Below are 107,448 nucleotides of genomic sequence, written 5' to 3'. Positions count from 1 at the left end.
AATCATGCCGTCGTCGTCGGGCGCGAGCGGGTCCTCCACCACGTCGTCGAAGACCTTCACGTCCATGTCCCGGTAGAAGTACTCGATCCAGAGGCCGTTCTCGATTGCGCCGAGGAGGCTGGCGTGGATGTTCCAGTTGTAGTGGGGTGCGATGGGGACGTCGTAGGCGGACGCGTAGTGCGCTATCTTCAGCCACTCGGTGATGCCGCCGCAGACGGTCACGTCCGGCTGGAGGATGGTCGCGGCGCCGGAGTCAACGAGATTCGCGAACTGGTGGCGGGTGCCTTCGAGTTCGCCGGTGGCGACCGGGTAGGAGATTGCGTCGTTCACCTCGGCCATCGTGTCGACGCGGTCGATCATCACGGGCTCCTCGATGAAGTAGGGGTCGTAGGGTTCGAACGCGCGGCACGCGCGCACGGCCTCCGTGGTGTTCGGGTAGACGCCGTTCCCGTCGAGGAGCAACGTCACGTCGTCGCCGATTTCGTCGCGCACGGCGGCGACGCGGGCTTCCTCCTCCTGCACGGACTTCCGGCCGACCTTCATCTTCACGACGTCGTGGCCCTCGTCGAGGTAGCGCCGCATCTCCGCGCGCAGGCCTTCGTGGCCCTTCTCGTCGCGGTAGTAGCCGCCGCTGCCGTAGGACGGGACGGCGTCGGCGTGGCCGCCGAGGAGCTTGTGGAGGGGTTCGCCCGCCGCTTTGGCTTTCACGTCCCAGAGCGCGATGTCGACGGTGGAGATAGCGCGGAGGAAGAGGCCGTGGCGGCCGATTTGGACGTTCCCGTTGTACATCTCGTGCCAGAGGCGCTCGGTGTCCCGGGGGTCCTCGCCGACGAGGAGCGGTTCGAGGAGGTCGTTGACGGCGTCGGCGATGAGACCAGCGCCGTCGTACCCGAGGGAGTACCCGACGCCCTCGTGGCCCTCGTCCGTCCTGACGTACGTGATGGCGTGGTCGCGGTAGGTGAGGGTTCGGTTGGAGAACGATACGGGGGTTTCGAGTGGAATCTGTATCGGGAAGGATTCCACCTCAGTTATCTCCATACGTGGACCGTACTCCCTCCGGGGAAAGAGACGCGTGTGACGGCAATGGTTGCCGGGGAGTTGGGGCCACCGAATCTTTATACTGGGCGGGGCGAGTGCACCCTGTATGTACGAAGTACTGCTGCCGGTCGGGGAGAACGAATCGCGCGCGAAGCGGGCCGCGGAGGTCGTAACCGACCTTCCGGGCGACGCCGACGAGGTTTCAGTGGTCGTGTTGAACGTGTTCGAGGACTTCGAGGTGTCCGGCGAGGCCGGTCACGTCTCCTCGGACAGCGCTTATGAGGAGGAGATTTCGGACTCCCACGAGGGGAACTTCCCGCCGAGCGTCGACGCCGCCGTGGAACACTTGGAGGACGCTGGCGTCGAGGTGTCGAAGCGTCGCGAGGAGGGCGAACCGGAGGAGGTCGTGCCGGCCGTCGCGGAGGACCTCGACGTGGACAACATCGTGATGAGCGCCCGTAAGCGCAGCCCCACCGGGAAGCTCCTGTTCGGGAGTACGACGCAGGCGACGATGCTCTCCGCCGACCGTCCGGTGACGGTTATCACTAGCGAGTGACCTACTTAACTATCGTTAACATTCACGGTATTTCGTCCAGTTAGTGCCACTAGTAGTCTGAAAGGAACAGATTATTATATATGGTTGTGAGTGTTATGAACGACTATGTCGGATGATGGCATGAACCGACGGGAGTTCTTGTACGGCTCAGCAGCTGTCGGTGCACTCGGATTGGCCGGATGTACCAGCGGTGGCGGGGATAACGAAATGCAGCTTGACGTCGGCACGTCCGCCGGCGGCACGAAGAACGTCGGTCTCGCAGTCGAACAGGCGGCATCGAACCACAGCGACAGCCTGAGCTACGCGACCGTCGAGAGCCCCGGCTACATCGGCACCATCCGCCGGATGGACCAGGGCCAGTTCAACGCCGGCATTACGGACAACAACTCGCTCCTCAAGGCGCTCGACGGCCGCGGTACGTTCGAGGAGGAGGGCGTCGATAGCGTCCCGTGGTACGGGTTCTACGCGTTCCCGTACAGCATTTACATCGTCGCGCGTGACGGGACGGACATCGAGACGTTCGACGACCTCGCCGGGAAGAACGTCTACCCGGCCGAACCCGGCTACTCGACGCGCGCGACGACGCTCGACGTGTGGTCGCAGGAGCCGACGGCGGACGTCTTCGACGAGATGAGCATCGTCGACCTCAGCGTCGAGGACGCCCCCGGCGCGATGGAGGAAGGCGAAATCGACGCGTGTATCGCGTACGGGACGCCCGGCGTGAGTTACACCGGCTTCGTCACCCAGATCGCGTCCCGTATCGACGTCCACTACGTCGAACCGACGGACGCACTCATCGAGTCCGCCGAGAACTACGGCGGCGCGGGTACGTCCACCACGCCGTACAGCGAGTGGACGCTCGGGAACGCGGACATCGGCACGGACGAAGTGTTCACGTGGAACCTCGAAGTGAACTACGCGTTCAACCCGAGCGCGAGCGACGACGCGGTCTACGAACTCTGCCGGGTCGTCGAGGAGCACAACGACGACATCAACAGCACGGAGCCGCAGTTCAACGACTTCGAGTCGACGAGCGATATGCTCGCGTCCAGCCGCGAACAGCTCCCGGTTCACCCCGGCGCAGCCCAGTACTACAAGGACAACGACGCATGGGACGACAGCCTCACCGAGGCTTCGCGAGACTAAATCCGTAATCGGCGCGGAACGACCGCGCATTTTTGTGATTTAGTCGCATGCACGACACCAAGCAACACCATACATGAGTACGCAATCGAATCAAAGTTCACCTAACACAATCGTCAGCCGCGGGCTCGACATTTCAGTCACAGTAAGCGCGCTCTTCTTCTGGGCGATCGTCCTCTACCGGTCGTACGCGGAAGGATTCCTGCCGTCTACGGTTCAGTACGGCGTCGTGTTCGTCGGCGGTATCATGACGGTCTACGCGCTGAACGAAACGAAGGAGGCCGTCGAAGAACGGGACTGGATAGACGGGATCGTCCTTCTTCCGGCCTCGATCATCCTCATCAGCGCCGCCGTCTTCTTCGCCACGAACTTCGAACTCGTCTACCTCCAGCAGCAGGGGTACGCGACCGAGCATCAGTACCTGCTCGCGCGCCTCATCATCCTCTCCATCCTCTACCTCACGTGGCGCGAGTTCGGGAACCTCTTCCTCGGGCTCGTCGGCGGGATGATACTGTACGGGATGTTCGGGAACTACATCGCGGACAGCATCATTATCAGCCACGGCGGTATGGACCAGCTCACGCTCCTGCAGACCCTCGTCACCGACCTCGGTGGGTTCTACGGGAGTCTGACACAACTCACCGCCTCCTGGATCGCACCGTTCCTCCTGTACGCGGGCCTCCTGTTCGCGTACGGCGCGTTCGATCTCATCCTTCGCGTGGCGATTCAGTCCGCGAAGTACATCGAGTCCGGCGTCGCGCAGACCGCCGTGCTCGCGTCCGCGGTTATCGGGTCCATCAACGGCTCGTACACCGCGAACGCCGCGATGACGGGGTCGTTCAGCATTCCGACGATGAAGGAGTCCGGGATGTCCGGGTATCGAGCGGCCGCCATCGAGGCGGTCGCGTCCACGTCCGGACAGGTGCTCCCGCCGGTCATGGGCGCGTCCGCGTTCATCATGGCGTCGACGCTCCAGACGAGCTACATCAACATCGTCGTCGCCGGTCTCGTGCCGGCGGCGATCCTGGTCGCGTGCATCAGCATCGCCGTCCACTACACGGCCATCAGCGACCAGAGCAGCCAGAGCATGGACTTCGAGAGCTTCTTCGACGACTCGCTCACGACGACCGACAAGGTCGTCGAGACCGTGCGGTTCGGCGTGCCGTTCCTCGTCCTCATCGGCCTGCTTGGCGTCCTCCAGTATACGGTGACGACGTCCGCGATGTGGACGATCTTCTCCATGATCGGGTTCGGCGTCTTCCTCCCCGTCGTTCGGGCCGCAATCACGGGCGACTCCCCGCTCGGGGAACTCGTGAACCAGTTCTGGAACACCGTCCACGGCTTCCGCCGCGGCGCGGTGATTCTCGCACCGATCGCCATCATCCTCGTCGCCGTCAGCGGCGTCGTCGGCATCCTCCAGGTCACCGGCGTTCCGAGTAAGATAGCCATCATGATCATGGGTATCTCTGGCGGCGTACTCCTCTTCGCCGTCCTGCTCGCGATGGCTGTGAGCATCCTGATGGGCGTCGGTATGCCGACGGCCGCGGCGTACGTCATCGTCTCCGTGCTCATCGCACCGGCGCTGACGAACAACTTCGACATCCCGCAGATCGCGTCGCACTACACGGTGTTCTACGCCGCCATTCTGGCGGGCATTACGCCCCCGGTCGCGACGGCGGCCGTCGTCGCTGCCGGTATCGCGGAGGCGAACTTCTGGCGGACGTGCGGCGCAGCGATCAAGATCGCCGCACCGCTGTTCGTCCTGCCGGTCGCGTTCGTCTACAACACCTCGCTCGTGTCGTTCTCGCTCGGCCTGACGACCATCTGGGTCGGCCTGCTCGTGCTGCTCGGCGCGATAGCCATCATCTACGGCCTGAACTATCCGTTCTCGCTCGGGTTCTGGCAGACCGTGCTCGCGCGAATCGGCCTCTCCGTCGTCGGCGTGGTCGTGATGGTGCACCCGAACCACATCGTGAAGATAGTGGGTATCGCCGTGTTCGCCGCAGTGTTCTTCGGTGAGAAGATGCTGTATGGAGACATGGACCGTCCGACTACGGGTGGTGCGCAATGAGCGAACGCCGCGAGGACCCCGAAGACCAGGTCGACACGACCGACGTGGGCGGCCTCGGCGAGGTGCTCCCCGAACCCCTGCAGCCGTTCTGGATGCCGATTCAGCGGATTCAGGAGTTCCGGGACACCTGGGGCGACACCTACACGAGCGTGATGGAGCTCGTGCTCGGACTCGGGCTTGCCATCGGCTACGTCTGGTGGCTCACCATCTACCTCGGATAAAACCCTCTTCTCTCGTTACTGCCAGTTCGCGGCGCGCTCCACGTCCATGGGGATGTGGGCGTCCTGCGTTTTCACGTCCTCCAGGTAGTCGCGGAGGTCGTCGACGAACGCGGGGTGCGCGCAGTTCTCGATGATGCATTCGGCGCGTTCGACGGGCGCGAGGCCGCGCACGTCCGCGACACCCTGTTCGGTGACGAACACGTCGATGTCGTGTTCGGTGTGGTCGACGTGGAACGACATCGGGACGACACGCGAAATCTCGCCGTTCTTGATGGTGGACGGAAGCGCGCAGACGGAGACGAGGCTGTTCCGGTTGAAGTCCGCGCTCCCGCCGACGCCGTTTATCATGCGGCTACCGTTGACGTGCGTGGAGTTCACGTTCCCGTAGATGTCGAACTCGATGGCGCTGTTCACTCCGACGACGCCGAACTGGTCGATGAGGCCGGGGTGGTTGGAGATGTCGGCGGGGCGGAGGACGATGTCCTCGGCGTAGCGTTCTACGTCCTCGAAGAGGCGTTCCTGGCCCTCGGTGGTGAGCGCGAGCGAGGTGGCGCTCGCGGCTTCGAGGCGGCCCTCGTCCAGCATGTCGAACAGGCCGTCCTGAATGAGTTCCCCGAAGTACACTACGTCGCGGCCGCCGAAGTCGAGTTCCTTCAGTTCGCCCATCAGGGCGTTCCCGAGGCTGCCGACGCCGAACTGGAGGTGGATGGCGTCCTCGAAGACGGGCGAGCGCTCCATCTCCCCGGTGAGGAAGTCCCCGAGGTTCTCGGCGATAGCGAGGTCGTCGTCGGTCGGGTCGCGGAACGTGTAGGTGTCGTCGGGGCGGTCGGACTCTACGACTGCGGTGAGCTTCTCGGAGTCGAACTCGACGCGGGTGCTCCCGATGCGCTCGCCGGGGTCGGTGAGCGGAACGGGGTCGCGGTTCGGCGGGGCGTCCGGCCGGTAGATGTCGTGGAGCGCCTGCAGTTCGAGCGGCTGTGCGGAGTTGACTTCGACGACGAGTTCGTCAGCGGCCTCGACGAACGCCGGGACTTGGCCGAGCGACGTGGACGGGACGAACCAGTCCGGGCCGACGGCGACGGCTTCGACGACGCAGACGTCGGGGTCGACGATGCCGCGGTACTGCACGTCGTCGCCCATGGAGGACGCGTTCCGGTCGCTGAACGCGATGTCGCGGCGGTTCGTCGCGGCGCGCGCGACCTCGGAGGACTGGTAGCTGAACCGGCGGGCGATAGCGCCCGATTCGACGAGGTCAACGTCGATTTCGTCGCCGACGTTCCCGCTGGAGACGAGCGTGAGGTCGAGGTCGCGTTCGGAGTCGGCGAGCGCGAGCGGCACCAGTTTCGGGTAGCCGACGCTCCCGAACCCGCTTGTGAGCACGGTCGCGTCGGCGTCGATGTCGGCGGCGACCGAGTCGGCGTCCCGCAGGGGGAGGTCGCCGTTCAGGCGGTCGGTGACGGTCATCGAGAATCAGACTCGGAGAAGTCGTGCATGCCCCCCGGTACCCCGCACGCGATGAAAAAGGCTTCCGTCGCCGTCGCTCTACTGGAACGCCTGGATGCCGGTGAGTTCCTGGCCGAGCACGAGCGTGTGGATGTCGTGCGTGCCCTCGTACGTGTAGACGGTTTCCATGTTCGCCATGTGCCGCATCGGCGAGTAGTCCGCGCTGATGCCGTTCCCGCCGAGCATCTCGCGGGCGACGCGGCTCATGTCGCGCGCCATCCGGACGTTGTTCCGCTTCGCCATGGAGACGTGGCTGGGTTCGAGGTCGCCGCGCTCCTTCAGGTCGGCGAGCCGGTGCGCGAGCAATTGGGCGGTGGTGATCTGGGTCGCCTGTTCGGCGAGCTTCTGCTGCTGGAGCTGGAAGCCCGCGATGGGCTGTCCGAACTGTTCGCGGCCCTTCGCGTACTCGCGGGCTTCCTCGAAGGCGTCCCGGGCGGCGCCGATGACGCCCCAGGCGATACCGTAACGCGCCTGCGTCAGGCACGAGAGCGGGCCTTTCATCCCGGAGACGCCGGGCAGGACGTTCTCCTCGGGGATGACCACGTCGTTCAGGCCGATTTCGCCCGTGATGGACGCGCGGAGGCTGAGCTTCTCGTCGAGCTTGTTCGTCGTCACGCCCTCCCGGTCGGTCTCGACGAGGAAGCCGCGGACGGTGTCGTCGTCGCTCCGGTCCTTCGCCCACACGACGGCAACGTCAGCGATGGGGGAGTTCGTGATCCAGGTTTTCGCGCCGTTCAGCACGTACTCGTCGCCGCGCTTCTCGGCGTACGTCTCCATTCCGGACGGGTTCGAGCCGTGCTGGGGTTCGGTGAGTCCGAAGCAGCCGACGGCGTCGCCGCGACCCATCGCGGGCAGCCACTCCTCCTTCTGCTCGTCGCTCCCGTACGCGTGAATCGGGTACATGACGAGTGCGCCCTGCACGCTCGCCATCGAGCGCAGCCCGGAGTCACCGGCTTCGAGTTCCTGCATCAGGAGACCGTACGCGGTCTCGGAGACACCGGGGAGCCCGTAGCCGTCGAGGTTCGGCGCGAAGAACCCCATCTCGCCCATCTTCGGGATGATGTCCGTGGGGAACGTGCCCTCGATGAAGTGCTCGCCGATGTCCGGCTTGATTTCGGATTCGACGAAGTCGCGGGCTGTGTCCCGAATCATCCGCTCCTCGGCTGAAAGGTCCTCCTCCAGGCCAACGAAGTCCAACATTACCTGTAACTAGGCGAAACGACGCATAAGGATTGTGCAACCGGGCCGGAAAGCCAATAAGATGGGGGATGAAAGAGGGGATAACGTATGTCTGATGGACGAGTACGCCGGGACGCGTCGCCCTATCTCACGTCGCTCGACGGGAGTGCGGCGGAGCGCGTCACCGCGATGGAGTGGGGGCGACACCTCGGCCGCGCGTTCGGCGCGTCCGGCGCTATCAGCGCGCTGCGGTACTACGAGGAGGTCGGCTGGGTGAGCGAGGCCGTGAAGGAGACGATGGCGGATTACGTTCGCGGCCTTCCGCTGGACGCCCTGGAGTCCGATCCCGAGTACGAGCCGGAGTTGAGCAGCGAGCTCGACGACCTCGGCGACTCCCCGTTCGACGCGCACGCGAAATCCCTGGAGTACGTCGCGGCTATCGCGAACGACAATATCACCCACCAGCTCGCGACGATTTCGGGGAGCGCCGCCGCCCGGGAGGCCGCCGCCGCGGCCGGCGAGTTCGAGGAGGACATCCCGGAGCCGGCGCAGGCCGCGGCGCGCGACGAGGACGAGGAGTAGCTGTTCTTATACTTGGACGAGCGCGCCGACGAGGTAGCCGGTGGCGACGGCGACGATGGCGCTTATCCAGACCTGGACGACGAAGTGCGTGAGCGTGGTGAGCGAGTGCCCCCGGCTGACGATGCGAATCATCACGGACGTGAGGAGGGCGTTGATGAGGACGATGACGAACAGCATGAACTGGAGTTCGGGGATGTCGTACTGGCTGACGGAGAGTAATCCGCCGAGCTGGGCGTTGCTGAGGTCCATGTCCTGCGCGATGGTCATGAACAGCTTCGAGATTTCGAGGCCGACGAACATCGCGAACACGCTCGCGCCCGTGATGCCGTAGATGGTGCCGACGACGGTGCCGGCTTCCTGGCTGCGTTTCCGGCGGAGGTTCAGGACTTCGCTGATGTTCGCTTCGATGAGGCTGCCGAGCTGACGGGGTTCGCCGCCCATGCGGCGGCCCGTGACGTACATGTCGCTGAACTTCTGGATGAGGTAGGAGCCGGTTTCGGCGGCGAAGTACCGCCACGCGAGGTTCGAGTCGATGCGCATCGAGAGGCGTTTGTAGAGGTCGTCAATGTTCGTGGTGAGGTTCCCGAAGTCCTTCTTCCGGAGGCTCTGGAGGACGGAGCCGGTGGAGCTCTGTTTGACTGATTCGACGGCGCCGAGCGCGCGAATGAAGGAGGGGAAGGATTCGTCGCGGTTCTTGATGCGTTTCTGTTCCTGGCGCGCGATGAGGCCGGGGATGAGGAAGGGCGTGAACGGGAACGCGAGGTAGATTGGGAGCGGGATGTCGGCGCCGACGGGGACGAGTCCGGAGAGGATGCCGTAGGTGAGCGCGGTGAACGCGAGGCTGAGGCCGGTGCCGACGAGTAAGCCGGTGCGGAGGCGGGCGTTCCGGTCGAGCGCGATTTCGGTGCGGTAGAACCAGACGGGGTCCGTGGGGGCGACGCTGTTCATCGCGTACACGAACACCACCTGGAGGAAGAGGTAGAGGAGGATGACGGCCATCACGGGCGTCATCGGGTCGATACCGACGATGAACGGGACGACGAGCGCGAACACGAGGCCGAACGTCGTGGAGAGCACGATGCTCATGTAGACGTCCTTGATGAGGGAGAGCCGGTCGAGCTGGGACTCGTAGCGCGTGACGAAGCTCTGAATGATGGAGTCCTGTTCGGAGAGCAGGAAGTCGTCCATGGTCTGGCCCGCGCCGACGGTGTACGCGAGGCGTTCGAGGAAGTCCTGCATCAGGGGGCTGGGGACGCGTTTCGCGCGCATCCGGCAGGCGTCTTCGAGGCTCTGGTTCCACGTGTCGATGAGTCCGACGATGTGCCCCATTTCCTCCGCGATAGCCTCGTACTCGTCTTCCTGGGCGAGCGTGCGGAACACTTCGACGCGGTCAATGTTCGTCGTGGAGAGAATGGTGATGTGGGTGATGAAGAGGTGGAAGTGTTCGCGTATCTCCTTGCGCTTGCGGTCCTGGAGGATTTTCGGGTAGATGAGCGCGACGGTCGGGACGAACAGTCCGAACAGGACGGTGACGGGGACGACGAAGAGCGGGAGCCCGAGGATGAACGGCAGCAGCATGACGCCGAACCCGAGGACGACCGAGGGGAGGATGACGACTAGCGCGTACCGCTGCGCGGGCATCCCCATGTACTCGTAGTCCCGCAGGAGCGACCGAACGGCGTCGCCGATGTCGAACTCGCCTTCGTCGCCGCCGACCTGCGTTCCCGTCCCGGTCTCCGTCGCCATCTATGCTTCCGGTGAGTCGGGCAGGCCACCAGTATTTATCGGGAGTGCCTCGACACCGTCGCGCTGGAAGGTGGCGATGGCGTTGTTCGCCTCCGCCCAGGACAGCACGTCCTCGTCGATGAGCCGGCGGATGATTTCGGCGCGTCGCCGGAGTTCGTTGTATATTTCGCGGGTGTCCTGGTAGCCGAGGAGTTCCGCGATTTGGTCTTCGAGCACGTGGCTGTTGTTCATGCCCGTGAACACGACTTCGTCGTCGCGGGGGTCCCAGTTGAACGCCTGCCGGGTGATGACGCCGCCGTCGTGGTCGCTGTATCCCTCGATCTCTTGGACGGAGGTGACGCGGCGGAGCACGCGGTCGCCCTGTTTCACGCGGTTCTGGAAGAGCGCCACGTCGCAGTTGTCCATGAACGTCTCGGGGACGTTGATGGGTTCGCCCGTGAAGCGCTGAATCATGGAGACGATGTCGCTCGCGTGGAACGTCAGCATCACGGGGTGACCGGTCTGCGCGGCCTGGAACGCCATCTGTCCCTCGGCGCCCCGGACCTCGCCGACGATGATGTAGTCGGGGCGAGACCGGAGGGCGGCGGCGACGAGGTCGAACATGTCCACGTCAGCGTTCTCGTCGTCGCCCTGGCCCTCGCGGGTGAGGAGTTGCTGCCAGGTGGAGTGGGGGACGTTCACCTCGGCGGTGTCCTCCGCGGTGTAAATCTTGGAGTCGCGGGGGATGAGGGAGATGGAGGCGTTCAGGGTGGTGGTTTTCCCGGACGCCGTCTCCCCGACGACGAACACGGTGCGTTCGTTCTCCAGGCAGAGCCAGAGGTACGCGGCGAGTTCGGGGCTGAGCGTCCCCCACTTCGTAATCTGGAAAATCGATAGGGGAACTTCCTCGCTCTGGCGGATGGTGAGGCTCGGTCCCTGGACGGACACGTCGTCGCTGTAGATGATGTTGATACGGGAGCCGTCGGGGAGCGTGGAGTCGATGATGGGGTTCGAGTCCGACACGGGCGTGTCCATGCGTTCGCCCATGTTCCGAATCCAGTTCTCGAACTCCTCGCTCGACCCGAAGTCGACCGTGGTGGGGAGCATGCTGTACGTCGCGTGGTCGACGTAGCACTGGTGGGGGCCGATGACGTGAATGTCCTCGTTCTCGGGGTCGCTCATGACGGGGTCGAGCGGGCCGAGGCCGACGATGTCGCGCTGGAGGCGGTAGCGCACCCGGCGGTAGGTTTCCGCGTCGACGTTTACGGTGGTTCCGATGATGGATCCGATGGTGCCGGACGCGACGCCGCCGACGGAGACGATTTCGTCGAGGAGTTCGTCGAGGTGTTCGTCGAACTGGCGTTCCTCGCTCGGCGCGGGCTTGGTGACGCTCTTGTCGAGGAGGAGTTGCCGGATTTTCTCGTACTGCTGGTGTTCGTTCGGGCGGAGCGACGGTTCGACGACGTAGTACGTGGTGTCGATACCCACGTCCCCGTGAATGTGGCAGAACGTCGGGTGTTCCGACGCGGTCGGGTAGACGACGTGGGGGTTGTGCATCTCGTGTTCGTCCTCGAGTTCGTCGACGTACAGCGGGTACTCGCCGTGTTCCTCGCGGAACGTCTCCAGGTGGTCGCGGAGATGGGTGTGTTCGTCCATCAGCGACTGGAGTTCCGCGCTCGCGCGCTGGGAGCCGAGTTCCGTCATCTATGCCACCGTCCGCGTCACGATAGTCAGCCCGCGGCCCGTCTGCACCTCGTAGCCGATGGTGTCGTCGACCTGATTCCCCATGCCCGCGAACTTCTTCACGACCATCTGTCGGCGGATGCCGTTCCCGACTTCCTCCGAGGAGAGTGTGAGGTAGATGTCTGAGACATCGCGGACGGGCCGGAGCGCGGCGTCCGTCAGCGACTCGGGGTTCACGGTGAGGAGGATTGTCTTCCCCTGGGAGGTAATCTTCCGGAAGAAGCTGATGAGGTTCTGCATCACGTCGTCCTCGTCGCCGCGCTCGCGGATGGACTCGTAGTGGGGGTCGTGGAGGAGGATGGAGTCGAACCCGTCGAAGATGATGACGTCGCTGTTCCACATCGTCTCCGCGTCCATCAGCCGTTGGAGGAGCGGGCGTTGTGCGTCCACGTCGCTGAACGTGTTCGTCGTGTCCACGTCCGCGTGCAGGAACAGCATGTTCTCCCGCGTGAGGTGTTTGACGACGCCGTAGTCGAGGGACTCCATCTGGTCGATGAAGCTCGCCGCCGTCTCCTCCGTGGAGACGTACGTCACCGTACTTCCGGTCTCACAGATGCCGTAGGCGAACCGCTGCGTGATAACGCTCTTCCCGGAGCCGTGTTCGCCCTCGAGGATACCGAGGCTGCCTGCCGGGAGGCCGCCGCCGAGCTGCGCGTTCACGCGGTCGCGGGTGTCGAGTCCGAGTTCGTAGAGGTCTGGCATGGTGAGTGGGTGGCCTACACGTAGACGGTCACGGTCTCCTCGTCCCCGACGACGTGCACCGAGATGGTGTGTTCGCCGGCGTCGAGCGAGTGGGAGACAGTGAGGCGGAGGATTTCGCCGGGCGCCCACACGGCACCCGTCGCGTTGTCGGGTCTGGAGAGCGCGTCCACCGTCGCGTACTGGCCGTCAATGAATACGTCTATTTGGGAGGTCTGGGCGTATAAGTCCTTTTGCCCGGTGTTCTTCACGAGGAGCGTGACGTTCCCGGTGGACTCGTTGTAGAACGCGTCACTCCCCGTGTCGCCGACGATGTCCACGTCGGTCTCTATCTTGTCGGCGGCGGCGAGCCCCGACCCTTGGAGCGTCTGGTCGAGGTCGACGACGCTCGCCGTGAGCGTGGATGCGACCGTCGCCGCGACGAGGAGCGACGCGATGAAGATGACGAGTTTGTCGACGGAGACCGTCGCCATCAGGACACCACCGTCACGTCGTTCGTCCCCTTACTCACCGCGTACTCGGTCACGACGACGACGCGTTGCGGTTCGGTCGCGAGCGATAGCGTGAACGTGAGGTTCTCACCGGGCGCCCACACAGTCCGCGCGCTCGCGCCCTCGACAGCCGTCTCCGGGTTCGTGAAGTCGCCGTCGACGAGCAGGTCGGTGTCGTTCACGTGCAGGCTCGTCGTCCCCGTGTTCGCGACGCGAACGGTGAGCTGGTCGGACGTGTTGTTGTACCGCACGGCGTCGAGCACGATGTCGGTGTTTCCGGCGGCGAGCGCGCGGTTCTCCTGCGCGCCCATCGAGTCGGAGACGTCCTCGAAGCTCGCCTGGGCCGCAGGAACGACGACACCCACGACCATGAACGCCGCAACGAACAGGATTGCCGCGGCGCCGTTCGTGCTGAACCCCATACGGTGTTACGTCCCCGCGAGCTCCGTCTGCTGTGCCAGTTTCTGGATGTGTTCGAAGCTCTCGCTGTGCGCTTCCACGGAGAGTTCGCTCGGCGGCCGGGACGGCTGGTCCTCGTCGAGGTCGTGTGCGCCCGACAGCACCGTCTCCAGCTGGCGTTTCACCGCGGGGCTTATCCAGTCGATCTGGGCGTAGTAGTCGATGGTCTTCAGCGCGCCCGCGGGGCCGGCGGTGTCGACGAGCATCGACACCCACTGCATCAGCACCACATCGGTCGCGTACGTCGGCGCGAGCGCGTCCAAGTAGGGGGAGTCTCCGGACTGGGAGGCCGAAACCGGCCGCGCCGGCGCCTCCACGGGCTCCTCGCCGTCCGCTGCTTCGGAATCCTCGTCCTCCTCCGCGTCCGCGTCGAGGTTCTCCTTCAAGTCCGAGAAGCTCACCACGTCCTCTTCGTCCTCTTCGTCCTCGCTCTCCTCCGCGTCCGCGGCGGTTTGTCGTTCGTAGCCGATGTCGTCGGACGCCTCGCCGGACATCACGCCGTACGTCTCGTCGTCGGGCGCGACCGCCTCGCGCTCGCTGGACGACGAGAAGGGATTGATGTCGTCCGTGAGCCGGTCGTACACGCCGAGCAGGGTCGCGTTCGTCTCCTGTATCTCGTCGAGACGCGCCTCCATCGACTCCCGGTCGTTCTCCAGGGACTCGATAGCGGACTCGTTGGTGCCGACGCGGTTCCGGACTTCGTCGAGGTTGTACTGGAGTTCTTCGACCGCGTCACCCACGTCCCCCTCGAACGCCTCCGTCGATATCCGGGGCGGCTGCGGTTCCGGCTCAGGTTCCGCCGCCTCCGCGTCAGCGCCGGTTTCGTCAGTTTCCGAGTCTGCGTCCGCTTGCTCCGCCTCGTCCTCGGCGTCCCGTTCCTCGTCCTTCGACTGAGAGTTCGGAACGAGGGAGTCGAGGCCGAGTTCCCGCATCACGTCGCCGAGGTTCATTCATAAACGGGTTCGGTCCCAGTAAGGAAGAACCTTTGGGCAGGAAAGTGGGGTTTAAGCGGTCCCGGGGCGTCGACCAGACAGAGACTGTACGGATGGCTGACGAGAACGCGGTCCACGACGCCGTCGTCGACCTGCTCTCCGAGTGGGAGAGTCCCGTCACGGACAAGCGCGTGTTCAGCCAGCGCCTCGCCACCTATCTTGCTGAGGGAGTAGCCGACCGCGGGTTCGACGTGTCGGTCGACCGGACGGCACGCGGGCCGTGCGATGTCGTCGTCGGCGACGTGGGCGTACTCGTGTTCACGGATTTCAGTCACGCCGACACCGTCGAATTGCGGTCGCAGAGCGAGCGAATCCGGGACCGTGTCGACACGCTCGTCGTGTTCGGCTACCTGCTCCCCGAGCGCGACCTCGACCGGTGGCGGATGGGGGAGTTCAAGTACGAAGCGATGGGGTTGCGGCTGGACGAGGTAACCTTCCTCCGGCGGGACCCGCGGACGGAGACCGTAGAAGAACACGGCTGGCCGAGCCGCGTGTGGCGGTTCGCGGTCGGCGTCGTCGCGCTCCTCAGTATCGTCATCGGTATCGAGCTCGCCGTGCTCTACCAGGCGTTCGGCGGGGCGGCGCCGAGTCCCGAACTCACGCTCGCGGCCGTGGTGGTGTTGTCCGCGCTGCTCGTGTTCATCTACGAGCGCATCCCCATCTAGAGGTCGAGGTCGGACTCCGCGAGCAGCACGCGCAACACGTCCTCGGGCGGCTCGGAGGCGTCGATACGCTGGGCGTACCAGCGGAGCGTGCGCTCGAACGTGTCGACGACGTTGTTCGACGCGAACCGTTCGTCCGCGACGCCGCGGTCGGTCTTCACGGCGAGCGCGGCCGCGTACTGCTCGGGCACCGCGGAGAGCGCGGCCGTGGCTGACGGCGTCTCCTCGGGTGTCGGGGAGTCGTCCGGCTCGGACGGGAGCGCGCCAGTGGGCCGCGGGTCCGGGGACCGTCCCGCGTTCGTCGCGACGACGTACCGGCCGTCACCGATCTGCTGGACTTCCTCGCGGTCCTCCACGTCTAAGTCCTCGGGGGAGAGCACGCCGTCCTCCGGAATGTCCTCGGGTGGGACGTCCTCCACGTCCTCGATTGTCGGGTTCGAATCGTCGGCCATACGTGGCGAATGGGACGCGAGCGACATAATCCCGTGGGCGAAGCATTCAGGACGCACGCCTTCCTGTCTCGGGTATGGTCTCGCTCCCCATCGTCGCGTCCGGCCTCGGACTGGTCGTCGCGGCGGCGGCGTTCCTCCGGCTCGCGGACAGCGACGAGACCGACACCATTCACCTCGTTGTCCTCGAGTACGGGTTCGCGTTCGCGCTGCTGATCGCGGGGTTCGGCCTCATCGTCATCGAGATGCTCACGTGAGGCAGCAACGCTTTTGCCAGTAAGGGGCTGCGTACTGGTATGGAACTCGAACGGCGAGCGTTCGCCGGCGTAATCGGTGCGGCGGGCGCGAGCGCGCTCGCGGGGTGTTCGTCGCTCACCGGCGGCGGGCGGAGCGAGGAGACGGTGACTGCGACGGAGCCGAACGCTGACGGGACGGGGGCGGTCGGGGAGCTTCGGTATCTCATCGAGACGGAACAGGGCGACAACGACATCGGGATACAGCTCACCAGAATGGCGACGGGTACCGCGAGCAACGACGAGGGTAGGTTCACGTACGTCACGGCGACGTACGATTCGACGGCGAGCGATCGGTCGGCGTTCGTCAACGAGGTTGGCGTGTTCGCGCGGAGTTACGCGACGTACGTCGGTGCGGGCGGCGAGGCGGCGACGGACTTCACGGTCACCGTCGAGGACAGGTACGACGGGCAGCCGACCTCGTTCGGCATCGCCCGAAAGTGGGCGCGGAAGTACAACGACGGGACGTACTCCGCGAACCAGTACCTCAACGCCATCGTGTCAACGTTCGCCCACCCAACCACGACGAGTGGCGAGACGGAATCGAACACGTCACGCAGGGGTGAGAAGTTATAAGGGTTCGTAGCCGCCTGATTGGAGTGATGCAGGTATCGTTCGACGACTGGCAGTCCGGGCTACGCCGAGTGTGGCCGGGGCGCCGCGCCCACCTCCCACTCCGGGTCGCGCCGATGCTTCTCGTCGGGATGATACTGCTCGTTCTCGGCGTGTTGAGCACGGCGGCGTTCTGAGATGTCGTCGGAGACACCGAGCACGAAGGAAATCGAGGCGGTGAGTTGGCTCGTTTCGCGGAGAATCTGGGCGAGCACGATAGTGTTCGCGGGCGTGCTCGTCGCGCTCATCGCCGTCATGGGTGTCGTCCTCTACGACGCACCACTGCTGCATGGGTTTCGGCGGAGCGTGTCGAACCCGATAGGCGTGCTTTCCATCGTCCTGTCCGCCCGCGCGGTCGCGTTCGGCCTCGCGCAGGGCCGGCGGGACGCCGCGGTCGCGCGTGGCGAGCTCTCGATCGCAAGTGACGCCTCGTTGATGGGGATGACGACGGTCGCGGCGTTCTCCGTCATCGGCGTTATCGCGGCCGGCGTCGCGTTTCCCCTTCTCGTCGAGACGACGGAGCAGTTCACGTACCTCGCAATCGGTATCGCGGCGCTCGTCGTGCCCGTGAGTTACCCGATACTGGTCTACCAGCTCGGCCAGCGCACCGCCACCGACCGCTACAAGCGCGGGTTCCGCGTTCTGCCCGCCGTCTGGCACTACCTCTGGACGCTCCCGCTGGTCGTGCTCGCGTGGTACCTCACGCTCGGCGTGGACCCCCTTCCCGTGACGGGTGAGGCCGCTCGGCTGTTCGACGCGCAGACGGTGTTCGTGGACGTGTGGACGCTTCTCTACGTCGCCATCGGAACGCCGACCCTCCTCGTGTTCCTCTATCCGTTCCGCTGGTACGCGGAGCGCGTCGTCCGCGTCGTCCTGCCGTCGTAGGCGGCGGCCCTTGATATTTAAGGCATCGGGAAGTGTAGCGGGTGCTAATGGCCGAAACGAAAGACTACCTCCCCGATAGGCTCCCGGGCTTCCGCGACATCAAGCCCCGAAATCAGGCCGCACTCGTCATTCTCGCGGCGTTCGTCGTCAGCATCGCCGTCGCTGCGGTCGCGACCGTCGCGCAGGTCCAGCCGAGCCACGTCATCCCCGTGCTCGGCAGCGTCGTGTTCCTGCTCTTCCTCGGCGCCAGCCTCGTCGTCTTCCGCGCGATGTTCGTCGCCGCACAGAAAGCCGACGGCAGCGTCCAGACCGCGTTCACTCATCCCGCGTTCGCCGTGCTCTTCCTCCTCGTCATCTTCGCCGGCGCGCTCTTCCTCGGCTTCCTCAATCAGTACGTGTAGCCGGTAATCGGCACACGCGTACTCAGTAGATTTCTGGTCAACACGAGGGACGTATCCGCAGCAACACAGACCAACGCCGTTCGAGCGGACGCGTGGGCGAAGAAGATATGCGCCGGACTGGGCGACGTACGAGGCAGAGATACATCGCGGAGAGCGGTACACGGGGATACGGAGTCTATCGCGGCAGCAGTGCGGCTACGGCGAAACGCACGCCTCCATAGCCGTGGTCCTGTAACTGTCGCCCTGAGTTCTTGCGGTGTCCGAGTTACAGGGACAAGAATAGCATGACGCGATAAAGAAGGCTCTCCCTGAATATGCGCTCCACTCGATGAACCAGGATGCGTCGCTATCAGGTGTTGCGTCCGAAAGAAAAACCGCGGCGTGTTCGGAAGTGAGAGTCCGGCTTAGAGGCGGACTGCTTCGCCGTCATCCGCGTCAGCGAGGGAAGCCGGGACGTTGAGCGCGAAGACCGTTTCAGCGCCGGACGAGGTCACGAAGGTGAGGTGGACTTCTTCACCGCCCTCTAGGGCTTCAAGTTCGGTCACTCCATCAGCGCCAGTGAGATTGATGCTGACCTGGAAGCGGTCGTTCTGAGAGTTGAGGACCGGGACGGTGTCACCCTCGTCCGTCACCGCACTGACGTTGAAGTCCTCATTAGTGAGGGTCGTGGCACCGCTCGGGCCCGTCCATCGAATCGTGGTCTTACTGACGTTGATTGGGTCGGAACCCGGCGCAAGGCTCACCGAGATGGTAGTCTGGTTGATAGCCTTAGTATTATTCGTCGTGTTGTGGTGAACGATTCCGGTCGCGGCGCTCACGTCGAGGCGGTCCGTAACGCCGGACTGGGCGTCTTCGCTCGTTGACTGCGCGGATGTCTGAAGCATGCCTGCCGTGTTGATGAGGACGCCGGCTGCGAGTGCAGCGACGAGAATCATCGCGATGAACACGACGAGCGTCTCGATACCGATCTGACCCCGGTCTTTTTCGAAGTCGGGGCGGGGAATGCTGATGTCTACCATGATTGGGTTTTAATGGGTTGTTTAGCGGTCCGTCAGCGACGCAGTCACACAGCCTGCGCGCCGCCTGTACCAGCACTCAGACGCGGCATGTACATAAACTCATTGGCTAAATCAGAGGCCGATACCGGGGTTTTCAAGACAGATAGGTAACATTTCAATCAGGGGTTTAGGATCGAAGTGTGGTGGGTAAGGGAGTGGTTAATGACTACGCGACACCAGGAGAGGTGACCGTAACTGAGTCTCCCGTAGCGTTGGTGAAGATGCGGACGATGCCGCGGTCGGGCCCACTCGCTTCCATGTACGCGAGTTCGTCATCAGGAGCGACGAAGACTATCTCGTAATCCCCGTCGGAATCAACATCGTAGGTTCCTAACGTGCGCTGGTTCATCGGCGAATACGAGTCAGAGTTGTTCAGGGGGTCAGTCGTACTGGTCCACTGACTGTCACGATACTCGGCGAGGTTGATATAGCCGCTCCCGCTGACGAACGGGACTTCGTCGTATCCGTCATCGTCGAAGTCCCGCGGAGTTCCGATGTTCAGATTACTGTTGCCGGGATAGCTCCCGGACGCCTCGATTGTGCCGTTCTGAGTCAAGAGCTGGAGAGAACCGCTGGAGGAAGTGAACACGAGTTCGTCTAAGCCGTCGCCGTTGACATCAGCCACGCCGGCGATGGCGCGCGCGCTCTTGTCGTAGATATTCTGAACCTGACCGTCGGGAGTAACCCTGTAGATAGCGGTGTCGTTCCCGAAGAGAATGGACTGTTCGCTCCCGTTCCAGCTGCCGACCGCGAGTCGAGTTCCGTCGTCGTCGGTGTACGATGTTTGGAGGATAGTTCTGGTCGTTCCGTTTCCGTACGCGATGTGTAGTTCATCGTTCTGGGTGGTGTAGGGTATATCAGCGGTCCCGTCGTTATCGAAGTCAGTGGCGGGACCGAGGCCGATGAGACTGCTAGTGAGGTTTTCGGTCGAGACGTAGGTGGTGATGGTACCACTGTCAGCGTGGAAGATGTTGACGGACCCGGCGTAGACGATTTCACCGGTAGCAGTCCCTCCCCCGTAGAACGGGAACGTCAGTAGTGACCGTTGTTCGTTGGAGCGGACGATGACGCGGTGTGCGCCGTTGTCGATGGTGGTGTTGAGGGTGATGCGGGCGACGTTGCCGGGGCGCCAGTAGTCGCCGTCGAGGACCGTAATAGTGGTTTCTTGAACGAATTCGCCGTCGATGAGGGTGTCGACGCGGTCGGGGTTTGTGGAGAGGACGTTCGCGCCGGTGTTCTTGACGAGGAGGGTGACGGTGGTATCGGAGGCGTTGTAGATGGCGTCGGAGCCGGGGTCGCTGATGATGGCGAAGTCGGTGTCGAGCGTTTCCGCGTAGTCGTCGCCGGTGTCGCGGATGGCGTTCGAGACGTCGTTGGCGACGCCGGTGGCGGTGCCGGCGAGCATCACGGCGACGGCGACGGCGGCGATGAAGAGGATGACGTGGGAGGCAGAGACGCTGGCCATCGATTAGGGACGTTTCGTCGCACGAACGGATAAGCGTTGAGGCAGACCGTTTGCGGGTTAGTCGGCCGTGTGGACGGTGAGGCGTCCGCCGCAGCGACCGCAGGCGTACTCGCCGGGGTTCCGGACGAGGCGGGATTCGCGGTAGCGGGGGAGGCGGTGCTCGCAGTCGGTGCAGACGACCCACCACTCGGGCGGGGTGAACCGCTGGCAGTGCGTGGCGGTGTTGAGGCGGTCGGCGAGTCGCTGGAACCGCGGGCCGTGGCTGGCGTCCCCGTGTTCGGCGACGAGGTGGGCGTGTGCGAGTTCGTGGCGGACGGTGCTGGCGACGGCGTGCCAGCCCTGGTTTTCGAAGAGTCGCCACGCGAGCCGAATCTCCAGGGGTGTGTCGTCGCGGTAGCGGAGGACGCCGGCGCGGCGCTTCGCGCGCGTGCTGACGGACCACTCCAGGTCGGAGACGGCGACGGAGAGGGAGTGGTGGGTGACGGCGTCGCGGGCGTACACGCGGACGGCTGCGAGGAACTCCTCGTGGGAGCACGGCGGCGCGACGGCGTACCACTCGACCTCGTTCACGACGGAGAGAAGGGCGCGCAGCGGATATAGAATGCGGGGTCGACCGGCGGGGTTAGAAGACGAACGGGCCCTGCTGGCGGATGGGTTCGTCGTGGGGTTCGCCGGCGACGGCGACGAGACGGAGGGCGTCGTCGGTTTCGACCTCGAATTCGCCGTCGTCGGTGGTGGGGACGACGTCGCCAACGCCGAAGTCGTCGCCGTCGACGGTTCCGTCGCCGCTGACGCCGTAGAGGAAGCCGGCCCAGTCGTTGGGGACGCTCCACGTCCACTCGTCGGTGACGCGCACGTCGAGGTACTCCATGTCTGTGTGGAGGCTGAGTGGGGAGCCGTCGCCGACGACGGTCGTCACCGTGGCGCCCTCGTGTTCTTCGGTCGGGAGGTCGGCCTGGCTCGCGTCCTCGTAGTCGGCGTCGATTTCCTTCTTCTCTCGCGGGAGGTTCACCCAGAGCTGGAGGCCGTTACAGGAGCCGCCGTCGGCGGGGAACTCGGAGTGTTCGATGCCGCCGCCGGTGGTGATGCGCATCGCGTCGTTCTCGTACGCGGTGTGGCTGACGCCGAGGGAGTCCTCGTGTTCCATCCCGCCGTCGATCATGTAGGAGACGATTTCGAACCCCTTGTGCGGGTGCATCGGGAATCCCTTGTCGGGGTCGATGTAGAAGCGTTCGAAGAGGACGAACGGGTCGAGATTGTGTGGGTAGTTGTTCGTCGGGAACGCACGGTTCGAGTTCACGCCAGTTCCGTGCTGGACGGTCTGTCCGGCGACCGGTTCGGACCGTCGTTCGGGGTCGTCAGTAGACATACAGAAACGAACCCGCCCAATACTGATAAGCATCACGTAGCCGGAAGTCGAAAGACATCATCTCACAAACTATAATTCGCTATTCCTCGTTGAGAGTTTCTGAATGCCCCACTATAGGCACTTTCAGAATGATTGGTTTTTCTACTTGAACGTGCTACAGAGAACGTTCATACCCGTGGCGGCGGTAGAATGGACTGCACTATGAGCGACTACGAACTTCCCGCGTTGCCGTACGACTACGACGCGCTCGAACCGCACATTAGCGAGCAGGTGCTCACCTGGCATCACGACACCCACCATCAGGGGTACGTGAACGGCTGGAACTCCGCTGAGGAAACGCTCGAGTCCAACCGCGCGGACGGCGACTTCTCCAGCTCCGCCGGCGCCATCCGCAACGTCACGCACAACGGCTCCGGCCACGTGCTCCACACGCTGTTCTGGGAGTCCATGAGCCCCGAGGGAGGCGACGAGCCCGAAGGCGACCTCCGCGAGCGCATCGAGGAGGACTTCGGCTCCTACGACGCGTGGAAGGGCGAGTTCGAAGCGGCCGCGTCCGCCGCCGGCGGCTGGGCCCTCCTCGTCTACGACAGCCACAGCCAGCAGCTCCGTAACGTCGTAGTCGACAAGCACGACCAGGGCGCGCTCTGGGGCGCGCATCCGATTCTCGCGCTCGACGTCTGGGAGCACTCCTACTACTACGATTATGGCCCCGACCGCGGCGACTTCATCAGTAACTTCTTCGACGTCGTCGACTGGGACGAGCCCGCGAGCCGGTTCGCGGACGCAGTCGACCGCTTCGAGTAAGCGGACTCGGTTCCGTCCGCGGTGACAGTCGGCCCACGGTTGGCACCTTTTCGGAACCCCACCGGGGTTCCACCCGTCTCTACATCTCGAATGAGTCCCGCGTACGCGAACAAAAATGAAGTAGCGTCGTTCAGTCGTCAAAGGGGTCGTCGGTGACGGTGCCCCAGTCGCCCCGGTAGAAGGTGAGGGGATTGGCGGTCTCGTCGAGGACGGCGGCGTGTTCGGCGCGGCCGGCGTAAATAGTGTGGTCGCCGACGGTGAACGTGTCGTGGAGCGTACAGTCCACGGCGGCGAGCGCGTCCTCGAAGACGGGTGCGCCCGTCGCTTCGGTGGTCGTCGCTTTCTCACCGAACGGGTCGCCGCCGTCGGTCATGCCCGCGAAGTGTTCGGCGAGGCCGCGCTGCTCCGTGGTGAGAATATTGACGGCGTAGCTGTCCGTCTCGGTTTCCTGGAGGATTCGATGGGCTTCCGTGCCGTGGTCCAGTGAGACGAGGACAACGGGCGGGTCGAGGCTGAGACTGGCGAAGGCGTTGACGGTGATGCCGTGCGGCTCCTCGCCGGGGAGGGTGACGACGGTAACGCCCGTCGCGAAATTACCGAGGACGGTGCGGAAGGCGTCCGCGTCAACCATCACGCCCCACCCTCGAGCTCTGCTGGTTCGAGGTCGATGCGTGCGTGACGACGCTGATACGTCATACCCGAAGAGTAGGGCTAGAGGGAGAAGAGCGCTTCCTGCAGACGCGTACAGCAGTCAGTTAGAGAGGTGTTCGACGACCGCGGTGTCGGTAACCGTAACGTCGTCGTCGACGAGCACGCAGAGTTCGTCGCCGCCGCACGCGAGGGTGAGTTCGACTTCGAGCGGGTCCTCGGACACGACTTCGGTGTGGCGGTCGCTCACGCACCAGTCGAAGTGCCAGAACGGCTCGGTGTTGAGGTCGACGCCGCGCTCGGAGTGGAAGACGAGGACGTGCGCGTCGTCGAGCAGCGTGACACCGACAGTCGACTGAAGCTGATAGCCACAGCGCGAGCAGACGTGGCGAACGGCGACATCGAGGTCGTCTCGGTCCGGGTCGCGGACGAGACTAGTGTCCACGCTTCCCGTGCACTCGGGGCAGACGCCGTCCGCGGCGAGACAGTAGTGGTGGCGGACGTAGTGATGGAACGCCTGCAGCAGGTCTTCGGTCGTCCGGTCGTCCAATCCGCCCGACGGGAACGGATAACTCACCTGAATGGTGGCGCACTCGGTGCAGCCGATGGTGAGCGTGTCGTCCACGTACCAGCCGTGCAGACTCCCGCCGCAGTCGTAACACGACCCCGTAACCGGGAAGAACCCGAGTTGCGCGCGCTCCGTCAACGTCCCCGTGAAGATGGAGCTCACGACCTTCCGCCCCGGATAGCGGAACGCGTACCCCTCCTCCGTCTGCTTCACGAAATGGCCAGTGAGCTTCCGGAGATGATAGTTGAAGTTCGCGCTATCCTCGATATCCACACGCTCGAAGAGGTCCGTGAAACTCACCGGCGCCTCGTCCGCCCCGAGTTCAAGCAGCGCCTGCAGAATATCCACGCGCGTATCGTTCCCCAGCACCGAAAACACGTCCGCGGGCGGAATGCGCTCCTCCGTCCGCGGCGTCGCCACGCCACCCTCTCCGGCAGCCGACTCCGCATCCGAATCCGCATCCTCGCGCGCGGACCGGTCGAACTGACTCATACCCCAAGCATGGACGACCGGCCGGTAAAGCGTATCGGGACCCGCGAGAACCCATGGCAGAACCTGAATGGGGCCCTGGCGGAACGGTACGCCACGGTCGTCGCGGATTTTCTGGGTTCGAGTTCACTCATCGGTCGTCCGGAAGGTAGTTCCGGCGCTGATTCGCTTTTTCACGCGCGCTCCGCCGGTCAGTAACACCTCCCTTTTTCGCCGTTTACTATAGCGCGTAGAGTTCAGTGCAATCGGACCTGTTCGTGCCATCGGCACGAGGCACAGAGCGTGTCGGGATAGCTCGCCAAACTCAACCGAGGAAATGACCGATTCCAAGGAGGCGAACGGCGTATGAGACACGCATCCGGTTGGATGGACGGCCTCGACGAACGAATCCTCGAACACATCTCCAGCGTTCACATCGCCGGGCCGGGCGAGATTGCACGACGATTATGACGGCCCACGACCTCGCGGCGTGTTCGCGAGCGCCTTCGTGTGTTGAGTCAGGCAGAGTACTGTGCGCCCGTGATACCAACAGTACGAGATTACAGGGCTCGGGGCAGCGTACCTTTCCGGAAATGTACGGGCCGATCTTCTTGTTCCTGTTCCGTCATCTCGGCGCGTAGGGCACGTGCTCGGCTAATTGATCCAGTCTCGAGTACTCTGAGAAAAATCAACGTTATCGGAGGTATCGATAGTATAGTGGAGTTTTCCATCTGTTCTCTCGGTGAAGAAACTAGCATCAACACAGCTTAGCAGCGATAGGATTCACTCAGTTTGGATAGATATATTGAGCGAAAAATTAATTCAGTAGAAAGAATACCTCGTTAGTAATGACGACTTCGGACGACGATAACCCAGAGACAATTTATGAGACAGCTAAGGAGTACGGTGCCACCGGCGATTCAGTCAATATTGACATCAATTTCAGAATCATCAAACAATTCTCGGAACAGCTATACGATAATCCCCGTCGAGCAATAGAGGAGCTTGTCTGCAACAGCTATGACGCTGGCGCAACAGAATGCCACATCAACACCCCCGGCGAGGTAGGCGATTCGTTGTACGTCCTTGACAACGGGAACTCCATGGACATGGAAGGCCTCCAATGGCTCTGGAACGTCGCATCTAGCCGGAAGACGGAGGAAGGTCGGACAGAAGGCAGTAGACAGCAGATCGGGAAGTTTGGGGTGGGAAAGCTTGCTTCCTTCGCGCTCGGTTCTCGGCTTACGTACGCAGCGACTACCGGAGAGACAACCAGAGTAGTCTCTGTACATCAGAACCGACTGAAGGGGAGCGACCGGGCTCAAAAGGATTTTGATGTATATGAATTCCCGAAAGGAGAAGCGGAAGAGTACTTGGGAAACTTCTTCCAGGAGGTCCCGAATCCGTGGGAGCGGGAGTGGGATTCTTGGACGCTCGCAGTCGTAGAGGAAGTTCCAGAACGAAATGTTGGTAATAATCTTCAGCCGTGGCATCTGAAGAACATGATTCAGACAGCGATCCCAACATCGACAGATTTCACTGCATATCTGAATCAGGAGAAGATTAAGGAACGAGATCCTCACGGGGAAGAGGTGTTTAGTGTAGATGTTACCAGTGACGAGATGGTTGAACGAATTGAAACTGTACTTAAAACGTATTGGTCGACTCACCACGACATAAGCCCGGAGGAGGTTGAGGAAGAGTTGTATGAAGTGGAGCTAACGACCTTCAAAGATCCTGAGAACACCGATGAAAGGCTCGCGGGCTTGGAAGTGCCAGTTTTGGGAAAAGTCTCAGGGGAAGCCCGCTACTTTGACCGGCCTCTAACAACTACGAAACGACGGGAACGAGGATTTCAGGATAACGGTTTCCGCATCCATGTGCGAGGGAAACTGATAAACAAATCAGATCCGCTCTTCGGCCTAGATCCTCTAAGTCACAGCGTATGGGCCAATTTCTTAGGAGAGTTCGAGATGCCAGGGCTTGACGAGGAAATTCGAGTCCAAAGAGACCAGTTAAAAGACGAGCCGGCTACTCACATTGCAAGGAGGATTGCAAGGCAGTCTTTCCAAGAAGTTAGGTCGCAGAAGAGACGTGCAGATGCGGAAGACGACGACGAAGGAGAAGAGGGTGAAAGCAGCGAGAACAGTCCCTCCACCGGCCCTGCTGTCCAACGGTCATTCTCAGAGCGGCTCCAAGAGCGTTCAAGACCATATGCGTACGATGCTGTAAGCGGCCTTCATACGCAAGGTAGTAATCTGGATATAAACTTGAGCGAGGTGGAAGTCAAACTCAGGCCGTTAAGATCCACAGATCGGGCAGTAGAGTTCGATAGCGATGACTCCGTTATTATCATAAACGAAGGTCATCCGCTCATAGACACGCTTCGTAGCACTAGCGATTTCACCCAGAATATTGAGGACGCCTTCAAAGAGATTCTAGCTGCACGGCTGCTTATTCACGGTTACCTCCGAAACAGTGGCGCAGATGGTATGGCATTAGCCGCGAGCAGGCAAATCTTCGACTCAGTTCTCAGGAGCGCAGCAGGAACGCTAGGGGCTGATGAACTTCGCTATCAACTGGAGGAGTTAGATGATGCAAGTACTGTAGGTGGGACACGCTTCGAGAATGCTGTCGTCGATATTTTTCAGAACGTGGGACTTGCCGCAGCGCAAGAAGGGGGGCCAGACACCCACGACGGTATCATTGAGATTCCTCAAGTTGGAGAAAATTACCGCGTATCAATGGAAGCAAAGGGATCTCAAGGAGTCGTTTCACACGCCCAACTGAGCTTCGATTCTGTAAATAGACACAGAACGGAGCAGAACTGCGACCAAGCAGTAGTTATCGCTCGGACGTTTCAGACAGAAGGGCGGGAAAATAACCGAAGTGCCCTGCTCAGGAATCTGGATTCAGACATCAATGAAGGGGCAGTAGAGAATATATCCCTGATGACGACGAGAGCGATGGAGACGTTCCTAAAACTTCACGACCGCCAGCCGTTCACTTATTCCGAGACGATAGAGATACTCGGAAACGAGGAACACCCCGATAATCTCCCCGATCGAATAGTTGAGGTCTGGGAAGCCAAACCTACCGACGAATTGACTGAGCAGATTATTGAGATCGGACACGAGATGATGGAGACTGATCCCACCAACCCGCCGTCAGTTGGAGGTTTGGCATATGATGAGCGTCTCCGTGGGACTGAAAAAGAAGAGATCGAAAAACGACTGGAGTCCCTAGATGTTCTGACTGCCTCGGTGACCAAGGAAGAGAATACTTTCGAGATAGATGCGCCTCCGAAGACCGTGCTTCAGGAGGTGAACAGCACAAGCGCATCGGTTGACGATGCGCTGAACGGCGACCTAATAGTTTCTGAGGAGGAAACCGAGGAGTAGTTTCCAACGCAGCCTTGCTTCCGAAAGGTTGACGTCCTTGACGTCCCCCTCTATAGATAGAAATGAGCCAGCAGAGTGAACCCTACGAACCTCTTGACCTGCCGGAAGTCGAGACATACACTCATCGAGCTCACCGGTTCCCCGGTAAGTTTCACCCACCCCTCATTGCGAAGGTTCTGAGGGATCACCCGGAGCATGACGTCGTCGCCGATCCAATGGCCGGCTCGGGGACGCTGGCTGTAGAGGCGATTACAAGTGGCAGGGATACGATTTGCAACGACATTGACCCTCTTAGTTCGCTAATCACGCGAGGAAAGACCCATCCCACCGACCCAGATCGACTACGTTCCTTAGCAAGCGATATCCGTGAGGCGACGGACTTCCCTGAAAGAGGAGACTACACTGAAGAGGAAGCTAAGACCCGCGTAGAAGAAAATCTCGAAGGAACTGAGTTCGTAGTACCCACAAACCTTCTTCACTGGTTTGAGCCTTTCGTCGCTGTCGGATACTCACGTCTACTCATCACGGCCCGCGATCACGTCCCTGAAGAGGACGATCAGATGTGGGACGCCATTCGGACAGCGCTCGCAGCGATGGTACGGCAAATTTCCCGTGCGGATCCGGAGCCTGTTAGTGGACTAGAGGTTACGAAGGTTCGCCGAGAACAACTTGAAGAAGGAGTCGACTTCGATGTTGAACAATCTTTCAAAAACGTATCTAACCGACTCGCGAAGGGGTACGAAGACCTACGTACGGTAGACGACCTTGGGAACGCGGACGTATTCCGAGGAGATTCAAAGAATTTCGCAGGCATGTGCCGAGATTCGGGATATAACCCGACTATGGTGGTGACGTCCCCGCCCTACTGTAATGCCATCGAGTACTCCCGCCGTCATCGGCTGGAATACGAGTGGCTTGGGCTATTCAACAATAGCCCCGACAAGAATGCCCGTGAAGAACGGCTCGATGAATCACGTGACTTCTTCGGTAGCGTGAAGCCAAAACAGGACACGCTACGGTCCCTAGATCCGGTTCCACTCACGGAGGTAAGTGAGGTTACTGCAGAAATCGAAGCGGAGGGCCACGAGCGAAAGGCGAATCTCCTCAGGAAGTACTTCCTCGATGCATTCGATTGGATTGAGCAGATCCACAAAGTTCTCCCCCAAGGGGGCGTATTCTGTCTCATCATCGGGCCAAGTACTTCCTATGGAAGAGTAATAAATACGCCAGAGTACCTCAAAGAAATCGCCGAGAGACAGGGGTTCGTAACTGAATCCGAACGGAGTTACAAACTAGTAAACAACAAAATGCAGTACCCTACTAATGGAGCGACCACTGACACGGAGACGCTGTACACCTTCCGAGTTGAGTGACACCATCCTCGGCAAACATATAACCCGATTTGCGTCTTCTTGGCCAGGTTATCACGAAGATCGATTGCGGGGAATTTCTTCCACCTACTCGGGACGTACGTAGTTTATCCCAACGGAGTCAACTCACATCACAAGGTCATGCGTATTAGCGGACACGTGTTGAGCGAACGGCTGTGTACGCAATCGCGTTAACGGCGAACGGGTAAACGGTGTTTGAGGATATTTTGAAGCATAATGGACTCAGAGCAGGCGGAACTCCCGAACGACGGGACGCCACAGACTCTTGACCTCGACACGCTCGAGTCCCACCTCTGGGAGGCAGCCGATATCCTGCGCGGCAGCATCGACGCAGCCGACTACAAAAACTACATCTTCGGCATTCTCTCCCTGAAACGCGTCAACAACCGCTTCAACGAAGAAACCGAGGAAGCCGTTGAAGAGGAAGGCATCGACGAAGAGATCGTGCGGAAAACCCGGGCCTTCCTGAGGCTCCCTCCCCTACCTGTTCGCACTGTAGACTTACCCGTCGTCCTCCCCGTTCAGCACGTATTCACGTAGCTCCTTAACCGTTTCAGCGATTTCGTCAGGCTCCATCATCTCTACGCGGCGTACAGTAAGCTCCTCCCGAAGGAGAGTCGTGGTGCGACTGACGACGTGACTATTGGACGGAGGATCCGAATAGTCGCCGGATTTCTTCACGTCGTCCAGCGCTTCGTGGCAGAGAAGGTCTGCACAGGCGTGCGTGACGGGAATATACCGAGCGAAGTCGTGGTCAAGGATATCGTTCGCGAGCTCCTGGAATTCGAGAACCTTCTTCGTTCGACTGTAGTCTCGATCAGCCGGATCGTCGGTGTCACCAGTCTCGTAGGTGAGTTCTGCCGCCCACCAGAGCCGATGAAGTGCGTTCGAGTAGATGTCGCTCCCTGCTTTCAGAAACTTCTCTTCCATGTTCCCGGGACTCTCTGGATCAAAGACGTGATCCCAGCGATAGTGGACGAAGTCGGGGAATCGAACGAGGCACAAGTAGTGCCAAAGTCCAGCGTCGGCAGCCTCGTACCGGGTCAGATCCAGCGTTCGATGAAGCGTCGGAGCGAGTTCCGCGTCAATTTCGCTGTCGTGGGGATCAATACTGTCGTCGTCCCGTATCTCCTGGATACGGTCGTCAATAGGAGTGAGGTCAACCGCTTTACCGATCGGGTTAAGGTAGGGCCGAACGTCAGACTCGGTTAAAGTGCGTTCTCCGCTGAGAACGGCGTTGTCAACCAGGGGCTGGGCGGCACTGTTGAGGTGGTAAATTTCAGTCGTCATTCTGGATCGCCTCTTCGATGAGTTTGGTCGTGTCAGCAGGAATGTCGTAGCGGCGGTGGACGGCCCGTTCGATTTTCTGGACGAGGTCGGGAAGATCCTCTATCGTACGGATATCTGACGCGAGCTGAACCGCAGCTGCGTCGTCGTCATCTTCCTCCGGGTAGAGATCGTCAAGGAAGAGCTCCAGAACGTCCTCCTGCCAGCTATACTCCGGTTCACCAGTGTCAGGATTGGTGTCTCTAGCGGTCTGGAGGATGAGCTGAGTCCAGACCGAATGTTCGATGTAGTCGTAGAGGATGTCGCGAAGACGAGGGGGGCCACCTGTCGATCCCTCGTTTTCGAGGACTTTGATGACCCGCGAGTGTTCACGGTTGAGGTAGAGTTGAGGATTGCGGGGCTCGTCAAGACTCAGGTAGTGAATGTGTTGGTCATCGGGGAGGCGGTCGCTGTCACTGAAATCCTCGATGACAGGCATCAGAAGACCGCCGGCGTCCGTCTGCCGATCAAGGTCAATCGTCCAAGGAACACCGTTAGCCAAGCGAGAACCAGCTTTCGAGGCACAGTTGGACGCCGTAGGTTCGCGGTCAGATGCACGTACGAGATGAGGTTCAATAGTAACGGTTCCACGGTGCTGGTTCCGTGGGATGTCGATACTGAACTCGTAGGTGTCCGGTTTGGTTGGAGCGTCGGCGAGGGAATGGCGGTCGCGGCTAATCGCAAGCGGGTTCGTCTTCACGAGGGCAAGTCGACCCGGCGGGTCGTCCCACTCCTCCGTCGGGAACACCTCTTTGATCGTGTCCGACGCAACGTCAACTGTGCCGGTCAGCGTGAGTGTTTGCCAGTTGGATTCGTCAACGAGGGAGAGATATCGATCGGATTCGTCTAAATCGCCTCGCCCGTCAAGAGGCGTCCCGTCCAACTGGATCGTCTCGACAGTGAATTCGATCTCGTCTCTCGCGTAACGGTGCGGAAGAGATTGTGCTACGAGGTTCCCGGTTTGAAGCTCCACTTCCGGTTCTTCGTCGGTCTCAGTAGCGTTGTTATCCATCGCTGCCATTAGTTCTCACTCCGGTCGGTCACACCAGCCGATACTTTGATCCGAGTCTCAACACGCCGAGTATCTTCCTCTGAAGTCCCCTCAAACGTGAGAGAAGTAGTCCCTGGAGGGGCGTTCAGTTGTCCCACTTGAACACCGTTTTCGTCCGGGAGCGAAATCGAGACTCCCGTCGTGTCGGAAGAGATGTTTCGAACGGGTAATCTGTCGTTCGTCGCTCGCTCTTCGGCCATACGAACTAACGAAACCGTGACCTGGCGGATCTCTTTCTTGTCGCTCACCGGCTCTATCTCGCCTTCAAACTGCCAGTGATCGTAAGTCTCGTCGAATTGGATGTCGGTTGTTCCGGTGACCCGTTGACTGGTCGGTGACTCACGACTGCTGGATCCCCCCGTTCGTTCATTCCCGATCTTAAATCGATTTCCGAGGCGTTCCGGACCAGCAGCACCTCTATCCACGTTTGGAGCGACGAGCGACCGTAGTTTGTCGGTAACATCTGGCTTGATGCCCTCAACTGCGGTTCGGAACCCTTGCTTGTACGTGTTCGCGAGTGTTTCCGTTCGCCGCCACTCGTCGTGTTGTGGTGGTTCAGCGGCCGTTAAGAACTCTTCAACCACTGTATCTGCGTCAGTAGGTTCCACTCCAGTCCCCCACGGTCGTGCTAGTCCCCCTATCAGAACGCCGTGGAAGTCCTCGTTACCGACAACAACCTTGTCGCGGTCGTAATATTCTACGACCATTCCCGCTCCGCGGATGAAAGCTACACTGTTTCGGCGGTACCCCTCGTCGGATCGCGCTCGACGCACGAGTAAGTCAAGGGTGCCGTCCGTCGCACCACTCCCGCCGGCTTTAGCAGGGACAGAGAGGTCAATCGGTTCTTCCACGACCTCTCCAGGACCGTCGAGCTCGTCAGCGGTATCCGGACGAGCGTCAAGGCAGGCAGTAAATGGAGTATATTCGGGATGTTCGGAGATACTAGCGTGGTTGGTTTCGGACTCGGTCTCGACAGTAACCTCAAGGTTGCCACGATAAATCGCCGGCCAGAACCATTCAATCGCTTTCTCGGTGATCTTATCGGCGAGTTCGTCGTCGGGAAGGCGTTCTTCTGCGGTCGGAACCCGGAAGTCAACGACCTGGATGCTCGTTCCCGGAGTGTTCGGACGATCTATCTTGAGTGACTCAGCGAGATGTTCGGCTTCCTCACCCCAGATCGATTGCGGTCGAGAACCATCAGCACCGTCTACGTCACCGAACCACCCATGTCCCTGATATACGGTTTTCCCATCGTTCGATTTGTGGGTAGGAAGCCGAGTGCGACCGATGAGACGTGGAGAGTCCGCACTGGGATCGGGCTCGCTAAGAGTAGAGTTGAAGAGCACCATGGAGAGCCCCGAATACAACCAGAGGACAGCTTTACCCAGACCGTAGCTTCCGCCAGAAGTATCTCCAGATTTGCTACTAAACAAGACGTCACGGACGAGTGCCGTGAAATTCGACTGATCCGCATTTTCCGCTCCGAGAAGTCCCTCTGTGTTTTGATCTTCGATAGTAAGAATACGAAGAGAGCGGTCGTCTTCGATCCGAGATATGGACTCCGCAAGGTGTTCACCGCTTTCTGTATCGGTAGCGAGGTTCGCGTGCTCAGCCCAGGTGTCGACATCAAGGGCATCCAGATACGCCTCAAGCTCGTCACCTTCGAGGGTTTCGATGCGGAAGGTTACCTGAGCAGGATCATCGTGGTTAAGCCGGGCGTCGTTCGAGTTTTGGAGGACTTCACGGACGAACGTCTTGAGCCCCTGTTCTCCGTTCGACATCGCGTATTTCGCGACATCGTCGCCGTATCGGGCGTCAGTTGGACGCGATGTCGTAAAGCCCCACGCGCCACTCATCGGTTACACCAGTCGTGGGAGGAGAAGCCCCCCGAAGTAGGACAGATCTGTGTGAAATCGTTCATAACCGGTAATCGATTGCGCCATATTATAAACATTTACTGTTCTGATAAATCAGCAATCAGAACACCCCGAGGAGTACAGACGGGAGGTCGCACTATAGCTGGTCAATCGGCGGGCAACCGGCGGATAGGAAGTGAGCTCCGACGAGATCGTACCAGACCTCAGAACGTTCCCGAGACCGGATACGAGACCGAGGAGCCAAGTCTGGAAGCGCCGCAATCGAGAAAATCGAATCCTTACCATACGTGCTCTCAAGAGAGAAGAGCCGGCTCGCCGGCGTTTCGGTCGTTCCCAGATATGTAAGCGTCTGTCCCCAGTGGGGAGCATCGCCTTCTCGCGACCAAACACGAACAGCACACGCGGGCGGTAGCTCCACAGTGGCTCGATCCGCGAGTCGTCGCGGGGAGCTCCACTGCAACCCCATCCAGCGTGGGCTTGTCGTCGCACGCCACGCCTGCCAGCTCGGTGTCGGGTACGAATTCGACTCGGAACGTGTCTCCAGCTCCGACACAGAACCATCGTCCGCGGATCTGTCGTCCAGGGGAGTTCGATTGAGTTGGACACTCGGTGTCCAGCCGGTTTCTCGTCGACAGACCGCGACGAGAGCAGCTTCAATAGCACGGCGGTACCGGTGGTTAGCAGCAATCGGGGGAGCAGCGGTCGACACTTCAACACGGCCGTCTAGCGCGTCGGAAATTTGTCGAATCCCCCTCGACGCACCATGGGAATCACTTGATGAGGAGTCCACAAACCCATCAGATAACTCGAGACCAACACGACTGCGAAGACCACCATCGGACCCTGTTTCGCCGATATACAGAAGTCCGGAAGACTGCGTGTGCCTTACTCGATACAATCCTGGCGAGCGTGGTAAGCAGTCTAATAGTTGTTGGCGGTCGGAGAGAGGGAACCACTCAGACCAGTCAAATCCGAGCCAATCCCCATCAAGTGGCTCAGAATTGCTGAACGAAAGGGGCCAGTGGCGGCCTGCGTAGGCCTGTAAGGTGTCTACCGCATCCTCACGCGCGCGGTCAACCGCAGCGAGCTCCGTTCGTACGAGTGACGTAGGAATGCCGAGGATCGAGCTAATAGCTGCTGGAGACCGTGCTTGATGCGAGAGCGCCCACAGAGTCGCCTGCCGATTCGCTAATGTGGTGTACTTCGTGATGTAGTGGATATCGTCAAGTGCGGCAGCCGGAAATTCAGGACACGAAGTAATGATACCCGTGCCTGAACTATCATCAGGTGTAGAACACACATCGTCAATGTGGCGATCATGGGCCGCCGCGAGCGCATCTCGACCAATTGTAGTGAGGTCAAGTCCTTCGGCTACTACGTCCCAGTGGCATGTGCCAGAAACGCGTAGGAATAGATGTCCACCGTCGTCTACACCTACAGGGAGCGGATCAAAGCCAGTGAAAAGCGCCTCTGGAACCAATAGCGTAGTGTCTGTCTCAAAGTCTCGAAGGGCGCGAGCGAGCTCAGTCCCGGAGACATCGTAGTCAGCCGCGACTGCTTCAACTGTTGTCTTTGGGAGGGGTATGGCAGTGTATGGGTCGCCAGCGTGATTGGGGGCTGAATCGGGAGCGCGATAGACGGTATGAGAGTCGCTTCCCATCGGTATACTTGTTATTTGTATAAACAGACTACTTTGTGGTGGTGGTTCGTTGAAGCACGGGCGATGAGTGACGCCACCGAGAGTTAGTCAAACTCCCCAAGTTGGTGGTTAGCGTCCTCACGGCGCTGGTTTTCCATGTCTTCGTCATAGTTTGAGTAATCTACGCGCCCTTCTGAGATACCTTGTTCGTCCTCGTAGGCCGTGATCCAGGCTCGTACGAGATAGTAGATGAACGGGGCGGGAATAGCGTTCTTCGCGATATGGCCCTTCGGATACGGTCGAGGAGAATAATTCTTTGTTGCCCCCCACCACTCTTTAGATCGTTCCGAGAAGAAAAACGAGGAGGTCTCTGCAGTTGACGAGGGGCCGTCACCAGTGAGGAACGATCGTTCTCGAGGAGGTTCGGGCACTTTGAACGAAGTCTCGAAGGCACGTTCGTATTTAATCGGAAGCCCGAACATTCGACCATTAAGGACGACCGGGTCTTGAAGGGGCGCTTGAGGAACGTTCTCGATGATATGGTGATCACAGTGCTCCTCGGCCATCTTCCGGGCACTCGGAATCATATTTTCGTGATCCTCGGGATCGCCCGAAATACTCGTGGTTGCAGCCCATTTCGAGCAAACCGGGTGGAAAACACCGAGGTCGAAAGTCACGTCGTCCTTGATCGGGAAGCTCCAGTCCGTATCGCTGATGTGTGCGTCTGCCGCGATCGGAATGCTTTCGTTCGTATCTTTCGGGTCAATGCCGGCCCGAACGACGGTACCGAAGCCGTTGAGAACTTCGCACTCGGTGCCGTAGTCAGCAAAGCAGTGGAGAATGAGGGGCTCGTCGCGGTCGTTCGCGAACCGAGAGCTCACGGAGAATCACCTCGAAGAGGGAGAGCTGCGCCACCACCACGGCGGGACAGATTGTCGAGAGATCGGGCAATCACAATGAACGTGAATTCGATCTGTTCTGGAATAAGTTTCCCTATCTGGATAACACGACGTAGCTGGTTCAACGAACGGCGACGGAAGAGGAACTGCGTGTTGAGCTCTCGTCAGTCACGCGCCAACAAGTGCAAGAAGTTATTCGCGATGAAGCGACGAGCATCGGGTGCAGTCGACGGAGAGAATTCAACTCTCGGTCAAGGAGTGATCTCGGTAGAAGGCACAGTAGCTGTTCGCGAAGCAACGATTGCACCGGGGATCCGGTGTACAGACGGTCGCTCCGAAGTCAAGGAGAGCAAAATTGTACAGCCGAGCTGCGTCTGGGACAAGATCGGCCGTGAATCGGAGTTGATCACTGTGACCGTCTGGCCATTCGTCGCCAAAAACACGAGAATATACTCGGTTAACGTTGCGATCAAGAACAGGGAGGGGTGTGTCGTAGGTGAAGCAGACAGTGGCATTTGCAACGTATTCACCGACCCGCGGTAATTTCTCGAGTTCAGATGGCGTGTCAGGAAGGGTGTCGTTAGTCTCCGCGATCTGTTTCAGTGCACTCGCACGCATATTGTAGAACCCGAGAGGGCGAATAATCTCAACGAGTTCGCTCTCGGTAGCCGAGCGAATTGCGTCAAGAGACGGGAACTGACTGAGAAATCGCGGGTAGACGGTAGCGACGTTGTGAGCGGGGGTCTGTGTAAGGAAAAATTCTGCGACGAATACCTCGTACAGTGTTCGATCCGGTTCCCGCCAAGGGAACGACCGTATATTATCTTGACCCCAGTTGAGGAGGTGGGTTCGAAATTGTTCTCGGATCATTGCCGCGGTCGTAGTTGTTAGTCGTCCGCGACGGTAGTTCCGGTGGCGGTGGCTGCTGCGTCAACGTGGTTGAGAATTCCTTTTCCGATATACTCGCCAAGGCGGGGTGGGACAGCGTTACCGATCAGACGTCCAAGGTTGCTGACCCCGATATCGTCCCAATCGTCGTAGAACGCGTAGTCTTCGGGGAATGTTTGAAGTAGCGCACCTTCCAGGATGGAGAGCGCGCGATTCTGGTCGGTATCGTAGTGGCCGAATCGGCCACTGCCGTAATTGTAGAACTGAGTAGTGATAGTGGGGGCAGGTTCGTCGGGGGACATCCGGCTGTACGGCGCGGTATACGTCCGCCCACTGGCCTTCTTGTGGCAGTCAGCAAGGAGATGCTCAAGTCCTTGTTCTTCCCAGATTCGCCAATCACCACCGGGTTCCATATGGCGGATACGTTCGAGGTTCTTCTCGGAGAGTTGCCGCGACCGATGTACGTCAAGGTCGGGGTGAGCTTCGCCAGCCTCAATGGCTGGGAGGTGATCTATTGCCTCTTTCGCGGTCGGATAGTCAGAGGAATCCTGAATGGGGGGAGTTGGGAGGGATATAGGACCGCGTTTGGAGGCCATCATCACCCATCGTTTTCGATTTTGGGGGATTCCGTATTCCGGACAGTAGACCTTTTTATTCTCGTCGCTGTTGATGTGGTACCCCATCGATTTGAGATGGTCAAGAAATTCACTGTAGACGTCGTCTTTTCGAACCTGAAGAACGTTCTCGGTAACGACGACATCGGGCTCAACATAGTCAACAATCCGTTTGAGATCTCTAAACGCACCCCACTTTTCGTGGTCTTGGTGGCTTTTCCCCTTCTCGTGACTCATCGTAGAGTACGGCTGGCAAGGCGGACACGCGGCTAACACGTTAATGTCGGAATCCCAGGGGAACATCCGCGCAACCCGTTCTGGATTGTTAGCGAAGGGACCGATATCACTGGGGACAAATTCGCCGTCGATATTCTCGTTGTATGCGTATCGGCAGTCACTATCGCGGTCAACACCCTTGAAAACCGTAACACCGGCTTCTTGCAGCCCGTAGCTTAGTCCACCAGCACCACAGAAGAGATCAACCGCCGTGATTTTCATACGCCATGTTTCAATCGCAACAGCACATAAATATTGGTAGACGAAGAATCGGCCTCTTCTCGTGAGGGAAAGTCTAGGAAGATAGCTCCTCCAGCAGCTCAATAACCTGCTCATAGTCAGTAGTCAGCCGAGCGAGATGTGGAGAAAACGCAGAGGTAGAAATTACGCAATAGTAATACTAATGAGGTGGACTGAATGTTGTACGAGCATACCGGATTTTGACATGGATCAGAGGCGAGACAAAATATCTGACTCGGCCGAGTGGTATTTCTTCAGCGGTGGACCGGGAGCACCACGTTACGGGGACGACCCGACGAAGCACGCAGTTAACCACGATTCAGAAGCGTTCGTTCGAGAAGTTCTCCAAAACGCGAACGATCAGGGACTCCCCAACGATGACCCAGTAGAGGTAACGTTTCGATTTGTCACGCTCACCGGAGAAGAGAAACAAGCATTCCTGGAAGCGCTTGGCTGGACTACCGATCTCCGCAAACGGGTGGAGACCGTCGTACAAACGGGCCAGGGGCGAGGATACGACCGGGTCTTGGATCGAATTCAGAATCCCGAAGCTGATCTCCGGCTCTTAGTCGTTGAAGACCAGAATACGACCGGGCTTACCGGATCGTGGGAGGGAGATTCAAATTATGCAGCTCTCGTCCGAGACGAGCTCTATAGCAGTAAACAAGAGGACACGGCAGGGGGGTCGTATGGGCTCGGCAAATCCGTACTATGGACGTTCTCCGGCGCGTCAACCGTCGTCTTCAACTCCTATCTCAACGACGAGTCCCCCACAAACGACTCCCCCCGGTTAATCGCCCGTTCTAAGCTCCCCACACATCGGATAGAAGGAGACGAGACGACGTACCAGGGAGCAGGATGGCTCTGTCAACCGACCGAGACAGAAGACGGGATCCGCCCAGAATCACTGTGGGGCGAGGACGCAAGCCGGCTTGCCGACCGCCTCCACATCACACGACCAGCGACCAGCGGAACGAGCGCGATGGTCGTCGAATTCCGGGATCCTACGCGGGACTACCGTCCTACCGTAGAAGAGCTCGCCGAAGAGTTCGTTGAGGCCTCAGTGAAATATTTCTGGCCGGCGATATACCGAGGAGATCTCGAAATCACCGTCGAAACCGCCGAAGAGACGATAGAGGCCGGAGTCGACAGTGTACCTGCAATCCGCCCATTCGTCGAGTGCTACGACCGCCGTTTCACCGACTCAGACTCTCTCGATAATCCAGGAGAGGTGGCCGGGTTAGACATCCCGCTACGGCTACCCCCACGATCCGACGGAACTGAAACTCCAGATGGAACCGTTCGACTATCAACCAGATTAGCGTCACCCGCAGACGATGATACGTACCTAAATACGATCGCACTATTCCGCGGCGCAGGAATGGTAGTGAAGTACTACGACCAAAGTCGGGTCGCCTACGGAGACCGCAATTTCCACGGCGTTCTCGCAGCGGGTGAAGCTCGACCTAACGGTACGATTACGGAGAGCGATCGCGAAATAGATCGATTTCTTCGATTCGCTGAACCGCCAGAACACGACGAGTGGGAGTCGACCGAAAATCTTCGCGAACAGTACCAACGAGGATTTCGAACCGCGCTGGAAGACATGTTCGGGACGGCTCGAGACGGACTCCGCCACCTGATCGCTCAATCTACGACCACGGATTCACTGTCGGACAACGTACTGAAGCGGTTCCCAATCCACGGAGACGGATCCCCACGGTCAACTCAATCGCAGTCAGAGCCAGCGTTCGAGATCGATAGCTCGTCGCGATTCACCGGAGAGAGATGGTCATTCTCCGGCCGTATCGCTGTGTTAGCTGACAAGTTCGATGCGTGGTCGGCAGAGATCTCACTTACGGGAATCGGAGAAGACGGCTCACGATACGACTCAGTACCCGTCGAAGAGTTCGAAGTTGACGCTGGCGCTGCGATAACGACGACCTTCGAAGACGGGGTCGTACGACTCCATGCTGACGAGGCTATCAGCGCGGTGCGATTTCAGGGACGCTCAAGCACCACGGGAGGAACAGACTTACTGACAGGCGACGTTGGCGAGACACAGCTCGACATCCGGGCAGAACTCGAACAGCCTACGGAGGACTAACCGTGACACGTTCACAGCACTATCGAAGCCGATCACTCCCGTTCAGCTATCGGGAAAATGGAATCCAGTTCGATCCGATATCGTATACGATAGATGGAGACGACCACACGGAGTTCGACCTGAACCCAGCACGCACAGAAATAGATCTCACGAACGCTCTCCCTACCGACGACGATACCGCAGTTGCAGAGTGGGAAACTCTAACGATCACCGCAGATCTCCACATCTCGGAAGAGGTGATCTCCGCGGTGTTCCCAAGCGGAGAGCGAGATCAACCACCTGCGAAACTCTACGTCACGATCCGATGTCACGAGACTATCTATCGAGATCGGGTTTTGGTCACCGACGCACCGACAATGCCCGGAACTTACGAGATCAGTATCCCGGTCAAGAAAGATCAAGTACGAGGAACGGTCGAACTACGACCGTATCTCGCTCGAACACGCGACCGTGACGGAACTGGCGAGTATGCTAGTCAACAGAACTTCAGAGTCGCGAGCGGGACGATATACAACATCCTCATAGACCGCCCCGAGGACGAAGAACCACCCTCGATTGACGGAGAGCAAGTCAGTTTCTCCCAGACCCCGCACCTTCCAGGAGGAGAGAAATTGTACTACCTCGACTTCAGGAACGAGAAGCGACCGAAACTCTGGATCAACGCTGACCACCCGAGGATCACTGAAGTCTTACAGAGCCAGGGGTCGGTAGGAGCAGAAGCTCGGATGCGCGACGTTATTCTTGACCAGATTGGATACGGTGTCTGGCAACAACTCGTGGTTCGTGCGGCAGCAGCGGTTGACGACGACGGAAACCCCGAACACGAGTGGCAACAGACTGTGCTTGAGACGTTCGCACGGAATATGTACGACGTGGACGACCTTAACGAGGCGATCTATAGACTTCGGACAGACATCGAAAGTCCGGCGTCGCTACCGCACATGATACAACGTCTCGACGAAGAACTCCAAGAATATCTCGATCCTCGAGAACAACTGATCAAACTCATGGAAGAAGGACTACAGATTTAGCATGACTACCGAACGCACGCTCCATCAGTTGACCGACGAGGGACGACGGCTCGTCGGCCAATCCTTCCTCAAAGGAGAGACATCGTTAAGTGACGAAGATGTCGCAGAGTACGTAGAACCACTCGCAGGGGATCAGACCGCGGATCTTGACTACATCGATTCACGGGTCGAGGAAGTACTTACAGAATACTCCGAATTCGATACCGCGATTGACGGCGCGCTTGCGAAAGACATCCACCAAGGCTTAGATATTACACGCCGAACAGCGGGTAATCCGGGCCTGTGGCACTGGCTCGCAGTCGTACGATATCCCGACCTCGTTCGATATCGATGGGAATACCGATCCGAAGAGGCGATGCGAGAGAAGTTCCTCGGAGCTGGATCCGATTTGTACTCAAACGCAATCCATCGATTGTGGTGGATCGCGGAGCTGACATCTCAAGGAGACAATTACGAGATTACGAACGCGGTGTTTGCGAACCAGACGATGGTAAACAAAGTTTTCGACCGCTGGTTCGCGCGGTATCGGCCGGCTGTTATCGCGATGTGTGACGAACTGGCCGACGAGCCGTCCCGTGTGATTGACGACGTCACGCGGAGATTCAATCACACCCTGACCAACGTCCAGTTAGAAGCACTCTCAGAACGAGATGCCAGACAGCTTATTCAGCGGCTGATCAACGAAGCAAAGTAAACTCTTTCTTAGAGAGCATAGAGACTGCTCCGTTGTAACGCCCGATCGATAGTCGCTCGCGAGGTTTCCAACCGCTTCGCGGCCTTTCGCTTCGACAACTCGCCCTTCGCGACCATATCGAGCACACTCACAACGTCGTGGTACTGGTCGCTTTCGACGAGCCGACCGTCGTCCTTCTCGAATCCGAGCGGAGCCGGCCCGTGGTGGTAATCGTCTTCCTGCTGGCGTGCCGCGATTCCTTCCTTCGTGCGCTGCTGGGCCATGTTCGCCTCCAGCTCTGCAAATACACCGAGCAGCTGGAAGAGAGCGGTCTGGTAGGGGTCGCTCTCGCCGGGCTGCAAGGTGAGTCCCTCCGAGACGATGTGGAGCGCGACACCGGCGTCTTCGAGACGGCCCGCCGTCCGTTCGAGGTCACTGATAGACCGACAGATGCGCGAAACGCTCGCGATTACAACCGTGTCGAACTCGCCGTTCTGCGCTGCCTGCATCATCTCCTGGTAGCCCGACCGCTCGGTGTCTGTCCCCGTGCTCTTGTCCCGATAGATCGCGAGGTCCGAGAGTTCCGCATCGAATTCGCGTTCGGCGTACTGGCTCGTCGATTCGAGCTGGCGGTCAAGCGACTGGTCTTCAGTACTGACGCGACAGTAGCACGCGATTTCGCCCATGGTCTCGTACACCCCCGGCTGGCACTTAAGCAAACAAAGAAACGTACAGGTGTACGAGAACACCCGTCCACGTACACCGCCCCTGCATCAAATCAACCAATAGCCGTCGATTGGCGTTCATGACCCAGGCCGGGAAACCCCATCAGTACAGGAAGGTTACCGGCGCGTGGTGTAGCAAGTACGAGTCCGGGAGCTATTCACCAGACACCGTGCCAGCGACCGTATCCAATGACGGCGAGAATGACGGCAGCGCCCACGCCGAGGAATGTACTGATGAACAAGTACGCGGCAAGGACGATGCCCCAGAGCCCGGCAACGACAACGGCGTGTTCAAGGTCGTCGAGACGGCCAGCCGCGTACGCGGAGCCGAACGCGACTGTCAGGAGTAGGCCCGAAATCGGCCGCATAGCGTACAGGAACGCCCACGCGAGGATGGAGAGCGAAACGAGCCCTGCAAGCCCGTCTTGAAGGGTTGGAACGGCAGCGGGAACGCGTGACTCTGACGTAGCCATACGGGATTGTATAGTTTCTTGTTGAAAATAGATTGGGAAAGTGGAACGCCGCCGCCGAGTACCGCCTCCAGACCGAGGGCGTGCACAACGACTGGCGCGACGCCGTCACCCGGGACGACACACCAGTAGAAATCAAGGCCGCCATGCACCAGCGCGCCGACGGCAGTGAGGGACGCTTCCGCATCTTCGAGAAAGCCCACGACCAGCTCGCTGCCAACGACGGCCGCTACGTCTTCGTAACATATTGGGTGTGTGGACGCGGCATCCAAGTCCTCCAGTTGAAGATGCTTCACGCGTCACGTACCCGGAACGACATAGTACGGTGCAGGAGGCCATCGCGACAGCCAACAGCGGAAACTCAAAATCTCCCGCATTCTACAGTAGTCAAAAATACGGTCAACTCCCGCTCAACTACTATCCAAGTCAGAGACCCGATAGTACGCACAGCTGCGCCCCTGAGCGCTACAGAAAGAATTTATCACTCCACACGCCCCTTCCAATATGACGGTCTCCCGTCGAACGTTCCTCCAACTCGGAGGAGTGGGCGCAATCGCATCGCTCGCCGGATGTAGTGCCCTCTCCCCCTCACCAGAAGGATCCCCGGATCTAGTCTTCGTCAACCAGACCGAGAATCCAGTCACTATCAAGGCGACCGTGACCAACGACGCTGACGACACCTTAGTCTCCACGCAACTTGAGGTACCGGTCGTTGAAGGGCACGGCCGGCCGAATGCAACAATCGAGAACGTCTTCGAGAGTGACGGGCAGTACACCGTCACGGTAGACGTTACGGACGGCCCCTCCGCCACAGAAACCCTCGACGTCACCGGAACAGAAGACGACTCCGACACCCACCAAGTGTATCTTGACGGCGATGAAATAACCTTCTCATAGCGAGCCCTCAAACGCCATCGTACCCGGTTGGCGCGACAGTACGCACAGCGACCTACAGCGAACCCCTCAACAACGAGACCCGACGAATAAGAGTCTAGAACCGCAATAGCGGCCCGCTCTACCTACGTATCCGAGACCGGGATATCCTCCGGCCCGTGGTCATCCACGAAGTGCTTCCACCGATGCTCGTTCCACTCAAACTCATACCCACACAGCGGACACGCAATCAGCCGGTTTCGCGCGACACCGTGCTCGTACTCGTACGTCTCCAAGCACGCCCGCTCGTCTGAACCCGCCACGCTCATCGTCCGCCGGTCACGGAACTGCCAGCCCTTGCAGTCAGTCACACCGCCCATGAGACACGCCGTCTTCGCGGGCGTACGCGACGCGACTGGACGCGTCCGCCGGGAAGCATGACGAGGTAGCTGTACCAACAGCAGAGGTCGCCGGCGCGAAGGTCGGCCTCGCCCTCGCAGCGCGTGTCCCCATTCGGGCACGCGTCCGGGTGCTCGTCCGCGCGGACGAGCTCCGCGAGCGACCGCTGGGAGGAACCGCTCATGCCGGCCACCCCCGAGAGGCGGCCATGAGTTTCGCGGGAGGGCGGCGACCCCCAACGAGTTCCTCGTTCTCTTTCCACTGAGACAGCCGGTTTCTGAGAGTTCTAAAGGAGGGTTTTCGAGTGGTATAGACACCGCTACGAGGCGTTTTCGTTTCGACCAGATATCGGCCGTGAATCGGATGGGCCCTGGCGGATTTGAACCACCGCTCACCCGGTTATGAGCCGGGCGCTTTAACCAGACTAAGCTAAGGGCCCTCGCGTCTACGTAGCTGAGTCCGCGACTTTAGACTACCGGGACGCGACGACTGGACGAGAATCGTGGCTGCGACGTCGGTGAGAGTGCGGCGAAAACGTCCGGACAGAGTTCCCGAGAGACGGCTCCGCCGTCCTGCGGAGTTTTGTTCGGCGCGAACGCCTTGCTTCGCTCGTCGGTTTGCGCTTCAAAAACGTCCGGACGGAGTCCCCGCGAGCCAGCGGCGAGCGGGGGCAGGCCGGACGTGACTGAGTGGAGCAGAGCGACGAGCGGAACGCTCGTCGCGTAGTGAAACGAAGGAACGTCCGGACGGAGATTTGAATTGGGCGAGACTCACTGTGTTCGTCTCGCGTACTCAAATCTCCGCGCGGAGTTTTGTTCGGCGCGGACGACTCGCTTCGCTCGTCGGTTTGCGCCTCAAAAACGTCCGGACGGAGATTTGAACTCCGGTCCCTGGCTCCGCAAGCCAAGAGGATAGTCCACTACCCTACCCGGACTCATCTATCTGTAGCGTGGTGGTATGTAAAGCGGTTACGATTCGGGTGTTGGTGGGGGCGAGGGTTCTTGTCGGATGACGGGGTGAGTCGGGGGTATGCGTGAGCGCGTGAAAATTCGGTGGTTGCGTGGGTGTGTGGTGGAGAGGACAATGTTTATGCGCGGGACTCCCGTGGCTTGATTCACGATTATGGGCGCTATTGAGGAGACGTACGAGGACCTCGACACGGACGTTTCCCTGGAGGAGTTTCGGGAGGCGGTGGAGGCGAAGGTGGAGCAGATGGGTGGGTTGGCTGACGAGGAGACGGCGGCGATGCTGCTCGCTCACGAGCTGGACGAGGGGGAGGTGAACGGTATCGCGGATATCGAGCCGGAGATGGAGGAGGTGAAGTTCCTAGCGAAGGTGACGAGCGTGGGGGAGGTGCGGACGTTCGAGCGCGACGAGGAAGAGGAGGAGGGCCGGGTGTTGAACGTGGACGTGGCCGACGAATCGGGGTCGGTTCGGGTGTCGTTCTGGGACGAGCAGGCCGCTGCGGCGGAGGACGAACTCGAACCCGGGCAGGTCTTGCGAATCAAGGGTCGGCCGAAGGACGGCTACAACGGCGTGGAGGTGAACGTCTCGCAGGTCGAGGTCGACGAGGATGAGGAGATCGACGTGCAGGTCGTGGACACGTATCGCGTGGACGACTTGACGATGGGGGCGTCGGACGTCGACCTCGTGGGGGAGGTGTTGTCGACGGACGACGTGCGGACGTTCAGTCGCGACGACGGCAGCGAGGGAAAGGTGTCGAACCTCCTCGTTGGCGACGAAACTGGGCGGGTGCGCGTGACGCTCTGGGACGAACAGGCCGACCTCGCCGACGAGTTCGCGGCGGGCGACGTGGTCGAGATAACGGATGGGTACGTGCGCGAGCGCGACGGGTCGCTCGAACTCCACGTCGGGAACCGCGGGCGCGTCGAGACCGTGGAGGAGGACGTGTCGTTCGTGCCGGACGCGAAACCCATCGACGACCTCGAACTGGACGAGACCGCGGACATCACGGGCGTGGTGCGGTCGGTGGACGAGAAGCGGACGTTCGACCGCGACGACGGTAGCGAGGGCCAGGTCCGAAATATTCGGCTGCAGGACCAGTCGGGCGACATCCGGGTGGCGCTCTGGGGGGAGAAGGCCGACCTCGACATCGGACCGGGTGACGAACTCCTGTTCACCGACGCCGGTATTCAGGACGGCTGGCAGGACGACCTCGAGGCGTCCGCAGGCTGGCAGTCCACGGTCATCTCGGTCGACGACGGCTCGGCGACCGAGTCCGAAGACAGCTCGGAGTCCGCTGGCGCGGACCTCTCGTCGTTCGAGGACGGCACGGGGCCGGACACGTCGAGCGACGAGAGCGACGAATCCACCGGCGGTGAGGACGTGGAGTTCACGGGCGTCGTCGTGCAGGCGGGGTCGCCCGTGATTCTGGACGACGGCGAGGAGACGATGAGCGTCGAGACCGAGACCGAGGTGACGCTCGGACAAGAAGTGACGGTTCGCGGAACGCTCCGCGACGGCACGCTCGACGCCGAGGACGTGCGTTAGTCGTCGTAGGGTTCGTCGTCCCGGAAGTTATCCGGGTTTCGCGCTTCCTTCGCGTCCTCGTAGCGCGCTTCGTCCTCGTGTTCGAGTTCCTCCTGAATCTGTTCTTCCTGATACTCCTCGTCCGCGTCGCGGCGCTCCTCAACCGCTTCCTCGGCCTGTTCCTCGTTGGCGTCCACTTCCTGGTCGGCGACCGCCTCTGCGTTCGACTGGTGCGGATTCTTCGCCATACACGTCCGTTTCGTCGCTCGCTGTTTATGCGTGGTGGCGGCCCGGGTGCGGGACGCGCCCACACGATAAGTGTTAAGAGAGAGACTGCCCCGTAGTTGGGTATGAGCGTCGAACTCCCGTTCGCGCCGGTGGACGATATCATCCGGCGGAACGCGGGCGATTTGCGGGTGAGCGCCGACGCGGCAGAGGAACTCGCGCGACGCATCCAAGACCACGGCGCAACGGTGGCCGCGGCGGCCGCCGAACGCGCCGACGAGGACGGCCGGAAGACGCTGATGGCGGCTGATTTCGGCGTCGACGAAGTGACCGACCGGGAATCGCTCGTGCTCCCGGTCGCGCCCGTCGACCGCATCGCGCGCCTCGACATCCCCGACGAGTATCGGGTGTCGGAGGACGCGCGACTCGCGCTCGCCGCGCGCCTGGAGAAGTACGCGGCGGACGCGGCGGAGGGCGCGGTGATACTGGCGGAGCACGCGGGCCGGCGCACTGTGCAGGCAGAAGACGTCGAAACGTACTTCGAGCTCGTGGAATGAGGTTCGGGTACGACGACGCGTGTCTCGACCACGATCCGGGCCCGCGCCACCCGGAGAGCCCGGACCGCCTGCGCGCGATACGCCAGGAGTTGTCGAAGCGGCACGGCGTCGAGTACGTCACGGCGCGGGACGCCGAGCGCGAGGAGGTGGAGCGCGCGCACGAATCGGGATACGTCGACCGACTCGTGGAGTTCTGCGAGTCGGGCGGCGGAAGCTGGGACCCGGACACGACCGCAGTAGAGGCGACGTGGCCGGCCGCGTTGGCGTCCGCGGGCCAAGCGATGTGGGCCGCTCGGCGCGCCGTCGCCGGTGATTCGGGTCGTGAAACGCCGTTCGCTATCGGGCGGCCGCCCGGCCATCACGCGGTCGCGGACAACGCGATGGGGTTCTGTTTCCTGAACAACGTCGCCGTCGCGGCCGAACACGCGCTCGCGACGACGGAAACGGAGCGCGTGGCGATTCTCGACTGGGACGTCCATCACGGGAACGGCACGCAGGACATCTTCTACGACCGCGGCGACGTGTTCTACGCGTCCGTCCACGAGGACGGCCTCTACCCGGGGACGGGCGAACTCGAGGAGACTGGAGAGGGAGACGGCGCGGGCGCGACGCTGAACGTGCCGTTCGCCGCGGGCGCGGGTGACGCGGAGTACGTCGCGGCGTTCGACGAACTCGTGATTCCGGCGTTCGAGGCGTTCGACCCCGACCTCATCATCGTGAGCGCGGGTTTCGACGCGCACCGCCACGACCCCATTTCGCGGATGCACGTCTCGACGGACGGCTACGGCGTGCTCACCGACCGGATGCGGAACGTCGCCGACGCCACGAACGCGGGTCTCGGGTTCGTGCTCGAAGGCGGGTACAGCCTCGACACGCTCTCCGAGGGGGTCGGGATGGTGCACGAGGTGTTCGACGGGATGACGCCCGTCACGCCCGAAGAAGACGTGTCCGAGGACGGCCGCGAGGTCATCGACGCCGTGCTCGACGCGCGTCAGGGAATCGGGTCGAAGTAAGCCGCGAACTCGACGCCGAACTCGTCGGCGAGTGACGCGACTTCGGCGTCCGCGAGCACCTCGTAGTCGCCCGCTTCGACGATGGACGCGACGCGCGTGCCGAGCGCGACCTCATCGAGTCGTTCGGTCGCGAACCCGGCGGCGGTGCGAACGTCGCGCTCGCGTTCGACAACGTACCGATGGCCGTCGAGGAACGGCCCGTACACGTCTTCTTCAGCGTATTTCTCGAAGAACCCGGTCGCGTGCTCGCCGACGTGTACGGGCGGGCCTTCGTGGCGCTCGACCGCAGGCAGGGTCGCCGTGGTGAGTTCGACGAACAGCACCGCCGACTCGTCCGCCCACGCCGCGGACCGCAGCACTTCGAACCCCGCGTTTTCGAGGCCGCGAACGAGGCCGTTCCGCGACCGCTGGAGCTGCGGGTAGAGCTGGTCCTCGACGAGGTCGGGGGCGTCGAAGCGTACCGCGAGCACGTTCGTCCCGCGGCGCTCCAAGTGTGACTCCACGTCCGTGGGGTCGAACGCGAGGCGGGTGGTCGGGAAGAACACGCCCTCGCGGGGGTCGTCGAGGAGGTCGCGGGCGTAGTGCTGGAGGCGCGCAACCTGCTCGCGGGAGACGACGGCCGCGACGTTCCGCTCGGGGTCGGTCGGGTCGATGACGACGAGCGGGTCGTCGAACGTCGCGGCGGCGTGCGCCGCCGGGTCGTGCTCCACGGGCGGCTGCCAGTCACGCGCCGCCGTCAAGACCTCGCGGAACCCGCCGTATTCGAGGACGAGGAGTTCCGTGAGGTAGCCCGAAAAGCCCTGCGTGCGGAGGTCGCTCCCGTACGCGCCGATACCCTTGAGGAACTGCTTCAGGAGGCGCACGTCCGCCGCGAGGTCGTCCGTCAGGCGCTCGCGGAGGTAGACGTTGTGGAAGGGCGTGCGGTCGACCGCGGACTGTATCTCCGTCGCGGACTCCACGCGATAACACGGCACGAGGTCCACGTCGTACGCCTCGAACGTCCCCTTCACGTACGGATGCTCGGCGTACTCCTCGTGGCCGTCGGGCAGGACACGATTCCCGACTTCCAGCCCGAGTTCCTCCAGGTCCTCCCGGGGAAGCTCGGGGTCGAACCGAACGAACACGTCGATGTCGCGGTCCCCCCGAACCCACGTCCCCCTGGCGGTGCTCCCGACCTGCATCACGTCCGCCTCAACGCCGAGGTCCGCGAGCGCGTCCTCCGTCCGCGCCACGAGCCGGTCCGCCGCGTCCCGCAACTCCGCTCGCTCGCTCGGCGTCGGGTCCACGCGCTCCCGCACCCGCGCGACCACAGCCTCGAACTCACTCATACGCGCCGATTCGACCGCCTTCCGTGAAAGAATACCGGCACACCCCCACCCAAAAACGAAAGCCCTTTCAAAAGCACGCGACTACTGACGGGTGCGAGCCGCCGTAGCTCAGTTGGTAGAGCACCTGGTTGTTACCCAGGTTGTCCCAGGTTCGAGCCCTGGCGGCGGCGTACTTCTATGGGCGACAAACGAGGAGCGACTGCTCCGAAGTACGTCGCCCAGAAATATGCCACGCCAGGGGTCGAGCAAGCGAGTCGCAGCGCCCGAGCAACGCAAGGGCGACCGTCTCGCCACGTTCGAGCCCTGGCGGCGGCGTTCGTTTCCTTCGGAAACTCACTTCGCAGGACGCTTCGCGTCCTGCGCGCATTCAGAAGCGCGCCGCGCTTCTGAATACGGCGTGTTTTCCGTAGAAAACACGCTCAGCCAGACACGACGGAATCCGGGGGTGGTGTGGTCTTTTCGCGTGGGTTCGGTAATCGGGAGTCGTTTCTGTTCGTGTGTCCTGTTTGGGGTATGGACGCGCTCCGTGCGGGGGTGGCGGTGTTCGATTCGGGGTATTACTACGCGGCGCACGACGTGTGGGAGGCGGCGTGGTTGGAGGAGCGCGACGACCTCCTGCAGGGGTTGATTCAGTATTCGGGGGCGGTGCATCACGCGCGGGAGCGGAACTGGGAGGGGTGTGTGCGTCTCGCGGGGAGCGCGCGGGAGTACCTCGGTTCGGCGGACGCGCGCGGAGTGAACGTCGAGGACGTGCGGGAGTACTTGTTAGCGTTGGAAGCGGACCCGGAGCGAGTGGAGCGCGGGCCGCCACAGGGCATCACCATCGACGGCGAGCTCGTGGGTCTCGGCGAGCTGGGGCCGGAGGCGGCGCTGTGGGCGGCGCCCGCGCTCGCCGAGGAGCGCGGGGAGGAGTCGGTGAGTCAGGGAGTAGGGTACGCGCGCGAGGATTTCGAGTCGGGGGAGACGGACAGCGTGTTCGTGCGACTGGCGATCGATTTCGTGACGGACGCGGACAAGCGCGCGATAATCGCGCAGCGACTCGGCGAGCACGCAGAGGAGCGGCGGCGGCGCGAACGGGACGTGAACGGACTCTTCTAGAGGAGTTGGAGGGCGACGTAGCCGGCGACGAGGAGGCAGGCGACACCGAGGAGTTGGACGACGCGCGCCCACCGGCTCGGCGGGTCGTCGCTGCCGTACGAGCCGTGTCGGTCGTGGGGAAGCCGACCGAGTGTCTGAATGCGAATGAACACCTGCGGGTAGGCGAGAAGTAACACACCGAGCGCGACGCCGAGCACGACAGCGAGAAGTTCACGGAAGCCAGCCATAGGTAGGAAGAGCGGTGTGGAGAGTAAAACCCTGCGTTACTCGCGGAGGCGCTGGATGCGTTTCTCCATCGGCGGGTGCGTGGACAGGATCTTCTCCATCATGCCGCGTTCGGAGCTGGAGATGCAGAGCGCGCTCACCTGCTGGTCGACCCCGGAGTCGCGCTGGCGGTTCTGTCGGCCGCGGCCACGCGTGCGCTGGGCGTTCTGGGACGCCTGCGCGGCCTGCTTGTTCCCCTGACTGATTTTCTCGAGCGCGCGGGCGAGCGGGTCGCCGTTTCCGATGGCGCGCTTCGCGTCCGCGTCGGCGACGTACTCGCGGTACCGGCTGATGGCGAGCACGAATATCATCACGATGAACTGGACGATCTGGCCGACGACCATCGCGAGGAAGAAGTCCGCGAGGTCGTTGTCGCCCGTGAACAGCACGACGTACTGCGCGACGATGGCGACGATGGACGCGATGCCCTGTCCGAGCTGCATCGTGACCACGTCGCGGTTCGCGATGTGCGCGATTTCGTGCGCGAGCACGCCTTCGAGTTCGTCCTTCTCCAGTATCTGCATGAGTTCGCGGGAGACGACGACCGTGCCCGCGCCCTTCCGACCGACCGCGAACGCGTTCGGCACGCCCATGTTCGCGACCATCAGTCGGGGTTTCTTGACGTTCATCTTCTCGGAGAGGTCATCCACCATCCAGTGGATCTCCTGATACTCCTGTTCGGACATCTCTTCCGCGCCGACGGACCGGAGTGCGGCCCACTTCCCGATCTTGTACTGGACGCCGACGAGCAGGACGCTGCCGACGATGGCGATACCGAGAATCGTCGTACTCTGCCCGAAGAAGAAATACGCGGCGAGTACCGCTACAGAGTAGAACGCGAACAGGATGGCGCCAACGACGGCCATCCGTACCTTCAGCCCGAAGTGTCTCATGGGTCAGTCTTCGCTATCGGAGGCGATAAAGGCGGCGGTCACGCGTCGTGCTCCGCGGAGTTGTCTCGGGGTTCGTAGCCGAGCACGTCCCTCGCGCGTTCGAGGCTGTAGTACTTGCGGTCGTTGTCGCTGATGCCGTAGACGATTTCGTAGTCGTAGTCGGCTTCGAGGCAGCGTTCGAAGAGGTGCGCGCAGTCGCGGTAGGAGAGCCACATCGCCTGTCCGCGCTCGTAGTCGATGGGGGGATGTCCCTGGGTGAGGTTGCCGATGCGGACGCAGACGACGGAGAGGTCGTGTTCGTCGTGGTAGTATCTTCCGAGGACTTCGCCGGCGGCCTTCGAGACGCCGTAGAGGTTGCTCGGCCGGGGGAGTTCGGTGCCGTTGAGGCGGAAGTCGTCTTCTTCGCGGTAGAGGTCGGGCTTCCGGTCGGTCTCGTAGTGGCCGACGGCGTGGTTGGAGGACGCAAAGGCGAGTTTCTCGACGCCCGCGTCCACGGCGGCCTCGTAGACGGTCTGAGTGCCGTCGATGTTGTTCGCGAGGACGGAGTCCCAGGGGGCGTCCGGCCGGGGGTCGCCGGCGAGGTGGATGACCGCGCCGACGCCGTCCATGGCGTCGCGAACGGCGTCCTCGTCAGTGATGTCCGCGACGACGACCTCGTGGCCGGCGGCGTCGGCGGGGGGTTCGCGGTCGAACAGCCGCCACTCGTAGTCGTCCTCGATACCGCCGAGGATTGCTTGCCCGACGCGCCCCGACGCGCCCGTGAGCAGGACCGGGTCGTCCATTCGAGTGAACACTCGGCAAGCGGGGAAATCAATGGTGCGGTTCCCGGTCGGAGGCGACACCTCTTACTCGCCGCGGGTTCGACACGGACTATGGCGAGCACTCCTGAGGAGGCGTGTTTCGAGGCGGGAATCAAGTTCGGCGCGCTCTACCACCAGTTCGCGGGGACTCCCGTGAGTCCCGAGAGCGCGCCGTCACTGGAACGGGCCATCGAGGAATCCATCGAGAATCAGCCGTACTGCGAGCGCGTCTCCGTCACCATCCTCACGGACCGCTTGGACACCAGTCACGGCTACACGGAGTTGACGGGCGAGTACATGGAGGTCGAACTCGCCGTCGACTACGAGGGCGCGGAGGTGGTGGCGGCGATGGAGATGGCGGACGGCTACCCGCTGATGCGGCTCGAATCCGTCGAATCCCCGGCGTAGTTTTAAAGGCCTCTCCGTCGAATTCCCGTGTATGAGTGACATGGAGGACGAGGAGCTGTTCGGCGAGGCGGCGGACGAGATTCGCGGCGACGTGGAGGAACACCTCGCGGCGGCACGGGCGGCGCTCCCCGAGTCGGACGCCATCTGGACCGTGGAGGCGGACAACACGCTCGGCGTGCTGAACGGCCTGCGCTCCGCGCTCGCCGCCGAGGAGGTCGAGGGCCACCTGCGGGACGCGAAGAAGTGGTTCACCATCGGCGAGCGCGCGGACGCCTTCGAGGACGCCGAGGACTTGCGCGAGGAAATCGAGACCATCGAGGACGTGCTCGACGACCTCGAAGACGTCTCCGAGACGGTCGGCGACCTCGCGTCGACGATTCCCGAACTCCGCGGCGAGCTGGAGAGCCTCCACGACGACGAGGAGTAGTTACTTGTGGGGCGGTCGGGAGGTGTCTCGCGCTCCGAGTTCGTCGACGAGCCGGCAGAGGGCGTCGGTGGCGAGCGAGAGGAGTTCCGCGCCGCGCTCCGCCGACCCCTCTGTGGGGTCGCCAACGACGCCGTTCTCGGAGAACTCCGCGGAGTCGTAGGCGAGGTTCATGTGGCTCGTCCAGTCACCCCAGCCGTCGCTCGCGCCGTCGCGGGCGTCCTCGATGCGGTCCTCGCGCACGAGGTCGGGGTGGGTGTGCCGGAGGAACGCGGTTTCGAGCGGGCCGGCGTGCCCCATCTCGCTCGAGTGGTCGCCGACGGCGTCGAACCACGTGTAGGCGGCGGCGTAGGCGTCCTCGTGGCGGGTGATGTCGGCGGCGACTTCGCGGAGGGCGTCGGTGTTGCCGCCGTGGCCGTTCACGAACACGATGGTGCGCCAGTCGTGGTCGAGGACGGAGGTCGCGGCGTCCCGGACGTAGTCGCGGAAGGTGTCGGGGGAGACGTACATCGTGCCGGGAAACTGGCGGTGTTCCTCGCTGATTCCCACGGTGATGGTGGGAGTGACGGCGAGCGTGCCGTCGTAGGCGTCGTCGGCGGCGTTCGCGACGGTTTCGGCGGTGAGGTGGTCGGTGCCGAGCGGGGCGTGCGGGCCGTGCTGTTCGGTGGAGCCGACGGGAACGAGGACGGCGTCCGGGTCGAGATCGGTCGTGTCGGGCCACGCGGCCTCGCTGAGTCGCATACGCGGGGGAACGGCGGAGGGCGTAATCGGCCTTTCCCTTCCCCCATCGGCCGACGGCATTAATATCGGCGAACAGAAACGAGGAAGTACAGCTATGCCGGAGTGCCAGAACTGCGAGTCGTTCGTGACGGACGCGTACGCACGAGTCTTTACGCCGAACGGTGAGGCTGAGCCGCGCGTCTGTCCGAACTGCGAGGACAAGATCCGCGACGGTGCGCAAGTGAGAGAGGCACGGTCGACGCGGCGAACGTAACCGCGAAGTCACGCTATTTATACGGTATCGGTTCCTGTTGTGGTCCAATGACCGAGTCGGAGCCGGCAGTCACCAGGTTGTTCGGTGGGCCGGGAAGCGGGAAGACGACCGCACTGCTCGACCACGTCGAGGAAATCCTCGAGGACGACGACGTGGACGTTCGCGACATCCTCGTTGTCTCCTACACGCGCGCAGCGGCGGCCGAGGTCCGCGAGCGGCTAGCGGAGCGGTTGGACGTGAACCCGCGGTCGCTGCAGGGGAACGTCTGCACGATGCACGCGAAGGCGTACGAACTCCTCGACCTCTCGCGGAGCGACGTAGTTGGGGAGTCCGCCAAGGAGGACTTCTGCGAAGACTACGGACTGCCGTACGAGGACGAGTACTCGTCGGGGAGTCGGCGGACGGCGCGTTCGACGACGCTCGGGAACAAGGTTATCGCGACGAGCCAGTGGCTCCAGCGGACGAGCCGTGACGTCGCGGACTGGTACGACGTTCCCTTCCGGTGGAACGACGAGGAAGTCAGGCTGCCGCCGGACATCGACGACAACGCGCAGACCGGGAACAAGTACACGCCGACGTGGCCGTCCGACGACGACCGCTTCGACATCCCCGAAGCGATTCGGGCGTGGCGGGCGTACAAGGGCGAGGAGGGCCTCGTCGGGTTCGCGGATATGCTGGAGCGCGTTGGACAGCGCTCCCTCGTCCCGAACGTCGACTACCTCGTTATCGACGAGTTCCAGGACATCACGACGCTCCAGTACGACGTGTACGAGGAGTGGAAGCCGCACATGGAAGCGGTGCTCATCGCGGGCGACGACGACCAGGTCGTGTACGCGTGGCAGGGCGCCGACCCCGACCTCCTCCTCGAAACGGAGGTGACGGACGACGTCATCCTCCCGAACTCCTACCGCCTCCCCTCGGAGGTCTTGAAGGTGGTGCAGCAGGAGATCGGACACATCGAGAACCGACAGGAGAAAGACCTGAAGCCGCGCAAGGAGGGCGGTACCGTGGAGGCCGTGGAGAGTCCGTCGATGCTGGACGTGGCGCGGAACGTCAAGCAGACCATCGCGTCGACGGAGGACGACACGGTGATGGTGTTGTTCCGGGCGCGCTACCAGCTGTTCGAGTTCGTGGACGAGTTCATCGGAAACGGCATCCCGTTCAAGGCGCTGACGGATCAGCGGCTGTGGACGGACCGCCTCGCGGATTACGTGCACGCGGTGGAGAAGATACACGAGGGAGACCCCGTGACGGCGCTCGAAGCGCGGCGCGTGGCCGATATGTTGCAGGATTCGGCGTTCAGCACGAACGAACGCAGCGACCTCCGGGACGAAATCGAGGACCGGGAGGAGGCCGCGGAGACCGAGGACGCGACCGAGATCGAAATCGAGGCCGAGGTTATTCAGGAGTACGCGCCGTTCATGCCGTCCCCGGGTGCGGCCGCCGATATGCTGCGGAAGGTCACGCGCTACCAGCGCAAGTCCGTGGACGCGTACTTCGCGGGCGACTACGAGGGGATGGACCCGTCCCGGGTGCGCGTCGGGACGATTCACTCCGCGAAGGGCCGCGAGGCGGACCACGTGTTCCTCGGGACGGACCTGACGGAGAAGGTCGTCGAGCAGATGGCGGCGACCGCGGACGAGTCCGAGGTGCCGGACGGCGTGGAGGAGTTCACGCGCCAGACCGACCCGGTTCCGCTCCTCACGGACAACGAGCGCCGCGTGTTCTACGTCGGGATGAGTCGCGCCCGCGAGCGCCTCGTCCTGATGCAGAACGTCATCAACGGCGCGCCGACGCTCCCCATCGACGTGCTGCTGTACGGGACGCCGACGGGGGAGCCGCTGGAGGAGTCGCTCGGTGACGCGGAAGCACCCATCCAGCTGAACTGATGGTCGCGCCGGAGACCACGTTCGCGTTCCTCTACGACGAACTGGAGGCCCGGGACGCGACCGGGTTCGTGCACGTCGGCGGCCGGTGCGACGACACCCTCCGGTCTCTCACGCGCTTTTCGGGACCGGACGAGCGGTACGCGTTCGTGTTCGTCGGCGGTGACGCCGTGCTCTGCGCACCCGCGGGATTCGAGCGGCAGGCCAGGCGGGAGTTCGCGGGCGACTACGTGTACGCGCCGGACGACCTGCGCGCCGACACGCCGGGCGGTCGCGCGGTCGAGGTGCTGGAGGCGTACGACGCCGAGGGAACGGTGCTCGTCCCGCAGGACGTGCCGCACGACGCCGCCGTCAGACTGGAACGCACCGGGTTCGACCTCGCGTCCACCGACGCGGTGGCTCGCGAGCGCGTCGTGAAGGCGCCCGAAGAAGTCGAGGCGCTGCGGAAGGTGCAGGCCGCGGCGGCGGCGGGGATGCGGCGCGCGGAGACCGTGCTCGCCACCGCGGACGCGGCCGGCGCTGGCGACGCGCTCCGGTTCGAGGGCGACCGATTGACGACGACACGCCTCCGCCGCGAGGTGGATGCCGCGCTCGTCCGGGCGGGCGCGGAGCCGGCGGCGAACACGGTGGTCGCGGCGGGCGGCGCGTGCACGGACCGACACTTCCGGGGGGACGTACCCGTCCGTCCGGGCGAAACGGTCGTCGTGGACGTGTCCCCGCGGGGGCCGCACGGCTACCACGGCGCGCTGACGCGGACGTTCGTCGTGGACTCAGACGGCGGCTGGGAGCGCCGCGCGTTCCTCGCCGTCGAGTCGGCACAGCAGGCCGGTCTCGACGAACTCGCGGGCGGCGCGGACGCGAGTCTCGTGCACGAGGAGACGGCGGCGGAAATCGGCGCGTACGGCTTCGCCGCGGGCTACGGCGACACCGGGTTCACCCACGGAACGGGGTACGGCGTCGGCGTGAGCCGCCGGGAGGCTCCCGCGGTGCCGAGCGACACCCGTCTCGACCCCGGGACCGTGCTCGCGGTGGAACCGGGCGTCTACGACCCCGCGGAGGGCGGCGTTCGGCTCGGCGACCTCGTTGTCGTCACCGAGGAGGGGTTCGAGTATCTCGGCGAGTACCCGCGGTCGTTCACGCCGCGGGCTTAGTCCTCGTCGTCGTCCGCGACGGCGCCGGCGGCTTCCTCGGCCGCGCGTTCGGGGAGGTCGAACGGCGTCGTGATGTAGCGTTCCGCGGCCAGCATCAGGAGAGCGATCGCGACGAACGCCCAGCCGGCGGTGTGGCCGGTGCTGACGCGGTTCACGCCGTAGAGCGCGACGGGGAGCGCGAACGCGAACGTCGCGGCGAACTTCACGGTGCCGATGATGCCCATGGCGTACAGGGGGCGTTCGAGCGCCCTAAACCCCGCGTTCGCAACACATTTGAGTCGCATCCCAGTACTGGACGTATGTTCACGGGAATCGTCGAGGACACCGGCACGGTGGCGTCGGTGGAGTCGACGGACGACGGCCGCAGGCTCCGCATCGAGACGGCGGAGCTGAGCGGGTTCGAGCACGGCCAGAGTATCAGCGTGAGCGGCGTCTGCCTCACCGTCGAAGAGTATGGAGAGAACTGGTTTTCGGCGTTCACGGCGGCGGAGACGCTGGAGAAGACGTACCTCGGAGAACTGGACGCGGGCGACGTGGTGAACCTCGAGCGCGCGCTTCCGGCGGACGGTCGGCTGGACGGCCACATCGTGCAGGGACACGTCGACACGGTCACGGAGGTCGTGGCGGTCGAGCAGGTCGGGGAGGACTGGACGTTCACGTTCGCGCTCCCCGACGGCTACGAACGGTACGTCGCGGAGAAGGGGTCGGTTGCGCTCGACGGCATCAGCCTCACCGTCGCCGACGTGGACGACGACGCCGGAACGTTCGACGTGGCGGTGATTCCGACGACGTACGAGCTAACGACGCTCTCCGAGAAGTCGGCGGGAAGTCCGGTGCACGTCGAGGTGGACGTGGTGGCGAAGTACGTCGAGCGCCTGGATTCGTACTAGTCGATTCTGCGGACGACGCTCTTGAGGTCGGTGTCGCCCTCGTCGTAGCGCGCGGCGTCCGACTCCTCGTAGGCGGTCCCGTAGCGCTTGAGTTTCCGGACGAGGACGGAGAGGAAGAAGCCGTCGTAGAGGACGACGAACGCGATGAACACGAGTGCTTCGGGGATGCCGAGCGGCTGGTAGACGAGGTGGAGGTTGCTGACGGCGGTGTTATAGGTGGCGTGGATGAGCGCGGCGACGAGCAGTCCCTTCACGACGATTGGGCCCTTGTTCTCGGGGTTGAACTTCGCGAGGCCGAGGTAGTAGCCGGCGAACGCGGAGTAGATGACGTGACCGGGGCCGGCGAACGTGCGGACGGCGGCTATCTGGAGGACGGCGATGTCGGCGTTCACGCCGGTCGCCTGGAGGGTCTGGAGCACGTCGCGGCCGATGTAGATGGCGTTCTCGATGGTGGCGAACCCGAGGCCGGCGACGGCGCCGTACACCGCGCCGTCGACGACGGCGTTGAAGCGGTCGCTGCGGTAGGCGTAGAGGCGGACGGCGAGGAGTTTCACGGTTTCCTCGACGGGGCCGACGACGAGGAAGAAGACGACGACCATCCAGGTGATGCCGACGAGGGCGAACGCCTCCTGGAGGAGCGTGTTGAGGACGGCGGCGAACCCGGCGAAGAGGAAGCCGAGGACGAACGTGGCGGCGAGCAGGTGGAGGGGTTCGCCAGTCGTGGTGTCGGTGTGCCAGACGTACGCGACGAGACCGAGCGCTGGGACGACGGAGAGGACGACGTACGCGGCGACGTAGGGCCGTTCGAGGAAGACGAAGCCGAGGCTCGCGGCGAACAGCGCGAACACGACGAGCAGCGCGAGGAGGACGACGGCGTACCTGCTGCTGGTGACGAGGCCGTCGTAGACGGCGACCGCGGCCCGGTCGAGGACGGTGCGGACCTCCCAGTCGGTGATATCGTAGAGGTCGCGGTCGCCCGTGGCGGCGCGCTGCACTGGGTCGCGTTTCTCCGACATGCGCGGGGCTACCGAAGCGGTCCACAAAACCGTTCCCGCCAGAAAATGGGTACGTCATAATATGCCTAAAGGGTGCGGCTTATCTACCAGTCCGTGTCACCAGTTGGTATGGCATTCAGTCAGAGCCGCGGACTCCTGTACACGGAGCCGCCCGAGGAAGAGCGACGAACACCGACAGCCGAGAGCGAGAGCGCGACGCCGGCGCCCGCCGACGACTGATTTTAGGGAGTGCGGTATCGAGGTAGGGATATGTTGTTCGACCAGCGGGTGCGCGCGGAGCTCCACGACGCCGGCGTTGACCCGGCGACCCTCCGCGAGGTAGAGGAGCGGGTGGCGGCGGACGCCCGCGAGACCGCGGCGCGCGTCGAGGACTTCTTCGAGTCGCACGCGACCGTCTACTCCGACATGGACCTGACGCACAGTTCGAGCGAGTATCCCGAGCACGCGGTCGAGTACGCCGACCTGTTCACGCACAGTCAGGACATCCGCGGGTTCCTGCGGTTCGACACGTGGGGCGCGTACGTGGAGAGCGCGCGCGTCCTCGACAAGGAGAACGGGACGCCGACGTTCGTCGAACTCAAACTCGGCCAGGCCGTCCACGACCGGGTGCGCTTCGCGCCCGACCGCGCGAGGCTCGAATGACCGTCTCGGTGCGCGGCATCTACGCCACCGCACTCACCGAACTCCTCGCCGAGGTCGGCGTCACGAACCCCTCCGACCCGATTCGGGAGCGCTTCGACCGCGAGTTCGGCCCGGGTTCCGCGGCGGCGCACGTCTCGACGACGAGCGACCGGCAGGGCGTCGGCGTCACGGGCGACCCCGACACCGTCGACGCTGTCGTCGAACGCCTCCGGAACGTGGGCGTGGACGTGTTCGCCTACCGGGACGGCGCGCCGCGCGGCGCGGTGTTCGAGGGGTACGTGACGGAGACACGGGGCGGCGGCGCGGTCGTGGACCTCGGCGAGAACGAGGGGTATCTGCCGTTCGACGACGCCGAAGGGTACGTGGACGACGGGGAGACGGTGCGCGTGCAGGTCGTGGACCCGAACCCACCGTGGAAGTCCCGGCGGCCGCGCCTCTCGACGGAGCTCCGGGCGTTCGGCGACGCGGCGACGCTCGTCCGCGGGCGGGACGCGCTCGTCGCGGATACTCCCAGTAGTGCGCCCGAACTGGCGCGCACGACCGAAATCCTCTCACCCGAGGTGCCCGACGGCTGGGCGGTCGAGTGGGGGGACGCCGCGGCCGACCTGTCGATGGACGCGCTCGGCGACGCGCTCGCGAACGCCGTCGAGGCGGCGGAGTCGCTGGACGCCGCGCTCGGCGGCGGCGTGGACATCGACGACGTGCCCGCGCGGGTGGCCGTGACGGACGCGACGACCTGGGTGTGGTTCGGCGGGGACGCGCGGCGCGCGCTCGACAACGTGCGACGGCGAGTCACCGAGACCATCGTCGGCCATCACCGCATCAAAGCGGGGAGTTCGTCGGCGAGCACGGCCGTGGACTTCGCGGAGTCGCTCGGCGCGCTCCCCGAGGAGTTCCCGTTCGCGGCGGTGAGCGAACAGTTCGGACCCGCGGCGGGCGACACGGTCGCCATCGAGCACGGGAAGCCGGACGGCCGCCTCATCACGCTCGGCCGCGGCGAGGTCACGGACTGCGACCCGGACGCGGGCCGCGTCACCGTTGAGCGCGAGATGACCGCGGGCGGGACGTACGACGCGCTCGGCGTCGAACGCCAAGAGGGCGACGTGGCGATTACGCGCTTCCAGGAGGGACGGTGGTGGTATCCGACCGTCTACCGCGGCGCGGACGGTACCCGGCGCGGGACGTACATCAACGTGAACACGCCGCTCGAACTCTTTCCGTCGGGTATCCGGTACGTCGACCTCCACCTCGACGTGGTCAAGCACGCGGACGGGCGCGTCGAGCAAGTCGACGCCGACGAACTCCAGGCGTGCGTCGAAAACGGGCTCGTGACGCCGGAGTTAGCGGAGAAAGCGACGGGCGTGGCCGACCGCATCGAGAACGCGTTCCGGGACTAGGACTGAAGCGTCTGCTGGCACTTCACGACGAACCCCGCGAGGTTCTTCGCGATGTCCACCTCGAACGCGAGCACGACGCCGTTCTGCGCTCCCTCCCGGAGATGGATGAGCACGCCGTCCTCGTAGAGTTCGACGCTCGCCCGCACGTCGCCGAACGGGCTGTCCTGCTCCCGGAGGGGTTCGTGGTCGCGCGCGCAGTCGACGATGGCCTGATTGCGCTCTCGGAGTCGCTGGTCCGGGAGGTCGTCGCGGCGGTAGAGCACCTCCCAGCCGAAGGACGTGTACCGGACGCCCGTCCGGAAGTAATCGCCGGCCTCCGCGTTCACGAGTCGGACGAGGCGCGCGTGACGGTCGCCCGCCATCTAGAAGTGGCTCTGGTGGTCCGTCTCGCCCGGCCCGCTCTCGCCGCGGCCGCCGCGACCGCCCTCGTTCCGGTCGATGCCCATGACGGACTCCGCCTGCTCAGTCCCCCAGTTGTCCGAGCCGTCGCTCGCGAAGCGCACCGTCACGTCGGTGACGCGCGGGAACTCCTTCGCGAGTTCGGTCTTGATGCGCTGGGCCGTTCGCGGGCTGATGCCGCAGCCGCTACAGGTGCCGCCGAGTTCGATGACGACCTCGCCCGTCTCCGGGTCGGCCTCCCGGACGGCGCTCGTCCCGCCGTGCATCTTGATGATGGGCATCTGGGCCGTGAGCCAGGTCTCCACCTCGTCGTGCAGGCTGGCGTCGGTCGCGGCATCACTCATTGTATCCACTGTCGGGGTCGAGACTCCTAACTGTTCGGTTCGTCCCGCAGCCAGCGCGCCACTCCCGCAGCGCCCGCCGCGCCCAGCAGAGCCGCGAGCACGCCGAACCCGGGCGTGCTTCCCGAGGACGGCGATTCCGTCGTGGTCGGCGTCCGCGTGGCCGTCGCGGTCGTGGTGGTCGCGTTCGCCGTCGTGGTCGTGGCGGTGAGCGACGGGGCGTCCGGCTGGTAGCCCGCGTGGTCGGGGAACGCGTAGAGCGCGCCGCGCGTTCCGGCAGGGACGCCCGCGTAACTGCTCGCGACGAAGCAGTCCGCGGCCGCGCGGGCGGTCCAGAACGCGGCCTCCGCGGGCTGACGCCACCACGCGAGCTCGAACGGCTCCGCGGGGTCGCGCACGTCGAACAGCTTCACGCCGCCCTGGTACCACGACGTGTAGAGGCGGTCGCCCGCGAGTTCGAAGTTGTGGCTGGTCGTCCACGTTCCGCCGAGTCCGGGGTTGGCGGTTTCGGGCGCGGGGATGTGCGAGAGTTCTCGGGGGTTCGCGGGGTCGGTGATGTCGTAGAGCGTGATGCCGCCCGGCCCGCCGGTCCGGTCGTCCTCCGGGGTCGTCTCCCAGGCTTCGCTGTTCACCGCGAGGACGGAGGCGTCGTCGTTCGGCGCGGCGTAGTGGTGGTTCCCGGGGAGTTCGTACCCCCGGCTCGTCGGCGCGTCCGCGAGGTCGGCGGGGTCGTAGGGCGCGATGTGCGAAATCACGGCCGGGCTCGCGGGGTCGGAGACGTCAAGCAGCCACGTGCCCGCGTCCCAGTGCGCGACGTACGCGACCCCGTCCTGAACGTACACGTCGTGACACGACCAGAGGAATCCCGGCACGTCGAGCCACGCCGGGTTCTCGTCCGCGGCCCCCCAGCGCGCGACCTCCCGCGGCGTCCCGGAAACGTCGACGATGGCGAGCTCGCGGCGGTCGCTGTGGTTCGCGGTGAGGTACGCGTGCGAGTCCGTGAGGAAGCAGTTGTGTATCGGGTAGTCCGTCTCGTGGACGGCCTCGCGGACGGGGTTCGCGGGGTCGCGCACGTCGTAGAGGAGGAGCGCGCTCGGACGCCCCGAGTTCGCGGGACCGACGACCGCGAGGCGGGTTCCGTGAACCTTCACGTCGTGAATCCCGGTGAGGGGGCCGTCCTCGCGGTCGGCGAGGAGGCCGCGGCGCTCCGCGAGCACCGTGAGGTCCGTGGGGTCGCTCGCGTCCACGACCGCGAACCCCGTCGTGGCGGCGACGAATATCGTGGTTCCGTCCGGTCCGACGACGGCCTCCGTCGCGCCCTCGATGGCGACGCTATCCCGTGGTTCGTACGGCTCAGGATGCGCGCTCGCTCGACCCGCGAGCGGAAGCGCGAGCGCCGCGGCGCCCGCCCTGAGCGCGGCGCGCCGGGAAAACTCCATACCGGGCGTTCGCCGGACGCGGAGAAAAACGTGGCGTCCGTCGGAACCCTCTCGTCGCTGGCGGTCGAGGGGTCGATATGCTCTCTCCAGACCTCGAGGGTCGAACGGCGCTCGTGACCGGAAGCGCGACGGGGCTCGGGCGGGCGTTCGCGCTGGCTCTCGCGCGGAACGACGCCGACGTGGCGGTCCACTACCATTCGAGCGACGCCGCCGCGCACGCGACCGCGGAGGAGGCGCGGGAGGCCGGCAGCGGGGACGCAGTTACCGTGCAGGGCGACGTGACGCATCCCGAATCGGTGGACGCCCTCTTCAGCGAAATCGAGGCCGAACTCGGGTCGGTGGACGTGCTCGTGAACAACGTCGGGAACTTCGCGCCGAAACACTGGACGGACATCGGGTACGAGGAGTGGGTGAACGTCATCCACACGAACCTCACCGCGACCTACCTCACGTCGAAGCGCGCGCTCCCCGCGATGCGCGAGCAGGAGTGGGGGCGCGTCGTGAACGTCGGGTACGCCTCCGGCGAGAAGGGGCTGGTGAGTCCGAAGAACTTCCCGTACTTCGCCGCGAAAACGGGCGTCCTGATGTTCACGCGGATGCTCGCCGCCGACACCCAATCTGATGGCATCACCGCGAACGCCGTCTCGCCGTACGTCGTGGAGAACAGCGACGAGTTCCCGGACGACCTCCCGCGCGGCCGGCCCGCCGACTACGCGGACGTGACGCAGGCGCTCCTCTTCTTCTGCGACGAGAACTCGGACTACATCAGCGGGGAAAACATCGAAATCGATGGCGGCTGGCTCCCCGAAAACGTCTGATCGTCTCTTTTTGGTGGAGATTTTTGCGTCGAGCGGTCGCCGGCAGGCGACCCGAGACGGAAAAAGGTCCGTGTAGAACATCGAAATCGATGGCGGCTGGCTCCCCGAAAACGTCTAGACTTCGTTTTGGTGGAGATTTTGCGGCCGAACGCACGTGAGGCCGGAAAAGGTCCGTGTAGAATATCGAGATCGATGGCGGCTGGCTCCCCGAAAACGTCTAGGCTGGCTTCCAGAATACTCTCGGAGAGTTGCGTGAGCGCGAACGTTTTTGAGTGATGGCGGGGAGAGGGAGGTATGCACGAGCGAGCAGCGGAGTTCGCGGGACGCGTGGAGTCCGAGTACGGGTTCCGTCCCGAGGTCGAGGAGTTTCCGGAGGGGACGAAGACGGCGGCGGACGCGGCCGACGCGCTCGATTGCGAGGTGGCGCAGATAGCGTCCAGCATCGTCCTCGTCGAGGGCGACGACGCGGTGGTCGTGGTGACGAGCGGCGCGAACCGCGTGGACACGGTGAAGGTCGCGGACCGGGTGGGCGCGGGGTCGGCGCGGATGGCCGACGCGGACGAGGTGAAAGCGGCGACTGGGTACAGTATCGGCGGCGTGCCGCCGGTGTGTCACGACGGGAGTCCGCGCGTGCTGTTCGACGAGACGCTGCTCGACCACGACCGGGTGTGGGCGGCCGCGGGCACGCCGGAAGCCGTGTGGCCGAGCGACCCCGACGACCTCGCCGAGCTGGCGGACGCGGCGGTCGCGGACGTGGCGGAGAAGTGAGTACAGCACTAGTAGTTCGTTTTCGCCGACCGGGCGGGTCGGAGACCCCGGAAGGTCGGCGGTTCACTCGCACGACCGGAGGACGTGCGAGGCCGACGACGGACGGGAGTGCGAAGCACGAACCGACGGAGGAGCAGTTTTCGTGCAGGTTTTACCGAGCGAGGCCAGCGATGGTGGCCGGAGCGCAGCGTAAAGCGTGCGTCAGTTGTTTTCGAGGGCGTCGAGGATGCAGGCGGCGGCGAGCACGGCTTCCTTGGGCACGTCGCTGGCGTCGTCGATGGTGACGGTGTAGGTGTCCTTGAGGGAGAACTCGCCCTCGATGTCGCCGACGTGGTCGCCCTGCGGGTCGCGTATCTCGTACTTGTTCGGGATGAGGTTCGCGGCGCCGACGAGGTGGCGGAGGACCTGGAGGACCTTGTTCTTCGAGGTGATGGTGGCGAGCGCTTCGCCGGTGTCGGGGTCTCGAATCGTCCAGTTCTCCATGAACCACGACCAGTCCTCGTCCAGAACGACGACGGGGTCGCCGGTGCCGGCGTCCGTGATGGTGTAGTTCCCGGCGACATCCATGATGCCGCCGGCCTTGACGGTGAAGGCGTCCTCGTCGTCGCCGGTGACGAACGGGAACTCCTCCTTGAGTTTGAACATCTTCTGCTTCCCGCGGAGGACGACGTTCCCGGTGTCGTCGCGGACGGTGTACTTGTTCCGGACGAAGGACTGCTTGACCTCGTAACGGTCGCCGGTGAGGTTGACGGTGGAGATGTCGTAGTCGCTCACGTGAGGGGATTGCCGCCGGACGTGAAAAGCCTCGTGGGTGGGACGCCGGCACCGAGGGGTTTTCGTTCGTCCGCGCGTAATAACGGTAACTGATGAGTGAGGACTACATCGAGGTCCGCGGGGCGGAAGAGCACAATCTGAAGGACCTCGACGTGCGGATTCCGCGCGAGGAGTTCACGGTCGTGACGGGGCTGTCGGGGTCGGGGAAGTCGTCCCTGGCGTTCGAAACCATCTACGCGGAGGGCCAGCGGCGGTACATCGAGAGTCTGTCGGCGTACGCGCGGAACTTCCTGGGGCAGATGGACAAGCCGCAGGTCGAGTCGGTGGAGGGGTTGTCGCCGGCTATCAGCATCGACCAGAAGAACGCGGCGAACAACCCGCGGTCGACGGTCGGCACGGTAACAGAGCTCCACGACTACCTGCGTCTGCTGTACGCGCGCGTCGGCGTGCCGCACTGCCCGGAGTGCGGACGGGAGGTCGGCGAGCAGTCCGCCCAGCAGATGGTGCGGCGCGTGATGGAACTCCCGGAGGGGACGCGCGCGAAACTCGCGGCGCCCGTGGTGCGCGACCAGAAGGGCGCGTTCGAGGACCTGTTCGAGGAGCTCATGGCGGAGGGCTATTCGCGGGTCGAGGTCGACGGCGAGTCGTACGACCTCGCGGTCGAGTCCCCCGACTTGGACGAGAACTACGACCACACGGTCGACGTGGTGGTGGACCGCGTGAAAGTGACGGAGGACGCGCGGTCGCGCATCACGGACTCCGTGGAGACCGCGCTGGAGGAAGCCGAGGGCGTGCTGAAGGTCATCGTTCCGGACCCGCCCGAGGGCGCCGAACTCGGCGGCGCGGTCGCGCGCTCGACGGGCGACCTCGCGGGAGCGGAGAGCGACGGCGAGAACGGGGAGGACCGGCTCGTCGTGGAGTTCAGCGAGGACCTCGCGTGCACGCACTGCGGCATCGACATCAGCGAGATCGAGACGCGGTCGTTCTCGTTCAACAGCCCGCACGGCGCGTGTCCGGAGTGCGAGGGGCTGGGGCAGTCGAAGGAGGTCTCGGAGGACCTCGTGGTGCAGGACGCGTCGAAGCCGGTGAAGCACGTGTTCGAGCCGTGGAGTTACAACCGGTCGTACTACCGGAACCTCCTCGACAACGTCGCGCGGCACTTCGACGTGGACCTCTCGACGCCGTTCGAACAGTTGGACGAGGACGTGCAGGAGGCGTTCCTCTGGGGGACCACCGAAGACGTGGTGTTCCGGCGGGAGACGAAGAACGGCGTGCGGCGGAAGGAAGAGCCGTTCGAGGGCGTGATTCCGAACCTCGAACGGAGATATGGGGAAACGGATTCGGAGCGGGTGCGCGAGCACATCGAGGACTTCATGAGCACGACTGCGTGTCCGGCGTGTGACGGGACGCGCTTGAAGCCGGAGTCGCGGGCGGTGCTCGTGAAGGACACCTCGATTACGGACGTGAATCAGTTGAGCATCGGGGATGCTCGCGAGCACTTCGAGGGCCTCGAAGCCGGGATGTCGGAGCGCGACCGCAAAATCGCGGCGGAGATTCTGAAGGAGATTCGGGCGCGCCTCGGGTTCATGGAGGAGGTCGGCCTCGAATACTTGACGCTCGACCGGGAGGCGTCGACGCTCTCCGGCGGCGAGTCACAGCGGATTCGGCTCGCGACCCAGATCGGGAGCGGGCTCGTCGGCGTGCTGTACGTGCTGGACGAGCCTTCGATTGGCCTGCATCAGCGGGACAACGACCGCCTCCTGAACACGCTCGAGGAGCTTCGCGACCTCGGGAACACGCTGCTGGTGGTGGAGCACGACGAGGAGACGATGCGGCGCGCGGACACCATCGTGGACATGGGTCCCGGTCCCGGGCGTCACGGCGGCGAGGTCGTCGCGCAGGGCGACTTCGACGACATCGTCGCGTCCGAGGACTCCATCACGGGCGACTACCTCGCGGGCCGCAAGCAGATTCCGGTGCCGGAGGAGCGCCGCGAGTGGTCGGACACCCTGACGATTCGGGGGGCGCGCCAGCACAACCTCACGGACGTGGACGTGGACCTCCCCGTCGGCGCGTTCACGGCCATCACGGGCGTCTCGGGGAGCGGGAAGTCGACGCTGATGCACGACGTGCTCTACAAGGGATTGGCGCGCGGGATGAACGGGAACACGAGCGTCGACCCCGGCGAGCACGACGGCATCGAGGGCACCGAACACATCGAGAAAGTACGACTCATCGACCAGTCGCCTATCGGCCGCACGCCCCGGTCGAATCCGGCGACGTACACGGGCGTGTTCGATTACGTCCGGGAGAAGTTCGCGCAGACGAAGCTCGCGCAGCAGCGCGGCTACGACAAGGGCCGCTTCAGTTTCAACGTGAAGGGCGGGCGCTGCGAGGAGTGCGGAGGCCAGGGTACCGTCACCATCGAGATGAACTTCCTCTCGGACGTGCAGGTGCCCTGCGAGGAGTGCGGGGGCGCACGATACAACGACGAGACGCTGGACGTGACGTTCAAGGGGAAGACCATCGCGGACGTGCTCGGCATGAGCGTCGAGGAAGCCCGCGAGTTCTTCGAGGCGGACACCCGGCTCGGCCGCCGGCTCAAACTCCTCGAGGACGTGGGTCTGGACTACATGCGGCTCGGCCAGCCGTCGACGACCCTGTCGGGCGGGGAGGCCCAGCGCGTGAAGCTCGCGGAAGAGCTCGGGAAGAAGGCGACCGGGGACACGCTCTACCTGCTGGACGAACCCACGACGGGCCTCCATTCGGCGGACGAGCGGAAGCTGATTCAGGTATTGCAGCGGCTCACGGACCGCGGGAACACCATCGCAGTTATCGAGCACGAACTCGACCTCGTGAAGAACGCGGACCACGTCATCGACCTGGGGCCGGAGGGCGGGGAGCGTGGCGGCGAAGTCGTCGCCACCGGGACGCCCGAGGAGGTCGCGCGCGAGGACGACAGCCACACCGGTCGCTACCTCCGGGACAAACTCCCCGCGGTGGACATCGAGGGGCCGCGTGAGGGCCGCGAGAAGCCCGACGCGCCGGCGCCCGCACAGGACTGATGCGTGTGAGTCGGTGTCGATGAACCCGGCGTAATCGGGTGACACGTGGGTTACTCGCGGGGGCAGTCGCCGCCGCAACCCCGGTGTTCTTCCGGGTTCCAGCCCACTATCCGTGTATGTCCGAGCAGACGAAATCTGACTACATCGACGACGTGAGCGTGGACGAAGAGTGGGACGCCCATCCGAGCGAGAGCGAACTCGAGGAGGCGGTGGAGAGCCTGGAAGCGAGCGGGTTCGAGGTCGAAGTCGTCCCGGACGCAGAGGCCGCGCTCGACTTCGTTCAGGACGAGATTCCCGCGGAGGCGTCCGTCATGAACGGTCACTCCACGACGCTCGAAGAGATCGGGTTCACGGAGTACCTGAACGAGGGCGACCACGACTGGGAGAACCTCCACGCGGAAGTCTTCAGCATCGACGACGACCAGGCGCGCGCGAAGGCCCGCCGCGAGGCCCAGACTGCGGACTACTTCTTCGGGGGCGTGAACGCCATCGGCCGCGAGGACGGCACGCTCGTCGCCGCCGACCTCTCCGGCAGCCGCATCGGCGCGTACCCGTTCGCCGCCGGGCACGTCGTCACCGTCGCGGGCGTGAACAAAATCGTCGCGGACGAGGACGCCGCGCGCGACCGCCTCCAGGAGTACGCGTACGCGTTCGAGAACGAGCGCGCGCAGGAAGCCTACGGCGTCGAGAGCTACCCCTCGAAGGAACTCGTCTTCCGCCAGGAGACCGTCGAGGGACGGACGACCGTCGTCCTCGTCGAGGAGACGCTCGGCTACTAATCGTCGAAATCTTTTGATCGATTGATCACCTACGCCGCCGCATGACGTGGCGGCAGGTGGTTCGGCAGGAACTCGCGCGGTACAGGGAGCAGACGGGGAGCGACTTCGTCGACCGACAGGAGTTCCTGTCGTTCGCGCGCCCGGTGTTCGAGGCCGAGTATCCGGACGCGAACACGCCGGGGCAGACGTTCAGCCGGGTGATGCAGGACCTCCGGGACCGCGGCGAGGTGGACTTCGTTGACGGCGCGGGTACCTACCGGATTCTCGACCTCGACGCGGAGCGAGCGCCGGAATGCGCGATGGAGCGGGATAGCGAACCCGAGTACACCGCTCGCGAGTACGAGACGACGGTCGGCGCGCAGTCGATGCCCGCGGCGTTCCGCGAGTACGTCCTCGACCAGTACGGCCGCCGGTGTCCCGTGTCCGCAGTCGACCACGACCGCCTCCTCGACGTGGCGCACGTCCTCTCGTGGGCGGACCATCCCGAACGCCGCACCGACCCGGAGAACGTGCTTCCGTTGAGCAAGACCCACCACGCGGCGTTCGACGCGGGCCTGTTCACGCTCGACACCGACTACCGCCTCCGGCTCGCGCCCGACTTCACGACCGAGAGCGAGACGCTCGCGCGAACGCTCGTCGAGCAGTCCGCGGAACGCATCGACGTCGAGGTCGCGCCCGAGTACCTCGACCGGCACAACGAGACGCTCGACTGGTGGTAGCTACGCGTACACCGTTCGCACGGCGTCCGCGAGTTCGTTGACGCGTGCTCGGTGCTCGATGGGGTCGCGGATGCCGTTAGTGACGTAGGCGAAGGCGATTCCAGTGCCGGGGTCGGCCCAGGCGACGCTGCTGCCGAGGCCGCCGTGGCCGAAGACGCGGTCGGGGGCGAGCGTGCCGTACTTGTCGTGGGCGGTGCCGGCGCGGACGACGCCCAGTCCGTAGCGGCGGGGGACGGAGAGCGTGGGGTCGCGTTCGGTCTGGGCGTGGACGCGGGTGAGGGTGGCGACGGTGTCGGTGTCGAGGATGCGGTCGTCGCCGATGCGGCCGCCGTTGGCGAGGCAGGCGTAGAAGCGCGCCATGTCCGCGGCGGTGCCGACGCCGCCCGCGGCGGGGATTTCGGCGCGGTGGATGGGGTCGCGGTTGAACGTGGCGGCGGAGTCGCTCCGGTCGAGGCCGAGGCCGGTGGGCGGAGTGCGACAGCGGTCGGGGTCGTCGAATCCGGTGAGCGTCGCGACGTCGTCGGGTTCGGTCTCGGGCAAGCCGATGTGGGTGTGTTCCATTTCGATGGGGTCGAAGACGTGGTCGCGAGCGTACGTGCCGACGGAGTCCCCGCTGACGCGGCGGACGAGTTCGCCGGCGAGGAACCCGAAACTCACGGGGTGGTACGCGGGGTCGCCGAGGTTCCTGGGGGTGGCGTCTTCGAGGATGCGGACGGACGCGTCCCAGTCCGTCCACGTGTCGGGCTGGCGGTCGAGGTCGGTGAGCGCGAGGCCGGCGCGATGCGTGAGCACGTCCGCGACCGTGGTTTTGGCCTTTTCGCTTCCCTCGTCGGCGTACTCGGGCCAGTAATCGGTGAGTGAGTCGTCGTACGCGAGGTCGCCCTCGTCGACGAGATGGTGGACGCACGCGGCCGTGTAGGGCTTCGTGCAGGAGAACAGGACGAACTTCCGGTCGGGCGTCACGGGGTCGCCGTCCGGCCCCGTCTCGCCGCCCGCGAGCGAGAGGACGCGGTCCTCGCCGTCGTACACCGCGAGCTGTGCGCCGTGGTGGAGCCCCGCGTCGAGCTGGGCGGCGAACAGCTGTTCGATTCGGGTCGGGCCGTCCGCGTCGAAGACCGACATACCGGAACCTGGATTCCTGTCGACAAATACGTTCGGCCCAACGGCTTAGTTCGTCGACGCGAAACGACGGGTATGGAGCGGCTGTACGTGTACAACGGCGCGCTCGCGGTCATCGGGGTGGCGGTCGTGGTGCAGACCGCGGTGACGGGCGGGAGCACCCTACTGACCGCGTTCGTCGCCGCCAGTGGCGGCGCGATGGTCGTCGGCGCGGGCTACGACGCGGTTCGGCGCGACCCCGCGGAGTTCACCGTTCCCGCGGGCGCGGTGTTCGCGCTCGTCGTCGCCGCCGGGGTAGCTCTGCTCGGCGCGCTGTTGAACCTCGCGCTCGCCGCGTGAGGTCTCCCAAGACATATCTCGATACGGGGCCTACTGGCCGGTAATGTACGATTTCGCCGTCGTGGGCGTCGGACCGCCGGGCGCGCGGTTCGCGCGGCGGGCCGCCGAGGAAGGCTACGATGTCGTCGCGTTCGAGCGGGGCGAGATAGGGAAGCCGCTCGCGTGCTCGGGCCACGTCAGCCTCGATATCTGGGAGTACGTTCCCGAGGAGGCGCGCGATGAGTTGTTCCAGAACGACATCTACGGCGCGCGCTTCCACACGGGCGGCGCGGGCTCGGAGAGCCACGAGTTCTACACGGAGACGCCGATTTCGAACGCCGTGGACCGCGTGGAGTTGGACAAGACGCTCGCGGAGGCCGCCGCGGACGCGGGCGCGGACGTGCGCGACCACCACACCGTCACCGGCGTCACGGAGCGCGCGGGCCACGTCGAACTGACGGTGAACGGGCCGGACGGCGAGTTCGGGACGGAGGCGCGGATGGTCGCGGGCTGTGACGGCCCGCGTTCGCGCGTTCGGGACGAACTCGGGCTGCCGGAGCCGGAGGAGTTCCTGCACGGCGTGCTCGCGTTCGACCCCGAACCGGATAATCAGGACTTCGTGGACGTTCACCTCACCGTGCCCGGGTTTTTCGCGTGGCGCATCCCGCGCGGTCCGGGCGGCGTGGAGTACGGGCTTGCGGCCGCGCCGTCCGCGGACGGCGACGTGGCGACCCGGTTCGACGACCTCGTCGCGGACTACGGCGTCGCGGAGCGCATCGAACACCGGTGTTCGGGCCTGATTCCGGTCGGCCCCGCCGAGTCGGTGACGAGCACGCGCGGCTTCCTCATCGGGGACGCGGCGGGGATGACGAAGCCGTTCACCGGCGGCGGCATTCTCTACGGGATGACCGCGGCCGACCACGCTGCCGCCACCATCGACCCCTCGAACCCGCGGACGCTCGACGACTACGAGGCCGCGTGGCGGGACGACCTCGAACGCGAGATTCGCCTCGGGAAGCTCATCCGAAAAGGCTACGACGCGCCCGAAGCCGTCCAGAAGCTCGGGATGCGGGTGTTCGAGGGTGAAATCGGCGTGCACATGGACCGGCCGACCAGCCTGTTCTCGGCGGAGCAGGTGCGGTCGATGCTGCGCTAGTAGGTGGGGAGACGGGCCGAGCGGTCGCTCCCCTCGACGAACGGGAGCGCTTCGAGTTCGCCGCGGGTGTCGTCGACGTCGACGGTGGCGTCCGCGGGCGTGTCGAAGTCGACGTACGCGAACGCGAGGTGGGCGTCGAGGGTGCGGCTGTATCGGACGCGCGTGAGTTCGCCCACGGGCTCGCCGTCGTGAAGTACGTCGGCGCCGCCCTCGGTCGTGTCGTCCAGTCGGACGCCGACCAGTCGCTTGCTCGGGCGGCCACGGTTCTCGACCTTCGACACGAGTTCCTGACCGACGTAACAGCCCTTCTCGAAGTCGAGGGCGTTCCGGACGCCGGCGACGTTCGGGATTCTGTCCCGAAGTTCGTACTCGAACAGCGGCGTGCCCGCTTCGAGCGTGAGGGACTCCCAGACGGTGCGGCCGAAGGGAACGGCGTTCAGGCCGCGCGTGAGCAGCGTGTCGAAGACGGTTTCGGCCTCCTCAGCGGCGCACACCACGTCGTACCCTTCCTCGCCCGCGAGGCCGTCCGTCCGCACGACGGTGACGCCGGCCTCGTTGATGCGGCCGCGGTCGAACGTGAGCTGGTCGTCGGGCGGCGTTCCGCCGTGCAGCACGCTCGCGATCTTCTCCGTGGACTTCGGGCCGTGCACGCCGAACACCGCGAACTCCCCCGTCGCCTCCCGGATGTCCACGTCCTCGATGAAGACGTTCTCCCGCCACTCCTCGGCGATGTCGCCCGCGGTCTGCGGGGGCGTGAACACGAGGAGTTTGTCGTCGGCGTTGTAGACGTACATATCGGTGCGGACGCGTCCCTGTGGGTCGAGCAGGAGCGCGTAACAGCCCTCGGTGTCGCGCTCGGGAACGCGATTGGAGACGGCGTTGTCGACGAAGTCGACGCGGTCGTCGCCCGTGACGACGAGCACGCCGTACGCCATCTCGGTCGCGCCCGCAGCGTTCCGGACGGCGCGCTGGGTGCGCTCGGGCCGGCCGTAGTCCGCGGGGAGGTCGCGGTCGCCGACCTCGACGAACGACGCCCCGTAGTCATCGTGGAACTCCCGCAACACAGTCATACCAAAAGGGGAGTGCCGCGCGCGGTTAAAGCCATAGAAAACGGCGTCAGAACGGAAGGCGGTCGAGCACGCGGTCCAGCCACGTCTCCTCGGCGTCCTCGTGCTCGGGTTCGGCCTTCGTGGTGGCGGTGATGACGGTGCGGCCGTTCTCGGTCTCCGCGGTGATGAGGGAGTCGTCCTTGAGGTCGGAGAGCGCGGATTCGAGGGTGTCGATGTCGGCGTCGACGTGCGAGCGGAGTTCGAACACCGTCATTCCCTCGTCGCGCCCGACGAGCGCGTCGAGGATTTCGGTCTGGGGGTGCTCGCGGTCGCGATGTTCGCGCGCTGCCTGCATGGCGAGACGTACGCATCGCCGGCCCTTAGCCGTGTTCCCCGGCGAGCGGTAGTCTTTTGTCGCTGGCTCGGATACGCGTTCGCCAATGGGACTCAGGTGTTCGCTGCTCGGCCACGACTTCGGGGAGCCCGAGGTCGAACGCGAGCGCGAAGAACGCGGAAACGAGGTCGTCGAAACCGTTCGGGAGGTCAAAATCTGCGAGCGGTGCGGGTCGGAGTCGGTCGTGAGCGAGAACACCGAGGTCCGCTCGATCAAGCCCGACCCCCGGGTCGAGAGCGACGAATCGGCGGGCGCAGCGGATGCGGCGGAGTCGTCGCCCGCGCCGGACCTGGAGGCCGCGGTGACGCGCGTCTCGGGGGGCGGGTCGGACGAACACGCCGACGAAGCCGGCGAGTCCGCGGCTGTGGAGGCGGGCGCTGGCGAGTTCGAGGACGTGTCCGCGGAGGAGGACGACGGCGTCATCCTCTCCGACGACACCGCCGAGGAGGAGGAGGAGGTGCCGGCGGACCGTGAACCCGGGCAGTGGCCGGACGCGGACGACACCCGGCAGGACGAACGGGACGTGACCGAGGGCGGCGCGGCGCGCGCGGAGGATGGGGACGTATCGGACGGCGCGCCCGAGGAGGACGAGGGCGCGGAAGTCCTCGACGCCGAGGGCGACGGCGAGCCGGTCGCCGACGCGAGCGAGGCGGAGAGCGAGCACAGCCCGTGGCCGGACGTGGAGGGCGACGACGAGGGGTTCGACGCGAAACCGGGGACGGGCGGCGGCGTCGACCTCGACGGGAGCGGGCAGGCCGCGGCGCAAGCGGAGCCCGCGAGCGAGGAGGAGGAGGACGTGGAGTACGTCGAAGCCGGGTTCGAGTCCACGGGCAGTCTCGACCCCGAGCGCGTCGCCGACGCGGACGGCACCGAACTCGTCTGTCCGCAGTGCGGTCACCGAACGGGCGTGAGCGGGTCGTCGCTGCGCGCGGGCGACATCTGTCCGGAGTGCCGGAAGGGCTACCTCGCGGAGCAGTAGGACACGAAGGGGTTATACTTCCGCCGCGGCTTCTCCCGTGCATGAAGGAGTACAAGATGCGGCGGGGAGAGCACCTCGAAGACAGGATTCCCGACCTGAAGGGGAAAATCGAGGAGTACTTCGGTGATGTCACGACGACCGAGGAGTACAACGGCAGCGACCTCTACGTGGTTGAAGACCCCGACAATCCCGTGTTCGAGCGGATTGTCGCGGGCGCGGTCGAGTACTCGGGGAAGAAGGACAAGCTCGGCGTGGACTTCGTCGAGCGCGAGGCCGCGGAGGTCATCGCCGAGGGGAACGCTGACGCCGCGCAGGACGCCGTGAGCGCGAAGAACAACTTCCTCAAGGAAGTCACGGGTCGAGACGCGAAGTCCCGCCGCGACTCGATGAAGCGCTCGGTCGAAGATGACGCGGACAAGCCGGACGGCGTCTCGTAACCTATCGGTTGAGTTTTTCGCGGCTGATGGAGATGCCGGACGGCGTGACGATGAGTTGGTCGTCGCCCTTCTGGACGATGTCGCCGCCGACCTCCTGGGCGACCTGGCGGAGTTCGTCGATGACGTGGTCGACCATCTTGTCCTCGGTGCGGAGGCGGGTGATGTCGGCGATGACGACGTCGCCGTCGTAGACGGCGTCCTTGATTGCGATGACGTCCTCTTGACCGTCTATTTCCGCGATGTGGACGCTCTTGCGTGCGTCGCCGGCGCTGGTTTCGAAGTCGCCGACGTCGAGTTCGACGTAGTCCTCGGTCGAGCTTCCGCCCGCGCCGAGAATCTTATCCATGAATCCCATACCATAGTCCTCCCGAGGCGCCTCAATAGAGTTTACGGAGGGGCTGCCGGTTCACGGACTTTTACGCGGACGCGTTGATTCTCCACGGGTATGACGTTCAGTATCTGTGTCCGGGAGGAGTACGAGGACGACGACGGCGACACCCAGCACCGGTTCGGGGTGGCGGTGACGACGCGGCTTCCCGGCGTGGGGACGCTGTGTCCGTTCGTCTCCGAGCACGGCGCGGTGGCGACGCAGAGCCTCGTGAACGTCGAACTCGGTCGGAAGGGCGTGGAGTATCTCGGGGACGGGCTCGCGGTGGAGGACGCGCTGGACGCGCTGTTGAACGCGGACGACGGGAAGCCCGAGCGCCAGCTTCACGGCGTGGACGCACAGGGCGAGTTCGCGTTCTCGGGCGACGACTGCGGGGAGTGGTTCGGCGACCTCGTGGGGGAGAACTACACGGTCGCGGGGAACCTCCTCACCGGCGAGGCCGTCATCGAGGAGACGGCGGCGGCGTACGAGGACGGCGATCGGGAGGAGCCGCTGGCGAAACGCCTCATCGACGCGCTCGGCGCCGGGCAGGCGGAGGGCGGGGACAAGCGCGAGGACCTCGAAGTGCAGTCCGCGGCCGTGAAGGTGGCGACGACGGAGGACCGCGAGTTCGACCCGTACTACGACGACCTGCGCGTGGACGCGAGCACGGAGCCCGTGCAGGACCTCCGGGAGACGTTCCGGCTCGCGAGCGAGGGTCAGGAGACGGCGCTCGAGAAGTACGCAGAGGATGCGGAGGATACGGAAGATGTGGAGGACGGAGAGGAGGCTGAGAGCGGAGACGGCGACGGTTCGGAGTAGTCAGGCGCTACGGACGCGGCTAGCGCGGGAGGCGCCGCAGACGGTGCACTCGGTGACGCGGTAGGGTTCGCGGGAGTACGCGCTGTTGTCGCCGTCCGGGCATTCCTGTCGGAGTTCGATAGCGACCGCGTGCGTCGTGGTGGCGTCGCAGACGGGACACGGTTCGTCGCGGAGTGACAGGTCGCCGGCCATCGTGCTTCGGTCGAGAATACACCGACCGCCGTCATATAATTTTCTCCGAAATAGTCAGGGAACGAACTCGTAGAGGTCGTCGCCGACGTGGTGGATGGAGTCGACGACCTTCCCGGAGTCCCCGGTCATCTCGTCGCCGTCGACGAGCGCGCGCCCGACCGCGAGCGCCTTGCCGTGCGTCTCCTCCACGATGACGACGAGGTCGCCCTCGCGGATGGTGTCGTCCGCGTCGACGATACCGGGCCGCATCACGTCCGCGCCGCCGCTCACGAACGAAATGGCGCCCGCGTCCACCGTCACGGTTCCCGTCTCGGGGTCGGCCTCGTTCGCGCCGCGCACGGTGACGAACGGTTCGTCGTCGATGTAGCACGCGAGCGGGTCGCCGTCCACGAGGATGAGGTCGAACTCGGAGTCCGCGAGTTCCACGAGTTCGTAGGTGTCCGCGTCGAACGACACGCCGAGGGTGGCTTCGAGGTTGTCGTTCAGCCGCGACACTTCGTCGCTCCGCAGGTGGTGGCGCGAGGAGATCTCCATACCGTCTCCTGTGTCGGCTCGCCGCTTAAAACGTCCGTCTCGCGATATCGCGTCGAACGGCGCGGGAAGGGCGACACCACTAACTACGGGACTCACCTATCTCGGAGTATGTCAGACGAGCAGGCCGCGGCGGGCACCCCCGAAGGACAGGGGCCCGTGCGCGTCCCCCAGGACCTCGCGGACCGACTCGAATCGAAGCGCGAGGACCTCTTCGAGAAGTTCGGTATCGAGGACGCGTTCCCGCCCGAAGTCGTCGAGGAGGCGGAGGCTCGCACCGAGGGCGTCCAGCAGGAGATTCAGGACGAACTCGGCGAGCGCGAGGACCGCCGGGAACTGACGACGTGGACGACCGACCCCGTGGACGCGCAGGACTTCGACGACGCCATCAGCGTCGAGGAGCGCGAGGACGAGTACGTGCTCTGGGTGCACATCGCGGACGTGACGCACTACGTCACGCCGGACACGGAGATGTGGGAGTCCGCGGTGACGCGCGCGAACACCGTCTACCTCCCCGGGTACACGGTGCACATGCTCCCGCCCGTGCTCGCCGAGACGGTGTGTTCGCTCGTGCCGAACGAGGACCGGCTCGCGCACACGGTGGAGATGCACCTCGACAAGGAGACGCTGGGCTACGAGTCCATCGACATCTACAAGTCCGTCATCCACTCGGACGAACGCCTCACGTACACGCAGGCCGAAGACCGCCTCGACGACCCCGAGAGTCCGCTGCACGACGAGATGTCGCTCGTGTTCGACCTCGCGGACCAGATGCACGAGCAGCGCAAAGAGGACGGTTCGCTGGTGCTGAATCCGCGGCGTGACCGCGCGCACACCATCATCGAGGAGTGCATGCTGAAGGCGAACAAGGCAGTGACGCACGAACTCATGTGGAACCGGGGCGTGGAGGCCGTCTACCGCGTCCACCCGCAGCCGAGTCCGGACGAGTGGAGCGACGCGCTCCGGGAGATTCAGGAACTGGACGGCGTCTCCGTTCCCGGAGACTCGTGGGACGACCCGCGGAAGGCCGTGAACGCCACGCTGGAGCAGGCGCCCGACCGCCAGCTCGGACAGATCCAGTGGGCGGTGATGAAGGTGATGCCGCGCGCGAAGTACATGAACGACCCGTTCGGCGGCCACCACGCGCTTAACTTCGAGATTTACGGGCACTTCACGAGTCCCATTCGGCGGATGAGCGACCTCGTGAACCACTGGATCGTCTACCAGAACGACGTTCCGGAGACGCTCATCGAACTCTGCGACCACGCGAGCGACAAGCAGAAGGACGGCGAGCAGGCGGAACGCGAGTACAAGCAGTTCCTCGAGGAGGTCGGTCTCGACCCGAACGCCGTGAACAACCGCGGTATCGAGGTCGCCGACGTCGACGACATCGAATACTGATAAACCTGCCTTGATAAACAGCCCTGATAAACACTAAGTAGGGGGAGCGACGAGAGTCGGAACAACATGGATTCTGCCGGGGACGACACGACGCAGTACCGCGTCCTCGTCGTCGACGACGACGAAGAGGTCGCCGCGACGATCAGCCTCTACCTCGAAGACGACACGAACCTCGAAACGGTCATCGAGACGAGCGCCGCGGACGCGCTCGACCGCCTCGACGACGAGGACATCCACTGCGTTATCTCCGACTACCGGATGCCGCGCGCCACCGGCATCGACCTCCTCGAAGACATCCGCGAGGACTACCCCGCCCTCCCGTTTCTCCTGTTCACCGCGCGCGGCAGCGAACTCGTCGCGAGCAAAGCCATCTCCGCGGGTGCGACCGACTACCTCCCGAAGGGCAGTCCCGAGAAGTACGATCTGCTCGCGAACCGCACCCGGAACGCCATCGAGCAAGCCGAGGCGCGCGCCGAACTCGAACGCGCGAAAGCCCGGTTCGACGCGCTCGTGAAGAACACCGAGTACACCGTTATCACCATCGACGAAGCGAGCCGCATCGAGTACGTCAACGACGCCGTCGAGGAGTTACTCGGATACGCGCCCGAGGACCTCGACGGCGAACACCTCGACACCATCATCCCCGACCACCCCGCCGCCGACCACGAAACCGCGGTCGAGAACTCCCTCGAAGCCGGCGAGAAACACGTCGACTGGAACGGCACGGAGTTCTCCGCAGTCCACGCCGACGGCACCGAACTCACCGTCGAAATCGCGTTCGACGAGTACGAGACCGGGAGCGCGGGCCACCTCTTCACCGGCGTCATGCGACGCGCCGACGACTGAGAACCACGGGGCCGAGAACCGCGCCCAACAGTAGTAGCGCAATCAGCACGACAGCCGTCGGCTGCGTGTCAGACAACGACAAGGTAATGTCAACGTACTCGGCGAATGCTTTTAAGCAATTGGACGGCCTACTGAAGAGTAAGCACGCAGGAGTCGGAAAGAACAGCGGGGGTTCCAACCGCTGTCAGCACGCCAGTCGACATGGCTGTTCCGGTCATCCAGGGTGCGCTTACCACACCAATGAAACTCACAATCCCATCCCTCGAAGTCGACGACGACCGGGCCGTGAGCCCCGTCATCGGGGTCATCCTCATGGTCGCCATCACAGTCATCCTGGCGGCCGTCATCGGCGCGTTCGTCCTCAACCTCGGCCAAGACATCCAGAATACGGCCCCCACAGCCAGCATCGGCGCCACCGACGCCGGTCAACAACTGAATGACACAGACACTCAGACAGTGTTGTACATTAACCACCAGCAGGGTGATTCAATCAAGCAGTCCAACCTCCGAATCACCGTCAGCAACCAAAGCGGCGCCCAAATCGCCGACATCACCTGGAACACCTCCAGCGAAAGATGGGACCCCGGTAGCGGTGACCTGAATATCTCCAGCGGCGCGCTAAGTGATAGTTCATTCGATGCAGGCGACCAACTCACGCTCAAAGAAGTGACAGGCGCTAATGTGACCGCAGGACAGACACTCACCGTACAAATCATCGACAAAGACTCCGGATCGACCGTCTCGACGCCGACCGTCCGCGTCGAATAGCGAACCGAACAACCGTTCTTTTTTGACGAGCGCAGATCCGAAGAGCCCTCAGCGCGGCGTTACGTCGTACTATAGTTCATCAACAAAACTGACTGCGGACTCGCTGGGATCCCCGCGAGCGAACAGGCGGCCTTCGGCCGCCAAACGCACGAACGGCGAAGCCGTGAGTGCAAGTGAGCGAGTGGGGGTGAAGCGAGTCCACTGAACGACTGAAGCGAAGCGAAAGGAAGTGAAGTGGACTCGCTGGGATTTGAACCCAGGGCCTCTTCCTTGCGAAGGAAGCGATCTACCACTGATCTACGAGCCCGCGTGTTTGTTTCGAGTGGCGGCGCAAATTAGTACCTTGCGTTTTCTGGTGGCCTCGCGGGGACGAGCGCTGTCGCTTTCGGGTGTGAAAAACGGGAGAGAGTAGAGTCGCGTGAGAGCCGCTCAGTGAGAAGCGCGAGGCGCTTCTCGGCTCGCGGGCGATGCCCGCTCGCCAGGTCAGTCAGCAGAAACGGCTGACTTAGTCTTCCAGAACGATTTCGATGCTGACGTCGTTCGGGACCTGGATGCGCATGAGCTGTCGGAGCGCGCGTTCGTCCGCGTCGATGTCGATGAGACGCTTGTGGACGCGCATCTCCCAGTGTTCCCACGTCGCCGTCCCTTCACCGTCGGGGGACTTTCGCGAGGGGACTTCGAGAGTTTTCGTGGGGAGCGGAACCGGCCCGCTGAGGTTAACGCCGGTTTTCTCCGCGATCTCGCTGACATCCGCGCAGATGTCGTCGAGGTCGTCGGGGCTGACACCGGCGAGGCGAACGCGTGCCTGTTGCATCTGTTAGTTAGGCCTCGTTGACGTCGAGGACCTTTCCGGCCGCGATGGTCTGACCCATGTCGCGGACGGCGAAGGAGCCGAGTTCCGGAATCTCGGAGGACGGCTCGATGCTGAGGGGCTTCTGCGGGCGGACGGTGACGACCGCGGCGTCGCCGGACTGGATGAAGTCCGGGTTCTCCTCGGCGACCTCGCCGCTCGCGGGGTCCATCTTCTTGTCGATGGATTCGATGGTACACGCGACCTGCGCCGTGTGGGCGTGGAAGACGGGCGTGTAGCCGGCCGTGATGACGGACGGGTGCTGCATCACGACGACCTGCGCCGTGAACGTCTCCGCGACGGACGGCGGTTCGTCGGCGGGACCACAGACGTCTCCGCGACGGATGTCGTCCTTGCCGATGCCGCGAACGTTGAATCCGACGTTGTCACCGGGCTCGGCGCTCGGGACTTCCTCGTGGTGCATCTCGATGGTCTTGACCTCGCCACCGACGTCCGAGGGCTGGAAGCTGACGTTGTCGCCCGTGTTCATCGTCCCGGTCTCGATACGTCCGACGGGGACGGTACCGATACCGGAGATGGTGTAGACGTCCTGAATCGGGAGGCGCAGCGGCGCGTCCGTCGGCGGCTGCGGTTCCGGAAGGTTGTTGAGTGCCTCGAGAAGGGTCTCGCCGTCGTACCACGGCGTGTTCTCGGAGTCTTCCGAGACGTTGTCGCCCTCGAAGGCGGACGTCGGGATGAACGAGGCGTCATCGGTGTTGAACTGGACCTGCTTGAAGAGGTCCTTCACGTCCGAGACGACCTGGTCGTACGTGGATTCCTCGTAGTCCACGACGTCCATCTTGTTGACGGCGACGATGAGTTCGTCGATACCAAGGGTGCGCGCGAGGAAGACGTGCTCGCGGGTCTGGGGCGCGACACCGTCGTCGGCGGCGACGACGAGAACGGCGTTGTCGGCCTGGGATGCGCCCGTAATCATGTTCTTGACGAAGTCGCGGTGGCCCGGACAGTCGACGATGGTGAAGTAGTAATCGTCGGTGTCGAACTCCTGGTGGGCGATGTCGATGGTGACACCGCGCTCACGCTCTTCCGCGAGGTTGTCCATGACGTAGGCGAACTCGAATCCGCCCTTGCCTTTCTCCTCGGCTTCTTCCTTGTGCTGTTCGATGACGTGCTCGGGCACACTCCCCGTCTCGTAGAGGAGGCGGCCGACCATCGTACTCTTTCCGTGGTCAACGTGGCCAATGACGGCCAGGTTCTGGTGCGGTTTGTCGCTCATGGTCAGGATTCGCGCGTAAGTGCGCTCTGTGCGTTTTATTCGCCTGATTCGGTTAAAACCATTTCGGAATCCCCTTAGCCGTATCCCAGCGCCGTCCAGCGATTAGTGGGAAAGAGTACCGTGCCAGACCCACTCATTCAGTTGAGGCGGGTGATGTCCGCGAGCACCGCTGTCGCGGTCTCCGGTCCGCCCGCGCCCGCGCCGCTGAGGTTCAGGCGGCCCGCGTGTTCCGTGTCCAGTTGGACGATGTTCTCGGTACCGGTGACGGCGAGCGGGTCGTTCTCCGGGACGAGCCGTGGGCCAACGCGGATATTCCCGGCGTTCGTGACCTCGCCGACGAGGCGAACCGTCCGGCCGTCCTCCGCGGCGACCTCCAACGCGCTCCCCGGGAAGTCCTCGATTCCCTCCACGTCCACGTCGTCGAGCGAGTACCCGCCGCCGTGGATGACGTTCGCGAGAATCGCGCCCTTGAGCGCGGCGTCCGTCCCGTCCACGTCGAAGGTGGGGTCGGCCTCAGCGACGCCGAGGTCCTGGGCTTCCGCGAGCACGTGCTCGTACCCCAGTCCGTCGGCGCTCATCCGGGAGAGCACGAAGTTCGCGGTGCCGTTGAGCACGCCGCGAACGGCGTTCACGCGCTCCGCACCGACGCCCTCGATAGTGGAGAGCACGGGAATCGTCCCGGCGACGGTCGCCTCGAACCGCAACTCGCCCGCGCTCGACTCGGCGAGCGCGATCACGTCGTCGTAGCGCTCCGCGACCGGGCCCTTGTTCGCGAGCACGACGTGCTTGTCCCGCTCGAACGCCACCTCCAGGTGCTCGAAGCCGGGGTGTGCGTCACCGAGCGTTGTCGGCGTCGCCTCCACGAGCACGTCGTACTCGGCGGCGAGCGCGTCCGCGGGGTCGGACTCACCGACCGACCCGACGCGTTCCTTGTGCGCGAGCGCGCCCTGCACGCCGATTCCTTCGGGGTCGACAGCTGCGCCCGTCGAGTCCGCGAACGCCGTCACCGTGTGGCCGTACTCGGACGCGAGGCGGGCTGTCGACGCCCCGACCGCCCCCGCGCCGAGGATGCAGAGCCGCATTCAGGCCACCCCCGCGAACGGCGCGACCACGCGCAGTCCCTTCTCCTCGGCGATGGCCCGCACGGCACCGAGCGTCCGCTCCACGGACCCCGATTCGACCGCGAGACGGACGCGCGCGCTGGAGCGCTCGCTCGTTCCCTCCTCCGAGGTCAGCGAGAAGTCCGTCACGCTCGCCTTCGCCTCCTCTTCGAGCCGAGAGAGCGTATCCGAGAGGTCGGTGTCGACGAGGTGGCCGGCGATGATGACCGTCACCTCCTCACCGTACTCCTCCGCGCCAGCCTGCGTGACGTTCACGCCGTTCTCCCGGAGCGCGGAGACGATGGTATCGAACTGGCCCGCCGTGCACTCCAGGTCGACCTCGACGGGAATGTGGCCGCGCGGCGTGACGTGCCCGCGCTCGTGGAACACGCTCAGGAGGTTCCCGCCGTTCTCCGCGATAGGTTCGAGCGCCGCCAGGAGTTCCCCGGGTTCGTCCACGAGTTCGAGCCGGACGGTGTGCGCCTGCCGCGCCGCGTCCTCACTCACGCCCACCACCCCGTGCAGTCAGGATGCCCCCAATTGTCGACACGAAGCCCGATACCGGTGGCTCCGCGTCGATACGGCTCGCAGCAACCCTGCCTGCGTGCATACCCACTCATCACAGCCCTGTCCGGTATAAGCCTTCGGCAGGGGTCGAAATTGCCGGCCGTCACGGCGTTGTCGCAACGATATAACGTCTCGGCGTCACGCGGAGCCGAGGGCGACGCCGAACTGCGCGCGGGCTGTGGTCGCGGTAGTTGTGCGTCCGCGGTGGCTGAGCGGCCGCGGTAGCGGTGCGGCCGCAGCGGTGGGAACTCCGAGTCCGCTCTACCGAGCGCGCTCCGCGCGCTCGGCTTTCTTGGTGCAGATTTTTGCTCCGAGTGGTTCGCCGAAGGCGAACCCGAGGAGGAAAAAGGTGCGTTTAGAAGTAGTCGATGCTCTCGGGGAGCTCGGTCTTCATGCCCTTGCGCTCTCGGATCTCCGTGATCTTCTCGGGCTGGAGGTTGTCGGAGAGCACGCGGAAGCCGGCGTTCTCGGTGTTCCAGGACGCGCGGCCCTCGGTCGCGCTGCGGATGTCGCTGGAGAACCCAATCATCTCCTCGACGGGCGCGATGCCTTCGACGACCATCAGATCGCCTTCCTGGTACATGTCGTCGACGCGGCCGCGGCGGCCCTGAATCTCGCCGGACGCGGCACCCATGTGTTCGCTGGGAACGTCGATGCGGACATCCTGAATAGGTTCGAGGAGGCGGACCTCCGCGTCGATGAGGGCGCGGTGGACCGCGTCACGCACTGCGGGGATGACCTGTGCGGGACCGCGGTGAATAGCGTCCTCGTGGAGACGGGCGTCGTGCAGGCGGAACAGCGCGCCCTGCACGGGCTCGTTCGCGAGCGGGCCGTTGTCGAGGGCGTCCTGCAGGCCTTCGAGAACGAGTTCCATCGTCTCGTTCAGGTGCTGGATACCCTTCGTGTCGTCGATGAAGATGTTCGTCTTGTGGATCTCCTCGACTTCCTGCGAGGTGTCCTTGTCCATACCGGCCTCCTGGAGCGCCTCGCGGCGTTCCTGCTCGGGCATATCCATGGAGACCTCGCCGAGCTGGATGGCGTCGACGATGTCCTGCCCGAGCGGTTCGACGGTGATGTAGAACCGGTTGTGGTTGTTCGGGGAGCGCCCCTCGACCTCGCGGGACTCCTGGGTCGGCGCCTCGCGGTAGACGACAATCGGCTCACCGGTGATGACCGGGATGCCCTGGTTGCGCTCGATGCGCTGCGTGATGACTTCGAGGTGGAGTTCACCCTGCCCGCTGACGAGGTGTTCGCCGGTGTCCTCGTTAATCTCGATCTGGATGGTGGGGTCCTCCTTCGCGACCTGCTGGAGCGTCTGGATGAGCTTCGGCAGGTCGTCCATGTTCTTCGCCTCGATGGACTTCGTGATGACGGGCTCGCTGATGTGTTCGATGGACTCGAACGGCGTCATCTCCACGGAGGAGACAGTGGACCCGGCGATAGCGTCCTTGAGACCGGTGACGGCGGCGATGTTTCCGGCGGGAACGCGGTCGACTTCCTCGCGTTCACCACCCATGTAGATACCGACGGACTGAACGCGGTTCGTGCTCGCGGTCCCGGACACGTGGAGGTCTTGGCCCTTCTCCAGCGTCCCGGAGAAGACGCGGCCGGCGGCGATTTCGCCGGCGTGCGGGTCGACACCGATGTCCGTCACCATCAGGACGACCTCGCCGTCCGGGTTCACGTCACGCATGTCGTGCGCGAGGTCGGAGTCCGCGTCGCCACGCCAGACAGTGGGGATACGGCGGGGCTGAGCGTCGACGGGGTTCGGGAAGTGCTCCGCGACCATGTCCAGAACGACGTCCGCGAGCGGCGTGCGCTCGTGGAGTTCCTGGCGCTTGTCGTTTCGTTCGAGGTCGATGATGTCGCCGAAGTCGATTCCGGTCGCCTGCATCGACGGCATCGAGACGCCCCACTTGTAGAGCGCGGAACCGAACGCGACCGTGCCGTCCTCGACGCTGACCGTCCAGTCGTCGATGTCGTCGCGGTCCTCGGTCATCCCGCGGATGAGCTCGTTCACGTCGTTGATAACGTCGAGGAGGCGCTGCTGCATCTCCTCGGGGCCCTCCTGGAGCTCGCTGATGAGGCGGTCGACCTTGTTGATGAACAGCGTCGGCTTCACGCCCTCGCGGAGCGCCTGCCGGACGACCGTCTCCGTCTGCGGCATCGCGCCCTCGACGGCGTCCACGACGACGAGCGCGCCGTCGACCGCACGCATCGCACGCGTCACGTCGCCACCGAAGTCGACGTGGCCGGGCGTGTCGATGAGGTTCACGAGGTGGTTCGTACCCTCGTACTCGTGCGTCATGGAGACGTTCGCGGCGTCGATGGTGATACCGCGCTCCTGTTCGTCCTCCTCCGTGTCCATCGCGAGCTGCTGGCCCGCGGTCTCGTCGGAGATCATTCCGGCGCCGGCGAGGAGGTTGTCGGTGAGGGTGGTCTTCCCGTGGTCGACGTGGGCGGCGATGGCGATGTTCCGGATGTTCTCCGGTTCGTCCATCAGCCGCTCACACTGTTCGACGATCTTCTTGCGTCGGCCCATTATGGAGGATTATACCGGTAGCGGGTTCAAAAGGGTAGTGTTTCTCCGCGAGAAAGCCGCGTCCGTGCGGTATCGGCTATCACGGCAGGGGGCGCAAGAGCCTTATTCGAGCACGGCGTGCTAACGACTTACATGGATGTTCTGGTGCAGGGTGCGGGTCCGACCGCACCGTTTCTCGGCGCGCGAGACGTGTTCGAGATAGATCACGACCTGACGAAGCCCGTGCACGTTCACGTCCGCGAGAACCCGGACGAGCGCACGTGGGCGGGCCACCACGACGACCACCACGTCCTCAACATCTCCCGGAAAGCCGCCACGTCCGCGATGGCGCGCGAACTCGCACTCCACGAGTACGCCCACATGCGCCGCCACGAGGAAGGCCACCCCTCGCACACGCTCTCGATGGACGAAGTGCTCTTCCTCGCGCTCCCGGGCAGGGAGGTCGAGCGTCGCGTACTCACGCAGTGCTACCAGCTCGCGAACCACGCGAAGGACATCTACGCCGACGACATCACGCTCACTGTCGGCCCAACGGACAAGCTCGCGGCGTTCCTCGAATCCGAACTCGCCACCGCCGTCTCGGACCGCCCGACCCCGACCCGGGACGGCCGCCGCATCACCGCCGGCGCCGACCCCGAAATGACCGCCGTGAACGCCGCGTTCGCGCTCGCCCTCCTCGAACGCCACGACGCCATCAGCCCGACCAGCCGGCTCTACGACCTCGCGCACGCCGCCGACGAGGACACCCCCCACGTGACCGTCGACGAGTTCCGCGACCGCTTCGCGTCCTTCGCGGACGACCCCGACCAGTCCACGTACCGCCGCGAACTCGTCGACCTCGTCCGCGCGTACGTCGACAGCCAGCCCAGTACGAACGGCCCCGCGGCCGACTGAGCCATCGCTACTCGACGAGAAAACTGAAGAAAACCCGGTGTTAGCGTGCCGCCGCGGCGACGCGTTCCTTCTCCTCCTTCTGACTGACGGCGTACGTCTGCACGTCGTAGTCAGCCGCACCGAGGAGCTGCTCGGCGAGCGCGTCCGCCGCGCTCGTCGAGGTCTTGAAGGACGCGGAGTGCATGCCGTCCGCGAGGAACTTCAATGCCTGGTCGACGCGGCGCTGGGGCGCGACGTCGACCGCTTTCGGCACCGAAATCCCACCGTACTTCAGGCGAACGGTCTCCTCGCGGGGCGCAGCGTTCTCGACCGCGCGCACGAGCACCTGCACGGGGTTCTCCTCCGTGCGCTCGTGAATCGTGTCGAACGCCTCGCGCACGATCTGGAGCGCCTTCTGCTTCTTCCCCGTGTTGTCCTCGGTCTGCATCAGGCGATTCGTGAGACGCTCCACGATGGAGAGCTCGCTCTTCTTGAACTGCTTGTTCGCGTGTCGCCCCATCGTGTGCGCGATAGGCGTGACCGTGATGTAGCGGCGCGTGCTCGGGTCGCGGTACTGGATGTCCGTGACCGTCCACTTACCGAAGAGCTCCGCGTTCGCCTCGGCTTCCTCGCTGCCCGCGGGCGTCTCGGGCTCAGGTGCGTCGCTGCTCATCGTACCGGCTTCTCCGCGTTCCCACGCACGAGCTCGATCATCGAGACACCGTTCACCTTCTCGACCTTGTAGTTCACGCCGGAGAGGTCGCCCATCGCACGACCCTTCGCACCGCCGATACCGGCGATGGTGACCTCGTCGTGCTCGTCGATGAACGAGATTGCGCCGTCACCGGGACAGAACGCGGTGACCTGCTTCCCGTTCTTGATGAGCTGCACCCGAACACACTTCCGAATCGCGGAGTTCGGCTGCTTCGCTTCGATACCAACCTTCTCCAGGACGATGCCGCGACCCTGCGGCGCGCCCTCGAGCGGGTCGGACTTGGACTTGAGTCCGCGCTCTCGCCGCGCGTAATCCGAATCGGACCACCGCTGACTCTGGCGGTCCTTCTTCAGCTTACGGGCGGCATACTTGCCGTTAGCCATACGGATTGATTACGGAGGCAAATACTTAAATTCGGCCTTTCGTCCTCGACACGCGTGTCACCCATGAGCACGGGCGTTAGGCGTGCCCGCTACGTCAGCTGGATGTCGTCGATGTCGAAGTGCCGTTTCGAGAGCGTCTTCGCGAGTTCGATGTTGTGGCCGGCTTCCCCGATGGCGACGCCGCGGTCCTCGTGCGCGACTTCGGCGTACGCGACGGTATCCCGGTTCTCACTGATAGTGACGTTGTAGACGGCGGCGGGACTGAGGGCGTTCGCGACGAACCCCTCGGGGGTCGGCGCGTCCTCCACGAGTTTCACGTCCCGGCCGAGTTCCTCCTCGACGCGTTCGACGTTCCGACCGCCGGGACCGATCGCGCTCCCGATTTCGCCCGCTTTAACGACGAAGACCACGCGGTCGTTCTCGTCGTCGACGAGGCAGTCGACAGCGGTCGTGTCCGTGACCTCCTCGAACGCGACGATGCACTGGCGGGCCTCGTCGGAGAGCGTGACAGTCATCTAATCCGACTTGGAGCCCATCCGGAGGTCGACGTCGCCGGTGCCGAGCTTGACAGGCTTCCCGACGATGACGTTCTCGATGACGCCGTCGAGGTCGTCCGCTTCGCCGTAGATGGCAGCGTCGAGGAGGTGGTTGACCGTGACCTCGAACGCCGCGCGGGCGAGCACGGAGTCCTTGTTCCCGCTGATGCCGTGGCGGCCGATGGACTGGATAGTACCGTCGTTCGTCATGATGTCCGCGACGAGCATCAGATGGCGGATGTTCACGTCACCCAATCCCTGTTCTTCGAGCGTGTCCATCGTCTCGTTGATGATGGCTTCGCGCGCGGCCTCGATACCGAGGGTCTTGTGGATCTCGTGGATGTTGTTACACGACGTCCGAGTGTCGTCGACGCCGTCGATGCGCAGCACCTTCTTCAGCGCGCTGCCCTCCGTGTACAGCACGAACTCCTCGCCCTCCTCGGTGTCCTCTTTTCGAACGACGACGCGCGTGACGTCCTCAAGTCCCTTGAACACCACGTCGCGGAGCTGTTCGACGAGCTGGAGGAGGTCGCGATAACTCGGCTCCTCGGGGCCGAATTCGAGAACGGTTCCCTGCTGGGTGACGTTCACGCCGAGGGAGTCCTCGATGATGTCCGCGATGTCGCCCGCAATCTCGTTCGTCGAGTCCATGGTCGGCCAGCGTTCCTGGAGGGTGTCCTCGTTCAGGTTGATGCTGACGATCATGTCCGCGACGTTCGTCGAGATGTCGCCGAGCGAGAGGATGCGCGTGGACTCGATGTTCCACACGACCTCGTGCGCCTTCTCGCGGTCGCTCCGGTGTTCCTCGTCCAGATGAACGGTCATCACGGGCGTGTCCGGGTTCTTCCGGGCGTCCACGAGCTCGATAAGCCGCGGGAGACCCTGCGTCACGTCCATCTCCGCGACGCCCGCGTAGTGGAACGTGTTCATCGTCATCTGAGTTCCCGGCTCCCCGATGGACTGCGCGCTCACCGTCCCGACGGGGTCGAGGGGGTCGACGCGCGTGTCGAGGTACTGGGATTCGACGGCTTTCCCGATCTGTTCTGCCTGCTTGGTCGTGACGCCGTCACGGGATTCGATGGCGTCGTAGACCTCTTCTTTGAGCCGTCGCGGGAGGTCGCGGTCCTCCACGGCGGCCTCGATGTCGTCAGTGATTTCAGTCATTAGTCGTCACCCTCCGCGAGCCAGGACTCGCCGTGTTCGGAGAGGTTCGTCGGCGGTTCCTTCTCGCCGAGGAACTCCTCTAAGTCCTCGTCGGTCTCGAATTCGGTCTCGATGATGCGGTCCGCGACGTTCTCCACGTCGATGTCGGTGTCCTCGCTGGAGGACACGCGGACGGGACTGGTGCCGTCCTCGCCGAACTCGAACTGGACGATGGTGTCCGAGGTGTCCCGGACCGTGCCGTCGTACTGGGTTTCGAGTTCCGAGAGTGCGTTGATGAGGCGGCGCTGGAGGTAGCCGGACTTGGAGGTCCGGACTGCCGTGTCGACCAGGCCCTCGCGTCCGCCCATCGCGTGGAAGAAGAACTCGGTCGGCGTCAGGCCGTCGGCGTAGGAGTTCTCCACGAACCCGTGGGATTCCGCGGAGAGTTCGTTCTCCGGGAAGTGGCTGAGCGTGCGGTTCTCGTACCCGCGGTTGATGCGTTCGCCGCGGACTGCCTGCTGACCGACCATGCCGGCCATCTGCGTGAGGTTCAGCATCCCACCACGCGCACCGGACTCCGCCATGACGACGGCGGGGTTGTCGTCGTCGAAGTCGTCCTCCGCGATGTCACCGGCGGAGTCACGGGCCTTCGAGAGCGTCTGCATGATCTTCATCTCCAGCGTCTCGTCCACAGTCCGGCCGGGCAGGCTTTCGAGGTCGCCGTTCTCGTACGTCTCGATGAGTTCCTGTACGCGGCCGTACGCGTTATCGACGGACTCGTCGATACGGTCGCGGGCCTCCGAGCTAATCGTCTCGTCGTCGATGCCGATGCTGAACCCGAAGTGCATGATGGCGCGCATCGCGAGCGCCGCGACCTCGTTGATGAAGATTCGCGAGCGCGTGTTCCCGTACACTTTGGTGATGGTGTCGACGATCTCGCTCCCGTACTCGCCGACCTCGTCCTCGGCGATAGTGCCCTCGACGAGCTGGCCGTCCTCGATAACGACCTGGTCGCCCGTCGTTCCCGTGAATTCGAGGTTGAGGTCGTCGGGAAGGAGTTCGCTGAACAGCTGGCGGCCCGTCCAGTAGGGCGTGCCGTCCTCCTCCTCGCCCGCGGGGTCGGGGAGTTCGTTGATACGGGTCTCGCGCAGGAGGTCGAGCGCCTGCGTCTCGTTGAACGACGGATTGTCGTCCGTCAACAGATACATCCCGCTGATGTGGTCCTGAATCGCGCCGATGATGTTCTCGCCGAACCGCGGGCTGAGAATCTGCTCCTGCACGCGCATGAGAACGCGGGCTTCCGCGCGCGCCTCCTCGTTCTGGAGCGCGTGCATGTTCATCTCGTCGCCGTCGAAGTCAGCGTTGTACGGCGGACATACCACCGTGTTGAGGCGGAACGTCTTGTACGGCATCACGACGACTTCGTGCGCCATGATGCTCATCCGGTGGAGGCTGGGCTGGCGGTTGAAGATGATGATGTCGCCGTCGATGAGGTGGCGCTGGACCTCCCAGCCCTGCTCGACGCGTTCCGCGAGTTCCTCACACACCTTCTCGGTGACGCGGACGCGGCGGCCGTCCGGCCGCTTCACGTAGTTCGCGCCCGGATGCGTTTCGGGGCCGTTCCGGACGTACCGGCGGGCGCGTTCGATGTTCTGGTCGTTCACGACCATCGTCTGCGTCATCTCCGTCGCCACGCGGTTCGGAACCCCAACCTCGTTCAGGCTGAGGGTCGGGTCGGGGCTGATGACGGTACGCGCGCTGAAGTTCACGCGCTTCCCCGAGAGCGACCCGCGGAACCGTCCCTCCTTGCCCTTGAGACGCTGGCTGAGCGTCTTGAGCGGGCGTCCGGAGCGGTGGCGGGCGGGCGGCGTCCCCGAGATTTCGTTGTCCATGAACGTCGTGACGTGGTACTGCAGCAGCTCCCAGAGGTCCTCGATGATGAGCTGGGGCGCACCCGCTTCGCGGTTCTCCATGAACCGCTGATTGATGCGGATGATGTCCACGAGCTTGTGCGTGAGGTCGTCCTCGCTTCGCTGGCCGTTGTCCAGCGTAATCGACGGTCGCGCGGTGACCGGCGGGACGGGGAGGACGGTGAGAATCATCCACTCGGGGCGGCTGTGCTCGGCGTCCACACCCAGGACTTCGAGGTCCTCGTTCGGGATGTCCTCGAACCAGTCCCGGATGTCGGACGGCATGAGCTTGTTCATGTCCTCCGTCGTGAGGTCAGTGCCGAGCGCCTTCTCGAGGGCTTCGCGGTCCTCGCGGCGCGGCCGGAACTCCCCGCTCAGAATGTCGTTGATGCGGGAGAGGTCGACGCCGGACTCGTCCGCGAGTTCCTGCGGACTGACGGCGTCCGCGTCTTCTTCCTCGTCGGGCTGCATCGCGGACGCGATGCGCTCGGGATAGTCGCTGGCGAGGACCTGCTGGACCTCGTAGTACGTCGTGGGTTTCTCGTGCTTGACGTCGTACTGGACTTCCCCGCAGTGCGGGCAGTGCGACTTCTTCCGGGCCTCCCGGATGGCGTTCTTCGTCACGTCAGAGACGTCCTCGCGGAGGCTGCGGGTGCGCTCCACGTCGTCGAGGAACTGCTCCTGTTCGTCCTCGGTGAGCAGGAGGTGGCTGCACTCGCGACAGGTACCGCGGAGGAGGCGGCGGATGAGCTTCGAGAACCCGACGTGAATGACGGGCGCGGCGAGTTCGATGTGGCCGAAGTGGCCGTTACACGAACCCGAGCGGCCGCCGCAGGTCTTGCACTCCAAGCCGGGGTCGATGACGCCGAGACGCGGGTCCATCAAGCCCATGTCGATGGGGAAGCCGTCGTCGTCGTACGTGTCGGCTGTGATGACCTTCGTCGCACTCATGTCCCGGTACTCCTCGGGGTCCATCAGCCCGAAGCTGATTTCGCCTATCTCCTTGGGTGATTGTCCTGCACTCATGTTAGACTGCGTCCTCCAGTTCGAGTCGCGGCGCGATGCCGAGCGCCTTCATCTCGTCGAGGAGGAGTTTGAACGCGTAACTCATCTCGATGCTGTGCACGTCCGTCTCCTCGCCGCAGTTCGGACAGTAGACGCGGCGCTGTTCTCTGTTCTCCACCGCGGTCATCCCGCAGTTCCCACAGATGTCGACGTACTCCTGGTCGGAGGACTCGAGGAGGCGTTCCTTGAGCACCATCGCCGCGCCGTGCGCGATGACGGTGTCGCGCTCCATCTCCCCGAGCCGCAGACCGCCCTCGCGGGCGCGTCCCTCCGTCGGCTGCCGGGTGAGCACCTGCACCGGCCCCTTCGACCGGGCGTGCATCTTGTTCGACACCATGTGGTAGAGCTTGTGGTAGAAGATGTTCCCGACGAAGATCTCGGCCTCGATCTTCTCGCCGGAAACGCCCGAGTAGAGGACTTCCTTCCCGCTCGACTTGAAGCCGCGTTCCTGGAGCGAGGACCGGAGTTCCTCCTCGTCCTCGCCCGTGAACGCGGTCCCGTCGACCGTCCGGCCTTCGAGCGCGCCGGACTTCCCGCCAAGCATCTCCAGCACGTGACCGACCGTCATCCGTGACGGGAGCGCGTGCGGGTTCAGCACGAGGTCGGGCACGACGCCCCCCTGCGTGAACGGCATGTCCTCCTGGGGCGCGAGGTGGCCGACGACGCCCTTCTGGCCGTGTCGGCTCGCGAACTTGTCCCCGAGTTCGGGGATGCGTTCGTCGCGAACGCTCACCTTCGCGAGCTTACTGCCGTCCTCGCCCTCCATCAGCGTCACCGTGTCCACGACGCCGTCCTCACCGGAGCGCATCGTCACCGAGGTCTCGCGGCGCTTCTGCGGGCTCAGGCCGCCCATCTCGTCGGGTTCTTCGAGGAACCGGGGCGGACTGGTCTTCCCGAGCAGCACACTATTCTCGTCGACGCGCGTCTCGGGGTTGACGAGACCGTCCTCGTCGAGGTGCTTGTACGCGTCCTCGCCGCGAGCGCCCCGAACGTCGTCCTCCGGAATCTCGAAGCGGTCCTCCTGGCCGCCGGGGTAGCGGCGCTCCTCGCCCTCGTAGGTGCGGAAGAAGTGCGAGCGGGCGAGCGCGCGCTCCACCGACCCCTTGTTCATGACGAGCGCGTCCTCGATGTTGAACCCCTCGTAACTCATGACGGCGACCGTGAAGTTCTGCCCCGCGGGCCGGTCGTCGTACCCGATCTGCTTCGTCGTCTGGGTGTTCACCATCGCCTTCTGCGGGTAATGCATCAGGTGCTGGCGGGTGTCCGGGCGAATCCGGTAGTTCGCCGCCGGCAGTCCGAGGGACTGCTTCATCATCCCCGCACCCATCGTAATCCGCGGGCTGGCGTTGTGCTCGGGGTACGGAATCATCCCCGCGCCGATACCGAAGATGAGCTGCGGGTCGATTTCGAGATGCGTGTGGTCCTCGGTGAGGTCGTCCTCCTCGACGGCGACGAGGATGTCCTCTTCCTCCTCGGCGTCGATGAACTCGACCTTCCCCTCTTCGACGAGCGTCTCGAACTCGACCTCGTCGTTCTCGAGGGCGTCGAGGTCGGACTCGGTAATGAGTGGTTCGCCGTCCTCGACGACGAGGAGCGGGCGGCGCGCGCGACCCGCGTCCGCGTTCACGATGACTTCGCCCGTGCGTTCTTTCACCGAGACGTTCACCATGTCGCTGATGTCGCCGCGGCGTCGCGCTTCTCGGATGCTCTCGGCGAGCTCGTGCGGGTCGTCGTGCGTCCCGACGAGGCTGCCGTTCACGTAGACTTTGGCTTCCTGTGACTGACTCATATTAGTCGTCTGCGGAGGTGGGTTCGGTGGTGAGACCGGGCACGCCCTCGACCCCCATCGAGGAGAGTTCCCGTTTCAAGCCCTGTTCGTCGTCGACGTTCTGTGAGAGCTCCATCGCCTGCGCGAAGTTCTTCACCAACCCACAGTTCGGGCCCTCCGGCGTCTCGGAGGGACAGATGCGGCCCCACTGGGTCGCGTGCAGGTCGCGCGCCTCGAAGTGCGGCTGCGAGCGAGAGAGCGGACTGCGGAGGCGCCGCAGGTGACTGAGGACGCCCATGTGGTCCGTTCGGTCCACGAGCTGGCTCACACCGGAGCGGCCGCCAACCCAGTTCCCCGTCGCGATGGGGTGTTCGAGGCGTTCCGTCAGCACGTCGGACCGAACGACCGTGTTCACGGTGAGCTGGCGGTTCCGCATGTTCGCGCGTTCGAGCTGGTACTTCACGTCCCGCGACAGCTTGTTCAGCGCGGTGCGGAACAGGTCGCGCATCAGGTCGCCGCTGACCTTCAGCCGCTTGTTCGCGTAGTGGTCCTTGTCGTCGGACTCGCGGCGGTCGAGCGCGAGTTCGAAGCACGCCTCCGCCATCCGGCAGAGGTAGAACGCCTTGCTCATCCGCGTTTCCTCCTCCTCGACGCCCTCCTCGTGGAGGTGCGGGAGCAGGTAGCGGTCGATGACGTAGTTCGCGCGCTTCAACTGGTAGTTCTTCCCCTGGCCGGACGCGACGCGCTTCCCGAGCGTCTCGATGGCTTCCTCCTGGGTCTGAACGTCCGCTTCCTCCAGGTTTTCGAGCATGAACTTCACGATTTCGGGGTCGTCGCTGACCCGGTGAACAATCTCCTCGTCGGATTCGAGGCCGAGCGCGCGAACGAGCGTGACGAAATCGATAGAACCGGAGACGGAGGGGAAGGAGACTTCGAGCAGACCGGAGCGGTTGCGTTCGCACAGCACGAGCGCTCGATACCCGCGTCGCTGACTGAACGTCTTCGCGACCTGAATCTCGTCGCCGTACTTCGAATCGTACTCCGCGAGAATCTTGTTCGGCGCGAGGTCCTCCGACGTCATCAGCACGCGCTCCGACCCGTTCACGATGAAGTATCCACCGGGGTCGGCGGGGTCCTCACCGATATCGATGAGTTCCTCCTCACTGAAATCGGCGATATTACACTTATCGGAACCGACCATGATGGGCATCCGCCCCACCTTCGTCTCCGTCGTGTCCAGGAGCTCCTCCGGCTCCTCCTCACCACCGCGCTTGATGGACATCTCCATGAAGACCGGCGCCGAGTACGTGATGTTCCGCAACCGCGCCTCCTGCGGATACAGGAGCTCCTCGGACCCGTCCGCCTCACGCACACGCGGCGTCAGAATCCGAACGTCGCCGAGTTCCACCCACACCGGCTCCTCCTCTTCCTTATCGCCGATGTCCGTGTCGATGGTCTCCTTCTCGTCGACGACCTCCTGCATCCCGCGCTTCAGGAAGGCGTTGAACGAGCGATAATGATGTTCTGCGAGTCGTTCCTTCGAAAAATACGCCTTCGAGAGTGTGCGTTTGTTGTCGAGTTCCATCAATCGATCACCAGTCGGTACACAATCGCTGTGTCGGTCGTTCGCGAATCCCGCGTGATCTTCACGACATCACCCACGCCCGCGTCATCCGGGAGCGCCGGGTCCTTTCGCTTGATCTTCGGGAGGTCAGTACGTTCGATACCGTACTCCTCGAGGATGGACTCCACCGCGTCCTCCTCGAGAAGCTCGTGCTCGGGTACGAGTTCGTGGTTAGTTACGTCATCTACCATGGGAACACCTGCCTGGGGGGAGAAGTGGCTCTCACGAGATACTACAGGCACGTACACGCGAATCATACTTAACCCTTGCCAAAACAACACGCTATGATCCCGAATACCGGACGAGACGCCCTCACACCCCGCTTCCGATTGAAAACCCTTATCAGTACCACCCGGCTACGAAAGAGTGCAGGGAGCCCGGGTGGTGTAGTGGCCCATCATACGACCCTGTCACGGTCGTGACGCGGGTTCAAATCCCGCCTCGGGCGCTTCTCTCTGACGCAAACCTCGTAGCAATAGTTTTCTCGAAAAGTAGCTTTCAGAGGGCGAGGAATTCTGAACTCAGCGAGTCGAGCAGAGCGAGTCTCGCACTAGTTCAAATCCCGCCTCGGGCGCTTCTCTCTGACGCAAACCTCGTAGCGATGGTCGTGTTCTGAAAACGTTCCTCGTAGGTGGTAGTGAGGCGTGTTCGGTGGTCGTTTGTACGAAACGCTATGTGGACACCGCGCTTGCTCGGAGTATGGCGAACACGAAGGCGACGGGCGACGTGACGGAGACGCGTCTCCTACACGAATTGGTAGCGGCCGGGTACAGTGTCTCAGTTCCGTTCGGCGACAACGACCCGTACGACCTCGTCGTGGACACGGGTGGAGAGTTCGTTCGCGTCCAGTGCAAGACGGGCTGGTTGGAGGACGGACGAATCCGGTTCAAGACGGCGAGCAAGACGACGAAGAACGGAGAAGTGACGACGACGGATTACGACGGAGAGATAGACGCGTTCATGGTTCGGTGTCGGGACACTGACGCGGTGTACTGGGTACCGGTGGAGGACGCCGGACGGAAAAACACATACCTGCGCATCGATGACGCCGAGATCGACCATCCGTCGATTAATTGGGCGTCGGCGTTCGAGTTTTCGGGGGTTATCGTGTGAGGCGGTTTTCGAGGTCGTAGTCGGTTTTGGTGGCGACGTAGAGGGCGTCGTCGAGGAGGGCGGCGAGTTCGGGGATGACGCGGAGGAGGCCGAGGGTGATGAGGACGAGGGCGACGACGGAGAGGCTCTGGGCGAGGATTTTGTCGGCGAAGAGGTAGGAGATGCGGGGTTCGCTGCGGAGGGGGGCGTAGAGGAGGGTGACGAGGGGGCGAGTCCACTGGAACCATTGGTTGCCGAAGGCGATGGCGATGAAGCTGACGCGAGCGACGTTCAGGAGGTAGATGAGGGGGACGACGAGGGCGATGCCGGTGAGGCGGCGGCGGATGGGGGCGGTGGTGGCGGCGATGAGGCCGCTGACGATGGCGATGCTGCCGATGCCGCTGCAGGCGAGGAGGATGTTGGTGGTGATGGTGTGGCCCTCGTGGGTGAAGACGACGGCGCTGGGGTAGGGGTCGGTGACGAATTCGGGAGTGTACCCGAGGAGGGTGATGAGGAAGTACGTGCTCTCGGCGGTGATGGTGATTGCGGCCTGAGTGAGTGCGGGAATTGTCTGGAAGGGGAGGTAGATGAGTCCCATGACGGCGATGGCGCGGGAGAGGCGGACGAGGGTGGGGCGGTCGGTGAGGACGAGGTAGGCGGCGTAGAGGCTGAGGGGGACGGCGAGGGCGGCGAGGATGCCTTCGATGAAGCTGTTCTGGACGAAGAGGAAGTGGTCGATGAGGAGCGCCCAGAAGACGGCGAACACGCTCCACGCGGCGGCTGCGGCGACGCGGGCGGGGTGTTCGTCGTCGCGGGTGGCGAGGAGGGCGCTGAGGGCGAAGGCGGCGACGACGACCCACGCGAGGGTGTCCGTGAGCGCGAGCGACATTGACGGTGCGTTCGCGGTTCTCGGGGATAGGCGTGACGGTCAGACCACGGTGCGGCTACGGCCGCCGTGGATGGCGTCGCGTTCGCGGACGGTGAGGTCGTGGGCGGTTTCGCTGGTGTCGTCGACGACGAGGGCGTCGCCGGGCGCGCGTGGGAGCGAGTCGGCGAGCGCGCCGGTGAGGTAGGTGGGGCTGGCGGTTTCGAGCGCGTCGAGGTCGTCGCGGGCGGTGAGGCGGTGGGCGACGAGGAGGTCGGCCTGGGAGACGGCCGATGGTGGGAGTGCACCGGGGCGCTGGGTGGCGAGAACGGTGCTGATACCGGGTTTGCGGCCGCGAGTGAGGAGGCGGCGGAGACCTGGCCAGGCGGCGGTGCCTGTGACGGCGTGCGCTTCGTCGAGGAGGACCCAGGGGAGCGCGTCGACACCGCCGGCTATCGCGGTCTCGTAGACGGTGTCGGTGACGGCGCGAGTGACGGCTGCGAGGGCGGGCCGGGGGAGGGCGGCGCAGTCGAGAACGGTAACGTGGTCGGAGTCGAGAAACCGGGTTTCGTCGGTCGACGTGAAAACGTCCCAGGAGTCGGCGAGCGCGAGCGCGTTCCGCGCGGCGCGACCGGCGGGCGTCTCGTGCTCGCCGAGCCGGTCGGCCATCGCGTCGAGGGTGTCGGTTTCGGCGGCGGCCTGCCAGAGGAGCGCGCCGGCTGGCGTGTGCGGCGGGAGGTTGAGTACGTCGCACCACGCTTGGGGCGGGAGGGCGGCCGCGGGAATCCGGGGGCGGGTGACGGTGGCGGGAACGGCGTCTGGGAGCGTGGCGAACGCGCGCATCGGGTCGATGACCACGGCGGTCACGCCGTCGGTGCGCGCGAGCGCTTCCGCGAGCACGCCGAGCGTGTACGTCTTCCCGCTGCCCCGTTTTCCGACGACGAGCGCGGCGTGCGGGCCGTTCGCGTCGACGGCGACTCGGGCGCCGTGGCTGCCGTCGGGAGCGCGGAACTGTCCGAGCGGGAGAACGGGGGCGGCGGTGTCGTCGGGGCGACCGAGGACGTGCATCACGCCCCGCTGGCCCCGTCATTCGATTTGAACGCTTGGACGAACGTTCAAGTAGGAGGCCGCGGCCACGCCGGGGTATGTTCCACGAACTGCGGCGGGACGAACGAGCGATAGAAGGGCTGCCGGTGCGACTCCTCATCGCGTTCGTCGTCGGTGTGGCGACGCTCGGCGTGCTCCTCCAGACGGTGTCCGGAGTGGGGACGCTCGCGACGAGCGAGGTGGACGTGAAACCGACGCCGGACGTGGTCGGGCCGAGCGAGCAATCGCTCTCGCTGACAGTGGTAGACGCGTCGGGGAACGGCGTGGCGGGCGCGACCGTGCTCGTGAAGGCGGGGACCGCGCGGCTGGACGGGACGGTGGTCGCGCGCACGAACGAGTCGGGTGTGGCGACAGTCCGGGTGGCGCCCCGACTCGGCGCGAATCAGGCGGACGGCACGCTCACAGTGTCGGTGAAACCGCCCGCTGGCAGCGAGTACGTGGACCGCCGCGGGAACACGCGAATCCTCGTCGTCCGTGGGTACGAGAGCTAGCGGGCGTCCCAGTCGATCCAGTCCTGCTCCCAGCCGTGGCGGCGCTCGTTCACCTTCGCGGCGCGCTCGCGGTCCTCGCGGACGGTGCGGTTGCGGACGGGCGCGCTCGCCTGCTCGCCCTCCACGAGCAGGGGTGCGAACTCGACTTCGCCGTAGTCCCGGGTCTCCCCGTCTTCGATGGCGACGAGACGCTGGCGCTGGGGTCCCTCGGGATAGACGAGGCGTCCTCCCTCGGCGAGCTGCGTGCGGAGCGCCCGGGGCGGACGGACAGCGGCTGCTTCGACGAGAATGCGGTCGTAGGGCGCGTACGCGGGCAGCCCGTCCGCGCCGTTCGCGCAGTCCACGAGCACGTCGCCGTAGCCGGCGTTCGCGAGCGTTCGGCGGGCGTCGTAGACGAGGCGGCGGTCGATGTCGACGGCGTGGACGTGCTGGGCGCCCGCTACCTCCGCGAGCAACGCGACCGTGTACCCGACGCCCGCGCCGACGACGAGCGTGTCGCTCCCGGGTTCGGGACGGAGCGCTTCGACGAGACGGGCGGCGGTCGACGGCGCGAGCACGCGCGTTCCGCGGTGTTCGAACTCGCGGTCCGCGTACGCCCGGTGTCCGGCGTCCTCGTCGACGAACTCGTGCCGGGGAACCGTCCGCATCGCGTCCGCCACTGCGGAGTCGTGGACGACGTCCTTCGTGTCGTGTTCGAGGCTCGTCACCATGTCGTCCCGGACCGCCGCGTACTCCATACGAGAGGGTTGGTGCGAGCGACCTTCAATCGTTCGCGGGGCGGTCGGCGGCGACGGCCTGCGAGCGCGTGCCGGGTACGTCGGAGACGCGGGGGCGTTCGAAGCCGGCGGCGGCGAACCACTCGCCGAAGTCGGCCTCGGCGTAGGCGTCGCCGCCGTCAGTGCGTGCGAGCATCTCCGCGGCGAGCAGCCCAGGGTTCTCGGCGTGGTCGCGGAGTCGGTCGACGTGCACGACGGTTCCGCCGGGCGCGACGGCGTCGTAGAGCGCGGAGAGAAGGTGTTCGTTGTCCGCGGGAGAGAGCGTGCGGGCGGTGTTCGCGCAGAACACGAGGTCGTACGTGCCCTCGACGCCGTCGAGGGGGTCGGTCGCCTGAAGCGTGACGGGTTCGTGTTCGAGGAGGGGTTCGTCCACTTCGACCACTTCCGGGGTGTCGGCGAGCGTCACGTCGTAGCCGCGGCGCGCGAACTCCCGGGAGAACGTGCCGGCCCCGCCGTACGCGTCGAGCACGCTGTCGGCGTCCGGGTGTTCGTGGACGGCGGCGGTGACGGCGGCGCGCACGTCGCCGTCGTCGAGCGCGGCCATCGCGCCGAGACGGTTCCGGGTGGCGTCCGGACTCGGGACGGGGCGCTCGCCGGTCCGCATCGTCTCGGGGAGTTCTATCCAGTCGTCGAGCGTGTCGAGTTCGTGGGGGACGGTTCCGATGGACCGGAGGTCGGTCTTCGAGAGGAAGCCGAGCATGCGGTTCGTGGGCTCGAACCCCTCGTCGGTGCGGTGGAGGAAGTCGAGGTCGCAGAGCGTCTCGACGCCGATGCGGGCGGCGCGCTCGGTGACACCGGTCTCGTCGGCGACGGCGGCGACGGTGTCAGCGTCGGTGACGACGGCGTCGAGGACGCCCGTTTCGCGGACGGCGCGGAGGAACAGGAGTTCCCTGTAATCCATACCGGAGCGTCGTCGCGGGAGGGGATAAAATCACTCGCCGCCCTGCATTCGAACGAACCGGACGCCCGAGAGGAACTCGCGGTCGAGCGTCCCGTCGTGTTTTTCGCCGTGGACGAGCGTCTGATTCACGTCGCCGACGGGCGCGAGCACGCGCCCGCCGTCGCGGAGTTGGTCGACTATCGCGATCGGGATGGACTGCGTCGCACAGGTGAGGTAGGCGGCGTCGTAGGGCGCGTGTTCGCTCCAGCCGTCGTGGCCGTCACCCTGACGCACGGAGACGGCGCCGTAGCCCGCGCGGTCGAGGTTCTCGCGCGCGGTTTCGGCGAGCGATTCGAGGTACTCGACGCTGTAGACGTTCCCGGCGCCGACGAGTTCGGCGGTGACGGCGGCGTGGTAGCCGCAGCCGGTGCCGATTTCCAGGGTCTCCTCGCCCTCCTGGAGGTCGAGGCGGTCACACATCGCGGCGACCATATGGGGCGCGCTGACAGTCTGGCCGTCGCCGATGGGGAGTGGCCGGTCCGCGTACGCGTCCTCGCGCTGCGCGTCAGGCACGAACTCGTGGCGCGGCACCGCGCGGATGGCGTCGAGGACGCGCTCCGAAAAGTCGTGTCTGCGGGCGAGACGGTCCGCGAGGCTGTCGCGGGCGGCCGCGAAGTCCATCTACCAGGCGGACCAGGCGGTGGAGGTCTCGTCGTAGCCGTACACGCGCTTGATGTCCTTCGCCATCGCCACGTCCCCGTCGTGGCCGATTTTCTGGAAGTCGTAGCGGTCGAGCGCGTCCTCGCGGACGTGGATACCCGTGATGGAGAAGGCCTCGTCGCCGAACTCGTGGGTCTCGCCGACGGTGAACTCGTAGTCGCCGGGAACGTGGAGCGTGATGCTCCGCGTCTGGTCGTGCGCGCCGTCCTGCGGGTGGAGGGTCACGTCGACCTCGACGTTGTCCACGGCGCGCGTCCAGAACGTCTCCACGTCCTCCGCGTCCGCGCGAACCTCACGGGTCTCGTCGTCCGTCTGGAGGTCGGTGATGCGAACCTGCATGATGGCTTCCTCGGTCTCGACGATGAACTCCTCGCCCGCAGTCACGGTCTCGTCCGCCGGGACATCCACAGTGGCCGTGAAGGATTCGCCGCCCTGAGAGACGACGACGTCCCGCTCGACCGTCCGCTCGGACTCCAGGGGTTCCTTGTGGACGTGTCCGCAGTCCGTGCACTTCACCGTCGCCGTCCCGCCGCCCGTCGTGAGGACCTCGTGTTCCGTTTCGAGGTCCGGCGAGCACGACGGACACGCCAGGCCGACGCGTTGCTGTTGGCTCATACCGGGTACGAGGGCGTGGAGGCGTAAAAATCCGCGGAGTCAGTCGTCCGCGCTCGGAAGCGCGACCTCGTCCCCGTCAGCGTAGACGGTGGGGTTCTGGATGATGCCGTCGAGGTGGAGGGGGGCGTCGGTATCCCCGCCGATGCCCGCGTCGTCGCCGATGGCGATGTGGACCGTGCCCGCGGCCTTCTCGTCGAGCAGCACGGAGCCGACGAGGTCGGTGACGGCGACGTTCGTTCCGATGCCGAGTTCCGCGAGGTTGCGCGCGGCCCGTCCGACCTCGTCCTCGCCGTCCTCGACCTGCGCGCGCACGTCGTCGTCCGAGATGTACGTCACGTAGCCGTCCTCGACCTCGAACGTCAGTTCCGTGTCGAGGCGGCCGTGCGGCATCATCGTGCCGTCCACGACGTACGTGCCGTTCGCGGTTTCGGGGCTGACGAACACCTCGCCCGCGGGGAGGTTCGAGAACCCGCCGGACTCGTGGACGATACCCGTGTCCTGCAGCCACTCCCGATCGCCCGGTTCGAACGTGATGTCCGTCCCGGCGGGCGTGGTGACGCGGACCTCGTCGGCGTCCCCGACCTGACTGAGTACGTCCGCGCAGTGACGGCGAATCAGGGTGTAGTCCGCGTCCAGGCCCGTGGTGAACACGTCCTCCGTGATGCCGGGGAGGGTCGCGCCGCGAGCGCCCGCCTCGTTCGCCCGGGAGCGCGCTCGGGTGTGCGAGAGCGACTTCGTCGTCGGCGCGAGGAACACGTCGCTGTCGCGCATCGCGGCCGCGACGGGCGCGGGTGGTTCCGCGCCGTGCTGGTCGCCCGGCGGGTAGCGGAGAATCGTCGCGTCATCCGTGACTCCTCGGGCAGCGGCGTACAGCGCCTCGCCGATACGTTCGCGCTTGTCGTCGGTGACGACGACGCACGTCTCCCCAGGTTCGACGCCGAGGCACTGGACGACCGCGGTCTCCGCGGCTTCTTCGAGCGTGCTCATGCCGGGTATTTCCGCGAGGAGGGGGTTAGGCGTTGTCTTCTCTCGAAACGGTTATCCGGCGTCCGCGGGGAGTGAGCAGTATGATTCGCGTCGGTATCAACGGCTACGGAACCATCGGAAAGCGCGTGGCGGACGCGGTCCGCGACCAGCCGGACATGGAAGTCGTCGGCGTCGCGAAGACGCGGCCGAACTTCGAGGCCGAGCGCGCGGTGGCGCGCGGCTACGACCTGTACGCGGCCATCGAGGACCGCGCGAGCCGGTTCGCGGACGCCGGCATCGAAACCGCGGGATTGGTGGACGAGCTCGTCGCGGCGAGCGACGTGATGGTGGACGCGACGCCGTCGGGCATCGGCGCGGAGAACAGGGAACTGTACGAGGAGTACGACACGCCCGCGCTCTACCAGGGCGGCGAGGACGCCGACGTGGCGGACGTGAGCTTCAACGCCCGCGGGAACTTCGACGACGCGACGGGCGCCGACCACGTCCGCGTCGTCTCGTGTAACACCACCGGCCTCAGCCGACTCCTCGCGCCGCTCCGCGAGGAGTACGGCGTCGAGAAGGCGCGCGTCACGCTCGTCCGGCGCGGCGGCGACCCCGGCCAGACGAGCCGCGGCCCCATCGACGACATCCTCCCGAACCCCATCACGCTCCCCTCCCACCACGGCCCGGACGTGCAGACCATCTTCTCCGACCTCGACATCGACACGCTCGGCCTGAAGGTGCCGGCGACCCTGATGCACATGCACTCCGTGAACGTCACGCTCGACGCCGAACCGAGCGCGGACGAAGTGCGGGACCTCCTCGAAGGCGAGTCCCGGATCTTCTGCATCCCGCCCGAGTTCGGCATCGACGGCACGGGCAAGCTCAAGGAGTACGCGAAGGACCTCGGTCGGCCGCGCGGCGACGTCTGGGAGAACGGTCTCTGGAGCGAGTCAATCACGATGGAGGGCGACGACCTCTACCTGTTCCAGGCCATCCACCAGGAGTCCGACGTGGTGCCGGAGAACGTCGACGCCATCCGCGCGGTCACTGAATCCGCGGACGCCGCGGAGAGCATCGAGACGACGAACGACGCGCTCGGCATCTAGACCCCCGAAACCTTATCCCCGGGCCGGCGCTTAGGCATCAGTATGCGCCGCGACGACCGCGACGACCCGTTCGACGATTTCTTCGACGAGATAGAGCGGATGATGAACGATATGCGCAGCGGTGTCGACGAGTCCGGCTTCGGGACGGACACGCACGTCACCGTCTACGAAGAGGACGACGAGGTGCGCGTGGTCGCCGACCTGCCGGGCGTCGAGAAAGAGGACATCGACCTGAAGTGCGACGGGGATGTGCTCACCATCAGCGCGGCGACGGACGCCCGCGAGTACGACGAACGCATCGAACTCCCCGCGCGCGTGGACGAGCACTCCGCGAGTGCGACCTACAACAACGGCGTGCTCGAAGTCTCGTTCGACCGCCTCGAGGACTCCGCGGACATCAGCGTCGAGTAGCCCGCACGAGTTCCGCGAACCGGTCGTAGAACCCGTCTTCGTACTTCGTCTCCGAATCTACCGTCGGCCGCGCGTTCGTCTCGTTCACGACCGTCCGGCTACCGGTGTCCAGCACGTCCACGCCGAGGAGAGCGATATCGAGGGCGACCGCGGTGTTCTCAGCAACTGTTTTGACGCGTTCGGGCGGGTCGACGGCGGTCGCGTCCGCACCGCGGTGGACGTTGTGCTTCCAGCCGGTGCCGCGGCGTTCGACCGCGCCCGCGTACTCGCCGTCGAGCACCATCACGCGGTAGTCGGTCGCGTCCGGGACGTACTCCTGAACGAGGTAGGACTTGTCGTCGGTCGCGGGGAACTCGTGAATCAGATCGAGGTAGTCAGTCACGCCCAGCGCGGAGTCCGCGTCGCCGACCTTCGTGACGGCGACGCCCCGGGTCGCCGAGTTCGGTTTCACGACGACGGGATAGTCGAAGCCGGCGAGCGCGTCCAGCACGTCGTCGGCATCCGTGGGGTTCGAGACGAACACCGTCTCCGGCACCGGGACGCCCGCGCGTTCGAGGCGCGCGAGCACGCCGGCCTTGTTCCGCGAGCGCAGGACGGCGTCGCGGTCGTTCACCCACGGGATATCCAGGAACGCGTCGAGCACGCCGCCCTCCATCAGGCGACCCGGATAGACGAGACCGACGTCGAACTCGTCCAGCGAAAAGGGTGGGTCGGAGAGGGAGAGCGTTCGCTTCCGGTAGGGAACGTACGAGGCTGAGATACCGCGGTCGGCGAGCGGGCCTCGAATCCGGTCGAGGGTCTCCGCGTCGGTCGCGACCGCGAGGGAGAGCACTAGTCGAGCTGCGTGATGAGTTCCTCGCCGCGCTCCACCGAAATCTTGCACGGCGGCGTGATTTTGTTGTACGCGCGGCGGAAGGCTTCCTTGACGACAGCGGCTTCCTCGGGCTGACACCACGCCGTGAAGATGCGGTCGCCGGGGTAGATGCGGGCGGCCGTGCCGACCGGCACGCCGAACGCCTGCCGCATCCCGTCGGAGACACGGTCCGCGCCCGCGCCCGTCGCCTGCTTGTTCTCCCGGAGGATCTGGTGCGGGAACTTCCGGAGAATCATCTTGTAGTTCCCCTCGCCGAGTTCCTTGATGAGGTGGCGGTTCGCGGAGAGGCGCGCGGCCTCCATCGAACC

Annotated in this window: 115 protein-coding genes and 5 tRNA genes (2 of these 120 running past the window's edge); 51 read left to right on the top strand and 69 right to left on the bottom strand. The window is 64.1% G+C overall.

Going from position 1 to position 107,448, the window contains the following annotated elements; translation table 11 throughout:
* Positions 1 to 1,038, bottom strand: the 5' portion of a protein-coding gene (locus tag U3A55_RS13345; protein ID WP_330991992.1) for a mandelate racemase/muconate lactonizing enzyme family protein. Its footprint begins 69 nt before the window's first position; only the first 1,038 of its 1,107 coding nucleotides appear in the window; the start codon lies at positions 1,036 to 1,038; its stop codon lies off the left edge, out of view.
* Between the two features lie 106 nt (positions 1,039 to 1,144).
* Between U3A55_RS13345 and U3A55_RS13340 the strand changes: the two genes are divergently transcribed.
* From U3A55_RS13340 to U3A55_RS13325, 4 genes are all read left to right on the top strand, one after another.
* Positions 1,145 to 1,594: a universal stress protein gene (locus U3A55_RS13340; protein WP_330991991.1), complete on the top strand. Its 450-nt coding sequence runs from the start codon at positions 1,145 to 1,147 to the stop codon at positions 1,592 to 1,594.
* A 105-nt stretch (positions 1,595 to 1,699) separates the two neighbouring features.
* On the top strand, positions 1,700 to 2,740 hold the full coding sequence (locus tag U3A55_RS13335; protein ID WP_330991990.1) for a substrate-binding domain-containing protein: 1,041 nt from the start codon (positions 1,700 to 1,702) through the stop codon (positions 2,738 to 2,740).
* A 73-nt stretch (positions 2,741 to 2,813) separates the two neighbouring features.
* Complete coding sequence (locus U3A55_RS13330) at positions 2,814 to 4,808, top strand: TRAP transporter permease (protein WP_330991989.1); 1,995 nt, start codon at positions 2,814 to 2,816, stop codon at positions 4,806 to 4,808.
* A complete protein-coding gene (locus U3A55_RS13325) occupies positions 4,805 to 5,029 on the top strand; it encodes a hypothetical protein (protein ID WP_330991988.1) in 225 nt (74 codons plus the stop codon). The genes U3A55_RS13330 and U3A55_RS13325 overlap by 4 nt, the downstream gene beginning before the upstream one ends.
* 15 nt (positions 5,030 to 5,044) lie before the next feature.
* On the opposite strand, the gene U3A55_RS13320 is transcribed toward U3A55_RS13325, so the two are convergent.
* Both U3A55_RS13320 and U3A55_RS13315 read right to left on the bottom strand, forming a co-directional pair.
* On the bottom strand, positions 5,045 to 6,493 hold the full coding sequence (locus tag U3A55_RS13320) for an acetyl-CoA hydrolase/transferase C-terminal domain-containing protein (RefSeq protein ID WP_330991987.1): 1,449 nt from the start codon (positions 6,491 to 6,493) through the stop codon (positions 5,045 to 5,047).
* A 78-nt stretch (positions 6,494 to 6,571) separates the two neighbouring features.
* A complete protein-coding gene (locus U3A55_RS13315) occupies positions 6,572 to 7,732 on the bottom strand; it encodes an acyl-CoA dehydrogenase family protein (protein WP_330991986.1) in 1,161 nt (386 codons plus the stop codon).
* Between the two features lie 87 nt (positions 7,733 to 7,819).
* Here U3A55_RS13315 and U3A55_RS13310 point away from each other — a divergent pair, with 87 nt between their 5' ends.
* The gene (locus U3A55_RS13310) at positions 7,820 to 8,293 is read left to right on the top strand and encodes a FlaD/FlaE family flagellar protein (RefSeq protein WP_330991985.1); all 474 of its coding nucleotides are present in this window, start codon (positions 7,820 to 7,822) and stop codon (positions 8,291 to 8,293) included.
* 6 nt (positions 8,294 to 8,299) lie between these two features.
* On the opposite strand, the gene flaJ is transcribed toward U3A55_RS13310, so the two are convergent.
* The 6 genes from flaJ to U3A55_RS13280 are packed head-to-tail and all read right to left on the bottom strand — an operon-like array spanning position 8,300 to position 14,360.
* Positions 8,300 to 10,039, bottom strand: coding sequence for an archaellar assembly protein FlaJ (gene flaJ, locus U3A55_RS13305; RefSeq protein ID WP_330991984.1), 1,740 nt, complete (start codon positions 10,037 to 10,039; stop codon positions 8,300 to 8,302).
* Positions 10,040 to 11,722, bottom strand: a complete 1,683-nt coding sequence (locus U3A55_RS13300) for a type II/IV secretion system ATPase subunit (protein WP_330991983.1) — start codon at positions 11,720 to 11,722, stop codon at positions 10,040 to 10,042. It abuts the gene before it with no gap.
* Entirely contained in the window at positions 11,723 to 12,463 is a 741-nt protein-coding gene (locus U3A55_RS13295; protein WP_330991982.1) for an ATPase domain-containing protein, read from the bottom strand.
* Positions 12,464 to 12,477: 14 nt separating this feature from the next.
* Complete coding sequence (locus tag U3A55_RS13290; protein ID WP_330991981.1) at positions 12,478 to 12,933, bottom strand: flagellar protein G; 456 nt, start codon at positions 12,931 to 12,933, stop codon at positions 12,478 to 12,480.
* On the bottom strand, positions 12,933 to 13,373 hold the full coding sequence (locus tag U3A55_RS13285; protein ID WP_330991980.1) for a fla cluster protein FlaF: 441 nt from the start codon (positions 13,371 to 13,373) through the stop codon (positions 12,933 to 12,935). The genes U3A55_RS13290 and U3A55_RS13285 overlap by 1 nt, the downstream gene beginning before the upstream one ends.
* Before the next feature lie 6 nt (positions 13,374 to 13,379).
* Positions 13,380 to 14,360, bottom strand: a complete 981-nt coding sequence (locus U3A55_RS13280; RefSeq protein ID WP_330991979.1) for a FlaD/FlaE family flagellar protein — start codon at positions 14,358 to 14,360, stop codon at positions 13,380 to 13,382.
* A gap of 95 nt (positions 14,361 to 14,455) precedes the next feature.
* On the opposite strand from U3A55_RS13280, the gene U3A55_RS13275 reads away from it, so the two are divergent.
* Positions 14,456 to 15,067, top strand: a complete 612-nt coding sequence (locus U3A55_RS13275; RefSeq protein WP_330991978.1) for a hypothetical protein — start codon at positions 14,456 to 14,458, stop codon at positions 15,065 to 15,067.
* Here U3A55_RS13275 and U3A55_RS13270 read toward each other — a convergent pair.
* A complete protein-coding gene (locus U3A55_RS13270; RefSeq protein WP_330991977.1) occupies positions 15,064 to 15,516 on the bottom strand; it encodes a DUF7500 family protein in 453 nt (150 codons plus the stop codon). The two genes, U3A55_RS13275 and U3A55_RS13270, sit on opposite strands and share 4 nt — an antisense overlap.
* 74 nt (positions 15,517 to 15,590) lie before the next feature.
* Between U3A55_RS13270 and U3A55_RS13265 the strand changes: the two genes are divergently transcribed.
* From U3A55_RS13265 to U3A55_RS13245, 5 genes are read left to right on the top strand one after another with little or no spacing between them, the layout of a single operon-like run.
* Positions 15,591 to 15,770 (top strand): hypothetical protein, encoded by a 180-nt coding sequence (locus U3A55_RS13265; RefSeq protein WP_330991976.1) that lies wholly within the window; start codon positions 15,591 to 15,593, stop codon positions 15,768 to 15,770.
* Between the two features lie 39 nt (positions 15,771 to 15,809).
* Positions 15,810 to 16,382: a hypothetical protein gene (locus tag U3A55_RS13260; protein ID WP_330991975.1), complete on the top strand. Its 573-nt coding sequence runs from the start codon at positions 15,810 to 15,812 to the stop codon at positions 16,380 to 16,382.
* 26 nt (positions 16,383 to 16,408) lie between these two features.
* Positions 16,409 to 16,555, top strand: coding sequence for a hypothetical protein (locus U3A55_RS13255; RefSeq protein WP_330991974.1), 147 nt, complete (start codon positions 16,409 to 16,411; stop codon positions 16,553 to 16,555).
* A gap of 1 nt (position 16,556) precedes the next feature.
* Positions 16,557 to 17,303 carry a hypothetical protein gene (locus tag U3A55_RS13250; protein WP_330991973.1) on the top strand — a complete coding sequence of 249 codons (747 nt, stop codon included), beginning with the start codon at positions 16,557 to 16,559 and terminating at the stop codon, positions 17,301 to 17,303.
* A gap of 47 nt (positions 17,304 to 17,350) precedes the next feature.
* Positions 17,351 to 17,704 (top strand): hypothetical protein, encoded by a 354-nt coding sequence (locus tag U3A55_RS13245; protein WP_330991972.1) that lies wholly within the window; start codon positions 17,351 to 17,353, stop codon positions 17,702 to 17,704.
* 404 nt (positions 17,705 to 18,108) lie between these two features.
* Here the strand turns inward: U3A55_RS13245 and U3A55_RS13240 are convergent, their stop codons facing one another.
* The 4 genes from U3A55_RS13240 to U3A55_RS13225 form a co-directional block, all read right to left on the bottom strand.
* Positions 18,109 to 18,723 carry an archaellin/type IV pilin N-terminal domain-containing protein gene (locus U3A55_RS13240; protein WP_330991971.1) on the bottom strand — a complete coding sequence of 205 codons (615 nt, stop codon included), beginning with the start codon at positions 18,721 to 18,723 and terminating at the stop codon, positions 18,109 to 18,111.
* A 205-nt stretch (positions 18,724 to 18,928) separates the two neighbouring features.
* Positions 18,929 to 20,227 (bottom strand): hypothetical protein, encoded by a 1,299-nt coding sequence (locus U3A55_RS13235; RefSeq protein WP_330991970.1) that lies wholly within the window; start codon positions 20,225 to 20,227, stop codon positions 18,929 to 18,931.
* Positions 20,228 to 20,284: 57 nt separating this feature from the next.
* Positions 20,285 to 20,797 (bottom strand): SprT family zinc-dependent metalloprotease, encoded by a 513-nt coding sequence (locus U3A55_RS13230; RefSeq protein WP_330991969.1) that lies wholly within the window; start codon positions 20,795 to 20,797, stop codon positions 20,285 to 20,287.
* A 52-nt stretch (positions 20,798 to 20,849) separates the two neighbouring features.
* Positions 20,850 to 21,596, bottom strand: coding sequence for a pirin family protein (locus U3A55_RS13225; protein WP_330991968.1), 747 nt, complete (start codon positions 21,594 to 21,596; stop codon positions 20,850 to 20,852).
* A 201-nt stretch (positions 21,597 to 21,797) separates the two neighbouring features.
* On the opposite strand from U3A55_RS13225, the gene sod reads away from it, so the two are divergent.
* A complete protein-coding gene (gene sod, locus U3A55_RS13220) occupies positions 21,798 to 22,400 on the top strand; it encodes a superoxide dismutase (RefSeq protein ID WP_330991967.1) in 603 nt (200 codons plus the stop codon).
* 130 nt (positions 22,401 to 22,530) lie between these two features.
* Here the strand turns inward: sod and U3A55_RS13215 are convergent, their stop codons facing one another.
* A complete protein-coding gene (locus U3A55_RS13215; RefSeq protein WP_330991966.1) occupies positions 22,531 to 23,031 on the bottom strand; it encodes a flavin reductase family protein in 501 nt (166 codons plus the stop codon).
* A gap of 120 nt (positions 23,032 to 23,151) precedes the next feature.
* Positions 23,152 to 24,108, bottom strand: a complete 957-nt coding sequence (locus U3A55_RS13210; RefSeq protein WP_330991965.1) for a winged helix-turn-helix domain-containing protein — start codon at positions 24,106 to 24,108, stop codon at positions 23,152 to 23,154.
* A gap of 824 nt (positions 24,109 to 24,932) precedes the next feature.
* On the opposite strand from U3A55_RS13210, the gene U3A55_RS13205 reads away from it, so the two are divergent.
* The 3 genes from U3A55_RS13205 (at position 24,933) to U3A55_RS13195 (ending at position 29,416) form a co-directional block, all read left to right on the top strand.
* Entirely contained in the window at positions 24,933 to 27,485 is a 2,553-nt protein-coding gene (locus tag U3A55_RS13205) for an ATP-binding protein (protein ID WP_330991964.1), read from the top strand.
* Positions 27,486 to 27,547: 62 nt separating this feature from the next.
* A complete protein-coding gene (locus U3A55_RS13200) occupies positions 27,548 to 28,858 on the top strand; it encodes a hypothetical protein (RefSeq protein WP_330991963.1) in 1,311 nt (436 codons plus the stop codon).
* Between the two features lie 234 nt (positions 28,859 to 29,092).
* Complete coding sequence (locus U3A55_RS13195; RefSeq protein ID WP_330991962.1) at positions 29,093 to 29,416, top strand: type I restriction-modification system subunit M N-terminal domain-containing protein; 324 nt, start codon at positions 29,093 to 29,095, stop codon at positions 29,414 to 29,416.
* Here the strand turns inward: U3A55_RS13195 and U3A55_RS13190 are convergent.
* The 6 genes from U3A55_RS13190 to U3A55_RS13165 all read right to left on the bottom strand — a co-directional run bounded on the left by U3A55_RS13190 (position 29,378) and on the right by U3A55_RS13165 (position 37,668).
* Entirely contained in the window at positions 29,378 to 30,166 is a 789-nt protein-coding gene (locus U3A55_RS13190) for a DUF6339 family protein (RefSeq protein WP_330991961.1), read from the bottom strand. The genes U3A55_RS13195 and U3A55_RS13190 overlap by 39 nt on opposite strands.
* Positions 30,156 to 31,223, bottom strand: coding sequence for a hypothetical protein (locus U3A55_RS13185; RefSeq protein WP_330991960.1), 1,068 nt, complete (start codon positions 31,221 to 31,223; stop codon positions 30,156 to 30,158). The genes U3A55_RS13190 and U3A55_RS13185 overlap by 11 nt, the downstream gene beginning before the upstream one ends.
* Positions 31,223 to 33,034 (bottom strand): hypothetical protein, encoded by a 1,812-nt coding sequence (locus U3A55_RS13180; protein ID WP_330991959.1) that lies wholly within the window; start codon positions 33,032 to 33,034, stop codon positions 31,223 to 31,225. Before U3A55_RS13180 ends, U3A55_RS13185 begins: the two co-directional genes overlap by 1 nt.
* 1,839 nt (positions 33,035 to 34,873) lie before the next feature.
* Positions 34,874 to 35,650: a hypothetical protein gene (locus U3A55_RS13175; protein WP_330991958.1), complete on the bottom strand. Its 777-nt coding sequence runs from the start codon at positions 35,648 to 35,650 to the stop codon at positions 34,874 to 34,876.
* Positions 35,651 to 35,908: 258 nt separating this feature from the next.
* Complete coding sequence (locus tag U3A55_RS13170) at positions 35,909 to 36,538, bottom strand: hypothetical protein (RefSeq protein WP_330991957.1); 630 nt, start codon at positions 36,536 to 36,538, stop codon at positions 35,909 to 35,911.
* Positions 36,539 to 36,555: 17 nt separating this feature from the next.
* Positions 36,556 to 37,668 carry a DNA cytosine methyltransferase gene (locus U3A55_RS13165; RefSeq protein WP_330991956.1) on the bottom strand — a complete coding sequence of 371 codons (1,113 nt, stop codon included), beginning with the start codon at positions 37,666 to 37,668 and terminating at the stop codon, positions 36,556 to 36,558.
* A 181-nt stretch (positions 37,669 to 37,849) separates the two neighbouring features.
* Here U3A55_RS13165 and U3A55_RS13160 point away from each other — a divergent pair, with 181 nt between their 5' ends.
* The 3 genes from U3A55_RS13160 to U3A55_RS13150 are packed head-to-tail and all read left to right on the top strand — an operon-like array spanning position 37,850 to position 41,518.
* Positions 37,850 to 39,793, top strand: a complete 1,944-nt coding sequence (locus tag U3A55_RS13160) for a hypothetical protein (RefSeq protein ID WP_330991955.1) — start codon at positions 37,850 to 37,852, stop codon at positions 39,791 to 39,793.
* 2 nt (positions 39,794 to 39,795) lie between these two features.
* Positions 39,796 to 40,824: a hypothetical protein gene (locus U3A55_RS13155; protein ID WP_330991954.1), complete on the top strand. Its 1,029-nt coding sequence runs from the start codon at positions 39,796 to 39,798 to the stop codon at positions 40,822 to 40,824.
* A 1-nt stretch (position 40,825) separates the two neighbouring features.
* Positions 40,826 to 41,518 carry a DUF6339 family protein gene (locus U3A55_RS13150; RefSeq protein ID WP_330991953.1) on the top strand — a complete coding sequence of 231 codons (693 nt, stop codon included), beginning with the start codon at positions 40,826 to 40,828 and terminating at the stop codon, positions 41,516 to 41,518.
* Between the two features lie 8 nt (positions 41,519 to 41,526).
* On the opposite strand, the gene U3A55_RS13145 is transcribed toward U3A55_RS13150, so the two are convergent.
* Positions 41,527 to 42,183 (bottom strand): recombinase family protein, encoded by a 657-nt coding sequence (locus U3A55_RS13145; protein ID WP_330991952.1) that lies wholly within the window; start codon positions 42,181 to 42,183, stop codon positions 41,527 to 41,529.
* Between the two features lie 197 nt (positions 42,184 to 42,380).
* Entirely contained in the window at positions 42,381 to 42,695 is a 315-nt protein-coding gene (locus tag U3A55_RS13140; protein ID WP_330991951.1) for a Duffy blood group, read from the bottom strand.
* 501 nt (positions 42,696 to 43,196) lie between these two features.
* Between U3A55_RS13140 and U3A55_RS13135 the strand changes: the two genes are divergently transcribed.
* Positions 43,197 to 43,589: a hypothetical protein gene (locus U3A55_RS13135; protein ID WP_330991950.1), complete on the top strand. Its 393-nt coding sequence runs from the start codon at positions 43,197 to 43,199 to the stop codon at positions 43,587 to 43,589.
* A 122-nt stretch (positions 43,590 to 43,711) separates the two neighbouring features.
* Here U3A55_RS13135 and U3A55_RS13130 read toward each other — a convergent pair whose 3' ends face one another.
* The 4 genes from U3A55_RS13130 to U3A55_RS13115 form a co-directional block, all read right to left on the bottom strand.
* A complete protein-coding gene (locus tag U3A55_RS13130) occupies positions 43,712 to 43,936 on the bottom strand; it encodes a hypothetical protein (RefSeq protein WP_330991949.1) in 225 nt (74 codons plus the stop codon).
* Positions 43,933 to 44,148 (bottom strand): hypothetical protein, encoded by a 216-nt coding sequence (locus tag U3A55_RS13125; protein WP_330991948.1) that lies wholly within the window; start codon positions 44,146 to 44,148, stop codon positions 43,933 to 43,935. Before U3A55_RS13125 ends, U3A55_RS13130 begins: the two co-directional genes overlap by 4 nt.
* A gap of 180 nt (positions 44,149 to 44,328) precedes the next feature.
* Positions 44,329 to 44,403 (bottom strand) — tRNA-Ile (locus tag U3A55_RS13120).
* A 422-nt stretch (positions 44,404 to 44,825) separates the two neighbouring features.
* Positions 44,826 to 44,898 (bottom strand) — tRNA-Arg (locus U3A55_RS13115).
* Between the two features lie 188 nt (positions 44,899 to 45,086).
* Between U3A55_RS13115 and U3A55_RS13110 the strand changes: the two genes are divergently transcribed.
* Positions 45,087 to 46,475 carry a single-stranded DNA binding protein gene (locus U3A55_RS13110; RefSeq protein ID WP_330991947.1) on the top strand — a complete coding sequence of 463 codons (1,389 nt, stop codon included), beginning with the start codon at positions 45,087 to 45,089 and terminating at the stop codon, positions 46,473 to 46,475.
* Here U3A55_RS13110 and U3A55_RS13105 read toward each other — a convergent pair.
* The gene (locus U3A55_RS13105; protein WP_330991946.1) at positions 46,472 to 46,702 is read right to left on the bottom strand and encodes a hypothetical protein; all 231 of its coding nucleotides are present in this window, start codon (positions 46,700 to 46,702) and stop codon (positions 46,472 to 46,474) included. The two genes, U3A55_RS13110 and U3A55_RS13105, sit on opposite strands and share 4 nt — an antisense overlap.
* Positions 46,703 to 46,804: 102 nt before the next feature.
* Between U3A55_RS13105 and U3A55_RS13100 the strand changes: the two genes are divergently transcribed.
* Together U3A55_RS13100 and U3A55_RS13095 are read left to right on the top strand one after the other, a co-directional pair.
* Complete coding sequence (locus U3A55_RS13100; protein WP_330991945.1) at positions 46,805 to 47,236, top strand: histone; 432 nt, start codon at positions 46,805 to 46,807, stop codon at positions 47,234 to 47,236.
* Positions 47,233 to 48,249, top strand: a complete 1,017-nt coding sequence (locus U3A55_RS13095; protein ID WP_330991944.1) for a histone deacetylase family protein — start codon at positions 47,233 to 47,235, stop codon at positions 48,247 to 48,249. The genes U3A55_RS13100 and U3A55_RS13095 overlap by 4 nt, the downstream gene beginning before the upstream one ends.
* Here U3A55_RS13095 and cca read toward each other — a convergent pair.
* Complete coding sequence (gene cca / locus U3A55_RS13090) at positions 48,228 to 49,577, bottom strand: CCA tRNA nucleotidyltransferase (RefSeq protein ID WP_330991943.1); 1,350 nt, start codon at positions 49,575 to 49,577, stop codon at positions 48,228 to 48,230. The genes U3A55_RS13095 and cca overlap by 22 nt on opposite strands.
* A gap of 97 nt (positions 49,578 to 49,674) precedes the next feature.
* Between cca and U3A55_RS13085 the strand changes: the two genes are divergently transcribed.
* A tRNA-Asn gene (locus U3A55_RS13085) sits at positions 49,675 to 49,747 on the top strand.
* Positions 49,748 to 50,090: 343 nt separating this feature from the next.
* Entirely contained in the window at positions 50,091 to 50,675 is a 585-nt protein-coding gene (locus U3A55_RS13080) for a DUF309 domain-containing protein (protein ID WP_330991942.1), read from the top strand.
* Here the strand turns inward: U3A55_RS13080 and U3A55_RS13075 are convergent.
* The 3 genes from U3A55_RS13075 to azf form a co-directional block, all read right to left on the bottom strand.
* Positions 50,672 to 50,902 carry a hypothetical protein gene (locus U3A55_RS13075; protein WP_330991941.1) on the bottom strand — a complete coding sequence of 77 codons (231 nt, stop codon included), beginning with the start codon at positions 50,900 to 50,902 and terminating at the stop codon, positions 50,672 to 50,674. The two genes, U3A55_RS13080 and U3A55_RS13075, sit on opposite strands and share 4 nt — an antisense overlap.
* Positions 50,903 to 50,938: 36 nt before the next feature.
* Positions 50,939 to 51,805, bottom strand: coding sequence for a M48 family metallopeptidase (locus U3A55_RS13070; protein WP_442978313.1), 867 nt, complete (start codon positions 51,803 to 51,805; stop codon positions 50,939 to 50,941).
* Positions 51,806 to 51,870: 65 nt separating this feature from the next.
* On the bottom strand, positions 51,871 to 52,614 hold the full coding sequence (azf, locus tag U3A55_RS13065; RefSeq protein WP_330991939.1) for an NAD-dependent glucose-6-phosphate dehydrogenase Azf: 744 nt from the start codon (positions 52,612 to 52,614) through the stop codon (positions 51,871 to 51,873).
* A gap of 90 nt (positions 52,615 to 52,704) precedes the next feature.
* Between azf and U3A55_RS13060 the strand changes: the two genes are divergently transcribed.
* On the top strand, positions 52,705 to 53,040 hold the full coding sequence (locus U3A55_RS13060) for a dihydroneopterin aldolase family protein (RefSeq protein WP_330991938.1): 336 nt from the start codon (positions 52,705 to 52,707) through the stop codon (positions 53,038 to 53,040).
* Between the two features lie 31 nt (positions 53,041 to 53,071).
* Positions 53,072 to 53,467 carry a DUF5790 family protein gene (locus tag U3A55_RS13055; protein ID WP_330991937.1) on the top strand — a complete coding sequence of 132 codons (396 nt, stop codon included), beginning with the start codon at positions 53,072 to 53,074 and terminating at the stop codon, positions 53,465 to 53,467.
* Here U3A55_RS13055 and U3A55_RS13050 read toward each other — a convergent pair whose 3' ends face one another.
* Positions 53,468 to 54,205, bottom strand: coding sequence for a creatininase family protein (locus U3A55_RS13050; protein ID WP_330991936.1), 738 nt, complete (start codon positions 54,203 to 54,205; stop codon positions 53,468 to 53,470).
* 94 nt (positions 54,206 to 54,299) lie between these two features.
* Here U3A55_RS13050 and U3A55_RS13045 point away from each other — a divergent pair, with 94 nt between their 5' ends.
* The 3 genes from U3A55_RS13045 to U3A55_RS13035 are packed head-to-tail and all read left to right on the top strand — an operon-like array spanning position 54,300 to position 57,495.
* Positions 54,300 to 54,458, top strand: coding sequence for a DUF7563 family protein (locus tag U3A55_RS13045; RefSeq protein WP_330991935.1), 159 nt, complete (start codon positions 54,300 to 54,302; stop codon positions 54,456 to 54,458).
* A 47-nt stretch (positions 54,459 to 54,505) separates the two neighbouring features.
* Positions 54,506 to 56,347, top strand: a complete 1,842-nt coding sequence (locus U3A55_RS13040) for an ATP-dependent helicase (protein WP_330991934.1) — start codon at positions 54,506 to 54,508, stop codon at positions 56,345 to 56,347.
* Positions 56,347 to 57,495, top strand: coding sequence for a M24 family metallopeptidase (locus U3A55_RS13035; RefSeq protein ID WP_330991933.1), 1,149 nt, complete (start codon positions 56,347 to 56,349; stop codon positions 57,493 to 57,495). Before U3A55_RS13040 ends, U3A55_RS13035 begins: the two co-directional genes overlap by 1 nt.
* On the opposite strand, the gene U3A55_RS13030 is transcribed toward U3A55_RS13035, so the two are convergent.
* Entirely contained in the window at positions 57,492 to 57,719 is a 228-nt protein-coding gene (locus U3A55_RS13030) for a DUF7533 family protein (RefSeq protein WP_330991932.1), read from the bottom strand. The two genes, U3A55_RS13035 and U3A55_RS13030, sit on opposite strands and share 4 nt — an antisense overlap.
* Positions 57,720 to 57,794: 75 nt before the next feature.
* Here U3A55_RS13030 and U3A55_RS13025 point away from each other — a divergent pair, with 75 nt between their 5' ends.
* On the top strand, positions 57,795 to 58,385 hold the full coding sequence (locus U3A55_RS13025) for a riboflavin synthase (RefSeq protein ID WP_330991931.1): 591 nt from the start codon (positions 57,795 to 57,797) through the stop codon (positions 58,383 to 58,385).
* On the opposite strand, the gene U3A55_RS13020 is transcribed toward U3A55_RS13025, so the two are convergent.
* Positions 58,382 to 59,401, bottom strand: coding sequence for a PrsW family intramembrane metalloprotease (locus U3A55_RS13020; RefSeq protein ID WP_330991930.1), 1,020 nt, complete (start codon positions 59,399 to 59,401; stop codon positions 58,382 to 58,384). The two genes, U3A55_RS13025 and U3A55_RS13020, sit on opposite strands and share 4 nt — an antisense overlap.
* A gap of 249 nt (positions 59,402 to 59,650) precedes the next feature.
* Here U3A55_RS13020 and U3A55_RS13015 point away from each other — a divergent pair, with 249 nt between their 5' ends.
* Both U3A55_RS13015 and U3A55_RS13010 read left to right on the top strand, forming a co-directional pair.
* On the top strand, positions 59,651 to 60,043 hold the full coding sequence (locus tag U3A55_RS13015) for a DUF7532 family protein (protein WP_330991929.1): 393 nt from the start codon (positions 59,651 to 59,653) through the stop codon (positions 60,041 to 60,043).
* Positions 60,040 to 61,440, top strand: coding sequence for a DUF402 domain-containing protein (locus U3A55_RS13010; RefSeq protein ID WP_330991928.1), 1,401 nt, complete (start codon positions 60,040 to 60,042; stop codon positions 61,438 to 61,440). Before U3A55_RS13015 ends, U3A55_RS13010 begins: the two co-directional genes overlap by 4 nt.
* On the opposite strand, the gene U3A55_RS13005 is transcribed toward U3A55_RS13010, so the two are convergent.
* From U3A55_RS13005 to U3A55_RS12995, 3 genes are read right to left on the bottom strand one after another with little or no spacing between them, the layout of a single operon-like run.
* Positions 61,437 to 61,802, bottom strand: a complete 366-nt coding sequence (locus U3A55_RS13005) for a hypothetical protein (protein WP_330991927.1) — start codon at positions 61,800 to 61,802, stop codon at positions 61,437 to 61,439. The genes U3A55_RS13010 and U3A55_RS13005 overlap by 4 nt on opposite strands.
* Complete coding sequence (locus tag U3A55_RS13000) at positions 61,803 to 62,183, bottom strand: NifU family protein (RefSeq protein WP_330991926.1); 381 nt, start codon at positions 62,181 to 62,183, stop codon at positions 61,803 to 61,805. It lies immediately after the preceding gene.
* Between the two features lie 26 nt (positions 62,184 to 62,209).
* Positions 62,210 to 63,619 (bottom strand): LVIVD repeat-containing protein, encoded by a 1,410-nt coding sequence (locus U3A55_RS12995; RefSeq protein WP_330991925.1) that lies wholly within the window; start codon positions 63,617 to 63,619, stop codon positions 62,210 to 62,212.
* 77 nt (positions 63,620 to 63,696) lie between these two features.
* On the opposite strand from U3A55_RS12995, the gene U3A55_RS12990 reads away from it, so the two are divergent.
* Both U3A55_RS12990 and U3A55_RS12985 read left to right on the top strand, forming a co-directional pair.
* Complete coding sequence (locus U3A55_RS12990; RefSeq protein WP_330991924.1) at positions 63,697 to 64,437, top strand: SDR family oxidoreductase; 741 nt, start codon at positions 63,697 to 63,699, stop codon at positions 64,435 to 64,437.
* Positions 64,438 to 64,731: 294 nt separating this feature from the next.
* Positions 64,732 to 65,205 (top strand): YbaK/EbsC family protein, encoded by a 474-nt coding sequence (locus U3A55_RS12985; RefSeq protein WP_330991923.1) that lies wholly within the window; start codon positions 64,732 to 64,734, stop codon positions 65,203 to 65,205.
* Between the two features lie 201 nt (positions 65,206 to 65,406).
* On the opposite strand, the gene U3A55_RS12980 is transcribed toward U3A55_RS12985, so the two are convergent.
* Entirely contained in the window at positions 65,407 to 65,979 is a 573-nt protein-coding gene (locus U3A55_RS12980; protein ID WP_330991922.1) for an LURP-one-related/scramblase family protein, read from the bottom strand.
* Positions 65,980 to 66,071: 92 nt separating this feature from the next.
* On the opposite strand from U3A55_RS12980, the gene uvrA reads away from it, so the two are divergent.
* The 3 genes from uvrA to U3A55_RS12965 all read left to right on the top strand — a co-directional run bounded on the left by uvrA (position 66,072) and on the right by U3A55_RS12965 (position 70,542).
* Entirely contained in the window at positions 66,072 to 69,044 is a 2,973-nt protein-coding gene (uvrA, locus tag U3A55_RS12975) for an excinuclease ABC subunit UvrA (protein WP_330991921.1), read from the top strand.
* A gap of 116 nt (positions 69,045 to 69,160) precedes the next feature.
* Entirely contained in the window at positions 69,161 to 69,823 is a 663-nt protein-coding gene (locus U3A55_RS12970; RefSeq protein ID WP_330991920.1) for a lactate utilization protein, read from the top strand.
* Positions 69,824 to 69,864: 41 nt separating this feature from the next.
* Positions 69,865 to 70,542: an HNH endonuclease gene (locus tag U3A55_RS12965; protein WP_330991919.1), complete on the top strand. Its 678-nt coding sequence runs from the start codon at positions 69,865 to 69,867 to the stop codon at positions 70,540 to 70,542.
* Here the strand turns inward: U3A55_RS12965 and U3A55_RS12960 are convergent, their stop codons facing one another.
* A complete protein-coding gene (locus U3A55_RS12960) occupies positions 70,543 to 71,664 on the bottom strand; it encodes a serine hydrolase domain-containing protein (RefSeq protein WP_330991918.1) in 1,122 nt (373 codons plus the stop codon). It abuts the gene before it with no gap.
* Between the two features lie 72 nt (positions 71,665 to 71,736).
* On the opposite strand from U3A55_RS12960, the gene U3A55_RS12955 reads away from it, so the two are divergent.
* Positions 71,737 to 72,000 carry a hypothetical protein gene (locus U3A55_RS12955; RefSeq protein ID WP_330991917.1) on the top strand — a complete coding sequence of 88 codons (264 nt, stop codon included), beginning with the start codon at positions 71,737 to 71,739 and terminating at the stop codon, positions 71,998 to 72,000.
* Positions 72,001 to 72,043: 43 nt separating this feature from the next.
* Positions 72,044 to 73,135: a geranylgeranyl reductase family protein gene (locus U3A55_RS12950; RefSeq protein WP_330991916.1), complete on the top strand. Its 1,092-nt coding sequence runs from the start codon at positions 72,044 to 72,046 to the stop codon at positions 73,133 to 73,135.
* Here the strand turns inward: U3A55_RS12950 and ygfZ are convergent.
* Both ygfZ and U3A55_RS12940 read right to left on the bottom strand, forming a co-directional pair.
* Positions 73,132 to 74,205 (bottom strand): CAF17-like 4Fe-4S cluster assembly/insertion protein YgfZ, encoded by a 1,074-nt coding sequence (gene ygfZ / locus U3A55_RS12945; protein ID WP_330991915.1) that lies wholly within the window; start codon positions 74,203 to 74,205, stop codon positions 73,132 to 73,134. The genes U3A55_RS12950 and ygfZ overlap by 4 nt on opposite strands.
* 46 nt (positions 74,206 to 74,251) lie before the next feature.
* Entirely contained in the window at positions 74,252 to 74,539 is a 288-nt protein-coding gene (locus U3A55_RS12940; protein ID WP_330991914.1) for a DUF6432 family protein, read from the bottom strand.
* An 85-nt stretch (positions 74,540 to 74,624) separates the two neighbouring features.
* Here U3A55_RS12940 and U3A55_RS12935 point away from each other — a divergent pair, with 85 nt between their 5' ends.
* Complete coding sequence (locus U3A55_RS12935) at positions 74,625 to 75,557, top strand: DUF7093 family protein (RefSeq protein ID WP_330991913.1); 933 nt, start codon at positions 74,625 to 74,627, stop codon at positions 75,555 to 75,557.
* A gap of 41 nt (positions 75,558 to 75,598) precedes the next feature.
* Positions 75,599 to 75,994 carry a DUF5611 family protein gene (locus tag U3A55_RS12930; protein ID WP_330991912.1) on the top strand — a complete coding sequence of 132 codons (396 nt, stop codon included), beginning with the start codon at positions 75,599 to 75,601 and terminating at the stop codon, positions 75,992 to 75,994.
* Between the two features lies 1 nt (position 75,995).
* Here U3A55_RS12930 and U3A55_RS12925 read toward each other — a convergent pair whose 3' ends face one another.
* A complete protein-coding gene (locus tag U3A55_RS12925) occupies positions 75,996 to 76,349 on the bottom strand; it encodes a cell division protein SepF (RefSeq protein WP_330991911.1) in 354 nt (117 codons plus the stop codon).
* A gap of 90 nt (positions 76,350 to 76,439) precedes the next feature.
* Between U3A55_RS12925 and U3A55_RS12920 the strand changes: the two genes are divergently transcribed.
* Complete coding sequence (locus U3A55_RS12920) at positions 76,440 to 77,183, top strand: DUF1028 domain-containing protein (RefSeq protein WP_330991910.1); 744 nt, start codon at positions 76,440 to 76,442, stop codon at positions 77,181 to 77,183.
* On the opposite strand, the gene U3A55_RS12915 is transcribed toward U3A55_RS12920, so the two are convergent.
* On the bottom strand, positions 77,184 to 77,375 hold the full coding sequence (locus tag U3A55_RS12915; protein ID WP_330991909.1) for a DUF7835 family putative zinc beta-ribbon protein: 192 nt from the start codon (positions 77,373 to 77,375) through the stop codon (positions 77,184 to 77,186).
* A gap of 54 nt (positions 77,376 to 77,429) precedes the next feature.
* Positions 77,430 to 77,909, bottom strand: a complete 480-nt coding sequence (locus U3A55_RS12910; protein ID WP_330991908.1) for an RNA-binding protein — start codon at positions 77,907 to 77,909, stop codon at positions 77,430 to 77,432.
* 108 nt (positions 77,910 to 78,017) lie between these two features.
* Here U3A55_RS12910 and U3A55_RS12905 point away from each other — a divergent pair, with 108 nt between their 5' ends.
* From U3A55_RS12905 to U3A55_RS12895, 3 genes are all read left to right on the top strand, one after another.
* Complete coding sequence (locus U3A55_RS12905; protein ID WP_330991907.1) at positions 78,018 to 79,307, top strand: ribonuclease R family protein; 1,290 nt, start codon at positions 78,018 to 78,020, stop codon at positions 79,305 to 79,307.
* 66 nt (positions 79,308 to 79,373) lie between these two features.
* A complete protein-coding gene (locus U3A55_RS12900) occupies positions 79,374 to 80,153 on the top strand; it encodes a response regulator (RefSeq protein ID WP_330991906.1) in 780 nt (259 codons plus the stop codon).
* Positions 80,154 to 80,354: 201 nt separating this feature from the next.
* Positions 80,355 to 80,921 (top strand): type IV pilin, encoded by a 567-nt coding sequence (locus U3A55_RS12895; protein WP_442978308.1) that lies wholly within the window; start codon positions 80,355 to 80,357, stop codon positions 80,919 to 80,921.
* Positions 80,922 to 81,156: 235 nt separating this feature from the next.
* Here the strand turns inward: U3A55_RS12895 and U3A55_RS12890 are convergent.
* The 6 genes from U3A55_RS12890 to U3A55_RS12865 form a co-directional block, all read right to left on the bottom strand.
* A tRNA-Ala gene (locus tag U3A55_RS12890) sits at positions 81,157 to 81,228 on the bottom strand.
* Between the two features lie 198 nt (positions 81,229 to 81,426).
* Positions 81,427 to 81,735 (bottom strand): 30S ribosomal protein S10, encoded by a 309-nt coding sequence (rpsJ, locus tag U3A55_RS12885; RefSeq protein ID WP_330991905.1) that lies wholly within the window; start codon positions 81,733 to 81,735, stop codon positions 81,427 to 81,429.
* A 7-nt stretch (positions 81,736 to 81,742) separates the two neighbouring features.
* Entirely contained in the window at positions 81,743 to 83,008 is a 1,266-nt protein-coding gene (gene tuf / locus U3A55_RS12880) for a translation elongation factor EF-1 subunit alpha (protein ID WP_330991904.1), read from the bottom strand.
* Between the two features lie 137 nt (positions 83,009 to 83,145).
* Positions 83,146 to 84,090 (bottom strand): homoserine dehydrogenase, encoded by a 945-nt coding sequence (locus U3A55_RS12875; protein WP_330991903.1) that lies wholly within the window; start codon positions 84,088 to 84,090, stop codon positions 83,146 to 83,148.
* The gene (locus tag U3A55_RS12870; RefSeq protein WP_442978307.1) at positions 84,091 to 84,621 is read right to left on the bottom strand and encodes an amino acid-binding protein; all 531 of its coding nucleotides are present in this window, start codon (positions 84,619 to 84,621) and stop codon (positions 84,091 to 84,093) included.
* Positions 84,622 to 85,030: 409 nt separating this feature from the next.
* Positions 85,031 to 87,217 (bottom strand): elongation factor EF-2, encoded by a 2,187-nt coding sequence (locus tag U3A55_RS12865; RefSeq protein ID WP_330991901.1) that lies wholly within the window; start codon positions 87,215 to 87,217, stop codon positions 85,031 to 85,033.
* A gap of 132 nt (positions 87,218 to 87,349) precedes the next feature.
* Here U3A55_RS12865 and U3A55_RS12860 point away from each other — a divergent pair, with 132 nt between their 5' ends.
* Positions 87,350 to 88,111: a DUF5781 family protein gene (locus U3A55_RS12860; protein WP_330991900.1), complete on the top strand. Its 762-nt coding sequence runs from the start codon at positions 87,350 to 87,352 to the stop codon at positions 88,109 to 88,111.
* 40 nt (positions 88,112 to 88,151) lie between these two features.
* On the opposite strand, the gene U3A55_RS12855 is transcribed toward U3A55_RS12860, so the two are convergent.
* From U3A55_RS12855 to U3A55_RS12820, 8 genes are all read right to left on the bottom strand, one after another.
* A complete protein-coding gene (locus tag U3A55_RS12855) occupies positions 88,152 to 88,763 on the bottom strand; it encodes a 30S ribosomal protein S7 (RefSeq protein WP_330991899.1) in 612 nt (203 codons plus the stop codon).
* Positions 88,760 to 89,188, bottom strand: coding sequence for a 30S ribosomal protein S12 (locus tag U3A55_RS12850; protein ID WP_330991898.1), 429 nt, complete (start codon positions 89,186 to 89,188; stop codon positions 88,760 to 88,762). Before U3A55_RS12850 ends, U3A55_RS12855 begins: the two co-directional genes overlap by 4 nt.
* A gap of 89 nt (positions 89,189 to 89,277) precedes the next feature.
* Entirely contained in the window at positions 89,278 to 89,703 is a 426-nt protein-coding gene (locus U3A55_RS12845) for a NusA-like transcription termination signal-binding factor (RefSeq protein WP_330991897.1), read from the bottom strand.
* Complete coding sequence (gene rpoA2 / locus U3A55_RS12840) at positions 89,704 to 90,888, bottom strand: DNA-directed RNA polymerase subunit A'' (RefSeq protein WP_330991896.1); 1,185 nt, start codon at positions 90,886 to 90,888, stop codon at positions 89,704 to 89,706.
* Positions 90,888 to 93,803 (bottom strand): DNA-directed RNA polymerase subunit A', encoded by a 2,916-nt coding sequence (locus tag U3A55_RS12835; RefSeq protein WP_330991895.1) that lies wholly within the window; start codon positions 93,801 to 93,803, stop codon positions 90,888 to 90,890. Before U3A55_RS12835 ends, rpoA2 begins: the two co-directional genes overlap by 1 nt.
* Position 93,804: 1 nt before the next feature.
* A complete protein-coding gene (rpoB, locus tag U3A55_RS12830; RefSeq protein ID WP_330991894.1) occupies positions 93,805 to 95,631 on the bottom strand; it encodes a DNA-directed RNA polymerase subunit B in 1,827 nt (608 codons plus the stop codon).
* A 1-nt stretch (position 95,632) separates the two neighbouring features.
* Positions 95,633 to 97,195, bottom strand: a complete 1,563-nt coding sequence (locus tag U3A55_RS12825; RefSeq protein ID WP_330991893.1) for a DNA-directed RNA polymerase subunit B'' — start codon at positions 97,193 to 97,195, stop codon at positions 95,633 to 95,635.
* On the bottom strand, positions 97,195 to 97,425 hold the full coding sequence (locus tag U3A55_RS12820) for a DNA-directed RNA polymerase subunit H (RefSeq protein ID WP_330991892.1): 231 nt from the start codon (positions 97,423 to 97,425) through the stop codon (positions 97,195 to 97,197). The genes U3A55_RS12825 and U3A55_RS12820 overlap by 1 nt, the downstream gene beginning before the upstream one ends.
* A gap of 184 nt (positions 97,426 to 97,609) precedes the next feature.
* On the opposite strand from U3A55_RS12820, the gene U3A55_RS12815 reads away from it, so the two are divergent.
* Positions 97,610 to 97,682, top strand: a tRNA-Asp gene (locus U3A55_RS12815).
* Between the two features lie 251 nt (positions 97,683 to 97,933).
* Positions 97,934 to 98,347 (top strand): group I intron-associated PD-(D/E)XK endonuclease, encoded by a 414-nt coding sequence (locus U3A55_RS12810; protein WP_330991891.1) that lies wholly within the window; start codon positions 97,934 to 97,936, stop codon positions 98,345 to 98,347.
* Here the strand turns inward: U3A55_RS12810 and artA are convergent.
* Positions 98,337 to 99,215 carry an archaeosortase A gene (gene artA, locus U3A55_RS12805; protein ID WP_330991890.1) on the bottom strand — a complete coding sequence of 293 codons (879 nt, stop codon included), beginning with the start codon at positions 99,213 to 99,215 and terminating at the stop codon, positions 98,337 to 98,339. The genes U3A55_RS12810 and artA overlap by 11 nt on opposite strands.
* 39 nt (positions 99,216 to 99,254) lie before the next feature.
* Positions 99,255 to 100,259, bottom strand: coding sequence for an ATP-binding protein (locus tag U3A55_RS12800; protein ID WP_330991889.1), 1,005 nt, complete (start codon positions 100,257 to 100,259; stop codon positions 99,255 to 99,257).
* A gap of 77 nt (positions 100,260 to 100,336) precedes the next feature.
* On the opposite strand from U3A55_RS12800, the gene U3A55_RS12795 reads away from it, so the two are divergent.
* The gene (locus U3A55_RS12795) at positions 100,337 to 100,789 is read left to right on the top strand and encodes a DUF7382 domain-containing protein (protein WP_330991888.1); all 453 of its coding nucleotides are present in this window, start codon (positions 100,337 to 100,339) and stop codon (positions 100,787 to 100,789) included.
* Here the strand turns inward: U3A55_RS12795 and U3A55_RS12790 are convergent.
* Genes U3A55_RS12790 through U3A55_RS12770 form a run of 5 tightly spaced genes read right to left on the bottom strand, consistent with a single transcriptional unit; the run spans position 100,786 to position 104,767 of the window.
* Positions 100,786 to 101,526, bottom strand: a complete 741-nt coding sequence (locus U3A55_RS12790) for a protein-L-isoaspartate O-methyltransferase family protein (protein WP_330991887.1) — start codon at positions 101,524 to 101,526, stop codon at positions 100,786 to 100,788. The two genes, U3A55_RS12795 and U3A55_RS12790, sit on opposite strands and share 4 nt — an antisense overlap.
* A gap of 25 nt (positions 101,527 to 101,551) precedes the next feature.
* A complete protein-coding gene (locus tag U3A55_RS12785) occupies positions 101,552 to 102,466 on the bottom strand; it encodes a class I SAM-dependent methyltransferase (RefSeq protein WP_330991886.1) in 915 nt (304 codons plus the stop codon).
* 30 nt (positions 102,467 to 102,496) lie between these two features.
* Positions 102,497 to 103,126 carry a protein-L-isoaspartate O-methyltransferase gene (pcm, locus tag U3A55_RS12780; protein WP_330991885.1) on the bottom strand — a complete coding sequence of 210 codons (630 nt, stop codon included), beginning with the start codon at positions 103,124 to 103,126 and terminating at the stop codon, positions 102,497 to 102,499.
* A complete protein-coding gene (locus U3A55_RS12775) occupies positions 103,127 to 103,780 on the bottom strand; it encodes an HVO_0476 family zinc finger protein (RefSeq protein ID WP_330991884.1) in 654 nt (217 codons plus the stop codon).
* 39 nt (positions 103,781 to 103,819) lie between these two features.
* On the bottom strand, positions 103,820 to 104,767 hold the full coding sequence (locus U3A55_RS12770; RefSeq protein WP_330991883.1) for an aminopeptidase: 948 nt from the start codon (positions 104,765 to 104,767) through the stop codon (positions 103,820 to 103,822).
* Positions 104,768 to 104,847: 80 nt separating this feature from the next.
* Between U3A55_RS12770 and U3A55_RS12765 the strand changes: the two genes are divergently transcribed.
* Together U3A55_RS12765 and U3A55_RS12760 are read left to right on the top strand one after the other, a co-directional pair.
* Positions 104,848 to 105,855 (top strand): type II glyceraldehyde-3-phosphate dehydrogenase, encoded by a 1,008-nt coding sequence (locus tag U3A55_RS12765; RefSeq protein WP_330991882.1) that lies wholly within the window; start codon positions 104,848 to 104,850, stop codon positions 105,853 to 105,855.
* 42 nt (positions 105,856 to 105,897) lie between these two features.
* Positions 105,898 to 106,266: an Hsp20/alpha crystallin family protein gene (locus tag U3A55_RS12760; protein ID WP_330991881.1), complete on the top strand. Its 369-nt coding sequence runs from the start codon at positions 105,898 to 105,900 to the stop codon at positions 106,264 to 106,266.
* On the opposite strand, the gene U3A55_RS12755 is transcribed toward U3A55_RS12760, so the two are convergent.
* Both U3A55_RS12755 and U3A55_RS12750 read right to left on the bottom strand, forming a co-directional pair.
* Positions 106,253 to 107,098, bottom strand: a complete 846-nt coding sequence (locus U3A55_RS12755; protein ID WP_330991880.1) for an ATP-grasp domain-containing protein — start codon at positions 107,096 to 107,098, stop codon at positions 106,253 to 106,255. The genes U3A55_RS12760 and U3A55_RS12755 overlap by 14 nt on opposite strands.
* Positions 107,098 to 107,448, bottom strand: the 3' portion of a protein-coding gene (locus tag U3A55_RS12750; protein ID WP_330991879.1) for a 50S ribosomal protein L16. It continues 186 nt past the right edge of the window; the window shows 351 of its 537 coding nt (coding positions 187-537); its start codon lies beyond the right edge, outside the window; it ends in the stop codon at positions 107,098 to 107,100. The genes U3A55_RS12755 and U3A55_RS12750 overlap by 1 nt, the downstream gene beginning before the upstream one ends.

Source organism: Salarchaeum sp. III, assembly GCF_036418315.1.
GTDB lineage: Archaea > Halobacteriota > Halobacteria > Halobacteriales > Halobacteriaceae > Salarchaeum.
This window is presented reverse-complemented; position numbering and strand designations above follow the sequence as displayed.

What these genes read in the sequence shown, in the direction of transcription:
- U3A55_RS13145 (WP_330991952.1), bottom strand. Translation starts at nt 42,183, where the DNA reads ATGGGCGAAATCGCGTGCTACTGTCGCGTCAGTACTGAAGACCAGTCG.
- U3A55_RS12935 (WP_330991913.1), top strand. Translation starts at nt 74,625, where the DNA reads ATGGGACTCAGGTGTTCGCTGCTCGGCCACGACTTCGGGGAGCCCGAG.
- U3A55_RS12905 (WP_330991907.1), top strand. Translation starts at nt 78,018, where the DNA reads ATGTCAGACGAGCAGGCCGCGGCGGGCACCCCCGAAGGACAGGGGCCC.
- U3A55_RS12910 (WP_330991908.1), bottom strand. Translation starts at nt 77,909, where the DNA reads ATGGAGATCTCCTCGCGCCACCACCTGCGGAGCGACGAAGTGTCGCGG.
- U3A55_RS13095 (WP_330991944.1), top strand. Translation starts at nt 47,233, where the DNA reads ATGAGGTTCGGGTACGACGACGCGTGTCTCGACCACGATCCGGGCCCG.
- U3A55_RS12770 (WP_330991883.1), bottom strand. Translation starts at nt 104,767, where the DNA reads ATGAGCACGCTCGAAGAAGCCGCGGAGACCGCGGTCGTCCAGTGCCTC.
- U3A55_RS12845 (WP_330991897.1), bottom strand. Translation starts at nt 89,703, where the DNA reads ATGACTGTCACGCTCTCCGACGAGGCCCGCCAGTGCATCGTCGCGTTC.
- U3A55_RS12790 (WP_330991887.1), bottom strand. Translation starts at nt 101,526, where the DNA reads ATGGAGTACGCGGCGGTCCGGGACGACATGGTGACGAGCCTCGAACAC.
- U3A55_RS13165 (WP_330991956.1), bottom strand. Translation starts at nt 37,668, where the DNA reads ATGAAAATCACGGCGGTTGATCTCTTCTGTGGTGCTGGTGGACTAAGC.
- U3A55_RS12825 (WP_330991893.1), bottom strand. Translation starts at nt 97,195, where the DNA reads ATGGAACTCGACAACAAACGCACACTCTCGAAGGCGTATTTTTCGAAG.
- U3A55_RS13280 (WP_330991979.1), bottom strand. Translation starts at nt 14,360, where the DNA reads ATGAACCTCGGCGACGTGATGCGGGAACTCGGCCTCGACTCCCTCGTT.
- flaJ (WP_330991984.1), bottom strand. Translation starts at nt 10,039, where the DNA reads ATGGCGACGGAGACCGGGACGGGAACGCAGGTCGGCGGCGACGAAGGC.
- U3A55_RS12965 (WP_330991919.1), top strand. Translation starts at nt 69,865, where the DNA reads ATGACGTGGCGGCAGGTGGTTCGGCAGGAACTCGCGCGGTACAGGGAG.
- U3A55_RS12900 (WP_330991906.1), top strand. Translation starts at nt 79,374, where the DNA reads ATGGATTCTGCCGGGGACGACACGACGCAGTACCGCGTCCTCGTCGTC.
- U3A55_RS12760 (WP_330991881.1), top strand. Translation starts at nt 105,898, where the DNA reads ATGCGCCGCGACGACCGCGACGACCCGTTCGACGATTTCTTCGACGAG.
- U3A55_RS13055 (WP_330991937.1), top strand. Translation starts at nt 53,072, where the DNA reads ATGAGTGACATGGAGGACGAGGAGCTGTTCGGCGAGGCGGCGGACGAG.
- U3A55_RS13100 (WP_330991945.1), top strand. Translation starts at nt 46,805, where the DNA reads ATGAGCGTCGAACTCCCGTTCGCGCCGGTGGACGATATCATCCGGCGG.
- U3A55_RS13080 (WP_330991942.1), top strand. Translation starts at nt 50,091, where the DNA reads ATGGACGCGCTCCGTGCGGGGGTGGCGGTGTTCGATTCGGGGTATTAC.
- U3A55_RS12850 (WP_330991898.1), bottom strand. Translation starts at nt 89,188, where the DNA reads ATGGCTAACGGCAAGTATGCCGCCCGTAAGCTGAAGAAGGACCGCCAG.
- U3A55_RS12970 (WP_330991920.1), top strand. Translation starts at nt 69,161, where the DNA reads ATGTCCGAGCAGACGAAATCTGACTACATCGACGACGTGAGCGTGGAC.
- U3A55_RS13190 (WP_330991961.1), bottom strand. Translation starts at nt 30,166, where the DNA reads ATGACGACTGAAATTTACCACCTCAACAGTGCCGCCCAGCCCCTGGTT.
- U3A55_RS12960 (WP_330991918.1), bottom strand. Translation starts at nt 71,664, where the DNA reads ATGTCGGTCTTCGACGCGGACGGCCCGACCCGAATCGAACAGCTGTTC.
- U3A55_RS13245 (WP_330991972.1), top strand. Translation starts at nt 17,351, where the DNA reads ATGGCCGAAACGAAAGACTACCTCCCCGATAGGCTCCCGGGCTTCCGC.
- U3A55_RS12795 (WP_330991888.1), top strand. Translation starts at nt 100,337, where the DNA reads ATGTTCCACGAACTGCGGCGGGACGAACGAGCGATAGAAGGGCTGCCG.
- U3A55_RS13035 (WP_330991933.1), top strand. Translation starts at nt 56,347, where the DNA reads ATGGTCGCGCCGGAGACCACGTTCGCGTTCCTCTACGACGAACTGGAG.
- U3A55_RS13020 (WP_330991930.1), bottom strand. Translation starts at nt 59,401, where the DNA reads ATGTCGGAGAAACGCGACCCAGTGCAGCGCGCCGCCACGGGCGACCGC.
- U3A55_RS13135 (WP_330991950.1), top strand. Translation starts at nt 43,197, where the DNA reads ATGACGGTCTCCCGTCGAACGTTCCTCCAACTCGGAGGAGTGGGCGCA.
- U3A55_RS12810 (WP_330991891.1), top strand. Translation starts at nt 97,934, where the DNA reads ATGGCGAACACGAAGGCGACGGGCGACGTGACGGAGACGCGTCTCCTA.
- U3A55_RS12765 (WP_330991882.1), top strand. Translation starts at nt 104,848, where the DNA reads ATGATTCGCGTCGGTATCAACGGCTACGGAACCATCGGAAAGCGCGTG.
- U3A55_RS13325 (WP_330991988.1), top strand. Translation starts at nt 4,805, where the DNA reads ATGAGCGAACGCCGCGAGGACCCCGAAGACCAGGTCGACACGACCGAC.
- U3A55_RS12895 (WP_442978308.1), top strand. Translation starts at nt 80,355, where the DNA reads ATGGCTGTTCCGGTCATCCAGGGTGCGCTTACCACACCAATGAAACTC.
- U3A55_RS12775 (WP_330991884.1), bottom strand. Translation starts at nt 103,780, where the DNA reads ATGAGCCAACAGCAACGCGTCGGCCTGGCGTGTCCGTCGTGCTCGCCG.
- U3A55_RS13260 (WP_330991975.1), top strand. Translation starts at nt 15,810, where the DNA reads ATGGAACTCGAACGGCGAGCGTTCGCCGGCGTAATCGGTGCGGCGGGC.
- ygfZ (WP_330991915.1), bottom strand. Translation starts at nt 74,205, where the DNA reads ATGACTGTGTTGCGGGAGTTCCACGATGACTACGGGGCGTCGTTCGTC.
- U3A55_RS12860 (WP_330991900.1), top strand. Translation starts at nt 87,350, where the DNA reads ATGGATGTTCTGGTGCAGGGTGCGGGTCCGACCGCACCGTTTCTCGGC.
- cca (WP_330991943.1), bottom strand. Translation starts at nt 49,577, where the DNA reads ATGAGTGAGTTCGAGGCTGTGGTCGCGCGGGTGCGGGAGCGCGTGGAC.
- U3A55_RS13255 (WP_330991974.1), top strand. Translation starts at nt 16,409, where the DNA reads ATGCAGGTATCGTTCGACGACTGGCAGTCCGGGCTACGCCGAGTGTGG.
- U3A55_RS13030 (WP_330991932.1), bottom strand. Translation starts at nt 57,719, where the DNA reads ATGGGCATCATCGGCACCGTGAAGTTCGCCGCGACGTTCGCGTTCGCG.
- rpoB (WP_330991894.1), bottom strand. Translation starts at nt 95,631, where the DNA reads ATGAGTCAGTCACAGGAAGCCAAAGTCTACGTGAACGGCAGCCTCGTC.
- U3A55_RS13060 (WP_330991938.1), top strand. Translation starts at nt 52,705, where the DNA reads ATGGCGAGCACTCCTGAGGAGGCGTGTTTCGAGGCGGGAATCAAGTTC.
- U3A55_RS13005 (WP_330991927.1), bottom strand. Translation starts at nt 61,802, where the DNA reads ATGGCGGGCGACCGTCACGCGCGCCTCGTCCGACTCGTGAACGCGGAG.
- U3A55_RS13320 (WP_330991987.1), bottom strand. Translation starts at nt 6,493, where the DNA reads ATGACCGTCACCGACCGCCTGAACGGCGACCTCCCCCTGCGGGACGCC.
- U3A55_RS13330 (WP_330991989.1), top strand. Translation starts at nt 2,814, where the DNA reads ATGAGTACGCAATCGAATCAAAGTTCACCTAACACAATCGTCAGCCGC.
- artA (WP_330991890.1), bottom strand. Translation starts at nt 99,215, where the DNA reads ATGTCGCTCGCGCTCACGGACACCCTCGCGTGGGTCGTCGTCGCCGCC.
- U3A55_RS13215 (WP_330991966.1), bottom strand. Translation starts at nt 23,031, where the DNA reads ATGGTTGACGCGGACGCCTTCCGCACCGTCCTCGGTAATTTCGCGACG.
- U3A55_RS12835 (WP_330991895.1), bottom strand. Translation starts at nt 93,803, where the DNA reads ATGAGTGCAGGACAATCACCCAAGGAGATAGGCGAAATCAGCTTCGGG.
- U3A55_RS13075 (WP_330991941.1), bottom strand. Translation starts at nt 50,902, where the DNA reads ATGGCTGGCTTCCGTGAACTTCTCGCTGTCGTGCTCGGCGTCGCGCTC.
- U3A55_RS13150 (WP_330991953.1), top strand. Translation starts at nt 40,826, where the DNA reads ATGACTACCGAACGCACGCTCCATCAGTTGACCGACGAGGGACGACGG.
- U3A55_RS12865 (WP_330991901.1), bottom strand. Translation starts at nt 87,217, where the DNA reads ATGGGCCGACGCAAGAAGATCGTCGAACAGTGTGAGCGGCTGATGGAC.
- U3A55_RS13025 (WP_330991931.1), top strand. Translation starts at nt 57,795, where the DNA reads ATGTTCACGGGAATCGTCGAGGACACCGGCACGGTGGCGTCGGTGGAG.
- U3A55_RS13180 (WP_330991959.1), bottom strand. Translation starts at nt 33,034, where the DNA reads ATGTCGAACGGAGAACAGGGGCTCAAGACGTTCGTCCGTGAAGTCCTC.
- U3A55_RS12985 (WP_330991923.1), top strand. Translation starts at nt 64,732, where the DNA reads ATGCACGAGCGAGCAGCGGAGTTCGCGGGACGCGTGGAGTCCGAGTAC.
- U3A55_RS13140 (WP_330991951.1), bottom strand. Translation starts at nt 42,695, where the DNA reads ATGGCTACGTCAGAGTCACGCGTTCCCGCTGCCGTTCCAACCCTTCAA.
- U3A55_RS13105 (WP_330991946.1), bottom strand. Translation starts at nt 46,702, where the DNA reads ATGGCGAAGAATCCGCACCAGTCGAACGCAGAGGCGGTCGCCGACCAG.
- U3A55_RS13110 (WP_330991947.1), top strand. Translation starts at nt 45,087, where the DNA reads ATGGGCGCTATTGAGGAGACGTACGAGGACCTCGACACGGACGTTTCC.
- rpsJ (WP_330991905.1), bottom strand. Translation starts at nt 81,735, where the DNA reads ATGCAACAGGCACGCGTTCGCCTCGCCGGTGTCAGCCCCGACGACCTC.
- U3A55_RS13205 (WP_330991964.1), top strand. Translation starts at nt 24,933, where the DNA reads ATGACGACTTCGGACGACGATAACCCAGAGACAATTTATGAGACAGCT.
- U3A55_RS12955 (WP_330991917.1), top strand. Translation starts at nt 71,737, where the DNA reads ATGGAGCGGCTGTACGTGTACAACGGCGCGCTCGCGGTCATCGGGGTG.
- U3A55_RS13275 (WP_330991978.1), top strand. Translation starts at nt 14,456, where the DNA reads ATGGCTGACGAGAACGCGGTCCACGACGCCGTCGTCGACCTGCTCTCC.
- U3A55_RS13160 (WP_330991955.1), top strand. Translation starts at nt 37,850, where the DNA reads ATGAGGTGGACTGAATGTTGTACGAGCATACCGGATTTTGACATGGAT.
- U3A55_RS13250 (WP_330991973.1), top strand. Translation starts at nt 16,557, where the DNA reads ATGTCGTCGGAGACACCGAGCACGAAGGAAATCGAGGCGGTGAGTTGG.
- pcm (WP_330991885.1), bottom strand. Translation starts at nt 103,126, where the DNA reads ATGGACTTCGCGGCCGCCCGCGACAGCCTCGCGGACCGTCTCGCCCGC.
- U3A55_RS13000 (WP_330991926.1), bottom strand. Translation starts at nt 62,183, where the DNA reads ATGAGTGATGCCGCGACCGACGCCAGCCTGCACGACGAGGTGGAGACC.
- U3A55_RS13340 (WP_330991991.1), top strand. Translation starts at nt 1,145, where the DNA reads ATGTACGAAGTACTGCTGCCGGTCGGGGAGAACGAATCGCGCGCGAAG.
- U3A55_RS12785 (WP_330991886.1), bottom strand. Translation starts at nt 102,466, where the DNA reads ATGGATTACAGGGAACTCCTGTTCCTCCGCGCCGTCCGCGAAACGGGC.
- U3A55_RS13050 (WP_330991936.1), bottom strand. Translation starts at nt 54,205, where the DNA reads ATGCGACTCAGCGAGGCCGCGTGGCCCGACACGACCGATCTCGACCCG.
- U3A55_RS12915 (WP_330991909.1), bottom strand. Translation starts at nt 77,375, where the DNA reads ATGGCCGGCGACCTGTCACTCCGCGACGAACCGTGTCCCGTCTGCGAC.
- U3A55_RS12875 (WP_330991903.1), bottom strand. Translation starts at nt 84,090, where the DNA reads ATGCGGCTCTGCATCCTCGGCGCGGGGGCGGTCGGGGCGTCGACAGCC.
- U3A55_RS12990 (WP_330991924.1), top strand. Translation starts at nt 63,697, where the DNA reads ATGCTCTCTCCAGACCTCGAGGGTCGAACGGCGCTCGTGACCGGAAGC.
- U3A55_RS12930 (WP_330991912.1), top strand. Translation starts at nt 75,599, where the DNA reads ATGAAGGAGTACAAGATGCGGCGGGGAGAGCACCTCGAAGACAGGATT.
- rpoA2 (WP_330991896.1), bottom strand. Translation starts at nt 90,888, where the DNA reads ATGACTGAAATCACTGACGACATCGAGGCCGCCGTGGAGGACCGCGAC.
- U3A55_RS13240 (WP_330991971.1), bottom strand. Translation starts at nt 18,723, where the DNA reads ATGGTAGACATCAGCATTCCCCGCCCCGACTTCGAAAAAGACCGGGGT.
- U3A55_RS13310 (WP_330991985.1), top strand. Translation starts at nt 7,820, where the DNA reads ATGTCTGATGGACGAGTACGCCGGGACGCGTCGCCCTATCTCACGTCG.
- U3A55_RS13270 (WP_330991977.1), bottom strand. Translation starts at nt 15,516, where the DNA reads ATGGCCGACGATTCGAACCCGACAATCGAGGACGTGGAGGACGTCCCA.
- U3A55_RS13300 (WP_330991983.1), bottom strand. Translation starts at nt 11,722, where the DNA reads ATGACGGAACTCGGCTCCCAGCGCGCGAGCGCGGAACTCCAGTCGCTG.
- sod (WP_330991967.1), top strand. Translation starts at nt 21,798, where the DNA reads ATGAGCGACTACGAACTTCCCGCGTTGCCGTACGACTACGACGCGCTC.
- U3A55_RS13200 (WP_330991963.1), top strand. Translation starts at nt 27,548, where the DNA reads ATGAGCCAGCAGAGTGAACCCTACGAACCTCTTGACCTGCCGGAAGTC.
- U3A55_RS13170 (WP_330991957.1), bottom strand. Translation starts at nt 36,538, where the DNA reads ATGATCCGAGAACAATTTCGAACCCACCTCCTCAACTGGGGTCAAGAT.
- U3A55_RS13125 (WP_330991948.1), bottom strand. Translation starts at nt 44,148, where the DNA reads ATGAGCGGTTCCTCCCAGCGGTCGCTCGCGGAGCTCGTCCGCGCGGAC.
- tuf (WP_330991904.1), bottom strand. Translation starts at nt 83,008, where the DNA reads ATGAGCGACAAACCGCACCAGAACCTGGCCGTCATTGGCCACGTTGAC.
- U3A55_RS13210 (WP_330991965.1), bottom strand. Translation starts at nt 24,108, where the DNA reads ATGAGTCAGTTCGACCGGTCCGCGCGCGAGGATGCGGATTCGGATGCG.
- U3A55_RS13010 (WP_330991928.1), top strand. Translation starts at nt 60,040, where the DNA reads ATGACCGTCTCGGTGCGCGGCATCTACGCCACCGCACTCACCGAACTC.
- U3A55_RS12995 (WP_330991925.1), bottom strand. Translation starts at nt 63,619, where the DNA reads ATGGAGTTTTCCCGGCGCGCCGCGCTCAGGGCGGGCGCCGCGGCGCTC.
- U3A55_RS12855 (WP_330991899.1), bottom strand. Translation starts at nt 88,763, where the DNA reads ATGAGCAGCGACGCACCTGAGCCCGAGACGCCCGCGGGCAGCGAGGAA.
- azf (WP_330991939.1), bottom strand. Translation starts at nt 52,614, where the DNA reads ATGGACGACCCGGTCCTGCTCACGGGCGCGTCGGGGCGCGTCGGGCAA.
- U3A55_RS13315 (WP_330991986.1), bottom strand. Translation starts at nt 7,732, where the DNA reads ATGTTGGACTTCGTTGGCCTGGAGGAGGACCTTTCAGCCGAGGAGCGG.
- U3A55_RS12925 (WP_330991911.1), bottom strand. Translation starts at nt 76,349, where the DNA reads ATGGGATTCATGGATAAGATTCTCGGCGCGGGCGGAAGCTCGACCGAG.
- U3A55_RS12820 (WP_330991892.1), bottom strand. Translation starts at nt 97,425, where the DNA reads ATGGTAGATGACGTAACTAACCACGAACTCGTACCCGAGCACGAGCTT.
- U3A55_RS13235 (WP_330991970.1), bottom strand. Translation starts at nt 20,227, where the DNA reads ATGGCCAGCGTCTCTGCCTCCCACGTCATCCTCTTCATCGCCGCCGTC.
- U3A55_RS13335 (WP_330991990.1), top strand. Translation starts at nt 1,700, where the DNA reads ATGTCGGATGATGGCATGAACCGACGGGAGTTCTTGTACGGCTCAGCA.
- U3A55_RS12800 (WP_330991889.1), bottom strand. Translation starts at nt 100,259, where the DNA reads ATGCACGTCCTCGGTCGCCCCGACGACACCGCCGCCCCCGTTCTCCCG.
- U3A55_RS13015 (WP_330991929.1), top strand. Translation starts at nt 59,651, where the DNA reads ATGTTGTTCGACCAGCGGGTGCGCGCGGAGCTCCACGACGCCGGCGTT.
- U3A55_RS13285 (WP_330991980.1), bottom strand. Translation starts at nt 13,373, where the DNA reads ATGGGGTTCAGCACGAACGGCGCCGCGGCAATCCTGTTCGTTGCGGCG.
- U3A55_RS13290 (WP_330991981.1), bottom strand. Translation starts at nt 12,933, where the DNA reads ATGGCGACGGTCTCCGTCGACAAACTCGTCATCTTCATCGCGTCGCTC.
- U3A55_RS13070 (WP_442978313.1), bottom strand. Translation starts at nt 51,805, where the DNA reads ATGGCCGTCGTTGGCGCCATCCTGTTCGCGTTCTACTCTGTAGCGGTA.
- U3A55_RS13225 (WP_330991968.1), bottom strand. Translation starts at nt 21,596, where the DNA reads ATGTCTACTGACGACCCCGAACGACGGTCCGAACCGGTCGCCGGACAG.
- U3A55_RS13195 (WP_330991962.1), top strand. Translation starts at nt 29,093, where the DNA reads ATGGACTCAGAGCAGGCGGAACTCCCGAACGACGGGACGCCACAGACT.
- U3A55_RS12950 (WP_330991916.1), top strand. Translation starts at nt 72,044, where the DNA reads ATGTACGATTTCGCCGTCGTGGGCGTCGGACCGCCGGGCGCGCGGTTC.
- U3A55_RS13045 (WP_330991935.1), top strand. Translation starts at nt 54,300, where the DNA reads ATGCCGGAGTGCCAGAACTGCGAGTCGTTCGTGACGGACGCGTACGCA.
- U3A55_RS13265 (WP_330991976.1), top strand. Translation starts at nt 15,591, where the DNA reads ATGGTCTCGCTCCCCATCGTCGCGTCCGGCCTCGGACTGGTCGTCGCG.
- U3A55_RS13040 (WP_330991934.1), top strand. Translation starts at nt 54,506, where the DNA reads ATGACCGAGTCGGAGCCGGCAGTCACCAGGTTGTTCGGTGGGCCGGGA.
- U3A55_RS13295 (WP_330991982.1), bottom strand. Translation starts at nt 12,463, where the DNA reads ATGCCAGACCTCTACGAACTCGGACTCGACACCCGCGACCGCGTGAAC.
- U3A55_RS12940 (WP_330991914.1), bottom strand. Translation starts at nt 74,539, where the DNA reads ATGCAGGCAGCGCGCGAACATCGCGACCGCGAGCACCCCCAGACCGAA.
- uvrA (WP_330991921.1), top strand. Translation starts at nt 66,072, where the DNA reads ATGAGTGAGGACTACATCGAGGTCCGCGGGGCGGAAGAGCACAATCTG.
- U3A55_RS13185 (WP_330991960.1), bottom strand. Translation starts at nt 31,223, where the DNA reads ATGGCAGCGATGGATAACAACGCTACTGAGACCGACGAAGAACCGGAA.
- U3A55_RS12920 (WP_330991910.1), top strand. Translation starts at nt 76,440, where the DNA reads ATGACGTTCAGTATCTGTGTCCGGGAGGAGTACGAGGACGACGACGGC.